The following is a 114,213-nucleotide window of genomic DNA, read 5'->3' on the forward strand; positions in this document are numbered from 1 at the left end:
TCGGCATAGGCCCCATGGGCGGCAATGCGACCATCGCGGATCAGCAGCGCGCCATCCTCGAGACAGGTATAGGCCGCGGTATCATCTGGCCCGTTGGGCTCGGCATGAAAAGTCAGCGTGCGGCCACGCAGGATCTTGGCATCAGCGGACATCAGGTTCGCCTTTCGTAAACTAGGAGAGAGCCCCAGCGCCCAGCGCAGGCCCGCGTCGCGCCCCTTTTGGGAGCAACGCAAGGTCGGGCGGTCAGCGAGATCCGGTGCCCCGGATCAATGTGGGGACATAGCGGAGGGCAAGGGGGAGGAAGAGGGTCAGTTGCCCGCCAGATAGAAGGGCAGCTCTGCCGCGCCATCTGCATACCATTGACGGATGAGCGCGCGCTCGTCCTCTTCCATATAGGTCACATTTGCAGGCGGCATTGCATGGGTCGCCCCGGCCTGAAGATAGATCTGCCGGGCGTATTTGGCGACATCTGCCGGTGTTTCGAGCAACACATTCTTGGGCGCGCGGCGGATGCCGTCGTAATAAGGCTCGCGCGCGTGGCACATGGCGCAACGTCCCGGCACCACATTCATCACGTCCTCGAAATGCTCCGAGCCAGCAAAAGCCAGCTCGGTTTGGGTCAGTGTACGCGCCTCGGACTCCTCATAGGTGTCCTGCACCAGCGGCGCTTGGCTCAATGCCATGATGGCAATGAACAGCAGGATCGTCACGGGCCAGGTCCAGGTCGGATTGCCCGCGCCCGCGTGCCGCGTGTTGAAGTAGTGACGGATCGTCACCCCCATCAGGAACACAAGCGCCGCAATCAGCCAGTTGTACTCGGTGGCAAAGGCCAGCGGATAGTGGTTGGAGAGCATCAGGAAGATCACCGGCAAGGTCAGGTAGTTGTTGTGCGTCGAGCGCAGCTTGGCGATCTTGCCGTATTTTGCATCCGGCGTGCGCCCTTCTTGCAGGTCTTTTACCACGATGCGCTGGTTCGGCATGATGATGAAGAACACATTCGCCGTCATGATGGTCGCCGTGAAGGCCCCCAGATGCAGCATCACCGCCCGGCCGGTAAAGATCTGGTTGTAACCATAACCCATGGCTACCAGCAGCACGAACAGCAGCACCATCAGCATGGTCGGCTTTTCGCCAAGGGGGGATTTGCACAAAAAGTCATAGACCAGCCAGCCCACGCTCAGTGATGCGCCGGAAATCAGGATCCCCTGCCACAGCGCCAGGTCGGCCTTGTTTGCGTCAATGAGATACAGCTCGCCGCCCGCCCAGTAGACGATCATCAGGAGCGCCGCCCCCGAGAGCCAGGTGGCGTAGCTCTCCCATTTGAACCAGATCAGGTGGTCGGGCATATTGGCCGGGGCGACCAGATATTTCTGGATGTGGTAAAAGCCACCGCCGTGCACCTGCCACTCTTCACCATGCGCGCCCACCGGAAGATGCGGCACCTTGCGCAGCCCCAGATCCAGCGCCACGAAATAAAAGGACGACCCGATCCAGGCGATCGCGGTGATGACATGTAGCCAGCGGACGGCAAACCCCAGCCAGTCCCACATGATGACAAGCTCTTGCATAGCTCACTCCTTGCGCGTTTGCCCTGACCCTAGGCGCGCGCGGTATTTTCGTGTATCAGGAAAAAATTCCAAGCTGCTTCAAACATAAGCTAACAATGAAATCCCCGACATGGCCTACCTGAACAATATCCGCACCTTCGTCCGCGTCTACGAACTTGGCAATATGTCTGCTGCTGCACGGGACATGCGCATCTCTGCCGCCGTGGCCTCCTCGCGGATTTCGCAGCTCGAAGAACACCTCAAGGTGCGCCTTTTTCAACGCACCACCCGGCTCCTGCACCCCACTGAACAGGGGCAGCTCTTCTATCACGGCGCAGTCAAGATTCTGGAGGCCGTCGAAGAGGCAGAAGCCGACATCTCCAACGTGACGCAAACGCCGCGTGGCACGCTTTATGTCGCAGCGCCCCTTGGGCTGGGCCAGCGCCTCATTGCGCCTGCCGTACCGCAGTTCAATGCAGCCTATCCTTTGATCAATATTCGCCTGCGCCTGTCGGATCGCAAACTGGACCTCGCTGCCGAGGGACTTGATGCGGCCTTCTTTCTGGGATTGCCCGAGGATTCCAACCTCAAGATCCGCAAGATCACCGACTGCCCGCGCGTTCTCTGCGCCGCGCCGGCCTATCTCAAGGCGCGCGGCACCCCGACATCCAGCGCCGAGCTCAAAACCGACGCCCATGATTGTCTGAACCTGCGCTACCCCGGCGCGCCAGAGTTTCAATGGCCTCTGCACGGCCCCGATGGGCTGCGCCGTGTGGCGGTCACCGGACCTTTTGAATCAGACCACGGGGATGTTTTGACCCAATGGGCGCTCGACGGGCACGGCATCATCCTGAAACCGGTGTTTGAAATCTCGGAACATCTGGCGTCAGGCCGCTTGGTGCCGGTGCTCCCAGATGAGCCTCCGGCCACCATCCAGATGGCCTGTCTTTACATGCACCGCCGCCACCAGGACCCCAAGGTGCGCCTGTTCTTGGACTTCATGGTCGATCACATCCTCGCCTCCCTTCCCGCTGACGCCGCCTGAGCCCGCCCTTCGGACATGAAAAAGGGCGGTGCCCTGCGGCCCGCCCCTTCCTCTTTTCCCAAATATCTATGCGTCAGCTGCCCCGATAGGTGGAGTAGCCATAGGGCGAGAGCAGTAGCGGCACATGATAATGGCTCTCCGCCTCGCTCATCCCGAACCGGATCGGCACTTCATCGAGAAACAGCGGGTCCTCCCCCGCCTGGCCGGTGGCACGCAGGTAGTCGCCACAGAAAAACACCAGCTCATAGCTGCCGGTCGCAAAACGCTCTGCAGGCAGGATCGGGCTATCGGTGCGCCCATCGCTATTGGTCACGGTCTGCGCAACTTTCTCGCGCGCGCCGGCGCTCACCTTATAAAGGGCGATCTCGATCCCCTCTGCGGGACAGCCCCGCGCGGTGTCCAGAACATGTGTGGTCAGATATCCGCTCATCTCTCGCCTTTCCTCTGAGGCTCAGCGGCCGCGTCGCCCCTGCGCCATCTCCTTGGTGCTGAATTTCACACCATAATGCGCCCGCCCTGCCCGAGATGCACGCACGAGCATCAAACAGCACTTTCAAAAATTGCTGTAAAGCCCAAGGGACATTTCACATGTATAACAATGAAACGAACTCAAAACCGGAGACCCCAACGTGACACGCTATCCCCGCGACATGCGCGGCTACGGCGCAACGCCCCCCCACCCTGCCTGGCCAAATGGCGCAAAGATCGCCGTGCAATTTGTCCTGAACTACGAGGAAGGGGGCGAGAACTGCACCCTGCACGGGGATGCGGCCTCCGAGGCGTTTCTCTCCGACATCCCCGGCGCTGCGCAATGGCCGGGCCAGCGCCACTGGAACATGGAGTCGATCTATGAATATGGCGCGCGCGCAGGCTTTTGGCGTCTGCACCGCCTGTTCACCGGCGCGGGCATCCCGCTGACCATCTACGGCGTCGCCAGTGCGCTTGCCCGCAGCCCCGAGCAGCTGAAGGCGATGAAGGACGCCGACTGGGAAATCGCCTCCCATGGTCTCAAATGGGTCGAACACAAGGACATGGCCGAGGACGACGAGCGCGCCTCCATCAAAGAGGCGATCCGCCTTCATACCGAAGTGGTCGGCACCCGCCCCCGCGGCTGGTACACCGGGCGCTGCAGCGCCAATACGGTGCGGCTCGTCGCCGAGGAAGGCGGGTTTGACTATATCTCCGACACCTATGATGACGACCTGCCCTATTGGCTCGAGGTGGGCGCGCGCGATCAGCTCATCATTCCCTACACGCTTGAAGCCAACGACATGCGCTTTGCCACCGCGCCGGGCTGGGTCACGGGATCTGATTTTGGGGACTATCTGACCGACGCCTTTGATACGCTCTACTCCGAAGGCGCGGCGGGGGCGCCCAAGATGATGACCATCGGTCTGCACTGCCGCCTGATCGGGCGTCCGGGCAAGATCGCCGCGCTCAAACGCTTTATCGACCATATCCAGAGCCATCCGGGCGTCTGGTGCCCGCGCCGCATCGATATCGCCGAACACTGGGCCACAGAGCATCCGCATCAGCGCCGCCAACGCCCGAGCCAGATGGACCGAGACACATTTGTGGGCGCTTATGGGTCAATCTTTGAGCACTCCCCCTGGATTGCTGATCGCGCCTTTGATCTCGAACTTGGACCCGCGCATGATTGCGCGGCAGGCGTGCATAATGCGCTCTGCCGGATCTTCCGCAGCGCATCCGAGGACGAACGCCTCGGCGTTTTGACCGCGCACCCGGATCTTGCGGGCAAACTCGCCTCTGCCGGACGCCTCACCGCCGAGAGCACCTCGGAACAGGCCAGTGCCGGGCTCAACCTTCTGACCGACGCGGAGCGCGAGACCTTTACCGCGCTCAACACCGCCTATGTGGAAAAGCACGGCTTTCCCTTCATCATCGCGGTGCGCGATCACGACAAAGCGTCGATCATGGCGGCCTTCAAGCGCCGCATCGACAATGACCGCACCACGGAATTTGACGAGGCCTGCAGGCAGGTCGAGCGCATCGCAGAGTTTCGCCTGATGGACCTCCTGCCATGAGCCGCACCCTCACGGCCCGCCCCCTCACGGCAGAGGCGTTTGCCCCCTATGGCGATCTCCTGATGCCAAAGCCAGAGCCCGACAAGATCATCAATCAGGGCAAATGCGGCCGCCACCATGATCTTGCGCAGCTTGATTTTGCGGATGGTCGCGCAGGCATCAGTCTCTTTGTCTCCGAGGCGCGGCATCTCCCCTACCGGGTAGAGCTGGTCGAACGCCACCCCGAGGGCAGCCAGGCCTTTGTGCCGCTTGATGGCGTGCCGATGATCGTGATCGTGGCCCCCGACGTGGATGGCAGCCCCGGCCAGCCCGAAGCCTTCCTGAGCGCACCGGGCCAGTCGATCAACCTGCATCGCGGCACCTGGCATGGCGTGCTCGCCCCCTTTCAGCAGCCCGGTCAGTACATCGTCATCGACCGTATCGGCGATGGCGCCAACCTCGAAGAACACTGGTTCAAAGAGCCTTGGATCGTCACCGAAATTTCAGCACCGGCGGAGGGATAGCCTCTGCCACACACCCCGGATCATCCTGACCCGCCCAATGAGGACAGGAGATCCCCCCAACCAACAGGGAACAGAACATGTCTGATACAACCATCGGGACGCCGGAGCAGCTCCGCGACCCCGACTATATGCCCCCTCTGGGCAAAGCCATCCCGCTGGGCATCCAGCATGTGCTGGCGATGTTTGTCTCCAACGTGACCCCCGCAATCATTGTGGCGGGGGCAGCCGGGTTTGGCTTTGGCTCAAACTCCCCCGACTTTCCCGAGCTTTTGTACCTGATCCAGATGTCGATGCTGTTTGCCGGGATCGCCACCCTGATGCAGACGCTGACGCTTGGTCCGGTCGGGGCCAAGCTGCCAATCGTGCAGGGGACCTCGTTTGCCTTCCTGCCGATCATGATTCCGCTGGTTGCGGGCAAGGGCGTGGATGCGCTGGCGGCGCTCTTTGGCGGCGTGCTCATCGGTGGGCTGTTCCACGCGGCCCTTGGTCTGGTGATTGGCCGCATCCGCTTTGCGCTGCCGCCACTTGTCACCGGCCTTGTGGTCACCATGATCGGTCTGGCGCTGGTCAAGGTCGGCATCCAATATGCCGCAGGCGGTGTGCCCGCCATCGGGACGCCGGAATATGGCTCGCTTCTGAACTGGTCGGCGGCGCTTGTGGTGATCGTGGTCACGCTCGGGCTCAAGTTTTTCACCCGTGGCATGCTCTCCGTGGCAGCTGTGCTCCTGGGGCTGATTGTCGGCTATATCTACGCACTCATGGTGGGGATGCTCAGTTTTGACTCGATTGGCACCAGCTGGAGCAATGCCGCCGCCTTTGCGCTGCCTCAGCCGTTCAAATACGGGTTTGAGTTCTCCTTTGCCGCGATTCTGGGCTTCTGCCTGATGGCCTTTGTATCCGCGGTCGAAACCGTGGGCGATGTTTCCGGCATCACCAAAGGCGGCGCAGGCCGCGAAGCCACGGACAAGGAAATCGAAGGCGCAACCTTTGCCGACGGCTTTGGCTCGGCGCTGGCGGGGGCCTTCGGCGCGATGCCCAACACCTCCTTCAGTCAGAACGTCGGCCTCATCGCCATGACCGGCGTCATGAGCCGGCATGTTGTCACCTGCGGCGCGATCTTCCTGATGATCTGTGGCCTCATTCCCAAGGTCGGCGCGGTCATTCGCACGGTCCCGATCGAGGTGCTCGGTGGCGGTGTCATCGTGATGTTCGGGATGGTGGTCGCAGCGGGGATCTCGATCCTGTCGGATGTGGACTGGAACCGGCGCAACATGGTGATCTTTGCAATTTCACTCTCGGTAGGTCTTGGCCTGCAGCTGGAGCCCGGCGCGCTGCAGCACATGCCCGACACCGCGCGCATCCTGCTGACCAGCGGCCTTCTGCCCGCTGCCGTGATCTCTATCGCCTTGAACCTGATCCTGCCCGAAGAACTGGCAGATGAGTCCACCGAAGAGGTCTCGGGCGGTCTGTCCGGTCACTCCAAAGGATCGCTTGGTACGTCACGCGACGCGCACTGAGGGGCGCCAGAATAAGCAAAAGGGCCGCATCACGCGGCCCTTTTTCATTTTGATAGCAGTCTGTTGAAGGTCACTCAGCGCAGCGGCGCCAGCGGCATGTGCCGGTTCACATCTTTATAAAGCAGATAGCGGAACTTGCCCGGCCCCCCCGCATAACAGGCCTGCGGGCAGAAGGCGCGCAACCACATGTAGTCGCCTGCTTCCACCTCGACCCAATCCTGGTTGAGCCGATAAACCGCCTTCCCCTCGAGCACATAGAGCCCATGCTCCATCACATGCGTCTCGGCAAAGGGAATGACCGCGCCCGGCTCAAAGGTCACGATGGTCACGTGCATGTCGTGGCGCAGATCCTCGGGGTTCACAAAGCGCGAGGTCGCCCATTTGCCATCGGTGCCGGGCATCGCCGTTGGCGTCACCTCCTGTTCGTTGGTGACAAAGGCGTCGGGCTGATCCAGCCCCTCCACCGCCTGATAGGCCTTGCGGATCCAGTGAAACCGCACCGGCGCGTCGCTTGTGTTCCTCAAACTCCAATCCGAGGCTGGCGGCACAAAGGCATAGCCGCCTTCGCGCATCTGATGTGTGGCCCCGTCAAGGGTCAGCTCCATCTGCCCTTCGACCACAAACAGCACCGCCTCCACACCTGCCTCGGTTTCGGGCCGTGTGGAGCCACCACCGGGCAGAACCTCGGCGATGTAATGCGAAAACGTCTCGGCAAAGCCCGACAGCGGCCGCGCGATCACCCAGAACCGGGCCTTCTCCCAGAAGGGCAGCAGGCTGGTCACAATATCGCTGTTGGTGCCCTTGGGGATCACCGCATAGGCCTCGGTAAACATCGCCCGGTCCGTCAGGAGCTGGGTCTGCGGCGGCAGCCCGCCATGGGGCGCATAATAGGTGGGTTTTGTCATCGCATAACCTTTTCAATTCGCAGTCCCATCAAACCGCGCCAAGGCGCTCAGGCCAATCCCTATGATACCCCCATTCGCATGAAGGATTATATGGCTCGATTTGAAAGCCGGTCGCGCCAGCTCCCGCGCCCCATTGACCCGCCCCGAAAAGCCCGCGCAATATGCCGCAACCCAAAGGACAACCACAGAGGCCGCAGATGACCCAGAGCATGCAAGACACCGCGCTGGAGCTGTTCCACTGCGCCATTCAACGCGCCGACCCCGCCGCCGCCGTGGCTGCACAGCTGTCAGCAGAGCCGATTGCGCCTCTGGCTCCGGGTGGGCGGCGCATTGTGCTCGCCCTGGGCAAGGCCGCTGTTCCAATGATGCGCGCAACCCTCGCCGCGCTCGCAGAGCCGCCCGCAGCGGCGCTTGTTGTGACCAATCCCGAAAACCTCACCGATGTCCCCGGTGCTGAAGTGATCGCCGGATCCCACCCGGTCCCCGATCAATCAAGCGCCGACGCAGGCGCGCGGGTGCTGTCCCTTGTCCAGACCCTCACCGCGGCAGATCAGCTGATTGTACTGATCTCCGGCGGAGGGTCGGCGCTGATAGTGGCTCCGGCTCCGGGTCTCAGCCTTGCGGACAAGGCCAGCGTGAACGAGATGCTGCTGGCCTCGGGACTGGAGATCAACCGGATGAACCTGATCCGTCAGGCGCTGTCGCAGCTCAAAGGCGGCGGTCTGTGTCGCGCCGCCGCACCCGCCGAAGTCACGGCCCTGATCCTCTCGGATGTGATCGGCGATGATCTACGCGCCATCGCCTCCGGTCCCACGGTTGCCCCCCTGGGTCAGAAGGCCGACGCTCGCGCGCTTTTGCAGGCCGAAGGCCTCTGGAACGCGCTCCCCGCTGCGGTCAAAACCCATCTTGAGACCCCCGAAGATGAGCGCGAGATGCCCGCTGCGCAAAACGTCCTGATCGGTTCCAACCGGTTCAGCCTTGAAGCAATGCGCGATCACGCCAAGGCCCTTGGCTGGCATGTGCCGGATCTGGTCGATGACCTGACCGGGGATGTCGCTGAGGCAGCCCAGCGCATACTGGACACGGCCCAAACGCCCGCCCCGGACCGCCCGACGGCCCTCCTGTTTGGCGGCGAGACCACCGTACGCCTCAGCGGCACCGGACGCGGCGGACGCAATCAGGAGCTGGCGCTCAGGATCGCGCAGGCGGCAAAGAGCCTCGCAGGGGACTGGGTGTTTCTCTCCGGGGGCACCGATGGCCGCGACGGGCCGACAGATGCCGCAGGCGGGTTGGTCACACCAGACACCTGGGCCGAGATCGCGCGCGCGGGTGCTGATCCCGCGGCCCTCTTGGCCAACAACGACAGCTATGCAGCCCTGAAGGCCGCAGATGCCTTGGTAACGATCGGCGGCACAGGCACCAATGTGGCCGACGTGCAGATCCTGCTCAGACGCCCCTAAAGATCAAGCCCGTTGAGCTTGCGCAGCAGATCGAGCAGCGCCTCGTAATCCTCGGCTCCCATCTTTTCGCGGGTGCGCTCAATGAGGGCGAGGCTGTCGTCGATATTGGCCTCAATCACCTGCATGCCCGCATCGGTCAGGGTAATCACCTGCCGCCGCCGGTCGGTTTCATCCCGCGCCCGGTCAATGAGCCCTTTTTCCTGCAATTTCTGCAGAATCCGCGTGAGGCTTGGGAGCAACAGACACGCTTGATCCGCGATCTGCGTGGGATCAATCGGCCCGCTTTCCTGCACCACGCGCAGCACCCGCCATTGCTGCTCGGTCAGATCCTGTCCGTTCAACAACTGACGCACCGGCCCCATCACCCGCTCACGCGCGCGCAGCAAAGCAATCGGGAGGGATCTGTCGGTTCTGGGCAATGCATGTGTCATGTTCCCCTGTATCGCCGCCAAACCCAGACTTGGCAATCACTTATCAAAGTTAAGTATTTTTCACCGCCCCCGTTGACAGGGATGCCGCACAAACATAACATGTTAAGCAATTTGGGAGGAGGACCCGAATGCCCCATATCACCTTGGACTATGCGCCCCGCCTGGCGCAGTTCGTCGACTTACCAGAGCTGTGTGACACCCTGCGCCGCGCCGCGATCAATACCGGCGTCCTGCCCATGGCCGGCGTGCGGGTGCGCGCGATTGCCGCCGATCACATCAGCATCGCTGATGGCAATCCCGATCACATGTATCTCGATATCTCGGTGCGCCTGCGCGGCGGTCGCTCGCTCGAGGCCCGCAAGGCCGCCACCCAAGAAATCTTTGCCGCCGCCCGCGCCGTTCTCGCGCCGTTGATGGCCTCTCATCCAATCGCGCTCTCGCTCGAGATGCGCGACATCGACCCTGACCTATCGCCCAAATGCGGCAGCATCCGCGACCATCTGAGCACAGGAGACCCCGCATGAGCGACCTCGCCGCCAACCTCGACAAACTCGCAGGTTTTCTTGAAAAACACCGGGCATCCGGCATCACCAACCTCATTGGCGGCGAGGCCCGCCGCGCCGCCTCCGGCCAGACGTTTGAAACGACCTCGCCGGTGGATGAGAGCGTGATCTGCTCGGTGGCCCGCGGCGGGTCCGAGGACATAGATGCAGCCGCACAGGCCGCCAAAGCCGCCTTCCCCGCATGGCGCGACCTGCCCGCGACCGAACGCAAGGCGATCCTGCACCGCATCGCAGATGGGATTGTGGAACGGGCCGAGGAAATCGCGCTCTGCGAGTGCTGGGACACCGGTCAGGCGCTGCGCTTCATGTCCAAAGCGGCCCTGCGCGGAGCAGAGAATTTTCGCTTCTTTGCCGACCGTGCGCCTTCGGCCCGCGATGGCCAGATGCTGCCCTCGCCCACTTTGATGAATGTCACCACCCGTGTGCCGATCGGCCCTGTGGGTGTCATCACACCCTGGAACACGCCCTTCATGCTCTCCACATGGAAGATCGCGCCTGCCTTGGCCGCGGGCTGCACCGTCGTCCATAAACCGGCAGAGTTCTCGCCCCTGACGGCCCGTATTCTGGCGGAGATCGCCCATGATGCGGGCCTGCCCCCCGGCGTCTGGAACCTCGTCAACGGCCTCGGCGAAGAGGCCGGCAAAGCGCTCACCGAACATCCCGACATCAAGGCCATCGCCTTTGTCGGTGAGAGCAAAACCGGCTCGATGATCATGGCCCAAGGCGCGCCGACCCTGAAACGTGTGCATTTTGAACTCGGCGGCAAGAACCCGGTGGTGGTCTTTGACGATGCCGATCTCGACCGGGCCTTGGACGCGGCGATCTTCATGATCTACTCGCTGAATGGCGAGCGCTGCACCTCTTCCTCGCGCCTGCTCATTCAGGACAGCATCGCCGAGGCATTCGAGGCCAAACTGATCGCGCGTGTAAACAGCATCAAGGTCGGCCACCCGCTTGACCCCCAAACAGAAATCGGCCCGCTCATTCACAAGACCCACTTCGACAAGGTGACCTCCTATTTCGACATCGCGCGGCACGATGGCGCAACCGTCGCCGCAGGTGGCGGCCGCCACGGCGACACCGGCTGGTTTGTCAAACCCACGCTCTTTACCGGCGCCACCAATCAGATGACCATCGCCCGCGAGGAAATCTTCGGCCCCGTGCTCACCGCCATCCGCTTCACCGACGAAGACGAGGCCCTCTCCATCGCCAATGACACCCAATACGGCCTCACCGCCTATGTCTGGACCAACGATGTGACCCGCGCCATGCGCTTTACCCATGCGCTCGAAGCCGGGATGATCTGGGTCAACTCGGAAAACGTCCGCCACCTGCCTACGCCCTTTGGTGGGGTCAAGGCTTCCGGGATCGGGCGCGACGGCGGCGACTGGAGCTTTGAGTTCTACATGGAACAGAAACACATCGGCTTTGCCACCGGCCACCACAAGATCCCCCGCCTCGGCGCCTGAGGCCTTCAGATTCTCCCAAATATCCCGGGGAGCGCGAGGGGCAGAGCCCCTCGTATGTCGCCCTAACATTCGGCCTGTCCATTCGGAGGAGACCCGACATGCCCATTCCCGCCGCAAATCTTTATCCGCCCTTCAACATCACCCGCCTCAGCCATGTGGAATACGGCGTCACCGACCTTGCGGCCTCCCGCACCTTCTACGTCGACATCCTCGGCCTGCAGGTCACTCATGAGGACGACAGCCGGATTTATCTGCGCGCCATGGAAGAACGCGGCCACCACTGCATCATCCTGCGCCAATCCGACCACGCGGGCGTCGCGTGCCTCGGCTTCAAACTCTATGACACGCCGGATCTTGAGAAGGCCGCCGCCTTTTTCGAGGGCAAAAGCCTGCCGGTGGAGTGGATCGAACGCCCCTTCATGGGGCCGAGCTTGCGCACCCGCGATCCATGGGGTGTGCCGCTGGAGTTCTACGTCAAGATGGACCGCCTCCCGCCGATACATCAGCAGTACAGGCTCTATAATGGCGTGAAACCCCTCCGCATCGACCACTTCAACATGTTCTCGGCCAATGTCGACGCGGCGGTGGCCTTCTACGGCGAGATGGGGTTTCGCGTCACCGAATATACCGAGGATGACGACTCCGGCCGCGTCTGGGCAGCCTGGATGCACCGCAAGGGCGGCGTGCATGATGTGGCCTTCACCAATGGAACCGGCCCGCGTCTGCATCACACCGCCTTTTGGGTACCAACCCCGCTCAACATCATCGACCTCCTCGATCTGATGTCGACCACCGGCTATGTCGCCAATATCGAACGCGGCCCCGGCCGCCACGGCATTTCCAACGCGTTCTTCCTCTATGTGCGCGACCCCGACGGCCACCGGATCGAAATCTATTGCTCGGACTATCAGACCTGCGATGCGGATCTGGAGCCGATCAAATGGTCCCTCACCGACCCGCAGCGCCAGACCCTCTGGGGCGCACCCGCACCGCGCAGCTGGTTCGAAGAAGGCTCCCTGTTCGACGGGGCCGAAACACGCGACAGTGATCTCAAAGCACAACCGATCATCGCGCCGTAAGAAGACAAAGGGACAGCGCCCGATCCTGGGAAGGTCGGGCGCTGTCCGTGCCTTGGGCACGAACAAGGGAGCACAAAATGAACTGGACCGATTTTGCATCCTGGGGCCGCAAGGTCGCCGATTGGGCGCAGGACTATCACCTCACCGTGGGCGAGCGCCCGGTGCGCGCGCAGACCAAACCCGGTGATATGCTGACCGCCCTGCCCGAGACCCCGCCGGAACACGGCGAGGGCATGGAGACGATCTTTGCCGATTTTGAGGAAAAGGTGATGCCCGGCATCACCCACTGGCAGCACCCGCGCTTCTTTGCCTATTTCGCCTCCAACGCCGCCGCGCCCTCGGTGCTGGCGGAATTCCTGACCTCCGCCATCGCGCCGCAATGTATGCTCTGGCAGACCTCTCCGGCGGCGACCGAGATGGAGACCCGGATGATGGACTGGCTGCGCCAATCCCTTGGCTTGCCGGGGGAATTTCGCGGCGTCATTCAGGACAGCGCCTCCTCCGCCACCCTTGCTGCGGTGCTCACCATGCGCGAACGGGCCTTGAACTGGCAGGGCAATCAACAGGGGCTCGCGGGTCAGCCAACCTTGCGGATCTATTGTTCGTCCGAGGTGCACACCTCGGTGGACCGTGCGATCTGGGTTGCGGGCATCGGTCAGGCCAACCTCGTGCGCGTGCCAATCAAAGGCGACTGGCGCGGCATGGATCCCGCCGCGCTTGATGCCGCCATTGAGGCCGACAAGGCCGCAGGCCTTCACCCCGCTGGCATCATCCTCTGTGTGGGCGGCACCGGCACCGGTGCCACCGATCCCATCGCGGACTGCATCAAAGTGGCGCAAGATCACGGGCTTTACACCCATGTGGACGCGGCTTGGGCCGGTTCCGCGATGATCTGCCCGGAGTTTCGCGCCTATTGGCCGGGCATTGAGGGCGCAGACAGCATCGTCTTCAATCCGCACAAATGGCTCGGCGCGCAGTTTGACTGCTCGGCGCATTTCCTTAAGAACGCGGATGATCTGGTGCGCACCCTCGCCATTAGCCCGGAATACCTCAAGACCCACGGTCACGACGGCATCGTCAACTATTCGGAATGGTCGGTCCCTTTGGGCCGCCGTTTCCGCGCGCTAAAGATCTGGTTCCTGATCCGCACCTATGGGCTTGAGGGGCTGCGTCAGCGCATCCGCAATCACGTTGCATGGTCGCGCCAGCTTCACGACGCGCTGGCGCAAGAGCCGGATTTTGAAATCGTCACCCCGCCGATGTGGTCGCTCTGGACCTTCCGCTACGCGCCTGATGGGGCCACGGACCTCGACGCGCTGAACCTCGAACTCGTGAACAGGATCAACGACGACGGCCGCATCTACCTCACCCAGACCCGCGTGGACGGCGTGCTGGTGATCCGGTTTCAGGCGGGCGCGTTTGAAACCACCGAGGCTGACATCATGCTCGCCCATGATGTGATCACAGAACTTGCACGAGGACTGAGCTGATGCGTTTTGCCACCTACACCGCCGCGACTGAAACCTTCTATGGTGTCGTCACCGATGCGGGCGCAATCGCCCTATCGCCGGAGTTCCCCGAGTGGCCCACCCTACGCGAAGTTATTGAAAACAAAGGTCTTCACACCCTTGCCCAAGCGGCGCAGGGGCGGGATGTGACCCATCCACTCGACCAGATCACCTATCAGATCCCGGTGCCCCGCCCGGAAAAAATCATCTGCGTTGGTGTCAACTTTCCCAACCGCAACGCGGAATATAAGGACGGACAGGACGCCCCCCCCAACATGTCGCTCTTTCCACGATTTGCGCGCAGCTTCACCGGGGCGGACCGTCCCCTGATCCGCCCGCCGGAAAGCCCGCAACTGGATTACGAGGGTGAGATCGCCATCGTCATCGGCAAGGGCGGACGCCGCATTTCTGAGGCAGACGCCTATGACCACATCGCCGCAATAACCCTTTGTAACGAAGGTACGATCCGCGATTGGGTGCGCCATGCCAAATTCAACGTGACACAGGGCAAAAACTGGGACAGCTCCGGTGCCATCGGCCCGTGGCTGGTGCCCTTTACCGCGCCCGCGCAGCTTGATGACGTGCGGATCACCACCAAGGTCAATGGCGAGCTGCGTCAGGATGATCGCACCTCGCGGATGCTGTTCCCGATCCGCCGTCAGATCGCCTATATCTCCACCTTTACCACGCTGGTTCCGGGCGACATCATCGTCACCGGCACCCCGACCGGCGCAGGCGCGCGGTTTGATCCGCCAAAGTTCCTCAAACCCGGCGACGTGATCGAGGTCGAGGGTGAAGGCATCGGCATTCTGCGCAACACAGTAGAGGATGAGGCATGACGCCGGATCAACACACTGAGGCCGCCGCCCAACTGCTGCGCGCCGAGGAAACAGGCCAGCAATGCGGGCTCTTGTCGCTCGCCTATCCGGGCATGACACTTGAGGATGCCTATGCGGTGCAAAAGGCGCTGGTGACGCAGAAACTCGCGCAAGGTCGCCGCAAAATCGGCTGGAAGATCGGCCTCACCAGCCGCGCCATGCAGCAGGCGCTAAATATCACCACACCGGACTCGGGCGTGCTCCTTGATGACATGGCCTTCGCATCGGGCAGCTCCGTGCCAGAGGGCCGCTTCATCCAGCCCCGCGTCGAGGCCGAGATCGCCTTTGTGATGAAAGCGCCGCTCGCGGGCCGCGATTGCACCCACGACGACATCCTGAAGGCCACCGAGTATGTTGCCCCGTCATTGGAGATCCTCGACACCCGCATCCTGCGCGCCGATCCCGCCACGGGGCAGGCCCGCATTATCACCGACACCATCAGCGACAATGCCGCCAATGCGGGCATCGTGATGGGCTCGGCACGACATAGGGTCGACGCCTTTGATCTGCGCCGCGTCGGCGCAATCCTGAAACGCGATGGCGTGGTCGAGGAAACCGGATTGGGCGCGGGCGTCCTGGATGATCCTGTGACCTCCGTACTGTGGCTTGCACGGCGCATGGCGGACTATGGACAACAGATCGAGGCAGGCGATATCGTCCTCTCCGGGTCGTTCATCCGCCCTGTGGAATGCCCGTCCGGCACCCAGATCCACGCCGATTTCGCGGATTTCGGCTCGGTAGAAATTTCGTTTTTATAAAAGAGGTTAGATATGGCCGCGCCGATCAATCGTTTCAAAGAGGCCCTCAAGGATGGCCAGCGCCAGATCGGCTGCTGGTGCAGCTTTGGCGAGGCCGTCACCACCGAAGTCATGGGCACTGCAGGCTTTGACCGGCTGGTGGTCGATGGCGAACATGCCCCCAACGACATCCGCTCGATCCGCGATCAGCTGGTGGCGCTGGCAACCTCGCCGGCGGAACCGGTGGTGCGGGTCCCGATCGGCGAGGCCTGGATCATCAAACAGGTGCTGGATGCGGGCGCGCAGACCGTGCTGGTGCCAATGGTGGAAACCGCCGAGCAGGCCGCCGAGCTGGTCCGCGCCTGCCACTACCCGCCTCATGGCACACGCGGGGTCGGCGCAGCCGGAGCGCGCGCGACACGCTTTGGCACCACGCCGGATTACATCGCCACAGCGGATGCGCAAATCTGCGTTCTCCTGCAGGTGGAGAACCGCAAGGGCATTGAAAACCTCGATGACATCCTTGCCGTGGAGGGCATCGACGGGATCTTTATCGGCCCTGCGGATCTCTCGACCGATATGGGGCATCAGGGCAACTCTGCCCATCCCGAGGTGCGCGCGGTGATTGCGGATGCGATCTCGCGGATCAAGGCCGCGGGCAAGGCGCCGGGGATCCTTGGCGTCACCGATGAGGCCACGCAGGCCTATTCAGACATGGGCGCGCAATTCCTGGCGGTAGGGCTGGATGTGCTGGTGCTGGCGCAGGGCGCGCGGACACTGGCGGCAAAATGGCGCTGATTTGATTGGGCAGTCCACCAGTGGACTGCCCAACCCTGTCTGATCAGGGGATCAACCTGTCTTTGGCCCGCTCAAACCCCGGCGTGAGCGTCGCAAAGAGATACCCCGAGACGCAGGTCGCGCCATGGGTCGGCCCGCTGCCCGCCCGCAGCGCCACCCGGCGGCGCACCCCGCTCAGGTCCCGGGGGATTTCCCGCATCAGGGCCGCCCGGCGCAGCATCTCCGAGCCGGTGTCGATCCGCCCCGGCACCGGGCGCCACTGCAACAGGGAGCCCTCGTCGCGTTCGGAGGCGTCATAGACCACCTCATCTTCTTTGATGGTGCGCAGCACCCGGATCTGATCGATGGTTTCCGGGTCGATCGCGGTGGGATCCGCCGAAAGCACCACCAGATCCGCCAGCTTGCCCACCTCGAGCGAGCCTTTGGTGTTTTCCTCAAAATGCTGCCATGCGGGCCAGATCGTCATCGCCTTCAGCGCGGTCATCGGGTCAACCCGATGCGCAGCACCGATGATGTCGCCACTGCGGCTGCGCCGGGTCACGGTCGCATCAAGCACCCGCATCGAGTCGGGAAAGGCGACCGGCGCATCATGATGGGTGGAGAACCGCATGCCGCGTTTCAGAACCCAACCGGTGGGCGAGATATTATCCGCAGCCTCGGGCCCCACGGTGCGGTCGCGATGCCAGTCGCCCCAATAGAACGTGTGCATGGGAAAGAGCGAGGGAAAGATGTCGAGCGCCTTGATGCGGTCCACCTGATCCTCGCGCAGGAACTGGCCATGGATCAGCACCGAGCGGCGGTCGTCATTGCCGTGCTTTTCGGCCGCTGCGCCCGTTGCCGCCAAGAGCAGGTCGCTGGCGGCTTCGCCATTGGAATGGGTGAGGATCTGAACGTCGTTCTCATAGGCCCAGTCGATGGCGTCAAACACCTGATCCGGGCTGGCCGCCGGATAGCCCACATAGTCGCTGCGCATCTGCGGCGGAGGCGCATAGTAGGGTTTGTCCCGCCAGGCGGTAAACCCCTGCGGAGAGCCATCAATCGTGAGCTTCGCGCCGCCCACCCTTAGCCCGTTCTCATAGTCAAATGACTGTTCTTCCAGAATAAAATCACGGTCGATCAGGATGTCGGGATAGGCCACCACATCGACCTTCAGCCCATCCGGCTGCGCGGCCAGCGCCTGCATCATCTGCACCTGCCCTGTGCTCGCGCGCCCTTCCTGTGCAGTGGTGTAGCCATATGAGGCAACGAGATCGACGCCCGCGCGGACCATCTCGATCGAGCCTTCCGCGTCAAGCCCGCCGAGGATTCGGCCAAGCGCCACAAAATGCGGGGTTTCCTCGAGCACCCCGTCCGGGGTTTTGCCATCGGCCTCGCGCCGGATCACACCGCCAGGCATCTCTTCGCTCTCGGCGGTGATGCCCGCAAGCGCAAGCGCCGCGGTATTGGCAACCGCGAGATGGCCGGACTGATGCACGATATAGACCGGAATATCCGCCGCAACCGCATCGAGATCATGACGCGTCGGATGCGCCAGCTCGCTCAGCTGAGAGTCGTCATAGCCAAACCCGATCACAGCGCCAAAACGCTCCACCCGCTCGGGCTGAGCATCGATAAAGTCGCGTAGAATATCCTGAAGCTCGGCGATGCTGTTGCCCCGCCCATCCGGTGCGGGCAAGAGATTGGCCGCCATGGCCTGCAGACCGATTGCCGCCACATGGCCATGTGCATCCACAAAACCCGGCAGCAGGGCGGCCCCTTCGAGATCGATCACACGGGTGCTCTCGCCGCGCAGCGCCATCACGGCCTCGAGGGAACCAACCGCCGCAATGCGCCCCTCGCGCACTGCCAGGGCCTCGGCCCGCGGCGCGCTGTCGTCCATCGTCAGCACGGGTCCGCCCGTATAGATCGTGTCCGCCACGTCCTGCGCCGCCGCGCCCATGGCAACGGTGGCCGCACAGAGGGACATCAGCCCCAATTTCAGATGAGTACCCAACATCCCTGCACCTCCCAGCTGATGATCGAGATGCTTCTAGGGTCTCACAGGTGCGCCTATCGGGCAAGGCACAACCAAAGATTGCGGAACTCAACAGGTGCAAAAGCCGCTCACGTTCCCGAGCGGCCTTGCCAATTTCCGGCGGATCAATGCGCCTGCATCGGCGCGCCAAAACGCTTTTCAAGCTCCGCGCGCGGATGCCCCAAGAGCCCAAAGGTGCAGATTTCAACCCGACTTTGGAGATCCACCAAACGCAGGCGGCCTTCGCGACGCTTCATGTCAAACCCTTTGCCGCGCAGCAGTTCACGCAGGGTCGGCCAGCTGTCCGCGCGGTTGAGCGGCTCGCTCAGATTTGCGCGCAGGAGCATCATCGATTCCGAGTCGAGGCGCTTGCGCGTGCTTGCGCAACCCCAGGGGGTCTGTCCGTAGGCCAGGTCTTCGTTGTCGGTCTTGTCATCACGATAGGTCATCTCTTCACCCTCTCATCCACTCCGGGTTCAGATTACCCTGGGGCGTGGCGAAAATGGGGCGTTCAAAGGTTGGGTCCGGGGCGCAAAGGAAGAGTTTGATATACTTTAGAACGAGCGCGCGGGCGGTGTCCTGCGGGTTGCAACAGGCCGGCGACCCGCGCGCGACGCTCAGCGCAGGACCATGCCTTCAGGCCAGCTCAGGCGGGTCTTGAGGCTGATGGTGCGCGTCTCTCCTGCCGACACATCGAGATCCCAGGCGAGGATTCCGCGCTGTTTGTCGACGTTTTCCTCGGAGGGCGCGGGCGTTGCAGACCATGTGATTTCCAGATCCTCCTGTTCGCTGAAGGGCACCAGATCAAGCACCCGCAACGGCCAGACCTGACCGGTGAGGTTTTCCACCTCGATCTCCGCCACGGTGTCACGCTGGTTGCTGCGCGAGATCACGCCGCGCCCGCCTTCGCTCTGATCCAGAAGATCCCGTTTGATGCGCAACCCATCAATGGGGCCAAAGCCCAGATCCTGCTCGGCCTCGGGGGTCAGCCCCACGAAATACCCGGACCCGATCAGCTCTCCGTCGACAAGAAAGCGGCTGTTGGCGCTGGCCAGCAATTCCTCGCCGCTGGTGTTCACAATGCGCGCGATGCGAAAGGCGGTGGGATCGCGGCGCGGCGCTGCACGGGCGGAGACCTCAGCGCTAAAGGTGACGTCCGGAAGGTTCAGATAGGCCAGCTCCGCCCCGGAGCGCAGGCTGACCGGCACGTCAAAGCTGTAAGAAACCCCCGCCTCGCTGGCGACGGCACCAAATGACGAACCGGCTTCCTCAACTATAGTCGGGGCCTCGACTGCCAGCTCGGCGACGTCGCTCATCACTTGGCTCTCTGATGTGAACCGCTGTTTGGCCTCGTACGCGTCCTCAATCCAGCGCCGATTGGGGCGCAGGTCATGCGGATTGATCCGCTGATCCGGCGTCGAGGTAGAGACCCGCAGTGCCACATCCACCCAGTCCTCGCCGGTGGCCTGCTGGATCATCACATCCCGGCGCAAGGTAACCTGCGGCCTCACCCCTGTTTCCAGATTGAACTCGTAAGACGGCCCCCATGACACCGCATCATTGGGGTAGCTGAGGCTGAGCGGCACCGTCACCTCCTCATCCGCCTCGACATCCAACGCGAGGAACATCTGTTCTTCATCCTGCTGCGACAGCGCCTGAAGCTCCGCCTGTGCACGGGCCAGATCTGCTTTGAGATCCTTCATCTGGCGCTGAAACCCGCGCTCCTGCGCTTTGGCCCGCAAAATGGTTTCGCGCGCCTCGGCGGTTTCCTCGCGCACCGTGCTCACCAGAGCGCGCAACTGATCGGGGTCGGGCAGTGCCGCTCCCTCGCCCCGGTTAAGGGCACTCAGAAAGGCGATCGCTGCCTCGGCGCCCTGCGCCGCCAGTCGCGCCTCCTCTGCGGTCTGGCGCAGCGCATCTATCTGGTCCTCAATCTCCGCCACCCGAGCCTCAGCCGTGGCCTGTTCGGGGGTCGCGGCCTCCTCGAGAACCGGAAAACTCTCGCGCAGGTACAGCCCGACCCGGCGCACGCCGGGATGCGTCACCTGCAGGGTTTCCACCTCATCCACAAAGGGCATTCCCGTGATGATGATCCGGTGACGGCCTGCGGGCAGCGTCACTTCGGCGGTGCGGGTCATCAATGCCTCGCTGGGATAGACGGTCACCGCGCTGACGCGGCTTGCGGCGGTGAAGGTCTCCGCCAATGCGGTCGTGGACAACAGGGCCGCAGCCCCAACAAGGACGGAAGAGAGAACAAAGCGCATCAAAATCACCGAGCTGACAATAGGATGCACCGAGCGTCTTCTGCTCGGGAGGAAAACGCAAGAGGCGCCCCAGTGGGACGCCTCTCGATAGTCATGTCTTTGCCGATAGAAGGTCTCTCACCGTCCGACCGAGAGGTCAGGCGTTGCCCTTCTCTCTATCTGGCGATCAGCCCTTCTTCAGGACTTCACGGCCCAGAAGCTCTGCGATCTGCACCGCGTTCAGCGCCGCGCCCTTACGCAGGTTGTCCGACACACACCACAGGTTCAGACCGTTATCCAGTGTGGAGTCCTGACGGATGCGGCTGATGAAAGTGGCAAAATCGCCAACGCATTCTTTCGGTGTCACGTAGCCGCCGTCTTCGCGCTTGTCGATCACCATGATGCCCGGTGCCTCGCGCAGGATGTCGCGGGCCTCGTCTTCATCAAGGAAGTCCTCAAACTCGATGTTGATCGCCTCGGAATGGCCCACAAACACCGGCACGCGCACGCAGGTCGCGGTCAGCTTGATGGACGGGTCCACGATCTTCTTGGTTTCCGCAACCATCTTCCACTCTTCTTTGGTGGAGCCATCGTCGAGGAACACGTCGATATGCGGAATCACGTTGAAGGCGATGTCCTTGGGGTAGACCTTGCGCTGGTAATCGTCGGTCGGATTGTAATGCGCCTTGGTCTGATCCCAGAGCTCGTCGATGGCGTCCTTGCCGGAGCCGGAAACAGACTGGTAGGTCGAGACCACAACGCGTTTGATCTTGGCGCGGTCATGCAAGGGCTTCAGCGCCACAACCATCTGCGCGGTGGAGCAGTTGGGGTTGGCGATGATGTTCTTCTTGGAATAGCCGTGCACGGCCTCCGGGTTCACCTCGGGCACGATCAGCGGAATATCCGGGTCGTAGCGATAAAGCGAAGAGTTGTCGATCACGACACAGCCCGCCGCCGCCGCCTTGGGCGCGTATTTCTTCGTGGCGTCCGAACCAATGGCAAAGAGCGCCATGTCCCAACCCGTGAAGTCAAAGGTGTCGAGATCCTGGGTCTTCAGGGTCTTGTCGCCAAATGTGACCTCAGTACCCAGCGAACGACGGGATGCCAGAACGGCAATCTCATCCACCGGGAACTGGCGCTCGGCCAGGATGTTCAGCATTTCACGGCCCACGTTCCCCGTGGCGCCGGCGACAACGACGCGATAACCCATGTTAGTTTCTCCAATTCTGTCCGGCCCCATGACCGGCTCGCGGTGTGATATAGTTTCTGCGCCTGCATTAAAAGGCGCGATTTGGACCAAAACTGCGCGGACGGCGGTTTTGTTCCACATAAATTTCGCTTTTCATGACAAAAGTCCCGACGCGGTGCGGTTTCAACCTGTCACAGCTGCGCGAGCGCAGCTTGTCGCAGCGGGTTTGCGCGCCAGTTCACGGTTGATTATTGCCAGAATTGGCAGGTTTAAAGAAGGCACGCCATGACCCGCGCGGACCCGTTTTATGACTCCCTCCAGAAGGTTCAGACCTTTGAAAATCTGACTGGCGGCACCCGCTTCACCCCCTTGCCGGAGGAATGGTACGTGGGCTGCTGCGATATTGTCGATTCCACCGGCCTGCTGGCACGCGGGCAGTATAAAACCGTCAATATGATCGGCGCATCGGCGATCGCTGCGCTGATGAATGCCTTTGACCATGCGCCTTTTCCCTTTGTCTTCGGCGGCGATGGCACGTCGTTTGCGGTGCCGCCGCATCTGGCAGATCGCGCGCGTCAAGAGCTGGCAAAACTGCGCGCCTGGGTTGCACAGGAGTTTGATGTCGCCTTGCGCGCCGCCCTTCTGCCGGTGGCGGACCTGCGCGATGCAGGGCGGGATGTGCGGGTGGCACGCTTTGCCGCCTCCTCACACCTGGATTACGCCATGTTTGACGGCGGGGGGCTGGCGTGGCTCGAGGAAGAGATGAAAGCAGGCCGCTACGAGATCCCTGCTGCCGACCCGGTCGCCCCCCCTGATCTTGAAGGGCTCTCGTGCCGCTGGGACAATGTGCCCGCCGTCAATGGCGAGATCCTGTCACTTCTGGTGCTGCCGCATGCCAACACCGATCCTGCTGCCTTTGATGCTCTGGTGGCACAGATTCTGTCCGAAGTGTCCCAGACCGAGCGCGCCGGCCATCCGCTGCCGGCCACCGGTCCCAAGCTCAGATTCCCACCGCCCGGACTTGGGATCGAAGCCCGGTTGCTGCGCGGCAATGCCCCCGCAATTTTGCGCAAATTGATGCTGTTTTTTCAGTCCGCTTTTGCGGGTCTGATATTCCTGCGCGGGCGCCCGGCCGGGTCTTTTGACCCGACGCACTACCGCAGCACGATTGCGACAAACGCAGATTTCCGAAAATTTGACGACGGTTTGAAGATGACTCTGGACTGCGACGCCAAAACCCGCACAACGCTCGAGCGTTTGCTGAAGCAGGCGCAGGCCGAGGGGGTCGCGCGCTATGGGTTGCATGTTCAGGCCGAAGCGCTTGTGACCTGCATCGTCCCCTCGCCCTTGCAGGACGACCACATGCATTTTGTCGATGGCGCATCAGGCGGCTACGCGCAGGCTGCGCAGATGCTCAAGGGCGCCGCGCGGGACTGACATGCCCTGCCCCTGCGGCCCGCCCCGCGAGGTGCGATCCGGCAGGATGCGCGCGATCTCGCGCTATGTTCAGACCTGAAGAAAGCTGTTTGATTTTGGGTCGTAGCACTCCAGTCCGCCCTCCCCAATGTCGGTCCAAAGCCCGTGCAGGCTGAGCTCTCCCGCCTTTACGGCATTGTCGATAAAGGGAAAAGTCATCAGGTTCTCGAGGCTCGCCACCACCGCCTGACGTTCAAACTGGCGCGCTTGCTCATCGGGGTCTGCAATGTCTTCGACCGAGGCAAACCGGGGCTTTAGAATGTCCATCCAACGCCCCACGAAACTGGTCTTTTCCTCAAGCGCGGGCGCATGGCCCTTGCACATGTCGATACAGCCCTGCACGCCGCCACATTGCGAGTGACCGAGCACGATCAGATGCGCCACCTTGAGCACCGTCACCGCATATTCCACCGTGGCCGAGGTGCCGTGATGGTCGCCATCGGGCGCATAGGGTGGCACCAGATTTGCGATATTGCGGTGGATAAAGAACTCGCCCTGATCGGCGCCAAAAATCGAGGTCACATGCACCCGGCTGTCGCAGCAGGAAATCACCATGGCGCGCGGGCGCTGACCCTCTTTGGCGAGCCGACGATACCAGCCCTGGTTCTCCTCATAAGAGGTGGCCTTCCAGCCGTGGTAACGAGTTACCAGGTAGTGCGGCAGGGGCTTTGCGTAATCCATGAGTTCACCTCGGGTTGTCGACTGACGGGGTTGATAACCGCAATTCTCACCAAATTCGAGAGATTTACGCAGCGCTTGGAAACCTTTTGACAACCAGTGCGGCGCAAATTGGACGCATGCCGTGGGGGCATACCGAATACGGGGTGAATTGTGGTGGCTAACATACTGACAGTCAAACATAGGGAAAACGTCCATCTGGACCCGAAAAAGCTCAGCGAACTCTATTCGCAGCTTGGGGAAACCAGTGCCGAAGACGTGGTCTGTCGCGCCATTGAGGAGCTTGCCGTGCGTTTGACGCATTGCGAACGCCTGTGGCGCCAGGACGATATTGATAATCTGCGCAAGAGCGCGCGCTCGCTGATCGCGATTTCCGAACAGATCGGCATGATGGCCATGGCCAATATTGCGCGCGATGTAACCGACGCCATTGATGCCGATGACTCACCGGCGGTGGCGGCAACATTGTTCCGCCTGATCCGCGTGGGAGAAAGCTCTCTGACTGCGGTTTGGGAACAACACGACCTGACGGTCTGACGGACTCGCCGCCTGAGCGGCGCATCCATGTAGGTTTAAGGTTCGGCCCGGTTGGGCTTGCGGCGGCGGCTGCGACGGATACTCTGGTGGCAAGAGGTGATAGACCCAAGCCATATTAAGAGGACCTGTCCATGCAGCCCCATTTTGCCGTGCCCAATCTGGCCGTACCGACCTTTGCAGCCGCAACCGATGCGGCCCTTCCCCTTCACATCGTGACCGAACGCACGCTGGACGCCTGGCTTGCCGAACAGGACGGCGCCACCGCAGGCTGGGCGCGCAGCATGGGATTTCGCGCGTCCTGGGGCCAGGTGGTTGTTCTGCCGGGACCGGATGGCAGCCTTAGTGGCGCGCTGATCGGCGCAGGCACCCCCAAGAGTCGCCAGCGTCAGCGCTTCCTGCTGGCGGCTGCGGCGGCCAAACTGCCGGAGGGCACCTATGCGCTGGCCTCTGAACTGCCCGCAGATCTGTCGCTCGAGGTTGAGTGTTTTGGCTGGCTCATGGCGCAGTATGCCTTTGATCGCTATGCCAAAAACACCGGTGCCAAAGCACGACTTGTGGCCCCGGATGGCGTGGACGCAGCCCGGATCGAGGCGATGGCGGCGGGCGAGACCTTTACCCGCACGCTCATCAACACGCCCGCCGAACACATGGGACCCGCAGAGCTGCAAGAAGCGGTCGAGTCGCTGGCCGAAGCCCATGGGGCAGAGGTGCGCAGCATTGTGGGCGCGGATCTCCTTGCGCAGAATTTTCCGCTCATTCACACGGTGGGCCGCGCGGCCGAGCGCGCGCCGCGCCTGATCGATCTGCGCTGGGGCAGCGAAGGCCCAATGCTGACGCTGGTGGGCAAGGGGGTGTGTTTTGACACCGGTGGTCTCAATCTCAAACCCGGGGCCAGCATGGCGCTGATGAAGAAAGACATGGGCGGGGCCGCCAATGTCCTGGGCCTTGCGCATATGATCATGGCGACGGGTCTCAAGCTTCGGCTGCGGGTGCTGATCCCGGCGGTGGAGAACGCGATCTCCGGCCCGGCCTTCCGCCCGGGTGATATTCTAACCTCGCGCAAGGGGCTCACGGTCGAGATCAACAATACTGATGCCGAGGGGCGGCTGGTGCTCGCCGATGCGCTGGCGTTTGCCCAGGAAGAGACGCCCGATCTGCTGATCTCAATGGCGACGCTGACCGGTGCGGCGCGGGTGGCGGTGGGGGCCGACATAGCGCCCTTCTTCACCGACCGCGAAGGCGATGCGGTGACCCTTTCGAGCACGGCGCAGGACGCGGCGGACCCGGTCTGGCGCCTGCCCTTTCACGACGCCTACGAGGCCATGATCGAACCCGGGATTGCCGATCTCGACAATGCGCCAGCAGGCGGCTTTGCCGGGGCAATCACAGCGGCCCTGTTCCTGCGCCGTTTTGCGGATGAGGCGCGCTACATGCATTTTGATGTCTTTGGCTGGAGCCAGTCGAACCAACCCGCCCGCCCGAAGGGCGGCGTCGGTCAAGGCACGCGGGCGCTTTATCAGGCTCTGCCAGAACTGCTGGGTCTGTCATGACCCGCGCCCGCATTGACCGCCCCGTCGTCGATCTCTGCGCGGCTCCTGCGGGCGCCCGCGATCGACAGCTGCTGCTTGGCGACACCGTCGAGATCCTCGCGACCTCTGACGGCTGGTGCCACCTGCGTGCCGAGAAAGACGGCTATCAGGGCTGGGTTCCGGGGACCGCCCTGGCAGAGCCATTGACGCCGACCCACTGGGTCAGCGCCCCGGCGACCCACGCCTACACAAAGGCGGATTTCAAATCGCCGGACCTTGTGTCGCTCAGCCTCGGAAGCCAGGTGGTGGTGAGCGGTTCTGAGGGGCGGTTTGCACAGACTGATCAAGGGTTTGTGCCACTGGCGCATCTCATGCCGCTGGCGCAGCGCGCATCCGATCCCGTGGCCGTGGCCGAAACGCTTTTGGGCACACCGTATCTCTGGGGGGGCAACAGTCGCTTTGGCATTGATTGCTCGGGGCTGGTGCAGCTCTCCTGTCATGCCTGCGCGATTGCCTGCCCCGGTGACAGCGGACCTCAGGAAGCCGCGCTTGGGCAGACCTTGCCAGATGGCACCCCCTATGAGCGGGGCGACTTGTTGTTCTGGAAAGGCCATGTGGGCTGGGTGCGCGACCCGCTCACGCTGCTGCATGCCAACGCCTTTTCGATGGCAGTGACGCTGGAGCCGCTTCAATCCGCGATCACCCGTATCGCAGAACAGGGCGACGGGCCGGTGACGGCGCATAAACGCCTGACCTGACACCTGTCGGGAGCCACTCAAATCGACTGCGTGATGTCGAGGCGGTCGGATCGCGCAGCGATCCGATCCGGGCCGTGGCCGCGCGGAGCCGAGGGCTCCGCGCGGCCACGGCCACCCTTCACCCCGAAGGAATCTGTGGCGCGTGCGGTCAGTCCACCACTCGGATCAGTTTACGCTCCAGCACACGCAGCACCGTTTTCAGATCATTGCCGCGCTTGAGGATCTGCCCATCCATGCCCACCACGGAGTATTGCCCCTGCCGATTGCGCAGCTTTGGGTGTTTTTCGATCCGGTAAAGCGGGTTTTCAGCGGTGCGGCGAAAGACAGAAAACACCGCCATCTCGCGCAGATGGGACAAGCCATAGTCGCGCCATTCGCCAGCGGCAACCATTCGGCCATAGAGCGACATGATCACGGAAAGCTCACGTCGGTGAAAGACGACCTGCTCGGGCGATGACGGGAATGCGCCGGTGTTTTGTTGGTTCATGCCTTCAAGGTCAGCCTATTTGCGCCGCAAATCAAGCCCATTTTAACGCTTTAACACAGCAGCCCGGCCACATCCGCCCCGATCCCCAACCGCGTATGCAGAGCGCGCTGGCCAGGGGCTGTCACCTCCAGTCCGCGTGCGCGCTCCGCCCCATTCACCGGGCGGCGCAGCCAGCCCGCCTCCAGCGCGTGGGTCAAGATCTGCCGCCCCATGCCCCCCGCGATGTGCAACCGCCGTTCGGTCCAGTCCATACAGGGACGGGCAAAAGGCGCGCGCGTGGAACCCTCCGGGAGACAAACACCAAGCGCTGCCCAGATTTCACCCGCGACGGGATGAAACCCACCGCCTTCCTCGCGCAGATGCCCTCGCGCAATCAACGCATCCGTCATCGCCACCGCCAGCGGTCCGGCAAGATGGTCGTAACAGCTGCGCACCTGCGCAAGCCCCCCCGCCTTGCGCTTTTGCGCACGATAGAGACTGTCGCGGGGCGCAATAGCGGCCAGCTGCTCGAGCGCCTGGGCGATCTCGGGCCCCGCCAATCGGTGAAAGACACAGCGGCCACGTTTCTCCGCCACCACGAGGCCCGCATCCTGCAAAAGCCGCAGATGCGCCGTGGCCGTCTGCGGCGTCACGCCGGCGGCGCTGGCAAGCTCCTTGTTGGTAAAGGACCGCCCCTCCATCAGCTCGCAGAGCATCCGGGTGCGGCTGGCATCGGAAATCGCCTGCCCGATGATGTCAAAACGCGGTGTAACCATATGCTGACCCTAGCGGGAATGGCAGCCCTTGCCCAACGCAAAGACTTCGCCCAGCGCCGAAGTGTTCGACGTCGCAGAGGTCACATCAGACCCATGGCGTCCAACCGCTCGCCTCAGCTCCGTCTCTGGCCCGTGTTTGACCCGTCTCAGGTCCGTCAGGGTCGATCAGAGGCGGCGTCCCCGGCCTGAGAAACGCCATAACAGGCGAGGAACATATCCACGGCACCCTCGGCCACGCGGTTGATCTCGGAGTCCGTCACGCTGTCGCGCAGATTGAAGATCATCCGCGGGAACAGATCCATGCGCAAAAGCGCCGCCCATTGTTCCGCCGCCAGATCAAAATCCTCGATCCGCAACTCCCCGCGTGCGGTTGCGGCCTGCAGGTATTCCTTGAACCTCTCGCGCTCCACCTTCGGGCCACTGGCAAAGAACTCACGTCCAAGATCCGGGAAGCGCTCGGTCTCTGCCACGCAGATCCGATAGATCTTCTGGCCCACATCCGACAGGATCACCCGCAGTATATGGCGCGCAACCTGCGTCAGCACCTGGCGCGGGCTGGAGCCGGCGGGGATGTCGAGCTGCTGGGTGGCGTGGCGGGCGCACTCGCTATGCGCCACTTCCATGAACAACAGGCGTTTGTCGGGGAAATAGCTGTAAAGCGTCGCCTTGGACACGCCTGCCTCGCGCGCGATATCGTCGACGCTCGCCCCTTCAAACCCGTCTGTCAAAAAGACCTTGCGCGCCCCATCCAGCACCTGGTCAAACTTCCGCCCTCTGCGCACCGCAGAAGCGTGTTGGTTCGTCACTCTGTCCACCCTCCTCGCACGCAGCCGAGGCCGTCCCTTGCCTCTTGGTGTGGCTGCGTTCCACATCCGTCTTCTGCATTCCACCGCGCCGCGGAACCGGCGATTGAAGACCGATCCAGAGGGGTGCGCCCGCTCTGCGGCTCAACCCGCCTGCGTGGCAAGTGGCGGCATGCAGTTCTTCAGCCATAGCGCACTCAAAGCCAGCAGGAAAGCGACACTCGCGTGATCTGGCGGGGGCGGGGCTACAAAAAGTCTTTTTCTTCTGGTCAGCTGACGTTACCAATCCCCGATATGGCTGAGATTTTCTTTCGCACGCTTCCGTTCTTTGCAATCATCGGCCTTGGCTATTGGGCGGGGCGGACACGGTTTTTTACCGATGAGGCGACGGCCTATCTGACGAAATTCGTCTTTTTCTTTCCTCTCTCCGCGATGATCTTTCGCTTTGCGGCCAATCTCTCGGTCACGGAGATTTTCGACCCCAACCTGATCCTTGGCTATCTCGCCGGGACCCTTGGTGTCTATCTGGTGGCGACCGTGGTGGCGGTGCTGAGGCGGCAGGACATGTCGACCGCCGCCGTCGAGGCCCAATGCGCGGCCATCGGCAATGTCGGCTTTCTTGGCATTCCGATGATGGTGATCCTCTTTGGCGAAGCCGCCGTCGGGCCGATGATGCTGGTGCTCGCGGTGGATCTGGTGGTGTTTTCTTCGCTGATCGTGGTGCTCATCAACGCGCATCGGGGTGCGGGTCTCAGTCTGGGGACATTCAAGCTAGTGGGCATAGGGCTGCTGCGGAACCCGATGATCCTGTCGATCGTTGCGGGGCTGGCCTGGTCCGCTGGTGAAGTGCCGATCCCGGCGCCGATGAATGACTTCCTCGCCATTCTGGGCGGGGCCGCGACACCCGGTGCGCTCTTTGCAATTGGCGCCTCGCTTGCCTCCAAATCCGCCGAGCGGGTGGAGGTCGCAGGCTGGCTCTCTTTTGCAAAACTGGTGTTGCACCCCCTTGGTGTCGCAGCGGGTGTCTTGTGGCTGATGCCTGTCACGCCGTTTTCAGCAGCGGTGGCGATTTCCGCCGCCTCGCTGCCGGTTGCCGGCAATGTCTACATGCTGGCGCAACACTATGGCGTTGCGCCGCAACGGGCCTCGGCTGCGATCCTGATTTCGACCGTGGTTTCAATCGTGACGGTGCCGCTGGTGATCGCCTGGGTGTCGTGACGACAGGTCCGAGGCGTCACAGACGGATCACATAGTCCTTGCGGGTGGTTTCAAGAACTTCCCATGTGCCCTTGAAGCCCGGACGCAGGATGAAACTGTCGCCTGCGCTCAGCGGATATTCGGTGCCATCCTCACTGGTGATGATGGAGCGCCCTTCGAGAATGCGACAATATTCCCATTCATCATACGAAATGCGCCATTTGCCCGGCGTGGACTGCCAGATGCCGCAATATAGCCCCTCCACCTCCTCGACATTCCACGTTGTGAAGACGGGATCACCAGCCAGCAGCTTTTCCGGCGCGGGGCGTTCCTCTTCGGGGGTGGCTGCGGCGGGGGTGAGGCGTTCAAAGAGGGTCATCTGGTCTTCCTTATGCGTCATGCGTGCGCCCTGTTCTCCATGCTTGCGCGCGCCCTGTCCAGCCTCGGCGGGCAAGAGAGTCGCGCTTTGGAAACGCGATCTTCAATCAATCGCAACCTTCTGGCGCAAAAAGGGTTCAAGGCGGCGTCCCGGCTCTGGATTAATCCGCCGCACCCCGTTAGCGATGGGCCAACACCGATTTCGAGGAGAGCTTGGATGGAACCGTCACTGGAAACCGTGTCCGAAAACCGCGCCTTTGGGGGCGTGCAGGGTGTCTATCGCCACAAAAGCAGCAGCACCAATTGCGAGATGACTTTTGGCCTGTTCCTCCCCGAGGAGGCCAAGGACGGCCCCGTGCCCGTGTTGTGGTATCTGTCTGGCCTGACCTGCACGCATGAAAACGCCATGACAAAGGCCGGCGCGCAGGCCTGGTGTGCCGAGCAGGGGATCGCCATTGTCTTTCCCGACACCTCGCCGCGCGGCGAAGGCGTTGCCAATGACGAGGCGTATGATCTGGGACAGGGCGCTGGGTTTTATGTGAACGCCACCCAGGACCCCTGGAAGCCGCATTTCCAGATGTGGGACTATGTGGCCGAAGAGCTGCCCGCGCTGCTTGGCGCCAATTTCAACCTCGACATGTCCCGTCAGGCGATCACCGGACACTCCATGGGCGGGCACGGCGCGCTGACACTGGCGATGAACCTGCCGGGTCGGTTCCGGTCCGTTTCCGCCTTTGCGCCGATCTGCAACCCCACCAACAGCGACTGGGGCCGCAAGCAGCTTTTGGCCTATCTGGGCGATGATGAGACCGCATGGGCCAAGCATGATGCCACGCTGTTGATGCGCGAAGCAGGGTTTGACGGCCCCGTCCTCATCGACACCGGCACCGCCGACCAGTTCGGGGATCTCTTGAAAACCGAAAGCCTGGCCGAAGCGATTGCCACCCGCCGTCAGGAGGCCACATTGCGGATGCAGAAGGGCTATGACCATAGCTACTTCTTTGTCTCCACCTTCATGGAGGAGCATGTCTCCTTCCACGCCGACGCCCTCTATCGGGAGTAACATCATGACCGAGACCACGCCCCAATATGACTATGACCTGATCGTCATCGGCTCCGGCCCCTCCGGCCGCACCGCCGCCATTCAGGCCGCCAAGCTCAAGCGCCGCGTACTGGTGATTGACCGCAAGGATCGCCTAGGCGGGGTCTCTGTCCATACCGGCACGGTGCCCTCAAAGACCCTGCGGGAAACCGTGCTGAACCTTACCGGCTGGCGCGAGCGCAGTTTCTATGGCCGCGCCTACCGCGTGAAGGACCAGATCAAGGCCGAAGACCTGAAGGCCCGCCTGCATATGACGCTTGATCACGAGGTTGACGTGCTCGAGCACCAGTTCAACCGCAACCACGTCGATATGCTGGCGGGCATGGCGCATTTCACCGGCCCCAACGAAGTCGAGGTCGAAGTCGAGGCCGGCGACACCACCCGCGTCACCGGCGAGAAATTCCTAATCGCCACCGGCACCCGCACCTATCGCCCCGACAGCGTGCCTTTCAACGGCACAACCGTCGTAGACGGTGACGAGTTCCTCGAAATGGCAGAAATCCCTCGCTCGCTCATTGTGGTGGGGGCTGGCGTCATCGGTGTCGAATACGCGACCATGTTCTCGGCGCTTGATGTACGTGTCACCCTGATCGAGCCGCGCGACACCTTCCTTGATTTCATCGACCGCACGCTCATCCAGGAGTTCACCCACCAGATCCGCGAAAACGGTGTTGATCTGCGGCTGGGGTCTGCGATCGAGAGCATCGAAGACGAAGGCAGCCACATTGAGGTCACGCTGGAAAACGGCCGCCACGTGCGTGGCGAGATGCTCTTGTTTGCCGCCGGGCGCATGGGCAACACGGATCGCCTGAACCTCAAGGCCGTTGGGCTTGAGACGGATCATCGCGGCCGCCTTGAGGTGGAGCGCAAGACCTATCAGACCAAAGTGTCCCATATCTATGCCACCGGAGATGTGATCGGCCATCCATCGCTGGCCTCCACCTCGCTGCAACAGGGGCGGGTTGCGGCCTGTCATGCGATGGATGTGCCCACCGTGCCCGAGAGCCCCTGGTTCCCCTATGGCATCTACTCGGTGCCGGAAATGTCCACCTGCGGCATGTCCGAAGAAGAGCTGAAAGAGCGCGGCGTCCCCTATGAGGTCGGCATCGCGCGGTTCCGCGAAACCTCGCGCGGGCACATCATGGGGCTGGAGCACGGCATGCTGAAGATGCTGTTTTCGCTCAAGACCCGCCGGGTGCTGGGCGTCCAGATCGTCGGCGAAGGCGCCACCGAGCTTATTCACATCGCACAGGCGGTGCTGAACCTCAAAGGCACGGTGGATTATTTCGTCCAGAACACCTTCAATTATCCGACCCTGGCCGAGGCCTATAAGATCGCCGGGCTTGATGCCTTCAACCGGATGCCAATCCCGGATGAATACAAGGACCTGCGCGCGCCCTCAAAGGCCAAGAAAGCCCCGGCCAAAAAGACCGAGACCAAATCTGCGGCCAAGGACAAGGCGCCAGAGTGAGCGCGCTCTACATTGACGCCGACGCCTGCCCGGTCAAAGCCGAGGCAGAGCGTGTCGCCACCCGTCACAAGTGGCGCATGTTTGTGGTCTCGAACGGGGGCCTCCGGCCCTCGCAAAACCCGCTGGTGGAAAACGTCATCGTGGATGCAGGCGCGGATGTGGCCGATATGTGGATCGCAGAACGCTGTGGGCCGGGCGATGTGGTGGTGACGGGAGACATCCCGCTCGCCGCCAAATGCATCGAGGCTGGCGCGCGGGTGCTGCGCCATAATGGTGAGCGCTTTACCGAGGCCAATATCGGCCAGCAACTGGCGATGCGTGACCTGATGGCCGACCTGCGCGCCGCCAATCCCCTGGGCATGCAAGGCGGCGGCAAAGGGTTCTCGAAGGCGGATCGCTCGCGGTTCCTCGACGCCCTTGAACGCGAAATCCGCGCGGCGAAGGGCTAGGTGACGATTAGAAATCGTCGTAGTTTAGGCCTTCACTCCAGTCCTCAGTATAACTGGAGATCCAATCTTCAAAGCTGGCACCTACTTTGTCGAGGGTACCGAAGTCATTATCCCAGAAATACACAGCTGCCGTGTTTCCCTGCCCGCTGGACAAGTCGCGCATATCATACACGAATGAGCTTCCAAGACTGTCTGAGGCAATTGGCAGAAGATACTCTGGCAATCCGGCCGCGTGGCTCAATGGAGTATAGTCCACAATTTCAGACGGCGAATAGAGATGGTTCAGATCATGGAGGTCGGCTTCTCTCTCAACAATTGCATCCAGCAAGGCTAGGGTTGGGCGGGGCAATCCTGCTGCAAGAACCGCGGATTTGTAATCGGCAGGAAGCGATAACTGGAGCGACATCTCTGCGATCTGGAACTCAGATGCCGCAACATGTTCAGGCGGATGGCTCGGGTTCGTCCATTGCAACGCAAATGCGAGCAGCGCGTCCATTCTGAAATCTCTTATAGAACAATATCTTTATCAGAATTCAGTGTCCCGCGAACGGCGGCGCCTGTCAAACCCGATACTGGGAAGTCATGAAAATATGCCACATGCCGAAGGGCATGCGGGGGTATCCGGGACCAATTATTGTTTCGCCGGAACCAGCTTCAGTCTTTCTTTGTGTCGTAAGCGCTGATCCAGCGCATAGGTCAATCTATGGAAAAGGGCGGCGCCGCCCGAGGGGGCGGAGGTGGCCGGGAGTATCCTCCCGCGTGCTCAACGTTATCTCTGCACTGCTCCCCCGGGGGGAAGCCGTTTCCTGATGTCGCCGGTTTTCATCCCGGCAAAGATCGCGATCAAAACCAAAATACCCCGCGCGCGTTTGAATCTCGTCACCAATGCGCGCGCTGGTGACGCAACGGGGATGCGAGGCTCTGCCTCGCGCTCCGGGATATTTGGAGTTAGAAGAAGACATGGGGGCCGTTCTTTCTTCTGACTGAAAGTATCCTGGGGTGAATTGGCCGCAGGCCAAGAGGGGCAAAGCCCCCAAGCACACTGAATTCGGGCACATGTCGCTTATGTCGCGTTGACAGTGCGCTGTGTTGGCTCAGATCTTGGTGCTGAGATTCTTCCGCACAGGAGCCAAGTTGATGAAATCGATTCTCAGTACAGCCATTGTGTTTGCCCTCACGCTTCCCGTCACGGCATGGGCCGAAGGCGATCCTGAAGCCGGGCAAAAGGCATTCAACAAATGCAAGTCCTGCCACCAGATCGTCTCTGACACAGGCGAAACACTCTCCAAAGGAGGGCGCACCGGGCCCAATCTTTGGGGGATCGCGGGCCGTCAGGCGGGCACCGTTGAGGATTTTCGCTATGGCGATGACCTGGTTGCAGCGGGCGAAGCCGGTCTTGTCTGGGACGCTGAGACATTTGCCGCATATACCGCAGACCCGCGGGGGTTCTTGCGGGAATTCCTGGAAGACAACAAAGCCAAATCCAAAATGGCCTTTCGCCTGAAGACCGGTGGCGAGGATGTCTATGCATATCTCGCCCAATTTGGCCCCGCCCCGGCAGAGGCAGAGGCCGAGGCCTCCGACAGCGAAAACGCCAGCGACTGAACAGAACGCCGGACACTTGCAGGGAACGTCGCGCTCTTTTCGGGCGTGGCGTGCTCTGGCATAGGGCGCGCCCTTGAGATCCCCTGCCCATTGCCCTAGATGCTCTGCGATTGACGCGGCCCTCGGGCAGCCAAATGACAGGAGTGACATGACAGAGCGCCGCCCCGATCTGATCCCCGCATGGGTTGATGGAACCCTGACGCCCGTGGACAAGCTGCGCGCCCATCAGGAGGGGATGCGACATAAGGCCGTGTCCGTTTTTGTGGTACAGGGGCGCGAGATCCTGATGCAGCGGCGCGCGATGGGCAAGTACCATACGCCCGGTCTTTGGGCGAACACCTGCTGCACCCATCCGCAGTGGCGCGAGGCGTCGGATCGCTGCGCGGTGCGTCGGCTTCGGGAAGAGCTGGGCCTGGAGGGCCTGCATCCCGAGTATCGCCACACGCTTGAGTATCGCGCCGACGTGGGCGGCGGGCTTATTGAACACGAAGTTGTCGATGTCTACCTTGCCCATATGCTCGCACCGCTTGGGCTAGCGCCAAATCCGGCAGAGGTGATGGAGACTCGCTGGGTCGATTATCATGACCTTCTGGCCGAGGTGGAGCGTCATCCGGATCGGTTCACGCCCTGGCTCAAGATCTATCTGGCCGACTATGCAGATGTGATCTTTGGCCCCGAGCTGATCGTCTCCGCAAAGCCCTGACCCCCGTCCGTTTGCGGGCTTGTCTTTGCCTCTAGCGCCATGATCTTATGCCGCGCGGGAGGACATGAATTATGACAATTTTGATTGCAGGTGGCGGCATCGCGGGGCTGGCTCTGGGGCTGACGCTGCACCAGATCGGTGTGCCGTTTAAGGTCTTTGAAGCCACGCGCACGCTCAAACCCATGGGCGTTGGCATCAACCTGCAACCCAATGCGGTGCGCGAGCTGTTTGATCTCGGCCTTGAGGCGGAGCTTGATGCGATTGGTGTGCGCACCCAACAGCTTGGGTTTTATTCCAAGCTGGGCAACACGATCTGGGAAGAGCCGCGCGGCCTCAACGCAGGCTATGCCTGGCCGCAGTTTTCCGTTCATCGGGGCGAATTGCAGATGCTTCTGTATCGCAGCCTTCTGGAGCGCGCAGGACCAGAGGTGATTGAAACCGGCGCGCGCGCAGGGCTGGGAGGACACCACCGAGGGCGCGCTCTTGCATCTTTCGGATGGGCGAAGCGTCGCGGGACGTCTTGTGGTGGCAGCGGATGGCATCCATTCGGCCCTGCGCGCCTGCCAGTACCCCGACGAGGGCGCGCCGATCTGGGACGGGCGTATTCTGTGGCGGGCCACCACCCGCGCGCCGGTGTTCAAAGGCGAAGGCGCGATGGCGATGATCGGTCACGATCATCTGCGCTTTGTGTCCTACCCGATCTCTGCGCCCGATGCGGACGGTCTTGCGACGCTCAACTGGATTGCCGAGAAACGCTTTGACCCCAACCAAGATTTCCAGCGTGAGGATTGGAACCGGGCGGTCGATATCAATCAGTTTGTCGGTGACTTTGAAGACTGGCGTTTTGACTGGATTGATGTGCCTCAGCTCATTCGCGGCGCCGAGGTGGTCTATGAATACCCGATGGTGGATCGGGACCCGCTGCCGCAGTGGAGCTTTGGGCATCGCACATTGATGGGGGATGCGGCGCATCCAACCTACCCCATCGGCTCTAACGGTGCGAGCCAGGCGATTCTGGATGCGCGCAATATCGGTGCACAGATCCTCGCGCATGGGGTGACGGCAGAGGCGCTGCAGGCTTATGAGGCCGAGATGCGCCCGGCAGCCACCAAGATCGGCCTGGCCAACCGGTCCGGCAACGGGCCGGATGCGGTGTTGCAGCGCGTTGAGGACCTCTGCGGAGGGGCGTTTGAGGAGATCGACGCCGTTATTGCGCGCGCGGATCTTGCGGCGCATGCGGCCAAGTACAAGGCAATTTCGGGGTTTTCGATTGAGGCCCTGAATGCGCAGCCCCCGACCATTCCGGCCGGGGCGCAGGTTTGACGCCTTTGACATAAAGACAGGGGGCGCTCCCCCCTGTAACCCCCGGGATATTTTTTGTTAGAAGACGCGAGGGGGCGGTTTTCAAGCGCCGCGTCAGACTCCGATGACAGCCTGCACGGCGCGTTTCCAACGGGCATAGGCCTCTTCGCGACGGGCGGCGTCGAGTTTTGGTTTAAACTCGCGATCCAGGGCCCAAGTGGCCGCAAAGCCCTCCTGATCGGGGTAGACGCCTGCTTTCATGCCCGCAAGCCAAGCCGCACCCAGCGCGGTGGTTTCCTGCATTACGGGACGATCGACGGCAGCGCCAAGCGTGTCGGAGAGGCTCTGCATGGCCCAGTCGCTGGCGCTCATGCCGCCATCGACGCGCAGGGTGACATTGGCCTCTCCTTCCCAGTCGGCGCGCATCGCCTCCCAGAGGTCGCGGGTCTGGTAGGCCACGCTCTGCAACGCGGCGCGGGCAAATTCCGCAGGGCCCGAGTTGCGGGTGAGTCCAAACATACCGCCGCGGCAGTCCGGTTCCCAATAGGGCGCGCCAAGGCCTGTAAAGGCGGGCACAAGGATCACGTCCTGGGTTGGATCCGCCTTGTCAGCCAGCACCCCGGACTCGCTGGCCTTGCCGATGATGCCAAGCCCGTCGCGCAACCATTGCACCGCTGCGCCTGCGATAAAGATCGAGCCTTCGAGCGCATAGGTGGGTTTGCCATCCAGCTGGTAGGCGATGGTTGTGAGCATGCGGTTCTTTGACAGCACCGGCGTATCGCCCGTGTTCAAGAGTGCAAAACACCCGGTGCCATAGGTGGATTTCATCATCCCCGGCTTGAAACAGGTCTGGCCCACTGTCGCCGCCTGCTGATCGCCCGCAACCCCCAGGATGGGGATCGCGCCACCAAAATGGTCCGGGGACGTGGTGCCGAAGTCTGCCGCGCTGTCGAGCACATCGGGCAGCATGGCCTGCGGCACCTCCAGCATGGCGCAGATCTCTGTGCTCCAGCTGCCGGACTTGATGTCATACATCAGGGTGCGCGCCGCGTTGGTGGCGTCCGTGACGTGCGACTGCCCGTTCGTGAGACGCCAGATCAGAAAACTGTCGATGGTACCAAACAGCAGATCACCGGCCTCGGCACGGGCGCGGGCCCCCTCGACAGTGTCGAGAATCCATTTGACCTTGGTGCCGGAGAAATAGGGATCGAGCAGAAGCCCCGTGGTTTCGCGCACCATGTCCTCATGGCCTTCGTCGCGCAGACCTTCGCAGATCTCGGCGGTGCGGCGGTCCTGCCAGACAATCGCGTTGTGGATCGCGCGACCGGTGGCCTTGTCCCAGACAACGGTGGTTTCGCGCTGGTTGGTGATGCCGATCCCGGCAATATCAGAGGCGGAAATACCTTTGTCTGCCATCACTTTGCGGCAAGTCGCCACGGTCGTGGACCAAAGGTCCTCGGGGTCGTGTTCCACCCATCCCGCATTGGGGTAATGCTGGGTAAACTCCTCCTGCGCCACAGCGGCGACCTGCATGTCACCGTCAAACAGGATCGCGCGGGTCGAAGTCGTCCCTTGATCAATCGCGAGAATATAGGTCATGAGCGCGCCCTCCAAATCGTCTCTTGCTGCGGAGATTAGACATAAATCTGTTAGCGCGACCAGCCCCTACTAATAAATTAGTATCAAAGCGACCGCGGGACAGGGCTCAGACGGCGATATTGTCAATGAGCCGCACCCCATCGAGCCAGGCCGCAACGAACATGCGTGCGGGGCGATCCAGACGGTCCAGAGACGTGAGATCCTGAGCACAGCGCAGGTCGATATACTCGATCTCGGCAAACCCCAAATCGCTGAGCTGGGCACGCATCTCGGCCTCAAGCGGGGCATAGTCCTCGCCGGCGCGCAGACGGGTGGCCGCGGCTTCCATGAGGGGATTGAGCTGGCCCGCAGTCCTTGTGGCCGCAGGAGAAAGGCGCATATTGCGCGAGGACATTGCAAGGCCCGAGGCCTCGCGCACGGTGGGGCAGCCGATCACCTCGATCGGGATATCGAGATCCCGCGCCATACGCCGCACCACCATCAGCTGTTGATAATCCTTTTCGCCAAAAAACGCGCGGTCGGCCCCGGACTGAAGGAACAGTTTGGCCACCACCGTTGCGACCCCCTCGAAGTGGCCGGGGCGGTTGGGGCCTTCCATGACATCCGTGACGCCCGTGAGGCTGACCGTGGTGGCGTAGCCCTCGGGGTAGATTTGATCCGGATCGGGCACATAGATCGCATCCACACCGTAGGGTGAGAGCTTTTGCGCGTCCTCATGTTCCGTGCGCGGATAATTGGCGAGGTCTTCGGGACTGTTGAACTGTTTGGGATTCACAAAAATGGTGACAACCACATGATCGCAGGCGGCTTTGGCGGCCTCTACCAAGGACAGATGCCCGGCGTGCAATGCGCCCATGGTGGGAACAAGACCGAGGGTTTCGCCCTTCTTCATCCAGTCACGCCGCAGGGCGCGCAGATCATCCAGACGGCGCAAGATCGGGGGAGTCATCGGGGGCAGTCCTTCAGTCTTGTTGAGGGGCTTTTTGCGGCGCGTGGTCCGCAAAGGTGTGTTCTGCACTGGGAAAAAGCCGCGCGCGGACCTCGGAGGCGTAGTCTGCGATTGCTTCTTCGGCGGCGGGGCCAAGCTCGGCGTAGCGTTTGACGAACTTCGGCTTGAAGGCGCCAAAAAAGCCAAGCATGTCATCCACCACCAGCACCTGGCCATCACAGCCCGCAGAGGCCCCGATGCCGATGGTGGGAATGTCGACGATCTCAGTCACTTGATCGGCAAGGCTTGCCGGGACTTTTTCCAGAACCACCGCAAAGGCCCCGGCCTCAGCAACCGCGCGGGCATCGGCGATGAGGGGTTTGGCAGCGGCGTCGCGGCCCTGCACCTTGTAGCCGCCCAGCGTGTTGATCGACTGCGGCGTGAGCCCGATATGCGCCATCACGGGGATCCCGCGTTTCACGAGAAAGCGGATGGTGTCGGCCATCTCTACGCCGCCTTCGAGTTTGACAGCCGCCGCACCGGTTTCCGCCATCAGGCGGGCGGCATTCGCAAAGGCCTGCGCTGGCGATTGTTCGTAGCTTCCAAAGGGCATGTCGATCACCATCATCGCGCGCTTCAGGCCGCGAGCGACGGCAGCACCGTGCAGGATCATCATCTCCATCGTGACCCCAAGCGTCGACGGCAGCCCATGCAACACCATGCCGACGCTGTCCCCGACCAGTACAAAATCGCAATGTTCATCCATCAGCTGCGCCATCGGTGTGGTATAAGCCGTGAGGCTGACAATCGGGGTCCGCCCTTTCATGGCCCGGATGTCTTCGGCCGTTAGGGCCGTTTTTTGCGATGATGCGCTCATTATTTTGTTACCTCGTTAAACACTCCTGACCCGTCTCAGAGCCAACGGGCACAGGGCCAAAGCGGACAAAGTTTGCCGTCGATACCATTTGCCAGCCGGGCTTACCAGCCGTGCGGCAGTGCAGCAAAGCTTGATTACGCGAGGGAAAAATCATTTGCTGCACATAACGCCAGCGTGAAATGGCGAATGAATCGCGGTGGTACACCACCGAAAGAGGAGGAAAACGACAATGAATTTCAAAAAACCCATTCTGGCGGCCGTCTCTGCGCTCGCCCTTCTGGCGGGGCCTGCGCTGGCCAAGGACACCGTGACCTACGCCACCCAGCTGGAGCCGCCGCATCTCGATCCCACTGGCGGCGCGGCGCAAGCCATCGATACGGTGGTGTATCTCAATATCTTCGAGGGCCTCACGCGCTTTACCCCGGATGGGGCTGTGGTGCCGCTTCTTGCGAAATCCTGGGAGATTTCCGAGGACGGTCGGACTTATACGTTCACTCTGCAAGAGGGCGTCACCTTTCACGACGGCAGCACGCTTGATGCGCAGGATGTGAAATTCTCGCTCGATCGCGCCCGCGCCGAGGACAGCACCAACGCCCAGAAGGCGCTCTTTGCGGACATTGCGGACGTCACAGTGAGTGATGCGCAAACCGTGGTGGTGACGCTCTCCGAGCCCAACGGCAATTTCCTCTTCAACCTCGCCTGGGGCGATGCGGTGATCGTGGCCGAAGAGTCGGTCGAGACCCTGAAAACTGCTCCTGTGGGCACCGGCCCCTACCGCTTTGGCGAATGGGTGCAGGGAGACCGGGTAGAGATGGTGCGCAACCCGAATTACTGGGGCGAGATCCCCGAGCTGACCGGCGCCACGATCAAGTTCATCTCCGACCCCACCGCCGCCTTTGCCGCGATGATGGCCGAAGACATTGACGCCTTTGACAATTTCCCGGCGCCAGAGAATATGATCCAGTTCGAGGCCGATCCGCGTTTTCAGGTGATCGTTGGCTCCACCGAAGGCGAGACGATCCTGTCGACGAACAACGCCCAGGCGCCCTTTGACAACCCCAAAGTGCGTCAGGCGCTGGCCCATGCGATTGATCGCCAGGCCATCGTGGATGGTGCGATGTTCGGCTATGGCACGCCGATTGGCACCCATTTTGCGCCGCATAACCCGGCCTATGTGGATCTCACCGGTCAGTCAGATTTTGACCCCGACAAAGCCCGCGCGCTTCTGGCCGAAGCGGGCCTTGCAGATGGGTTCACCACCACGCTGCACCTGCCGCCCCCCGCCTATGCCCGTCGCGGTGGCGAGATCGTGGCCGCGCAGCTGGCGCAGGTGGGTATCACCGCCGAGATCATCAATGTGGAATGGGCGCAGTGGCTTGAGACCGTGTTCAAAGGCAAGACCTATGGTCTCACGATCGTCAGCCACACCGAGCCGATGGACATCGGGATCTACGGCCGTCCGGATTATTACTTCCAGTATGACAATCCGGAGTTCCAGGGCGTGATGAGCCGCCTCAACGCGACCACCGACCCGGACCAGCGTACGGCGCTCTTGCAGGACGCCCAGCGCATGATCGCGGATGACTATGTTAACGGCTACCTGTTCCAGCTGGCAAAGCTCGGCGTTGCCAAAGCCGGCCTTGAGGGCATCTGGGCCAATGCTCCGGCCGCTGCCATCGAAATCGGGGCGCTCAGCTGGGCTGAGTAAAACCCTCGTCTTGCGCCGGGCCTTACCGATCAGGCCCGGCGTTTTCGATCCCACCTCCACCCCCTCAGTTCTGCAAATCCATTTTGCCTCGCTGCCCCTAGACGCGCGCTGCGGCGCCCCATAACGTTCTGCCAATGCTGCATTATCTCGCCAAACGACTGCTGTCGCTCGCTCTCAGTCTCACCATTGCATCCATGGTGATTTTCGCCGTGATCGAAGTCGCTCCGGGCGATCCGGCCTCCTTTATGCTGGGCACCGGCGCCCAGGAGGAAACCGTCGCCGCCCTGCGCAGCGAGCTGGGACTCGATCAAAGCAAGGTGAGCCGCTATCTCGACTGGGTTGGCGGCATGCTGACCGGTGATTTCGGCACCTCTTACACATATCGCACCCCGGTCGCCAAAATGGTTGCAGAGCGGCTTTGGGTCTCTCTGCCGCTCGCGATCTATGCGCTGACGCTGTCCACATTGATCGCGCTTCCGGCCGGGATCTATGCGGCCTCGCGGCGGGGCAAAGCCGGGGACATGGCCGTGATGGGCGCGACCCAGCTTGGGGTCGCGGTGCCGAATTTCTGGTTTGCGATGCTGCTGGTGCTGGTATTTGCAATCAATCTGCGCTGGTTTTCGGCCGGCGGATTTGTCGGCTGGGACAAAGGGCTATGGGCGGGGCTCCACGCGCTGACCCTGCCGGCGATTGCGCTGGCGTTGCCGCAGGCGGCAATCCTTGCGCGGGTTATGCGCTCGGCCCTTCTGGAAGTGCTGGGCGAGGACTTCATGCGCTCGGCTCGCGCCAAAGGTCTGAGCCAGAAGCAGGCGATCCGCCGTCACGGGCTGCGCAACGCGCTTATTCCCGTGCTTACGATCATCGGCCTGCAGTTTTCATTCCTGCTTGCCGGTGCCATCATCATCGAACAGGTCTTTTATCTGCCGGGCCTTGGACGGCTGGTGTTTCAGGCGATTTCCGCGCGCGATCTCATTGTGGTCGAAAGCGTCGTCATGCTCTTGGTCTTTGCCGTGATCCTGGTGAACTTTCTTGTCGATATGGCCTATGCCGTGGTCGATCCTCGGCTCAGGAGAACATCATGAACCGAAGCCTGTTTCTTGGCGGTCTCCTTTCTGGGGTCATGCTGCTTCTGGCGATCGTCTCCTTCGTGTGGACGCCGTTTGACCATGCGGTGATGAACATCCCCGAGAAGTTGCAGACTCCAAATGCCACACATCTTCTGGGCACCGATCATTTTGGCCGTGACATCCTGTCGATGGTCATGGTCGGCGCGCGCACCTCTCTGGCGGTGGCGCTTCTGGCGGTGGGGATCGGCATCGGCCTTGGCGTGCCTTTGGGGCTTGCAGCGGCGGCCACGCGCGGCTCCTGGCTTGATGAGATCATCATGCGCGGCAATGATCTGGTCTTTGCCTTTCCCTCGCTGGTGATTGCGATCCTGATCACGGCCGTCTTTGGCCCGAGCGCCGTGAATGCCATCATCGCCATCGGCATTTTCAATATTCCGGTCTTTGCCCGTGTGGCGCGCGGCGGCAGTCTCAGCCTCTGGGCGCGGGAATTCATCATGGCGGCCCGGGTTGCCGGGAAATCGCGCGCGCGTATCTCGGCCGAACATATCCTGCCCAATATCGCCAACCTCCTGATCGTGCAGGGCACAATCCAGTTCTCGCTTGGGATCTTGGCCGAGGCGGGGCTGTCCTATGTGGGGCTTGGTGCGCAGCCCCCCACCCCGAGCTGGGGTCGGATGCTTGCTGAGGCGCAAACCCTCGTGAGCCTCGCGCCGCATCTGGCCATTGTGCCGGGCTGCGCCATCATCGTGACCGTCGTGGGCCTGAACCTGCTGGGGGATGGGTTGCGCGACCGCTTTGATCCCCGCCTGATGGAGGGGCGCGCATGAGCCTTCTGGATATTTCCAACCTCTCGCTCTCGATCGGGGCGCTGCCGATCCTGCGGAATGTGACCCTGTCGATCGCGGCAGGCGAGATCCTCGCGGTGACGGGCGAGAGCGGATCTGGCAAATCGATGACGGCTTTTTCCGTCATGCGCCTGTTGCCGCAGGCTGCCAAGATTGACGGCGCGATTTACCTTGAGGACGAAAACCTCTGCGCCCTCTCCGAAGACGAGATGTGCCAGCGGCGCGGGCGTGACATCGGTATGGTGTTTCAAGAGCCCATGACGGCGCTCAACCCGGTGATGACCATCGGGGCGCAGGTGATGGAGACGATCCTCTTGCACACCGACACCGCCGAAGCCGACGCCAAGGCCGAGGCCGCGCGCGTGTTGACCCGGGTCGGCCTGCCGCCGGAGCGTTTCCCGATGGATCGCTACCCGCACGAGCTCTCTGGCGGGCAACGTCAGCGCGTTGTGATCGCGATGGCGATTGCGCTCAGGCCCAAGCTCTTGATCGCGGATGAACCCACAACCGCGCTGGATGTGACTACACAGGCGCAGATCCTTGATCTCTTGCGGGACCTGGTGCGCGAATACGGGATGGGGTTGCTCATTATCACCCATGACCTTGCTGTTGTGGCCGATCTTGCCGATCGGATCGTGGTGATGCGCAAGGGTGAGGTGGTCGAGCGCGGCCCGACCCTGAGCGTGCTCACCCATCAACGCCACCCCTATACGCGCATGCTGTTTGAGGCGTCCGCTCACAAGGTTGCGCTGCCTGCCGCGCCCCAGGCCCCTGCCCCGCTGCTGGAGGTGCGAGGCGCCGTGCGCGACTATACAACGCCGCGCAAAGGCTGGCTGGGCAAGCCGGGCACGTTTCGCGCCGTCAATGATGTGAGCTTTACGCTTCACAAGGGCGAGCGTCTGGGCCTTGTGGGCGAGTCGGGATGCGGCAAATCCACCCTGACCCGGGCCATTCTGGGCCTCGAAGGGCTGCAAGGCGGAGAGCTGCTGCTGAACGGTCAGCCCCTGTCGCAACAGCGCAGCGCCGCCCAGCGGCAAGCGATGCAGGTGGTGTTTCAGGACCCCTATGGCAGTTTCAATCCACGCCACCGGGTTGAGCGGCTGGTGACGGAACCGTTTCATCTGTCGCCGGACGCCCCAACTGGCCAAGAGCGACGCGACCTGGTGGGACAGGTACTGGAGGACGTGGGGCTCAAGGCTTCGGATGCAAACAAGTATCCGCATCAGTTTTCCGGTGGGCAACGCCAGCGCATCGCCATTGCGCGCGCGCTGATTACGCGGCCCGAGCTCATCATCTTTGACGAGGCGGTCTCGGCGCTCGATGTGTCGGTGCGCGCCCGTATTCTCGACCTGATTGCAGAGCTCTGCGAGGCCTATGGGCTCACCTATCTCTTTATCAGCCACGATCTGAGCGTGGTGCGCGAGGTCTGCGACCGGGTGCTGGTGATGCAGAAAGGCGAAATCGTCGAAGAAGGCCCCGTCGACGACGTCTTTACCGCGCCGCAGCACAGCTACACGCAGAAACTTCTGGCGGCGGCGCCGGTGCTGCCGGACATCACGCCAACCGAGCCCGTTGAGGCCCCCGCATGACTGTCACGCTCTCGCTGATCCTGCCGCGAGAGCGTGGACGCCTCGCCACTCTGCTGGCGCCCTATTTTGCCGAAACCGCCCCGACGGCGGGCATTGACCCTTCCGAACGGGCCGGGCAGCTCTTGCATCGCAAGGATGTCACCGCCTTTTGGATACATGCAGACGCCTCGCGCGTGGGCTTTGCCATCGTGCTCAATCTGCCCGATGACCGGCGCGAGTTTTCAGAATTCATGATCCTGCCACAGCATCGACGCAAGGGGCTTGGGATGGAAGCGGCGGCCCTCATCCTCAATGAGTTTCCGGGGTTTTGGCGCATGGGGATTTCGCACCATTCCAAGGGCGCGGCAGCCTTTTGGGGCACGCGGTTGAGCCTGATGCCCAATATCAGGGGCCTGCGCGATGGCGCGCCCTTCACCCCCCATCAGGTGAAGAGCTTTACCTTTGAAATCACCGACCCTGCGCCGGGGTGATCAGACAATCACGTCGATACGCTCTTGCGTGCCGACGCCGAACACCCGCTTGTACCGCGCGATCTCATCCTTGGGGCCCATCGCCTTTTCGGGATTGTCCGAGAGCTTGACCGTCGGGCGCCCATTGGCCGAAACCGCCTTGCACACCACCGAGAAGGGCGCGAGGCCGTCATCAGGGACAAGGCCGCGGAAATCATTGGTCAAAAGCGTGCCCCAGCCGAAGGAGGCCTTGACCCGACCAGAAAACTGCCGGTGCAGCTCTGCGATCTTGCCCACATCCAGCCCATCGGAAAAGATCACACGTTTTTCAGTGGGATCCTCGCCGCGATCCTGCCACCACTTGATAGCGATTTCTGCCGCCGCCGCCGGATCGCCACTGTCGATCCGAATACCCGTCCAGCCCGCCAGCCAGTCCGGCGCATTTTCCAAAAAGCCCTTGGTGCCGTAGGTGTCCGGGAGAATGATGCGCAGGTTGCCCTCGTGTTCCTCGTGCCAGTCCGACAGGACATCATAGGGCGCGCGGGCAAGCGCCGCGTCATCTTCGGCCAGAGCGGAGTAGACCATCGGCAGCTCATGCGCGTTGGTGCCGATGGCCTCGACCTCGCGGCGCATCGCAATGAGACAGTTGGAGGTACCGGTAAAAGACCCGCCAAGCCCTTCCATCATCGCCTGCACGCACCAGTCCTGCCACAAAAAGCTATGGCGGCGCCGAGTGCCAAAATCCGCGATCCCGAGACCGTCGATCTGGCGCAGTTGTTCGATTTTCTCCCAGACTTTGGTCATCGCGCGGGCATAGAGCACCTGCAGCTCGAACCGGCCCATGTCATTCAGGACCGCGCGCGAGCGCAGCTCCATCAGCACCGCAAGCGCGGGAATTTCCCACAGCATGACCTCAGGCCAGGACCCTTCAAAGGTCAGCTCGTATTGATCACCCTTGCGTTCAAGGTGATAGGGCGGCAGGCGCAGGTTTTCGAACCACTCCATAAAGTCGGGCCGAAACATCTGGCGTTTGCCATAGAACGTGTTGCCGCGCAGCCATGTGCTTTCGCCGCGGCTGAGGCTCAGGGAGCGGATGTGATCCAGCTGCTCACGCAACTCGCCCTCGTCGATGAGGCGCGCAAGCGGCACCTTGTCAGAGCGGTTGATCAGCGAGAAGGTCACCTGCGTATCAGGTTTGTTGCGAAAGACCGACTGGCACATCAAGAGTTTGTAGAAATCCGTATCAATCAGCGACCGGACGATTGGATCAATCTTCCACTTGTGATTGTAGACGCGCGTTGCAATATCCAAGGGTCGCCCTCTCGCGGTTGTTCACCGATTGATAGGACAGTGCCCCCCCTTGGGCAAGCCATTCAACCGCGTTCTGATGCCCGCGCCCTTTCGGAAAAGGTCAGAAGCAGGTTCAAAAGTTCCTTGCGCGACAGAGGCTTGCTCAGGAATGTATCCATACCTGCATCTACACAGGCCTGCCGGCTCGTCTCGTCGACATTGGCTGTGAGCGCCGCGATATAGGGCTGGGTTATGTCAAACGAGCGGATCGCGCGGGTGGCTTCGAGCCCGTTCACCTCGGGCATGGACATGTCCATCAGGATCACCTGTGGGCGGAACCCTTTCGCCAGCTCCTGCGCCTCTGCGCCATTGGTGGCAAAGCGCAGCTCGAGCGGGGCATTGTCGAGAAACTTGCGGATCAGGAGGCGATTGACGCGATTGTCCTCGGCGACCAACAAGCGCAAACCCTGAAGCTGGTCCAACGCGGGCAGGGAGTCCGCATCCTCAGCCTCATCGGCGACGATGGAAGGGCAGTCCGCGACCCCCATGTCGAGCATGAGGGTAAAACAGGCCCCCTCCCCTTCGACCGAGGTGACATCGATGTCGCCGCCCATCGCCTGCGCCAACCCGCGCGAGATCGACAACCCAAGCCCGCTGCCGCCATACTTGCGGGAAATGGCATTGTCCGCCTGCGAGAAGCGTTCAAAGATCTTCTCCAGCTTGTCGGCAGGTATACCGATCCCGGTGTCTTCGACCTCAATCTTAAGCGCGACCTGATCTCCGGTCACCACGCCACGCAGCCGAATGAAGATCGACCCGCTTGTGGTGAATTTCACTGCGTTGCCAAGCAGGTTGACGAGGATCTGGCGCAGCCGGCGGTCATCTCCGGTGACCCACACGGGCACGTCCGGGTCAATCTCAACCGACAGCTCCAGATGCTTTTCGTCGGCCTGACCGCTCAGCAGGCGGACGATGTCGCCGACACAGGCATGGAGATCAAAATCAACGTTGAACAGCGACACCCCCGCAGCGTTCATATGCGACAGATCAAGCACATCGTTGATCAGCGCAAGAAGCGCCCGCGAGGACCCAAGGATCGTGTCGGTGTACAGGCGTTGATCCTCGCTCAGATCCGTTGCCTGCAACATCTGCGCCATGCCGATCACCCCGTTCATCGGGGTGCGGAATTCGTGGCTCATGGTGGCCAGGAACTCTTCCTTGATCCGTGCGCCTTCTTCCGCGGCCAAACGCGCTTCTTTCAGTTGGCGTTCATACTCCTTGGTGGCCGTGACATCCCGCTCTACCGCGATGTAGGTTTCGATCTGCCCGGTGTCGTCAAAGACCGGAACCTGATTGGTTTCGATCCAGATTTCCTTGCCATCCTTGCGTCGATTGATGAGCTCGGCGCGGAAAGGCTCTCCTTTTTCGCGCCCCGCCTCGATGACCCGCAGGGCGGCGGGATCGGTGTTTTCACTGTTGAGGATCTTGCCCGGGTTCTGCCCGACAAGTTCGTCAAACGTGTAGCCTGTGAGGCGCGAAAACCCGTCGTTGGCCCAGCGCACGATCCCGTCCCGACCAATCAGCATCACGCCATCATTGGCGTGTTCGGCAATCATCGCCAGGCGTCGCGCTTCTTGTTTTTGGTCAAAGAGACGCATGTAGGCGTCCTCGAGCGCCTGCCGTTGCAGCGCCTGAGACCGCAGGTTCCGACGTGAATTGCGGTGCCGTTTCTGCACCATCACGACAAACCAGATCTGCGTGAAAAAGAAGGCGACAAGCCCCGCCACCATCAGCTGCAAATCAGCGCCATGTGTCTGGCTCTGGAGCAAAATATGCGCGGTCAGGCCAAATGGCAAAAGCGAAAGCATCAAGAGGCGCACCGATGCGGCAAGCGGCACATATCTCAGATCCAAAGCGGCGCTCAGCGCGGGTCCAAGCACGATACACAGCGCAAAGAACGGCTCCGCCAGGATTTCATGCGCGCCCGCCTCCGTATGCATCTGCACATAGGGGATGGCGGCAAATCCACAGACACTGCCAGCGTAGAGAACAGAAAACAGAAAGATGATCCGCTTGGCTTTGGCAAGCGATGTGCCATTTTCAAGCCGCTCCGGCAGGCCGCGCAGATAGGTGGTCTCTGCCTTGTCCGTGATCAGGTAGAGCACAAAAAAGACGAGCGGCCAGAAGGGGCCAAAGATCACCGCCAGCACCGATGTGAGACCTGCCGCCGCAAACATCCGCGCGTAATACATCCGCGCGCGGATGACCGCGTACCGGATCAACAACCCACGAGGGCTGAAGCGCGCATTGTGCTGGGACAACGGTCCATCCGTGTCAGGCTGTGTTTGCTCCATGCTCCGCTGATCCGACTAGGTCGCCCTGAAACGTCAGGCTGTTGTTCTTATATTCGACCGAGATTAACAAATGACCTGCGCTGTCACGAAATTTTCACGCCTTTTTGACGCATATTCTCAAGCTGCGTTGCCAGGGACCCATCCAGATCGATTGCACGGCAGGCTGCCAGCTCAACTTCCACGGAAAAACCAAGTCGGCGCGCATCCAGAGCCGAAAACGCGACGCAGAAATCCGTGGCCAGGCCCACCAGTGTCAGATCCGAGATCCCGCGCGTGCGCAGGTAGCCTTCGAGCCCGGTCGGCGTGGTCTGGTCGTTTTCAAAAAACGCGGAATAGCTATCCACCTCGGGGCGAAACCCTTTGCGGATGATCATGTCCCCGTCAGTGCGCAGCCTTGGGTGAAACTCTGCGCCCTGGCTGCCCTGAACACAATGATCGGGCCACATAACCTGTTGACCATAATACATTTCCATCGTGTCAAAGGGCGCATGCCCGGGATGAGAACTGGCAAAGGACGAATGCCCCTTGGGATGCCAGTCCTGCGTCAGGATCACGGTGTCGAACCGCTCCATCATGGCGTTGATCGGGGCAACGACCTCATCGCCCTCCGTCACCGCCAGCGCGCCACCGGGGCAAAAATCATTCTGCACATCAATAACGAGAAGAGCCTGTGTCACTGCCGCCTCCATTGCTGTTGTTTTCACTAGAAGGAAACCGCGCCTGACAGAGTTTCAAGCGCAATCACCTTTGGGGAGATCCTAGCACTGCAGCGCTGTGACTTTATAGCAAGCCAATCCTACATTTCAGGTGTTTATTTTATGGCTGTTGCTTGACTTTTTCGCATCTTGCAAAAGCGTGCAACTCGCTCTATCCGCCCTCTCATGTATACCATCGCCGCACTCTATCAATTCTCCCGCTTCCCGGATCCCGCTGCTCTCAAGCCTGCGTTGCTCGCGCTGTGTCTGGAGCACGACGTCAAAGGGTCCTTGCTGCTGGCCCATGAAGGGATCAACGGCACGATCGCCGGTCCCCGCGCCGGGATTGATGCCGTGCTCGCACATATCAAGTCCCTGCCGGGCTGCGCGGATCTGGACTGGAAAGAGGCCACTGCGGACCATCCGCCCTTTGGCAAAATGAAGGTGCGTCTGAAAAAAGAGATCGTCACCATGGGTCAACCCGATGTCGATCCGCGTGCCTCGGTTGGACATTACGTTGAACCAGAGGACTGGAACGACCTGATCCGTTCGGACGACGTGGTGGTAATCGACACGCGCAACGACTACGAGGTGGCGATCGGGACCTTTGAGGGCGCCATCGACCCCAAGACCGAGAGCTTTCGCGAATTCCCGCAGTGGTGGGAGGAAAACAAGGACCGCTTTCACAACAAACGTGTGGCGATGTTCTGCACCGGCGGCATCCGCTGTGAAAAATCCACGAATTTTCTGCTCGGGCAGGGCGTCGAGGATGTCTACCACCTAAAAGGTGGAATCCTGCGCTACCTCGAAGAGGTCCCGCAGGACCAGAGCAGCTGGCAGGGCGAATGTTTCGTCTTTGACAACCGCGTCTCGGTCGGTCACGGGCTCAAAGAAGGCCCGCATGAGCTGTGCCATGGCTGCCGCCGCCCGATCCTGCCCGAAGACAAAAACCGCCCGGAGTTCGAGGCGGGCGTTTCCTGTCACAATTGCATCAATGAGACCAGCGCGCAGGACAAAATGCGCTTTCGCGAGCGTCAGAAACAGATCCGGCTCGCTCGCGAGCGCGGCGATATTCAAGAAGCCTGAGACCTCAGCCGTCGCTGAGGGACATGTGGTCGGGTGCCTCACCGGCCCGGTGGCGTTGATAGCACATCTGCAAGAGAGCCTCGTAGTCACGGGTCCAGCGCTTGGTATCAAAGAGAGGCGAGCCGTGCCGCGCCGCTGAAATTTTCTGCCTTAGGGCCAGAAGATCCTCTGGGTGGGTGGCAAGATGCACCGCCTTTGCCACATAGTCCTTGGTCGAGACCGTCGAGAGTTCCGGCACACCCGCCGTCGACAGGATGCTGGTCGCAACGCGTGCCGCAAACTGACGACCTGCAAGCGTCAGCAAGGGCACACCCGCCCAGACCGCATCCGAAGCGGTGGTATGGGCATTGTAGGCAAAACAATCCAGACAAAGATCGACCTGCGCGATCCGCTCCAGATGCGCCGTCTGGGGAAGCGGACCGCAGGCCAAGATCCGCGACGGCTCAACCCCGTGGGCCTTGGCCCGTTCGGCCAGTGCGGCGCCCAGTTCCGCCTTTCCCGAATAGAACAAGAGCACCGCCTGAGGCACCTCGCGCAAAATCTCCATCCAAGTTGCAAATTCGCTCGGGCCAACCTTGTGCGGATGATTGAAGCTCGCGAATACAAACCGGTCGTCCGGCAGGCCAAAGGCGGCGCGCCCACCTGCCCCCTCAGGCAGGATGCGCGAATTCGTGTTGGGCTGGTAGCATCCCGGCAGGCGGAGAATCTTTTCGCTGTAAAACCGTTCATCCCCGTCAGGAATGGTGATGCGATCCGCGATCATATAGTCCATTTCCGCAATCGCGGTTGTGCCTGGAAATCCCAGAAATGAAACCTGCACAGGCGCGACCCGGAGCGCAAAGATCATTGGTCGCGAGTCGGTGGTGATCCCCTTGAGATCAACGGCAATATCAAGCTGCTCCTGACGGGCCAACGCGGCCGTTTGTGCGGCCGAAAGCGCGCTGACGTCGTGATAGCAATCTGCAAAATCGCGGATGATCTGATGCTGGCGAGACGTGGGATCCGGTTTGAAATCATACACATGGAATTCAAAGACGCCTTTGTCATGCGCCTCAATCAGCCCTTCGATCAGATGCATCGTGGCATGTTCGCTGAAATCTGCCGAGAAATACCCGACACGGATCTTTTCATGCGGGGCATGCGGCTCCAGCGGCTGAACGGCGACATCGGGCGCGCTGCGTGCGGCGATCTTCAACTGCTGGGCTGGATCATCCACAAATGTCAGCGAGAGCAGCGGATCCACCTTGTGCGCGCTCTTGAGGAGCATCTCACATGCTGCGGCCTCTTCCTCATATGAGGTCCACTGCAAGTAGCGGCGATTGAGCCGCATGACCCAGGGGAGCGCCAGAGGGTTTTGGGGGTCGATCTCCAGCGCCTTCCTGAGGAGCACAAGCGCATCTTGATCGCGCCCGGCATCAACCAAGCGCACACCGAGTGCTGCCAGAAACACCGGGTGGTTGGGCGCACATTTCAACGCATTGGCCTGCGCCGCCAGCACCTCGGTGCCGGGCCCACCGGCGCGCTCGAGGATCTGCGCGAGATAGTGGTAGCTGAGCGCCGTCTCCCCTTCTTCATGCAAAGACCGCAAAAGCTGTTCCCTCGCTGCTGCAAGATTGCCCGCATTGAGCAGCGCAACCGCCGAAGCATAGAGCGGGGTCAGATCGCGGGGAGAAAACGCAATGGTCATTTCAGGGTCCGTGTTCAAAAGCTGGGTGACGTGGGTCAGAACCCGAGCGTACCGTGCGAAACTTAAGATCCTTTCAAAGACGACGAGGCATGCGGGAAGGAGTTTCGAAGCCCAATATGAAGCCCAAAATAGTGGTCTCGGCTTAAGGGCTGCCACGTCACGAAACATTCTTGGATTTCATTCACGCTATGACTCACGTATATCACTGGCAGGTAAAAAGCTGAGGCAGTGATGATATGACGACACCCTTGTTGATCGTGGGCGCAGGTGAATTCGCCGACATCGCCTATGAGTATTTTACCTATGACTCCGATTATGACGTTGTGGGGTTTGCCGTCGAGGCCGCCTTTCGTGAGGGCGACACCCATTGTGGTCTGCCGCTGATCGATCTGGAGACCGTCGAAGATCATTTCGATCCTTTGGAAGTGAAAGCGCATGTGGCCGTCACCAACACCCAACTCAATCGCGTCAGAGAGCGTCTGGTTGGGGTCATGCGCGAAAAAGGATATGGGCTCGCCAACTACATCAGTTCGCATGCCTTCGTGTGGCGTACAGCCGAGCTCGGCGAGAATGTTTTCATCTTTGAAAACAATGTTGTGCAACACGGGGTCAAGATTGGTGACGGTGTCGTACTATGGAGTGGGAACCACATCGGCCACCAGACCGAGATTGGAGAGTTCTGCTTCCTCTCCTCGCATGTCGTGGTGTCGGGGTATTGCAAGATCGGGCGGCGGTGCTTTGTCGGCGTTAATGCATCCTTTGCCGACAATATCGAGATCGGCGAAGACTGCTTTGTCGGGCTTGCAACAGTGGTCAATAAGTCTTTCAAAGAGCCTGGCCAACTCCTGACGGGGCATCCGGCCGAACCATCGCGGGTTAGCACCTATCGTTACTTCAAACTCAAGAACTGACATGGCTTGGCACAAACTTGGTCGGGTGTATTGCGCCGACGGATTTGCGGATTGGGCGCAGCACAGTTTCATGACACCGGTTCCCGTGCAGATGTCTGCGGATGTCATTCGTCTCTATGGGGGCATGCGCGATGATGCGGGTATCTCTCGGATTGGCTGGGTCGATCTTGATGCCCACAACCCACTTCGGGTGATCGCGGTCTGCGATGCACCGGCGCTGGACCTCGGCGAACCGGGCATGTTTGACGACAACGGCGTCATTCTTGGAGATGTGATCAGAACGTCCGAAGCCGAACTTCGGATGTATTACGTGGGCTTTCAGCTTGTTGAAAAGGCAAAGTTTTTGGCCTTCACGGGCGTAGCGATCAGCGATGCGTCTGGCACGCGCTTTGACCGGGTGTTCCCCACCCCGGTTCTAGATCGCGCGCCCGAAGCGTTGTTCATCAATGCGCTGCATAGCATTGCCCAAACAGAGACCGGGTTTCGCGCGTGGATTTCCTGCGGTCAGCGCTGGCAGGACATCAACGGGCGTATCTACCCACAGTACAATTGCTGGACGGTTCCCTCAGAAGATGGCCTTCACTTTGACATGCGTGATGCAGTGAAGATCATGGATGTGAATGAGGCCGAATACCGCATCGGTCGCCCCCGTGCCAATCGTCTCGCAGATGGCAGTTTTGAGCTGCGCGTGACGTCGGATACGTTCGACAAGCACTATTCAAGCCACCTGGCGCACTCCAAAGACGGGATCGTGTTTCAGCGTTCAGATGAGGTTGAACTGCCTCGCGGAGCGCCCGGCGACTGGGATGCAGAAATGACATGCTATCCGGCAAGGATCGACACGCCAACTGGTCGTAGCTATCTGTTTTACAACGGAAACAACATGGGTGAGACCGGCGTCGGCGTCGCAGAATGGCAGGCTGAGGCATGACTGATCTGACCATTGAACCCTATGACGTGTCCGAGGCGGACGCATGGAACGCCTTTGTCGCCGCGTCGCGCAATGGCACTTTTTTGCATGACCGCCGCTTCATGGATTACCATGCAGACCGGTTTCATGATGCATCGCTCATGGTGAAGCGCGCGGGAAAAGTGCTGGCGCTGCTCCCTGCCAACCGAAGTGAGACACAAGTTGTCTCTCACGGCGGCCTTACCTACGGCGGAGTGATTGTCGGAAATGACATGCGCACAGGTTTGATGTTGGAGACCATGGCGGCAATCAGCGCGTATTTGCGCCACACCGGCGCCACCCAACTGATTTACAAGCCAACACCGCATTTCTATCACAGCGCCCCAGTAGAGGAAGATCTCTATGCGCTGTCACGTCTTGGCGGACGCTTGATCCAGACCGATGCCTCTGCCGCTATTCCCCTATCCCGCCGCCCAAAGGAATCCCAATCCCGGCGTCAGGCCGCAAAACGCGCCGCCAAAGAGGGCTTTGTCGTTTCGGAAACGCAGGACTGGTCTGCGTTCTGGGGTATATTGACTGATGTTCTGGCCGAACGACATGAGGCAGCGCCCACCCACTCGTTGGCAGAGATTGAGCAGCTTGCCCAGAGTTTTCCGAGTCGCATTCGCTTGTTTGGCGCGATGCAAGGCAACACCATGCAGGCAGGTGTCGTGAGCTTTGACTGCGGGCGCTGCATCCATATTCAGTACATCGCAGGCAACCCCGAAGGGCGGGCGGCAGGTGCGATCGATGCGATTATCCTGCACCTGATCCAATCCGTTTTTGCCGATCGCGACTGGTTTGATTTTGGCATCTCAACCACCGAAGGGGGGGCTGTCCTAAATCCGGGCCTTGCACAACAAAAAGAAATGTTTGGCGCGCGCTGCGTGGTATATCAACGCTACGCCCTGGATCTCTGAGACGGTCGCGCCCACATCAAACCCCGCACCAGATTAGAAAGAACAGGCTTCCGTCGCCCTTCAGGCGCGCGCAAACAGCTGTCGAATTTTGTTTTTCGCCATGTTGCGCCAGAACTTCCAACTGCCACGGTAGCCGTTATAGACCTCGGAAATTTCTGAATGCTCTGACGTCATGGTGGTCACGGTATCCATATCGCCCTCCGCAATAGAGGTCTTGAGCGCACGCACGACCCAAACCCGCCAGAGGTGCGGCATGGAGCGCTCAGGAAAAAAGCGATCCCGCCATTCGAGCGCGAGTTTTACCTGACGCCATGAGTTACGGTGAATGTTCTCGCTGTGTTTGCGGTATTGCACGCCGGGCCTATGCAGCAGGCAAAAACCCAGTTCAGGATGCGCTTGCATGTGACGAAAGATCTTCGTGCGGATGATCAGGTCATCCCCTTTTAGGTCCTCATCATAGCCCTTGATCGCGCGCACCACATGTGCCGAAATCACCACGCCCTGCATGTAGAGCAATCCAATGTGTTCGAATTCAAGCTCAAGCAAGGCTTCTGCCGTCGCGATCTCAAGCTCATAGAGCCCGGATTTGTAGAGCGGGTCCGTCACCCGCCCTGCCCCGTCGACCTCCATGTTGCAGGTATTGGCAACGAAAACCAATTTAGGATCCGCGATCAAAAGTTCCATCTTGGTCGCGATGCAATCTGGAAGCAGCAGGTCATCCAGTGAGAACATCGACATATAATCGCCAGTGGCCGCCGCGATGCCCCGGTTCATGTTCATCGCGATATTGCCAGTATTTTCTTGTCGCAAAAATTTGTAGGGTCGTCCGCACGACTTGAGTGCCGCTTCTACGATGTCGGCATTGCCGTCTGTCGATCCATCGTCAACCACGATGATCTCGATATTGGGATAGGTCTGCTCTGCGACCGAAGCGATCGCCGCCGCTGAATACGCCGCGTGATTATACGTGAGGCAAATCACACTGCACCGTGGACATGCCGAGGCCTCCCCGCTTGGCGACGTCACGCCAAGAGCTCTTTGAGGGCGGCAATCACGCGCTGGGTATCATCGGTGGAAAGATGCGGACCCATCGGCAAGCTAAAGCATTCTTGCGACATCTGTTCCGTGATTGGAAAGGCCCCTTCGCCAAATCCGAGATCTTTGAAAGCGTTTTGTCGATGCGGCGGGATCGGATAGTGAATGAGGGTCTCCACCCCACGTTCTCGCAATGCGGTCATCAGGTCGTCGCGATCTGGGTGGCGGACGACGAAGAGATGCCAGACCGGCTCTGCCCAATCAGCGATTTTGGGCAGAACAAGCGCGGTTTCCGCCAAAGCATCCAGATACTCTGCTGCAACGGCTTGGCGACGACGATTCCACTCGTCAAGCAGGGGAAGCTTGACCGATAGCATCGCGGCTTGCAGCGGATCCAGGCGACTGTTTGTTCCCGGAAGGTCGTGAATGTACTTCTGGGAAGATCCGTAGTTGCTTAGCAACCGCATGCGCGCGGCGGCTTCAGCATGGTTGGTGGTAATCGCACCGCCATCACCAAGCGCGCCGAGGTTCTTGGACGGATAAAAGCTCCAAGTCGCGGCGTGGCCGACACTCCCGATCCGCGCGCCGTGACACCGAGCCCCATGACATTGCGCAGCATCTTCGATCACGATCAGATCACGCTCTGACGCGACGCGCATGATCCCATCGATGTCCGCTGGCTGACCATAAAGATGTACCGGAATCACCGCCCGTGTCCGCGGTGTGATTGCCTCTGCAATGGCCTCGGGTGTGATGTTGTAGGTCTCGGGATCCGGCTCGACGGGCACAATCACCGCACCGCGGCGAGCCACCGCAAGCCAGGTCGCGATGAATGTGTTGGCCGGAACGATGACCTCGTCCCCTGCGCCAATCTCAAAGGCATGAAGGGCAATCTCTATCGCCTCCAAACCATTGGCCACGCCGATGGCGTCTTTTGCGTCGCAGAACTTGGCAAAAGCGGTTTCAAACGCCGTAACTTCCGGCCCGCCAATGTACCAGCCAGAGCGCATCGCACGCTGAGCGGCCGCCTCGAGTTCTGCCGAAACCTCTGCATAAGCCGCGCTCAAATCCAGGAACGAAACGCTCATGACGCGCGCACCGCGCGGAGATACTCATCCCGATCCCGGATATAATCCGCCTCGTCATATGGCTCGGAAGCGAGCACCATGCAAACCGCACCTGAGGAGAAATTGTCCAGATACCGCCAGATCATTGGACAGATGTAGATGCCAAAATAAGACCGGTTGAGCTGAATGCGCTTGCTCTCGAAACCGTCGTCCAGACACACATCAAAACTACCCGACATGCAGACCATGAATTGATGCAGGTTCTTGTGCGCGTGCTCCCCGCGGTCGGACCCGCCTGGCACATCGTAGAGATAGTAGACACGCTTGATGTCGAACGGGATGTGGTTTTGCCCTTCAATGAAGGTCAGATTGCCACGGGCATCCGCTATGCGTGGGAGGTCGATGATCCGGCACTTTGAAATCGACATACTGGTTCCTGTGGCAGTTCGAGAGCTTTTGTATAGGAGGCCCGTTCGGCAAACTCAACACGTCTATGGTGCCGCCCACCCCGCGCCATAGGCTGCCAAGCCAAGACGCGAGGCAATCCATATGTGGCGGGTCTGCGCCAAAGATTTTCTTGGCAGCCGACACCAACTTGTGTCTAACTAACATTAGTTTTGCAACATTCTGTTTTTTGAACACATAAGTTGAAGGAGGTCGAAATGGCTTCTTCTATTGATCGCAGAACGGATCAATTTTGCGCGTGGATCCGCCTTACCTGTCTGCTTATAGGCGCGTTGACTGCGCTTCCCTTCTCCGCCGCAGCACAAGACCAAAATGCCGCGCCGCCACCGCCTGCCGTCACCGTTGCAATCATTGAGGAGCGAAACTTTCAAGAAGCCGAAACTTTTTCGGGTCGCATCGAGGCCATTAAATCCGTCGATCTGATCGCGCGCGTGCAAGGTTATCTTAGCACGCGGCACTTTGAAGAAGGGGCATTTGTCGAGAAAGGGCAGCCTCTCTATACACTCGATCAGGACATCTATCGCAACACGGTGCATCAGGCAGAGGCGGCACTAGCCGTGGCACAAGCCACCGAAACCCTGGCGCAGCAGAAGTTTGATCGCCAAGAGGAACTGACCCGGCGAGACGTGCAATCTCGGGCGCTCCTTGAGGAAGCTCAGGCCAATCTTGCCGTCAGCCAGGCGAATGTTGCCGCCGCCCAGTCTCAGGTCGAAGCAGCGAGGATCAACCTCGCCTATACGGAGATCAGCGCGCCTATTTCGGGGCTCATCGGGCGATCTGCAGTTGCCACCGGAGATCTGATCAGCCCACAATCCGGCCCGATGGCGACCCTCGTGCAGTTTGATCCGATCTATGCGAGCTTTCCGGTGCCTCAGCGCAGCATGATCGATTTTCGCAAACGGGGCGCGCGCAACGAGGACGTGTTTGTCTCGCTCACCTTGGCAGATGGCTCTGTTTATCCGCATCACGGCGTGATCACCTTCACCGATGTGAGCGCGGCCTCTTCCAGCGATGCGGTCATCGTCCGCGCGACGGTTCCAAATCCGGACAACCTCCTGATCAACAACGGCCTTGTGGATGTGCATCTGGTGGCCAACGCCGACAGCCGCGCGCTTGCCCTGCCAGCGCAGGCACTCTTGCTGGATCAGCAGGGAGCATATGTGCTGGTGGTTGACGGTGAGGACAGAGTGCAGGCCCAACGGGTCGAAGTGGGCACCCAGCGGGCCGGGTACCTGGAGGTCAAAGACGGGCTGGAGGCAGGTGCGCGGGTCATTGTTGAGGGCATCCAGAAGGCACGTCCGGGCAACAGGGTTGCAGTCTCGCTAGTGAACACAGACAACTAGGGAGCGGCGCCATGATTTCAGAAGTCTTTATCCGCCGCCCACGCCTGGCCATGGTGATTTCCATCGTCATAACCATCGCCGGCCTGATTGCCATGTCTGCCATTCCGGTGGCCCAGTACCCCGAGATCGCGCCCCCCACCGTCCAGGTCAGTGCCAGCTATAGCGGTGCGGACACGGCAACCGTAGAAGAAGCCATCGCGGTGCCGATTGAGAGCCAGGTCAACGGGGTTTCAGGCATGCGCTACATGCGCTCCAACTCCAACAACGCGGGCGAATACAGCCTCACTGTGAGCTTTGAGTTGGGTGAAGACCCGGATCTCGCCACCGTGAACGTGCAAAATCGCGTAAAGTTGGCTGAACCCCGACTTCCACAGGCGGTGCGCGATCAGGGCCTTCAGATCAAGAAGGCCTCCAGGGACATCTTGCAGGTCTTTACTTTTCACTCTGACGACCCGGCGCATGACCAACTGTTCCTCGCCAATTTCGTCGCGATCAACATCATCGACGAGCTAAAGCGCATCGACGGCGTAGGGGACGTGTTCAACTACGGTGTCCGGGACTACGCGATGCGCATCTGGCTTGATCCGCAAAAAATGTCGGATCGCGAGATGAGCGTCGATGACATCGTAAGCGCCATACGCAGCCAGCACCTGCAGGCCTCGGCCGGGCGGATCGGCGCGGCCCCTCTTGTGGAAGATGGTGCGGGTTTGCAGATGACGATTGTTACCAAAGGCAAGCTGACCAGCGCCGATGAGTTCGAAAACATCATCCTCCGCAGCGAGACCGATGGATCTTTTGTGCGCGTCAAGGATGTGGCCCGCGTGGAGCTTGGCGCGGCGACCTACGATGTCGAGACTCGATTTGAAGGCACGCCGAGTGCGCCAATAGCGGTGTTTCTCTCCCCCGGAGCCAATGCGGTCGCGGTGGCCGAAACCGTGCGCCACAAGCTCGTAGAGTTGCAGGAACGGTTTCCCGACGGCGTAAGCTACAGCTTTATCTATGACACCGCCGAATTTGTCGAAGCCATGATCAAGAAGGTGGAACACACGCTGATCGAGGCCTTCGTCCTTGTCGGCATTGTTGTGTTTGTCTTTCTGGGGCGCTTGCGCCCGACGCTCATTCCGCTGATCGCGGTTCCCGTTTCGATCGTGGGCACATTTGCGGTGCTATTGGCGCTTGGGTATTCGGCCAATACGATTTCGCTCTTGGCGATGATCCTTGCAATTGGAATCGTGGTGGATGACGCGATCGTGGTGGTCGAGAACGTCGAAAAGGTCATGCATGAAGAGCCGGACCTGTCGCCCGCCGACGCGACGCGCAAGGCCATGAAAGAGATCACCGGGCCGATCATTGCAATCACGCTGGTGCTGTTGTCGGTCTTTGTGCCGGTGGCATTCCTGCCCGGATCAAGCGGCGTCCTGTTTCGCCAGTTCGCGGTTACCATCTCGGCGGCGATGGTGATTTCTGCGATCAATGCGCTGACGCTCTCTCCTGCCCTCTGCGCGATCCTGATGAAACCTGGCGAACCGATCCGCTTCATGCGTAGGGTCTCTGATGGGATCGATGCCTTCAGCCGAGGCTATGGCAACCTGATCCGCAGGCTGGCGCGTTTGGCTGTATTGAGCCTGGCCCTGACGGCGCTCTTTGGCTTTGCGACCTTCCGGCTGGGCAGCATTACCCCCTCGGGATTTCTGCCGGCAGAAGACAAGGGTTTCATCCTTGCGGTCTCAACTCTGCCCCCCGGTGCCTCGTTGGATCGGACCACCGCCGTGCTGGAGGCAGGCGACGCCCTGATCCGCCAGGAAGAGGGCGTCGAGAGCATCGTTACCATCGCAGGTTTCAGCCTGATCGACGGTGGTCTGGCCTCGAATGCGGGCATCGTCTTTATCCGTCTTGCGGATTTTGCCGATCGCGAAGACCCTGCCATGCACTCGACGGAGATCGTGCGACGGATCACGGGCCGCCTGCAGCAGATCGGCGGCGCCAACTTCATCGCCTTGAACCCACCAGCGCTTCCGGGCGCCGGGGCGACGGGCGGCTTTGAGATGATGCTGGAGGCGCTACAGGGGCAATCGCCGCGCGAGATGGCAGCCGTCATGAACGGGGTCGTCGTCTCCGCCAATCAGGACCCGCGTCTCTCGGCGGTTTACTCGACCTTTGAGGCAGCCACACCGCAGGTGCGGCTCGATATTGATCGGGACCGGCTCTACACGCTGGGGCTGACACTGCCGCAGGTGTTTTCTTCTCTGCAGGGCACGTTAGGCGGGGTCTACGTGAACGACATTACCCTCTTTGGCAAAGGCTTCACGGTTTGGGTCAATGGCGATGCGGACTACCGAGGCAACATTGGCGCGATCAACAACATCCGCATCCGAAATGCCTCGGGCGAAATGGTGCCTGTCTCACCCTTTGCGACCGCGCGCCTAGAATCCGGCACACGCTCTCAGGTGCGCTACAACAACTATCGCGCTGTGGCGATAAACGGCAGCCCGGCCGCTGGCGTGGGCGATGGCGATGCAATTGCCGCAATGGAGGAAATCGGCGCAGCAACCATCCCGGATGGGTTTGCCTATGAGTGGACCGGCATGGCGTCCGAGGTCAAAAGCTCGGCCGGGCAAACGGGGATCGTTCTGGGCTTTGCCCTGCTCTTTGCCTATCTGTTTCTGGTCGCGCTCTACGAGAGCTGGAATGTCCCGGTGGGCGTCATGCTTTCTGTGGTGGCCGCGGTCATGGTCGCGATTTTTGGCGTCTGGGTCGCGGGATCTTCCCTTGATGTCTATGTCCAGATCGGAATCGTGGTTCTCATCGCGCTGGCGGCCAAGAACGCGATCCTGATCGTAGAGTTTGCTCTGTTGCGATTGGGAGAAGGCAAATCGATTGAGGACGCCGCCGCCTTGGGGGCGCAAGAGCGTTTCCGTCCGGTGATGATGACTTCTTTTGCCTTTATCGCAGGTCTGGTTCCGCTGGTAACTGCCTCGGGTCCGGGGGCTGACAGCATGTTCGCCGTTGGGGTGCCAGTCTTTGCGGGGATGATCGGATCCGCTGTCATTGGCGTGATCTTGATCCCCTTGTTGTTCATCGTGTTTGAGCACATGCGCAGCTGGAGCAGGCGCGAATCTCCTGCTGCGGACAGCCAATAAGGCACCCCGGTCTGAACCCGCCGAAACGGCTGCTCACCCGCCAAAACAAAAATCCCCGGACCCTTGGCGCAATGCTTTGGTCCGGGGATCTCGAAAACTCAGAATAGTGGCCAGTATGCCGTCTTCAGCCCTGCTCGCGCTCCATCTCCTCGAGCATCTTGCGCGCGCGCGGGCATGCTAGACGTTCGCGCAGAGGGCTGTCGGGATCGATGTCTTTCTTGCAAACCAGACATTTGTCCGCATCCGCAATGGCGTTGAGCCCGCCGCAGCTGCCTTTGATGGTGCGCCCACTGAACATGACCCCAAAGGCCATTCCCACCATGACGATAAGGAACAAACCAAAGGTCAGCAGAAAGGTCGACATTGCGGGCTCCCAGAGATCAGGCGGCGCAGATTACGCGGTCAGCGCCTCGAAACGGTTTGATGCGACAGAGGTAAACCCGTTGTCGCCATTTGCAACCGCACGATCAAGGAACAGAACCGCGAGATCACGCTGATTTGCGATCTCGAGACCGCGCTCGCGACCCAGCACCAGCATCGCTGTTGCCCATGCATCCGCCAGCATCGCGTTGTCGGTCAGAACGGTGACAGACGCGGTGTCGTGTTCCACCGGACGGCCCGTGGTGGCGTCGATGATATGCGAGTAGCGCTTGCCATCGACGTCAAAGAAGTTGCGGTAATCGCCAGAGGTGGCCATGCCCATGTCAGAAAGCCCAACCACCTGGGTCACGCCACGGTCAAAAGCCTCGGGCGTCTCAATCCCGATCTGCCAGGGCTGACCATCGGGGTTGCGCCCAGCGGTGTAGAGATCGCCACCGATCTCGACCATGTAGTCGGTGATGCCATAGCCCTTGAGGACTCGGGCCAGCTGATCAACACCGAACCCTTTGCCGATGGAGGACAGATAGACCTCGGCGCCAGCGTTAAGCTTCTTGAGGCCTCCGGCCTCAAGCTCGACCGACTGCGCCTGACCGCAGCACCCCATGGCAGCCGCAATCTCGGCCTCGGAGGGAAGATCGCTGCGGGTCTGACCCGCGCCAAAGCCCCAAAGATCGATGAGACCACCCACGGTCACGTCAAACGCACCGTCGCTTGCAAAATGTACGTCCTGCGCAGCCTGCATTACATGATGCAGCTCGCCAGAGACCGACAGGCTCTCGCCAGCGGCCAGCGCGTTGAACTGCGACACCTCGGACGCGGCATCCCAGTTGGACATCTGCACGTTGACCTGTGCCAGCGCCTTGTCGACAGCCGCCTGCAGCTCTGCTTTCTCGACGGATTTGCTGTGATCGATCGCAACGATCGAGTAGCTTGTCCCCATCGTCAGCCCGCTGAGTTCCAACAGCGACCACCCTTTCTTGCAGGCCATCAGGGCAAGAGGCATGACCATAAAGCTACGGCGAGAAAGGAGAAGAGGGTTCGACACAGGCCTACTCCGCTAGTGTTGCTAGGTGTTCAACGCTTGGTTCCGTGCGCTTCTGGGACAGAAACAGGACGGGTTCAACAGGAAATTATAAAATTTCCCTCTAAAGAACTTTCAAACCGCGCCGCAGTGACGCATAAGGCAGCCGGAAAATGGACAGGACATGAAGACGTGCAGCAACATACGTTGAAAAAGGGTCTCGATGTTCCGGTGCTGGGGGCACCTGACACCAAGATCGAAGACGCAGCAAAAGTCCGGACAGTCGCCATCATTGGCCAAGACTACATCGGACTTAAGCCCCGACTCTCGGTTCAAGAAGGCGACGTCATTGCAGCAGGTGCCCCGGTGCTTGCGCATAAGGACACGCCAGAGGTTCAGGTGACCGCACCGGTTTCGGGACGCGTCAAGGCCATCAATCGCGGCGCGCGCCGGGTGCTGGTCAGCGTTGAGATCGAGGTGGACGAGGCCGCGGCAGAGCCGGTGGATTTCTCGACCATTGGCGATGACAGCAGTGCCGAGGGTCTGCGCACGCGACTGTGCGCATCGGGCCTCTGGACCTCGTTTCGCACGCGCCCCTATTCCAAAGTGCCCGCGCCGGACACAGCACCTGCGGCGATCTATGTCACCGCCATGGACAGCGAACCCTTGTCGGGCGATGCGGCCACGATCATCAACGATCAGGCAGAGGCTTTTGCACGGGGGCTTCAGGCCGTCACGCTCCTGACCGAGGGCAAAACCTACCTGTGCCAAGACAGCGGCGCGACCATCCCCGGTGCGGATCTTGCCAGCGTTACTGCTGTCGGCTTTGCCGGCCCGCATCCGGCGGGTTTGGCTGGAACCCACATGCATTTCCTCGAGCCGCCCACCGCCGAAAAAACGGTCTGGACCATTGGCTATCATGACGTGATCGCCATCGGCCATCTGTTGCTCACCGGGCGCATCAATAGTGAACGTGTCATTGCGCTCTCCGGCCCGAAATGCAGCCGTCCGCGACTCGTGCGCACACTCAACGGTGCGTCCATGACAGATCTTTGCGCCGAGGATCTCGGCGGCGAGGATCCGATCCGTGTCATCTCCGGCTCCATCCTGTCCGGTCGCGCTGGCGAAGGCACAACCGCCTATCTGGGCCGCTACGCCCGCCAGATTACGCTGATCAAAGAAGACCGCGAGCAGATCCCGATGGGCTGGATTCGTCCGATGCCCTCGAAATATGCCGTGCAGCCGGTTCTGGGCTCTGCCTTCTCCAAGAAGCTTCACGCGCTGACCTCGAACCTCAACGGTGGGCGTCGCGCCATGGTACCGATCGGCACCTTCGAGCAGCTGATGCCGCAGGATTTCCTGCCCACGCAGCTCTTGCGGGCCCTCCTGGTGATGGACACCGATCAGGCCCAGGCGCTTGGTGCGCTTGAGCTGGACGAAGAAGACCTCGGGCTCTGCGGTTTTGCCTGCCCGGCCAAATATGAATATGGCCTCGCCCTGCGCGACAGCCTCAGCAAGATCGAAAGAGAGGGATAAGACTTTGGGTCTTCGCAATTTCTTTGATCGCATCGAGCCGCAATTCCTGAAAGGTGGCCGGTACGAAAAATTCTTCCCCGTCTATGAGATGGTGGAGAGTTTCATCTACACCCCAAAGACGGTCACGACCGTTGCCCCTCATGCCCGCTCTTACATCGATATGAAGCGGATCATGACCTATGTGGTGATCGCAACCATCCCCTGCATCCTGTTTGGGATGTATAACACCGGTCTGCAGACCAACATGGCGATTGCCGAGTATGGCGCGTCGGGCTGGCGCGCAGCGATCCTCGAGACGCTGGGCATCGGTTTTGATCCCAACAACCCCTTTGCCAATATCATGCACGGGTTGTTGTACTTCCTGCCGATCTACATCGTGACGCTGGTTGCGGGCGGTATTTTTGAAGTCATCTTTGCGGTGGTCCGTGGACACGAGGTCAATGAGGGCTTCCTCGTGACCTCGATGCTCTACACGCTGATCGTACCGGCCACGACACCGCTCTGGCAGGTTGCGCTTGGGATTATCTTTGGCGTGGTGATCGGCAAGGAAGTCTTTGGCGGCACGGGCAAAAACTTCCTGAACCCTGCGCTTGTAGGCCGGGCATTCCTCTATTTCGCCTATCCTGCTTACATGTCCGGCGAAACGGTCTGGACGCCTGTTGACGGGTTTTCGGGCGCAACCGCGCTGGCGATTGGCGCTTCCGAAGGTCACGCGGCCCTCCCGGAGCGCGGCATCGAGTGGATGGACGCCTTTATTGGCACCATCCAGGGCTCCTTTGGCGAGACCTCCACACTAGCTGCAATGATCGGTCTGGCGTTCCTGTTGATCGTGAAGATCGCCAACTGGCGTCTGGTCGTCGGCTGTCTGGCTGGCATGATCGCCTTCTCGACGCTGCTCAACTGGATCGGATCGGACACCAACCCGATGTTCGCGATGCCGTGGTACTGGCATCTGGTGCTGGGTGGCTATGCCTTTGGTCTGGCCTTCATGGTGACTGAACCGGTGTCCGCCTCGCACACCAATATGGGTCGCTATATTTATGGCGCGCTCATTGGTTTCATGGTGGTCATGATCCGCGTCATCAACCCGGCCTTCCCCGAAGGCATGATGCTCGCGATCCTCTTCGGCAACGTCTTCGCCCCGCTGATCGACTACTTTGTCGTGCAGGCGAACATCAAACGGAGGGCAAAGCGCAATGTCTGACGCAAACGAGAACAAGGGCCTGATCCGTCGCTTCATCGACGCACCGCCTGACTCTGTCGGCAAGACCATCTTTGTGGCCGTAGCGCTCTGTCTGGTGGCCTCGATGGTTGTGTCTGCCGCAGCCGTCGCTCTGCGCCCGGTGCAGGAAGAAAACAAGCTGCGCGACAAACGGATCAACGTGCTGCAGGTGGCGGGCGTCTATGAAGAGGGCGTCTCCGTCGCAGAAGCCTTTGCCGCGTTTGAACCGCATGTGCTGGATCTGTCGACCGGAGCATATACCGATCAGTTCGACATCGAGACCTTTGACGCGCTTGCCGCAGCGGGCGATCCCGCAATCGTGCGCGCCCTCGACGAAGATCCTGCGGGCCTTGGTGGCAGCATGCAGGCGTATCGCATGATCTACCTGCTGCGTGACGAGGCCGGTGCGATTGACAAAGTCATTCTGCCCATTGAGGGCTATGGCCTCTGGTCCACGCTATATGGCTTCATCGCGCTGGAAGAAAACGGCAACGACATCTTCGGTCTGCAATTCTACCAACACGGCGAGACCCCCGGTCTGGGCGCCGAGGTGGACAACCCGCGCTGGAAAGCGCTGTGGAATGGCAAGAAACTCTTTGCCGAGGACGGGCAACTGGCCATCACCGTGGCCAAAGCCGCGCCTCCCGCAGGCAAGGAATATCACGTAGATGCGCTGGCCGGTGCGACTCTGACCTCGGTTGGCGTCGACAATCTGGTGAAGTTCTGGATGGGTGAGGCAGGCTATGGCGCCTTCCTCGAGCGGCTCAAAGCAGGAGAGATCGACTGATGGCACAAACCTATCGTTCGCAACTGGTCGATCCGCTGATCGACAACAACCCGATCACGCTGCAGGTTCTGGGCATCTGCTCGGCGCTTGCTGTGACCTCCTCGATGCAGGTGGCCTTTGTGATGGCACTGGCGGTGACCTTCGTAACCGGCTTTTCGTCGATGTTCATCTCGATGCTGCGCAACCAGATCCCTTCTTCGATCCGGATCATCGTGCAGATGGTGATCATCGCTTCGCTGGTGATCCTGGTGGATCAGCTCCTGAAGGCCTACGCCTATGAAATCTCCAAGACGCTTTCGGTCTTTGTGGGTCTCATCATCACCAACTGTATCGTGATGGGCCGCGCCGAAGCCTTTGCGATGAAGAACCCGCCCGTGGCGAGCTTTATCGACGGGGTTGGCAATGGTCTCGGCTACGGGCTTTTGCTGCTGATCGTTGCATTCTTTCGCGAGCTTTTCGGCGCCGGATCGCTCTTTGGTGTGACCATTCTGGAGACCGTGAACAACGGCGGCTGGTATGTGCCCAACGGCATGATGTTGCTGCCGCCGTCGGCCTTCTTTGTGATCGGCCTTCTGATCTGGGGGATCCGCACATGGAAACCGGCACAGGTCGAAGAGCGTGAGTATAAAATTCAGACGGTGGAGGCCCACTGATGGAAGGCTTACTGTCCCTCGCGGTCAAGGCGATCTTTGTTGAGAACCTGGCCCTGTCGTTCTTCCTTGGCATGTGTACCTTCCTGGCGGTGTCCAAGAAGATCTCCACTGCAATCGGTCTTGGGGTTTCGGTCATGCTGGTGCAGGGCATCACCGTGCCTGCAAACAACCTGATCCTGACCTACCTTCTGGCGCCGGGCGCGCTGGCCTGGGCCGGGTTTGGCGATGTGGATCTGACCTTCCTGGGTCTGATCTCATACATCGGTGTGATCGCGGCCATGGTGCAGATCCTCGAGATGCTGCTCGATAAGTATTTCCCGCCGCTTTACAACGCCTTGGGTGTGTTCTTGCCGCTCATCACCGTGAACTGCGCGATCCTTGGGGGTTCGCTCTTCATGGTGGAACGCAACTATGATTTCGCCGAGGCGGCGACATATGGTCTCTCGTCCGGGTTTGGCTGGGCGCTGGCGATCACCGCCATGGCGGGTGTGCGCGAAAAGCTGAAATACTCCGACATTCCCGACGGGCTTCAGGGTCTTGGCATCACTTTCATCACCGCAGGTCTGATGGCGCTGGCCTTCATGTCCTTCAGCGGCGTGAAACTCTGATAGGAGCGCAGACGTGACTACATTCGGACTAGGCGTTCTCCTGTTCACTTTGATCGTTGTCGCATTGGTGACGATCATTCTGGCGGCGCGTTCCAAGCTCGTCAGCTCGGGCAACGTCAACATCACCATCAACGGTGAGAAAACCATCTCTGTTCCGGCGGGCGGAAAACTGCTGCAAACGCTGGCGGCCGAGAAAATGTTCGTCCCCTCCGCCTGTGGCGGGGGTGGCACCTGTGCGCAATGCCGCGTGCGTGTGCATTCTGGGGGTGGTTCCATCCTACCCACCGAAGAAAGCCACATCACCAAGCGCGAAGCCTCTTGTGGCGACCGCCTGTCCTGTCAGGTGGCCGTGAAGCAGGACATGGACATCGAAGTGCCTGAAGAGGTGTTCGGCGTGAAAAAATGGGAGTGCACCGTGCGCTCCAATGAAAACGTCGCAACCTTCATCAAGAACCTGGTACTGGAACTGCCCGAGGGTGAGGATGTGAACTTCCGCGCCGGTGGCTATATCCAGATCGAGGCCCCGGCGCATAAGCTGTCCTACAAGGATTTCGACGTCGAGGAAGAGTACCGCCCCGATTGGGACAAGTTCAATCTGTGGCAGTATGAATCGACCGTTGATGAACCGATCGAGCGCGCCTATTCCATGGCCAACTACCCGGACGAAAAGGGCCTTATCATGCTCAACGTCCGTGTTGCGTCGCCGCCGCCGGGCTCCACCGGGATCCCGCCGGGTCAGATGTCGTCGTATATCTTCAACCTGAAGCCCGGTGACAAGGTCACCATCTCCGGCCCGTTTGGCGAGTTCTTTGCCCGCGACACCCAAAAAGAGATGGTCTTTATCGGCGGTGGTGCAGGTATGGCGCCGATGCGCAGCCACATCTTTGACCAGCTCAAGCGTCTGGAAAACCGTGATCGCAAGATCACCTTCTGGTACGGGGCACGCTCCAAACGGGAGATGTTCTTTGTCGAGGATTTCGACCAACTGGCCGAAGAATTTGACAACTTCGAGTGGCATGTGGCGCTCTCGGACGCGCTGCCAGAGGACGACTGGAAAGGCTACACCGGCTTCATCCACAACGTGCTCTACGAGGAATACCTCAAGAACCACCCGGCACCCGAGGATTGCGAGTTCTACATGTGTGGTCCGCCGATCATGAACCAATCGGTGATCAACATGCTCTTGGAACTGGGCGTGGATCGCGAAGACATCATGCTCGACGACTTCGGCGGGTAAGAGACGAAAGAAGGGGGCCGACGGGCCCCCTTTTTGCGTCGCCCCCTGCCCTTCTCATGACGGCACGGCCAGATCGTCAGTGAAGGCTCATGAGAGACACGGGCGTGGAGTTTCGAAGGTTTGTTGCCGCTGGTTTCATAGATCCCAGTGGCAACAAATCTGACAATTCCGAGGGCATGGTCCTCTTGCGTTGCGTATCTCACCAAACCGGCATCTTCGTTCATTTCATCGAACAGCGATGGATTGTCGGCCTAGCCCATGCCCCCCCCAAAAAAAATGGCTCCACGCCGCTGGCTACCCAGACAAATCGACAAACCGCTCAGCACTGGCGTCGACTTTGCGCATCGGCCTGAAGGCGACGAGAAGAAGGCCCGCGATGAGGATCTCAAACCCCAGCGCGCCGATCACGCTTCCTGCTGGCATGCCATCCAGAACGATCCCTACGATACGTCCTGCAGGAAATGCGAGATACACGGTGAGGGCGACGCCGAGGGCGATCGGCACCATGGCCGCACGGAACATGCCCGCGAGCATAAGGGCCCCAAACACCGCCAATCCCGCGCCCGGCGCGCGCAGTTCATTCAGGAGGTTGGGATCTTGCCCGAGTGTGATGCCATAACTGGCATAGAATGCATGCGGCGCCAGAGCGATAAGCGTGCCGATGGCGCATGCGGTGACACCACTGATTCCGAGAATGATCTGCTGAAAGCGATTGAGTTTCATGATGTGCTCCTGTTTGTTTTCATTTCTCAGGCCGCGTTGGCCCACTTGCCCGCCAACGCGGCTGATTGCGCAAATTCGGTGAAGTCCCGCGGTTGACGACCAAGCGCGCGCATCACGCCGTCGCCAAGCACGGCATTGCGCCCGTCGAAGGTTTCTCGAGCAATGCCTGTGACGATGTCGGCAAAGACTGTGCCGCTTGTCGCCGCGAGCTCTGCATGAAAGTCATCGAACGAGATCGGCAGATAGTTGACGCGTCGCCCCATCGCGCCGGACAAAATGTCAGCGACCTCCGCAAAGTCGAGCAGCCGCGGACCTGTACAATCGTAAGTCTGTCCGGAGTGGCCTTCGCCTGTGAGAGACACCGCAATGACATCGGCGAGGTCATCAATGTCGATGATCGGTTCTGCAAGGTTTGCGCCCGGCATCGGTACCACACCTTCCATCACAGGTTCCCAAAGGGCGCCCTCAGAGAAGTTTTGCGCAAACCAAGCAGAGCGAACGATCGTGTAGTCCAGGCCCGATTTTGCTACGACCGCCTCGCCAAGTTGCGCATGGTGTTCACCACGACCTGTCAGAATGACCAAGCGCTCAATACCGCAGGAGGCCGCCACACGGGTGAAGTGTGTTAGGTTGGCGATGGCGCCGGGGAATGCATAGTCCGGATGATAGTTGACGTAGACGGCGCCAATGCCGCGCAGGGCCTTCTCCCATGTGGCAGGATTGTCCCAATCAAAGGGAACGGGCGCCTTGCGCGAGCCTGAGCGCGCATCAAACCCCAAAGATTTGAGCCGGCCCATAACGCGAGATCCGGTTTTTCCGGTCGCGCCTGTGATAAGGATTGGCTTGGATGCCATGATGAACTCCCTTGGGTGGATCGAAGTCCAAGGGATAGCCACAGTCCGAGGCCAAGGTATTTGCTTCGGACGCCAGTGTTTTGGCTCAAGACGCCAACGCTGCGAGCAAAGCAACAGGTCGAGTCTAAACAGGCGTGTCGCGTCGGTAGTTGGCGGGTGTCTGCTGGTGCCAACGCTTAAAGGCGCGTGTGAACGTGCTCTGGTCGGAGAAACCAGTCAGGAAGGCGATCTCTGCCAAAGCGTAGTCCGTGCGTCTCAAAAGCTGTTCGGAGAGTGATTTCCGCGCGCTTGAAACCAGGTCTTGGTAAGCCAGACCTTCTGCGGACAGGCGGCGTTGCAAGGTTCTGCTGCTCATCCCCATACACCCGGCGACCTCGGCGAGCGTGGGCACGCCTTCGCTCAACGCTTCGCCGATTTGATCCAGAATGCCCTGCTCCAGTTCGGACCTGTCACTGATTTGGCTAAGCTGGTTGTCGAGATGTGTCTCAAAAAACCTGGACATCCCATTGTCGGAAAGACGATTGGGCCGGACAGCTGCCGTGATAGCCACCTCAAGCGCATCGTGGTCTGCGCCAAAGTGAACAGGGCAACGAAAATGCGCGTGATACACGTCGTCGACTTCGGGGCGCTCCGTCATGAGGTGAACGGCGACGGGAAAAAAATCCTCGCTGCTGACCTCCTGACTGAGCGACATCGTAGCGGCCAAAGCCAGTTCATTGGTCATCCTAAGACCAAGACGCGGGTCCCCTCCTTGAACAACTTCCATAAAAACGGAGGGTCCCACCTGTTTAACACGGAAATTAGCTATCGAGGTGACAACCTTTCCAAAGCGTTCTACCCGCGCGTAGGAGCTGAGCAGATCGGGTGCGGATTTGAACGCGAGGCCAAAAGCGCCGTAATCGTCGCAACACATAGAGGCGCCTATCTGAACCGGAACGAATCGACCGCGATCATCAAGTTTTGCGATGCGTTCCAATAACCCAAAGAAGTCGCCATCTGAGATCATTGCGCCGGGATCAACCGGAGCCGAAGGATCAAGACCAACGCTCTTGAAAAGTTTCCCGCGTGCATCTTCATCGGCGCTTGCAAGAGAGACTGCAGCGTCCAGTGCTTTGTGTACGAAGACCGTCGAAATCCATCCCATACGCCGAAGATAGCCGACGGCACCTAGACTGAAAACTGGGTCTCAGGGCCCGAGCGAGAGCGGTCAGGTATTTTCTGATACACTGCCATGAACCTTGTTCACCCGCAGCGCGTTCTCGGGAAACGAACCAACTTGGTTTTTGTGACTTTTGCGAGAGGTCTGAAAACAACTGCGGAGACGCGTCGTTCTAACATCGCGCATCGCAGAACGTGAACGCTCAAACGCTCAATCCTCTTTAGAAAGGTGTTGTCTCACAACCTACTGCAACTCACCTTCTATGCTCTCGGAGTTGGGTGTTTTGACAAGCTCTGTTCCCACGGACCCTGTAGCCCCTTGCAGATCCACTTGAATGCGTCAGCTTCCCCCTGACGCTTGGCGCTCTAGCGCGCTCTTGGCGATGTGGTCAATCGCGACAAGCAGATCACGTTTGAGCAGCACAAGCAGCTGCGCGCGCGCAGGAAACGACAAAGGCCGGGCCGCTTCGAACGATTGGGAGCGTGGATGCACTTTACGCTTCTGGAAAAATTGCCCACAACCAAGGGAATTTCGAGATCACAGGGGCGCATGCCGCTTTAATATGCCCAGACCTCAGGCTGGTGATCTCACACGCTATTCAGTTTCAGAAAGGCTCACCTCATGGCTAACCCTTTGTTTGATCGCCTTTTCGGTATCTACGCCGGCAAGACGACCCCCTTCTTGTATCTGGCAGATGGCCAGGTCTGGACGCACGCACGTTTTTTGGATCAGGTTGCCCAGATCGCACATGTGCTCATCAAGGCGGGCCTCATGCCAGGAGATCGCGTGGCCGTTCAGGTCGAAAAATCCCCCGAAGCGCTTGCGCTTTATGGTGCCTGCGTACAGGCCGGTCTGATCTTTTTGCCGCTCAATACCGCCTATACCGCCGATGAACTGTCCTATTTCATCGAAAACAGTGGTGCATCGCTTGTTATCTGCGACGGCCAGAACCAAAGCACGCTGGCCACGATTGCTGAAGGTCTGAACGCAAGTGTGGAGACGCTGAACGCAGATGGAAGCGGCTCTTTGATTGAGCGCGCAGCGGCAATGGCAACGGACTTTGAGACCGTAGACCGCAGCGGCGATGATCTTGCCGCGTTCCTTTATACGTCCGGGACGACGGGACGCTCCAAAGGGGCGATGCTGACGCAGGACAATTTACTGTCGAACGCTGAGACCTTGGTAAAGGAATGGCGGTTCACAGATAAAGACGTGTTGCTGCACGCCTTGCCGATTTTTCACACGCATGGGCTTTTTGTGGCGAGCAATGTGACGCTTCTGGCCGGAGGCGCGATGATCTTTTTGCCCAAGTTCGATCTGGACCGCGTCATCGCGCAACTGCCCAAAGCGACCAGTATGATGGGCGTGCCTACCTTCTATACCCGCCTGTTGAGCGATCCGCGCTTTACCAAAGAGCTGACCCAACACATGCGCCTGTTCATTTCCGGTTCCGCACCTTTGTTGGCGGAAACCCATGTCCAATTCGAAGAGCGCACTGGGCATCGGATTCTCGAACGCTACGGCATGACGGAAACCAACATGAACACCTCAAACCCCTACGACGGAGACCGGCGTGCGGGCACTGTTGGCTTCCCACTGCCCGGTGTGGAGTTGAAGATCACCAACCCGGAAACGGGTACCTCACTGCCACGAGGCGACATTGGACAGATCGAAGTGCGCGGGCCAAACGTCTTTAAAGGATATTGGCAGATGCCTGAAAAAACTGCCGCAGAACTGCGAGAGGACGGTTTTTTCATTACCGGCGATCTCGGTATGATCGACGAAGATGGCTATGTGCACATTGTGGGCCGCAACAAGGATCTGATCATTTCGGGTGGGTACAATATCTATCCGAAGGAGATCGAACTGGTGCTGGATGAACAGTCTGGCGTGTTGGAAAGCGCGGTTATCGGCGTTCCGCACCCGGACTTTGGCGAAACCGTGCTGGGAATCATCGTCCCGGAAACGGGTACCTCACCGGATCTCGAGTCGATCATGACGTCAGTTCAAGGCCAGCTTGCTCGGTTCAAACATCCTCGCAAATTGGTCGTTGTCGACGAATTGCCGCGAAACACGATGGGGAAAGTTCAAAAGAACATCCTTCGAGACAGCTACAAAGACATGTTTAGCGACTGACATCGTCGTATCGTGCGTTTTGGACATGCGGGTGGTTCCAAAACGGGATCACCCGTTTTTTGTGTCCCCTGCCCTATTCCACGTCCTCGGCAAAGGCATCAGGCTCCAACTCCTGCCAGAAAGAAATGATCGCCGCCGCATTCAGAGCGGAGCGCCAGCCGTGTTGGCGAAAATGCTCCCGGTCCAGATCGCTTTCCAACCGAGAGACAAACAGCCGTTTGTCCGCATCTTTCTGTGTAGGGTTTCGCCGCGAAACCAGTGTCTCAACGATGTCCAAGTGTTTCGCGCGTTCACGACGCTCCGCGGCGCGGGCCTTGAACGCAGCGTCCTCCGCCGCTTTTTCCGCCTCTCGGGCACGCTGAAGTTCATCGAGTTTCGCCTGTGTTTCGGGATCGACCTTTTTCTGAACCGTCCCCTTTGTGGTCTCTGGCGCACTATAGTCGCCAAGGATCGCGGCTCTGAGATAGCCGACACTCGATTTCACCTCGCCCTGCCCCGCAACATAGTCGAGTTTCTCCTGCACATAGTCCTGACCATGTTCTGTGATCCACTGCCGCGCCAAACGGTCAGACACCCCCTGCCCGCGCAACGCCTTGTAGACCGCCAGATTGCGCAGCCCTTCACTGTCATCAATCTGGAACATCGCCATCTGGGGATTTTCCTTGATGATGAAGCGAATGTCGCTCACCGACCGCCCCTTTTTGCGGGTCTGCGGTTCGATGATGATATCAGAGCTCTTGTTCACCTCCGCGACAGCGGGTTTGATGATCTTCGCGTTTAGATGCTTGTAACTCTCGTAATATGAGGAGCCATCGACCCCCATGAGTTTGCGAAAGATATCCAGGCTCCACCACCCCGTGGAGCCCGTCCTGACAAACCGATAGCAATTCTCATAGAGCGCGAGACCGTGGCCAGATGTAAAGTTCCGTTGGATCTTCACATTGATCAGTGCGTAGATCTTCGGGTCATGTAGCTTCTGGGCAAGCGCAGGAGAATATGCGTACTCGCAAACGCCGTTCTTGAGCTTCGCAAAACTCAAGAGCGCCGACACACCCCATTCCTGATGCCCCTGCTCATCCAGCATATCCCATTCCGCGACGGTTTCGGCCAAGGCCCTGAGACTTGCGCGCAGGCTGTCTACGTCGTTGGAGTTGTAGCCGACCATCATCGCAAGTGTGCGCGCATCGATCGTATGACTGCGGGCAGACGTCAGAGAGTCATAGGCGTTGAGCAACAAGACGTTTGACAACTTGCGTTGAAGCAGGGTGAGTTTGCCACTGATATGGATCGCCGCGACGTTCTTTTTCACCGTCTCTCGGCTTAAGGCGCCACTCAGCCGGTCTCCATCAAAGCTTTGGTCAGCCATGGAATCATCTGCCTCTTTTTTCGAAGTAATGTGCCACAAAAGGAACCCAGCCGACAATGGGTGATGGGTTCCTAAGAAGGGTCAGCAGAATTTCGTCTTGTCGTCATCTGGCAGTTCTGAAAGGTACCCATCAACAGGATGGGATTCGCGCATTGAGTCGAAAAACCGAATCGTCCTGCCCCCAGCGCCTCTCTGAGAGCCGCGTAGGCGCCCGCAGAACACCGACTCTAATTCGGCCCTTTAGGGTCTGAACAAGCCCACGTTAGGGCCTATAGAGCCTACACTCGCATCAGTGCGCACATCACTGTTTGAGATACTGCTCCTGAGAATCGGAACCTTTCCACCCGGATTCTGGGCCCCTCTGTCCTGTGTTCGGGTACCTATGATCCCGATAAAGGGTGCCTAATATCCTGATCTTTGGTCCCCAAAACCATATATCGCCTTGTTATTACAGCTATAATCTGATCCAAAGATTCTAAATACCTTAAACATCTAAACGCTTTGTTGGGTTCGTTCTTTCAATATTTTGTTAGAAAAACAGAGGTTTCGCAGCGAAACCCTGAAAGGTACCCACAAAATTTGTCGCTCATGCCCCTCATGGGCTATGCATCGCCAAAGATGTTCTCTATTCTCCCGTATATAACAACAATCCACATACATTCATCGAGATCGAGCAACCTCATGAGTACACCTCCACTCCCTCCGTATTTCAATCTCGACCCAGAGAAAGCGGCAAGCAAGCTACCAGATCCTATTCAAACTACGCGCTTTGCCAAGGCGGCGGCGCTTTGCACCAAAGGTAGAGAGGATCTTGCTCGGCGTGGCTATGCGCCAGATGGCGAGAAACGTCTTAGAAAGTTTTCGACTTGGGAAATCACTCGTTACCTTATCCCGGTTGCGCCACAACATCTTCGTCGCGTACTGAAGGCGAACCCTGAGCTGCCTCAGGGCGATGGAGATGGCGGCTCCAAGTGGTTCACGCTTGAAGAGGTGCTTATCCTGCGCCAACATTTTGCAAGCGAAGGCATATCGACCAAGGAATACCTCCCTTATCGGCCTGAAGGGCTGCCCGCAAAAGTAACGGCTGTTGCGAATTTTAAAGGCGGAGTTGGCAAGACCTCTACCGCAGCCCATTTGGCCATGTCTGCGGCGCTTGATGGGTACAAGGTTCTGGTGATTGACCTCGACAGCCAGGGATCAATGACGTCTATCCTGGGTGGGCAGATCGAAGATGAGTGGTCAACAGTGTTTCCGCTCATTGCCAAAGACTATGCAAAGGCGATGGTGGAGGAAAACGCTGTGCGTGCCGCTGCCGGTGAGCCCGAGTTGCCACTCGATGAAACCCTGAACGAAGCCTTGCGGGTTTCGCCGCGAAACGTCATTCAAAAAACCCATTGGCCCAATATCGACTTGATCGGCGCTCAGCTGAACCTTTACTGGGCAGAGTTCCAGATCCCTGTCTGGCGTATGGGGCTGCGGAGTTGGCCGCTCTGGGATGCGTTGAGCAACTTCCTGCAAGACGAGGGTATTCTCGACGAATACGATATCATCTTTCTCGATACGCCGCCTGCGCTTGGCTACCTCACCATTAACGCGCTTGCGGCGGCGGATATTCTTCTGGTGCCACTGGGGGCATCGTTTCTCGAATTTGATTCCACGGGCCGTTTCTTCGATATGCTTTATTCGACGTTTGCGTCGATTGAGGAAGGCGAGAACGTGGCGCAACGTGCAGCCGGATTGCCCGAGATCAAGTTCGAGTGGGATGTGGTGCGCGCGCTGATCACTCGCTTTGATGCAAGTCAACAAACGGACATGGCGAATGTCATTCAGGCCTACTTTGGTGATTTCATGAATGCCTATCGGCAGGATGTTACGGCGCTTGTCGGCCAGGCTGGAGAGCAGGTGAACGGGATTTATGAGGCCGATTATCGCGACTTCAATCGCGACACCTATGTGCGTGGTCGGGAAACATTCGACCGGACATATGCAGAGTTCAAGGAACTTCTGATCGGTAGCTGGTGGCGTGACACCCAAATGAAAGAGGCGGAATGACATGGCAAAACGGAGACGGTTGATCGCACCTGATGCATCCGAAATAGAAGCTCTGGATGAGGGTTTCGCCGCGAAACCAAGTGTAAATCCGTTTGAGACAGGGCAGAAGAGCGCGCCGCCCATCGCCAAAGTTTCTGCCGAAACCGCCAAGCTGCGCGGGATGGCCGCAGTGACCGACCGCGTCGAGCTGGCGCGTGACAAAGCTGATGCGAACAAATGGCGCGACGCAGAAAATGCAGGGCAGGCCGTTCGCCAGATCCCCTTGGCAGAGATCGACAGGGATTACCTGCGTCGGGACCGGATGCAGGTCGATGAAGAAGAATTGCAGGAACTCATCGCCTCGATCCAGAGCCATGGGCTCCGCAGCCCGGTCGAAGTTGTTGCTCTTGAAGATGGAAAATACGGGCTTGTTTCAGGGTTTCGTCGTCTTGAGGCGTTTGCGCGACTAAACCTCAATCGCGACGGATTTAGCGAGATTCCTGCTTTTCTTCGGCAAGGGACGGATAGTGCTACGGCCTATGTGTCGATGATCGAAGAGAATGAGTTGCGTGCAAACCTCACGCCGTATGAACGCGGACGCATCGCAGTGCTGGTTGCAGGGCAGGGCGTATTTGCCTCCGTCGAAGAGGCGGTCGACACATTGTTTGCCGCCGCATCCAAAGCGAAACGATCCAAGGTCCGCAGTTTTGCAGCGGTTCACGAGGGGCTGGGTGATTTGTTGCGCCACCCAAATGCGATGTCTGAGAAAGTAGGTCTGAAAATCGCGGCGGCGTTACGTGCCGGAGGGCAGGCCGTTCTCCGAAGAGCATTGGGCACAGCGGATCCGGACAATGAACGCGACGAGTGGCGAGTGATCGAAGCCGCACTGGCGGAGTTGGAAGCGTCTCCGAAGGACAAGGCCCGAGGGGGGCGACCGCGACAGGTCACGCAATTGCAAACCCGTTCGCTCGCCTCCGGTGGGGAGCTTGGCGCCGAAGTTTCACCCAAAGGTGTTCGGATTGACCTCAAACGAGCGAACCTAGATGTCGATGATGTGGAACGGCTGCTTGAGGCGATTGAGAAGCATCTTTTGGCAGAGGGCTGAGCTCGTCAAAATCCCAATGCTCGTGTCAAATTGAGGTCAACGCGGTTGTCTGCTGTTGCAAGCTTCGCTGATGAGACCCTGAGAGATTGGCCGGAGAACAACGCCAGGCGTTCATTCTCCGGCAAGTCGGCGCGAATACCGGATCTGAGCACAGTGCTCTTGATGAGCCTTGGAATGTGGCGATCGTTTAGTCGTGCGCTCAATGCACGTTTGCCGTCGCGCGAGGTTCGGACAAAAACCGGGCCAGCCTCGATCTTTGCGAAGTGAAGCCATTGCTGCACGCTATGTACTGGGCAGGTCTGCGCGCTCGACCCCCGATGGAGCGTAACGGTTCGCACCTCGGTTCTGGCTTCGATTGTTACGCGTAGGAAATTGTCACGAAACTCCAGCCCGCCCATGCTATCGTCACTCCGATCTAGAGATGCGTCCAGACCGATGATTTCGCTCCGCCGCAGGCCACCTATATACCCGACCAACAACATTGCGCGGTCGCGCAGACCTCGGAGATCATAGGGGAGAGTCGCCAGCATCGCTCGCATCTCCTGCGGTGTAATCGCCTCTTTTGTGGCTGGGCGCTGCACTTGATGTGTCGGCAGCGCGGTCACCGTGTCCGGGAGAGGGGTAGACTGAATTTCGAGATCGAAGCCGCGTTGTCTGTAGTTCCACACGATCCCGGCGCGCCGCCGCCTGAGACTGCTCGAGGCAAGTTGAGACGAACGTGACAGATCTGTCAGATAGTTCTCAATTTGTGCGACTGAAGGTGGCAGCGCGGGATGTCCGTTCAAGCGGCACCAGCGTGTGTAATGCGCCCAATCCGTCGCATAGGCTTTGCGGGTGTGTTCAGAAATCGTGCTTTCTGTCGGTTCCATGCCTTGGTTCAAACCTCTTGTTTGGGCGGTGAATGGGCTGTCTCAAACGCGTGTCAGCCCGCTATGACATAATCATGGTGAAGTGTGTCTAATAATTCAATGTTATTGGACATAATAAGATCCACAAGGAAGCGGCGGTTAGGGTGCCAATTTGTGGACAAAAGCGCCGCGCGCGCCTAGGCTTGCAATATGTACGCGCCAGACAGAGAATCTCTGACAGACCAGAACAGAATACCTTTTCTACCCTCGTGGGTCACTTCGGCGCGCGCGGAAGCCCCTGAATATGTGTCGTTTTTGTCAGGCGCAGCCCTCTTGCACCTGCATCACGCGATTTCTCTGGATGAGGTTCCCATGAACTTGGTGAGAGATCGACTGGCGCTGCGCGCAGCAGAGGTAACGGTTGCTTTTGCAGGACGTCACGAAACAGCAGCAGAGCTTAGAGACGCCGTACATTTTCTGGAACCCGGCAATCTGCCAGGGCCCGCTGGCGAGATCTACCTTTCTTGGCAGCGTGCCGTGAGGCGTCCAGTGCAAGCAAATGCGCTCCACAAGGGTCTTGGTTCAGTTTCGTCACAGCTGATTGCGCAGAGTCTGGCCCCCAAAGGGCGCGCGCCGGTCGAGCATGCTGTTTCGGTATTGGAGGAATGCGTGTCTGACGACTCGATACCGGTGGATGCAGCGTTGATACTTGCGGACGCGGCACTCGCCCGATCTTTAGGGTGGGCGCGCATCCTTCCGGTGTTTGCGCTCGGGTTGACAACCGCGGACCTCAGAAAACGCGATCAGAGTTTGCGTCTGGCCTGTCATCAGGCTTTGCAGGTCGCGATTATTGAATTATTGCGCCACATCTCCGAGTGTACACGAGGCGTGCGTAATCTGGCCGCCGTGGTGCCGAAACTGCGGGCGAAGGGAGCTGCGGGGGCGGTGGAGGTGTTTCTCACGCAGGATGCGGCGGCGGCCAATGCATTGCCCTTGCCGGACCGTGCCGCGCGCAGGCTATGCGACCGACTAACCTCGCTCGGTGTTTTGCGTGAACTGAGTGGGCGCGACAGTTTTCGGCTTTATGGGGTGTAGACATGCGCAAAACACCAGAGCCCCAACTGGACCGAGAGTTGAAGGCGTTGCCCCCGGACCAGCGCTGGTATGAATGGTTGCGCCGAATTGAAGCGGTATTGTTTGCCAGTGCCACACCGGTGTCCCGAGAGGCTCTGGCGCGCGTAGTGGGGCAGGGGGTCTCTGTCGAACTTCTGATTGACGATTTATCGGCTGAACTCGAAAGCCGGTCGTTTCAGGTCGCCCATGTTAAGGATGGTTGGTTTCTGCGTACCCGTAGTGCCTACGCCTCCGCCATTCGCGACGCACAAAGCGCGGGCCATCAGGTGATGGATCTAAACGCCTTTGATGTCGCTGTTCTGGCGGCCATCGCCTACCACCAGCCGATCACGCGAGAAGGGTTGAAAGACATCTTTGGCAAGGACATCAGCCGTGATTTGATCGGACGTCTGCACGATCGCGGACTGATTGGAAATGGGCCGCGCGCGCCGCGGCGGGGCGCGCCCTATACCTTTGTCACTACCGATCAGTTTCTGCTCGCGTTCGATCTAGAAACTCTACAGGATCTTCCGGATCGTGAACGGCTGGAGGATGCAGGATTGGCGCGGGGCTAATGTCACGCACCGGCGCCGTTTGGATTGGTACAGTGTTGTGAAAGTCGCGTGTAGGCAAATTGTGGATTCAACTGCCCGATGGTGTCCTGTGCGAGGCGCGGGGTCTCGTCGATATATTGGCAAATGATGCGCTGCCACGCCGCGTAGTCAGTGGCGAGGTTCAGGACGGGCCAGTCGCTCCCAAATAGCAGGCGATTTGGGCCAAAAAGCTGCGACACATGATCCAAGCAGTCGCGCAGCTCAGCAAGCCCCGCGCCCGGAGGGGCTTCGGTCACGAGGCCGGAAAGCTTGCAGAAGCTGTTTGGATGCGCCGCGACTGCCGCAAGCCCGTCGCGCCATTCATCGAGCGCGCCTGAGCGCAAATTGGGTTTTGCGCAGTGATCCACCACCACGCGCAGGTCAGGATATCGCTCCATGAACCGCGCAAGCGTCCTGAGATGATCCGGCAGAACAAGAGCATCGAAGGTAAGGTCAAGCTCGACCAGTCTGTTGAGACCGGCCGCCAGGGTAGGGCGCAGCATCCATTCTGGGTCAGAAATGTCCTGAATCATCGGACGAATACCCAGAAACTTTGGGTGCTCCGCCAGAGCCGTCAGAATACGGGTAGCGTCCGCGTGCTCAAGGTCGACCCAACCAACGACTCCTAGAATCCAGGGGTGAGCGTCTGAAAGGGAGAGCAGGAATTCCGTTTCCGCGACGGAGTCATCCGCTTGCACCGCGATTGTCCCTGTGATCCCAGTGTCATTCAGAATGTCACGTAGATCTTTGGGTTCATAGTCGCGATTGAGCGCGGGCAGGTCCTCTGGCATCCAGGCGTAACCGCGCCGGGACAGGCGCCAGAAGTGTTGATGTGTGTCTATCACGGCTCGAGACCTTCAAAGAGCGTGCGGTCGCCGGTGCCACAATAGAACGCGGTCAAATCCTCGGCCAGTGCTTTGCACATACGATGTACCTCGTCCTGAGACGGAGGTTTCATGTCGTCAATGCGCTCGAGGAACGGGCAGGTGAGCACGGCAATCGCGCGGCCGTCCTGGTTCAACACTGGGTAGGACAGGTTGGTGACGCCTACAGCGGTGGCAGAGGGCATCCGTTCATAGCCCAGCTCGCGAATTCTGGCGATGTGATCCCTGAGTTCGAAGGCGTCGATCGGCGGTTCGCCCACGGCGAGACGATGCTGCGCGACGAGATCGGACAATTCGTCTTCTGGACGAAATGCTGCCAGAACCCGGCCCGTGCCAGTGTTGCCGAGGCCAATGACGGTCCCAACACGCAGGGCCAATCCCCAGTTTCCGGGCGATTCAGCCGACGCGACGATCACGACATCGCCGTTGCTTTCCATGCCGAGGTGGCAGGACTGCCAGGCCTTGCGCGTGAGCATACGCATTTGCGGCGCTGCAGTTTCCAAGAGCCGACCGATCGGCGGGTGGCGCTGTGAGAGGGCAAACATCTTGAGGCTGAGCGTATAGAGATCATCGCCGGGAGAGCGCACCACATACCCTCGGCGCACCAATGTTGTGAGCATGCGGTAGATCTCGCTTTGCGATCTATCCAGCGCCCGCGCGATGTCGCCCTGGGCCAGCCCGTCGCCGTAATCTGCAAGCAACTCAATGATATCGAGCCCTTTTTCAAGGGCCGGGGCGCGGTATTTGTCGGCGGTTTGGGTCATTGATTAAAGGTCCTTCGTGTTCATTGAAAAGTGCTGTCAGGCGGGAAAATTGTCAAGCTTGATTGATAGATGAATTTGTGTTTTATATCTGAATGTGCGAGCGACGAGGCAAGTCTTCTACCGTCCCTCGCAAGGGAGGAAAACATGAAGAAATCCAAATTTACCAAAGGCTTGTTGGCAAGTTGCGCGGTCCTTGCATCAGCAGAATCGGCGCTGGCGAGCGATTGGGGCTCATTCGAGGGCGTGACAATCGAAGCCAAGCTGATCGGTGGTCAGCAGTATGAAGGGCTCTATAGCCGCATTGCAGACTGGGAGGCTGCAACCGGTGCCAAGGTCGAAATTATCTCGAAGAAGAGCCACTTTGAAATCGACCGTGAGATCAAATCGGATATGGCCGCGGGCACAACTGATTGGTGCATTGGCTCCAATCATTCGTCCTTTGCTCCTCAATACGAGGGCCTCTATGTCGATCTGAACGACTATGTCGACGCAAGCGTGATCGGGGGGTTTGTGCCAGGCACCATTACGGCCTCTACTGTTGGTGGGGATCTGTTGATGCTGCCACGGGCGCAGTTTGATGTTTCGGTGCTGTATTACCTCAAGTCCAACTATGAGGATGCGCAGAAAGCCGAGGCATTCGAGGCTCAATTCGGCTATCCATTGGCCGTGCCGCAGACTTGGGAGCAGGTGAAGGATCAGGCGATATTCTTTGCAGACCCGCCAAATTTCTATGGCACGCAATATGCGGGCAAGGACGAAGCTATCGTCGGTCGCTTCTATGAAATGGTGGTCGCGGAAGGTGGCAATTTCCTTGATGAGGACAACCGACCGATTTTCAATTCCGACGCAGGTCAGCGCGCGCTGCAGTGGTTTGTCGATCTCTACGAGGCCAAAGCGGTGCCTGCGGGTACCACGTCTTATGTCTGGGACGACCTTGGCCAGGGGTTTGCAAGTGGCACCGTAGCGCTGAACCTCGATTGGCCCGGCTGGGCTGGCTTCTTCAATAATCCTGACTCGTCCAAGGCGGCTGGAAACGTGGGTGTTGCCGTGCAGCCGATGGGATCGGTGACCCGCACCGGCTGGTCTGGCCATCACGGGTTCTCGGTGACGGACGACTGTGCCAACAAGGAAGCTGCTGCCTCTCTTGTGGCCTTTCTGACGAGCGAAGAGAGCCAGCTGGCAGAATCTGCGGGCGGCTCGTTGCCCACCCGCACGGCGGTTTGGGAGGCCAACATCGCCAAGGCACGCGCCGGGGATGATCCGTTCCGGACCGAGGCGCTGGAAGCCTTTGCTGAAGGGGCGAAATATGCCTTTGCAGTGCCGCCCATCCCGGAGTGGGGCGAGTCCACCAATCTGGTTTTCCCGGAACTTCAGGCCGCTATCGTTGGCGATAAAACCGTCGAGGAAGCGCTGGATGATGCGGCTGAGGCGGTGGATGAGCTGATGCGCGAGTCCGGCTACTACTAATCATATGCCACCCCCGGCCAGCGCCTGACTTGGCCGGGGCTCTCTTTCCTCACTCATTTCTGACGCGATCGGACTGTCATGCGACCCAAACGCCTGCCAGAGTGGTTCGTGCTGCTTCTGCCCGCCTTCATCGTAATGGCTGCAGTGGTGCTGATACCGCTTCTCTTCTCACTTTATTCGAGCTTCACACCTTACAAGCTCACACGTCCGTCGACGTTGTGGCGATGGGTTGGAACCTACAATTATGAAAAGATCCTGAGCGACTGGAAGTTCTGGTCGGCCTTTGGGCGCACGGTGCTCTTCCTCACGATTGTTCTCAATCTCGAGTTGCTGCTCGGCTTGGGCATCGCGCTGATGATGAACAAGGTGACATGGGGGCAGCGCACCCTGCGCACGGTCCTGATGTTTCCAATGATGTTCTCACCGATCCTGGTCGGGTTTCAGTTCAAGTTCATCTTCAACGACAACATCGGGCTTGTGAACAACGCGCTGCAATCGCTTGGGATCAGTGATGCCGCCCTGCCGTGGCTCGTGGATGGCAAACTGGCGATGTTCTCGATCATCTTTGCCGAGATCTGGATGAGCACATCCGTCTTTGCAATCCTTATCCTTGCGGGGCTCTTTGCGATGCCGCGCGACCCGCTGGAGGCCGCAAAGGTCGACGGCTGCACCGCGTGGCAGACCTTTCGCCATATCACGCTGCCGTTCTTGATGCCGTTTATCTACATCGCGATGACCATCCGTTCGCTGGATGTGGCACGCGCCTACGACATCGTTCAGATCATGACCGGAGGCGGTCCAGCCCGGCGCACAGAGCTGTTGTGGACCCTCATGAGCCGTACCGGCTACGTCGATGCGCGCATGGGGCTTGCCAATGCCATGGGCTATGTCTCGATCCTGCTCTCGATTGTCTTCACCATTTATTTCTTCCGGAAACTCAGCGCGGCACGCGCCGAGCTGGGCATGGCGGGGTAACGGATATGGACCGCAATCTCAATCACCGCAACCGTCGACGTATGCTGAAGGCGCTGCATTTTACCGGTCTGTTCCTGACCATGGCCGTAATCTGCATCCCGGGTTTGTGGATCGTCCTCAACTCCTTCCGCCCCACGGTAGAGATCATGGCAAAACCGCCGGTCTGGACGCCGTCTTTCACGCTCGAGCATTATCGTGCCATGTTTGGCGGTGCGGGCGAAGGTGGGGTGCCCGTTTTTCAATACTTCCGCAATTCCCTGATCGTGTCTGTCACCTCAACCCTGATCGCGATCCTGATCGGGATGGCCGGTGGCTATGCCTTTGCGCGCTACCGTTTCAAAGGCAAAAGCGGGTATTTTGTCGGGCTGATGCTGTTTCGCGCGGTGCCGGGCGTGGCGCTGTCGCTGCCACTGTTCATCGTTTTTGCCCGCGTCGGTATCATCGATACGCATTTTGGCCTGATCCTCGCCTATGTGGCGATGAATGTGCCCTTCACCATCTGGCTTACGGACGGCTTTTTCCGCCAGATCCCCAAAGAGCTGCATGAGGCGGCCGAAATCGACGGCTGCACCCGCTGGCAAGCCTTCTGGCGGGTCGAGTTTCCCGTCGCGCGCTCGGGCGTGGCCTCTGCTGCGATCTTTGCGTTTCTCACCTCCTGGAATGAGTTTGCACTTGCCTCTCAGCTTACCCGCTCGGTCGGCTCCAAGACCATGCCGGTTGGGCTTTTGGACTTCACCGCCGAATTTACAATCAACTGGGGCGGCATGTGCGCGCTTGCGGTGCTCATGATTGTGCCCGCCCTCATCCTGACCTTCATCGTACAAAAACACCTGATCGCCGGTCTCACTTTCGGCGGCGTCAAAGGATAAGAGATGACCGAAGTTACTCTGACAGACGTGATCAAACGCTATGGCCAGCATCAGGCTGTGCATGGCATCAATCTCGATATTCAGGACGGCGAGTTCGTCGTCCTGGTTGGCCCCTCGGGATGCGGAAAGTCCACGACCCTACGCATGATTGCCGGGCTTGAGGATATCTCTGGTGGAGAGGTCAAGATCGGTGGACGGGTGGTGAATGATCTCCCCCCGCGCGAGCGCAACATCTCCATGGTGTTTCAGAATTACGCGCTTTATCCGCACATGACCGTGCGCGAGAACCTCGGCTTTTCACTGAAGATTGCCAAGCGCCCTGAGGCTGAGATCGAACGCGCCGTCACAGAAGCCGCGCAGATTCTCGGCCTGGACGAGTTGATGGAGCGCAAACCTGCCGCGCTTTCTGGGGGGCAACGCCAGCGGGTTGCCATGGGGCGCGCGATCGTGCGCCAGCCGGATGTGTTCCTGTTCGACGAGCCGCTCTCAAATCTTGATGCGAAACTGCGGACTCAGATGCGGGTCGAGATCAAGAAGCTGCACCAGAAAGTCGGGAATACAGTGATCTATGTGACTCACGATCAGGTCGAAGCAATGACGCTGGCGGATCGGATCGTGTTGATGCGCGATGGTCATATCGTTCAGACTGGCACACCGCTCGACCTGTTCAATGCGCCAGTTGATACCTTTGTCGCCACCTTTATTGGCTCACCGCCGATGAACCTGGTCGATGGGCTGGTCACCGAAACCGGTGCGCTCCGACTTGGTGATCACATCACGTTGCCGATGCCGAGCGAAGCCCGCGGTGCTGTGCGGCCAGGTCAGGAAATCAGCTTTGGTTTCCGGGCCGACAATCTGATGCCCGACGGCCACTCGGTCGAGGAAAGCGGGCAGATGGCCCCGCTGGAACTGGAGGTCGCCCTGACGGAGCCTCTGGGCACGGAAACACTTCTCTTTGCCGAGTTTGCGGGCCGCGAAGTGCAGGCCAAGATGCTCAACCCGCGTCCCGTGCAGCCGGGCGAACGGCTGCCGTTTCATCTGATGCTCGACAAATGTCACGTCTTTGACCGCAAAAGCGGCAAAGCGCTGAGAGGGTAGCGGCATGGCCAGGATCACTCGCGTTGAATTGCGCATGATCGACCTCAAGCCCAAGGTGGAGCGGGTCGACGCCATCCAGAGCTTTGTCAGTCAGGAGACCCCGATTGTCACGATTCATGACAGCGACGGGGCATCGGGGACGGGCTACAGCTACACCATCGGGACCGGTGGCCCCTCTGTCATGGCGCTGTTGGAGCAGACGCTCGTGCCTGCTCTGATCGGGAAAGATGCGGATCGGATCGATGGCATCTGGCGGGATCTGTTGTTCCTGACCCATGCCACCGCAGTTGGTCCGATCACTTCGCTGGCGCTGGCAGCCATCGACATCGCGCTCTGGGATCTGCGCTGCAAGAAGATGGGGCTGCCACTCTGGAAGGCCGCGGGCGGGAGCCGCGACCGTATTCCGCTCTATTCGACCGAGGGTGGCTGGCTGCATCTCGAGACTGCCACGCTGGTCGAAGACGCCTTGGCTATGAAAGAGCAGGGATTTCGCGGCTCCAAGATCAAGATTGGGCGTGCGCATCTGAGTGAGGACCGCGCGCGTCTTGGTGCGGTACGCGCAGCAGTGGGCGACAGCTACGAGATCATGACGGACGCCAATCAGGGCTTCACGCTTTCCGAGGCGATCCGCCGTGCCAAAGTGCTGGAGGAGTTCGGCATCGGCTGGTTCGAAGAGCCACTTCCCGCAGATGATGTGCTCTCGCATCAAGAGCTCTCGCGGCGCACGCATGTGCCGATTGCCGTGGGCGAGAGCATGTATTCGCTGAGCCAGTTCAAGGACTATTTGCAGGCGGGGGCGGCGCAGATCGTGCAGGTGGATGTCGCCCGGATTGGCGGCATCACACCCTGGCTCAAGGTCGCGCATCTGGCCGAGGCGCATAGTGTTATGGTGTGCCCACATTTCCTGATGGAATTGCACCTGCCGCTTGTCTGCGCGGTGCCCAATGCAAAGTGGCTCGAATACATCCCGCAGCTCGATGGTGTCACCCGCCAGAACATGCAGATCAGTAATGGCGATGCCGTGCCCTCAGACGAGCCCGGTCTGGGCATCGACTGGGATTGGGACGCCATCACAGCGCAAGAAATCGGCGCGCGCTCCATCGGAGGTGCATGATGCAGAGAATGGGAATGGTGATCGGGATCAAGCCCGAGAGGCTCGATGAGTACAAACGCCTGCATGCGGCGGTTTGGCCGGATGTCCTGGCGCAGATCCGGCAGAGCAATATTCGCAACTACACGATTTTTCTGCGTGAGCCGGAGAATTTGCTGTTTGGGTACTGGGAATACCACGGCAGCGATTTTGCAGCCGATATGGCGCGGATGGCCCAAGACCCGCGTACGCAGGAATGGTGGGCCTTCACCGACCCCTGTCAGTCTCCGCTGCCGTCGCGCAACGCCGGAGAGCAATGGGCGATGATGGAAGAAGTTTTTCACACGGATTGAACACGATGACACAGAACACAGGCCGGCTGGCCGAAAAAACAGCTTTGATTACTGCCGCGGGGCAGGGGATCGGTCGCGCCAGCGCGGAACTCTTTGCGGCTGAGGGCGCCAAGGTGATCGCCTGCGACATCAATGCAGAGTCATTGGCAGAACTCGCGGAGGTCGATGGGGTTACGGCCCTTACGCTCGATGTCACGGATGCATCCGCCCTTGCGCGCGCAATCCAAGATGCAGGGCCATTGAATGTGTTGTTCAACTGCGCGGGATATGTCGCAAGTGGCAGCATTTTGGACTGCGATGAGAACGACTGGGACTTCAGTTTCGACCTCAACGTCAAAGCCATGTATCGCCTCACGAAACTGGTTTTGCCCGGCATGCTGGAAAACGGCGGTGGCTCTATCATCAACATGTCGTCGGTGGCCTCCTCCCTGAAAGGGGTGCCAAATCGCTTTGCCTATTGCGCGTCAAAGGCGGCGGTGATCGGCATGACCAAATCCATTGCCGCAGATTTTGTGACCCAAGGTATCCGTTGCAACGCGATTTGCCCCGGCACGGTGGACAGTCCCAGCCTGCATGATCGGCTGCGCGCTACGGGCGATTATGAGCAGGCGTGCAAGGATTTCATCGCACGTCAGCCCATGGGGCGCATTGGCAAGGCTGAAGAGATTGCGGCGCTCGCGCTCTATCTCGCCAGCGATGAGAGCGGCTTTACCACTGGACAGACCCACGCCATCGACGGCGGCTGGGCGATTTGACGACAGGAGTTACTTCACATGAAATTGCTGCGATATGGCCCTTTGGGTCAGGAAAAACCCGGACTCCTTGATCAGGACGGCAATATCCGCGACCTCTCCGGGCAGGTTGCAGATATTGGCGCTGCGACGCTCGGTGATGCGGGTCTCGATGCCCTGCGCGCTCTTGATCCCCAGAGCTTGCCTCTGGTCGAGGGCACGCCTCGGATCGGCGCCTGTGTCGGACAGGTTGGAAAATTCATCTGCATCGGTTTGAACTACGCAGACCATGCCGCCGAAAGCGGCATGAGCCTGCCTGAGGAGCCGGTGATCTTCTTCAAGGCGACCTCTGCTATCTGCGGGCCCAACGATGCTGTCGAAATTCCGCGAACCTCGGTCAAGACCGACTGGGAAGTGGAACTGGGCGTGGTGATCGGAAAAACGGCGAAATACATTGGCCGAGATGAGGCGCTGGATCACGTTGCGGGCTACTGCGTGGTGAATGATCTCTCGGAGCGTGACTTTCAACTGCATCGCTCCGGCCAATGGGTAAAAGGCAAATCCGCTGATACATTTGGTCCTATCGGCCCCTGGTTGGTGACCCGCGACGAGGTCCCAGATCCGCAGAACCTGGCGATGTGGCTCGAGGTCAATGGGCATCGCTATCAGGACGGGTCCACCCGGACGATGCATTTTGATGTGGCCACGGTGATCTCGCATCTGTCGCAATTCATGAGCTTGCAACCGGGTGACGTAATTTCAACCGGTACGCCGCCGGGCGTTGGCATGGGGCAAACGCCCGAGACCTACCTGAAACCCGGTGACGTGATGGAGCTGGGGATCGCGGGGCTCGGTGTGCAGCGACAGGTGACAGAGGCAGCAGAATGACCAAGATCACAGGCTTGCGCACCTATGATCTGCGCTTCCCCACGTCAGAGGGGCTCGATGGTTCCGATGCAATGAACCCCGATCCTGATTATTCCGCCGCTTATGTGATCTTGGAAACAGAGGGTACGCATGAAGGCCACGGTCTGACCTTCACCATCGGGCGCGGCAACGAGATCTGCATCGCGGCGATCAAGGCGCTTGGCGCCTTGGTGGTCGGGCTCGATCTGAATTGGATCCGAGAAGACATGGGCCGGTTTTGGCGCCATGTGACTGGCGACAGTCAGCTGCGCTGGATCGGGCCGGACAAGGGGGCCATTCATCTAGCGGCGGGCGCGGTCGTCAACGCGGTCTGGGACCTCTGGGCCAAGGATGCAGGAAAACCCGTTTGGCGTCTTGTGGCGGATATGTCGCCTGCCGAGATTCTGCGATTGATCGACTTTCGCTATTTGACCGATGTGCTGACGCCCGAAGAGGCCTTGGACCTCCTCAAGGCTGCAGAACCCGGCAAGGAAGAGCGCATCGCGCGTCTTATGGAGGAGGGGTACCCCTGCTATACGACCTCAGCAGGATGGCTCGGCTATTCTGATGAGAAGCTGCGCCGCCTGTGCCGCGAGGCGCGCGCGGCGGGCTTTACCCACACCAAATTCAAAGTGGGCCGGGATCTGTCGGACGATATCCGCCGCCTAACCATCGCGCGTGAGGAACTCGGCGAGGACATGAATATCATGATCGATGCCAATCAGGTCTGGGAAGTTGACGAGGCTATCGACTGGGTGAACCGCCTTGCCTTCGCCCGTCCATTGTTTATCGAGGAACCCACAAGCCCCGACGATGTGTTGGGACACAAGGCCATCCGCGAGGGCGTGGCGCCGATCAAGGTTGCCACCGGTGAGATGTGTCAGAACCGGATCATGTTCAAGCAGTTCATCGCCAGCGGCGCGCTCGACATCGTGCAGATCGACAGTTGCCGCATGGGGGGACTGAACGAGGTTCTAGCTGTCATGCTGGTGGCCGCGAAATACGATCTTCCTGTCTGGCCGCATGCCGGGGGCGTTGGGCTTTGCGAATATGTGCAGCACATGTCCATGATCGACTATGTCGCGATCTGCGGTGAAAAAGACAGCAAGCGCATTGAGTATGTCGACCATCTGCATGAGCATTTCAAACACCCCTGCATTGTCACTGGCGGGGCGTATCAGGCGCCGCATGCGCCCGGATTTTCGATAGAAATGAAGGAAGACACGCTAGACGCGTTCTTGTTTTCGGACGGCTGACGGGGGAGTTCACATCATGAAGCGCAATCGCATCGGGACCACGGATGTCTGGGTCAGTGACGTCTCCTTTGGCTGCGCCAGTATCGGCAATCTCTATCGTGAGATTTCCGATGCCCAGGCTCAGGAGGTTCTGCAGACGGCGTGGGAGGCGGGTATTCGCTATTTCGACACCGCGCCACACTATGGGCGTGGACTGTCCGAAATGCGCCTTGGACAGTTCCTGTACAACAAGCCGCGCGACACCTATGTGATCTCGACCAAGGTTGGACGGGTGCTGTCCCCGGGGTCGCCGCTCGACGAGGCGGATGGGTTTATCAACCCGCTTCCCAACGCTGTGCGGTATGATTACTCGGGCGATGGTATCGAAGCCTCTTTGGACAGCAGCCGCAGTCGTCTCGGGACCGATTATGTGGATATCGTCTATGTTCATGATATCGGGACGCTCACGCATGGTGCGGCCAATGTTGGTCATATGGAAGACTTTTGGGGCTCAGGCTATGAGCGACTGGTGACGCTGAAAGAGCGTGGCAAGATCGGGGCCTTTGGTCTTGGCGTGAATGAAAATCAGATCTGCCTTGATGTGCTGGCGCAGGGGAAGCTGGACGTGATCCTGCTTGCAGGGCGCCTGACGTTGCTGGACAGATCCGGTGAGGAAGAACTGGTCGCGACCTGCGCTCGTGCGGGCACCAGCCTTGTGCTGGGGGGGATCTTTAACTCAGGGATTTTGGCAACCGGTCCTATAGAAGGCGCGACCTTCGACTATGTGCCCGCCGAGCCAGAGGTCCTTGCCCGTGTTGAGGCTCTGCAGAGACGCGCGGCCGAACTTGGCCTCAGCCTGCCAGCGGCAGCCTTGCATTTTGGGCGCGATCACCCTGCGTCGGCTTCGCTCTTGCTTGGGACTGCCAAGGCGCAGCAATTGCAGCGCAACTTGGACCTGTTGGCGCAAGAGGCGCCGCAAGACATGCTGGCGGCGTTTGATCATTAGACGGTTTTCAAACCGGGTTTGCAAGCGGGCGCTCAGGCCTCGGCCAAAATCCAGCGCGCCGCTTTTTCCGCGATCATCAGCGTCGGCGCATTGGTGTTGCCGCTGGTGATTTCCGGCATGATGCTGGCATCGACCACACGCAGACTCGCAACTCCCTTCAGGCGCAGATGCGGATCGAGCACGGCTGTAGGGTCCTCGTCCTTACCCATTTTTACGGTGCCTACGGGATGGAAAATCGTAGAGGCAATGTCGCCCGCGAGTTTGGCAAGTTCTTCGTCGCTTTGATACTGCGTACCCGGTTTGAACTCTGTGGGAGCATAGGGCTGCATTGCAGGTTGTGACATGATCTCGCGCACCTGACGCAAACTGTCGGCGGCGACCTTTCGGTCCTCGTCGGTGGCGAGGTAGTTCGGCGAAATCAGGGGGGCATCACGAAAATCACCAGAGCGGATTTTGATTGTTCCCCGGCTGGTTGGGTTGAGATTGCACACGCTGACGGTCATGGCCGGGAAATCATGAAGCGGTTCGCCAAAGGCGTCGAGGCTTAGCGGCTGGACGTGGTATTCAAGATTGGCATGGCTGCGGTTTGGATCGGAGCGGGTAAACGCCCCGAGCTGACTTGGCGCCATGCTCATCGGACCCGTGCGTTTCAAAAGATACTCCGCGCCGATCATGGCCTTGCCAAACAGCGAGTTGGCAAGCGTGTTGAGCGTTCGTGTGCCGTTGACCTTGAACACCGCGCGGATTTGCAGGTGATCTTGCAGGTTCTCACCTACGGCGGCGTCTTTCAGGACGTCAATCCCATGTTTCTTCAGCAGGGCAGCGGGACCGATCCCCGAGAGCTGCAGGATTTGCGGAGAGTTCACAGCCCCCGCCGACAGGATGGTTTCACGCCGCGCAGTCACCTGGCGTGCCTGCCCCTTGTGGCGCAGTAGTGCGCCGGTGCATCGAAGCGCGCCGTCGGTCGTTTCAAACGTGAGCTTTTCCACCTGCGCCTCGGTCCAGACCGTCAGGTTCCGGCGCGACTTGGCGGGTTTCAGGAACGCCTTAGATGTGTTCCAGCGCCAGCCAGAGCGTTGATTGACGTCGAAATAGGCGACGCCCGCGTTGTCACCGCTGTTGAAATCCTCGGTCCGCTCGATCCCGGTCTGGGTTGCGGCCTCGGCGAAACTGTCGAGTACATCCCAGCGCAACCGTTGCTTTTCGACACGCCACTCACCTCCGTGACCATGCATGTCCGAGAACCGGCTGTTGTCGCCGGTGACAGGGTCTGCGCCATCATCGAGCTTGTGGTGGTCTTCATGCGCCTTGAAATCCTCGAGCGAGCGCTCCCAGGTCCAATCCGGCTCATTGGTAAGACGGGCCCAGTTGTCATAGTCCCGTGCTTGTCCACGCATGTAGATCATGCCGTTGATCGAAGAGCAGCCCCCCAGGGTCTTGCCCCGCGGGTACTTGAGCACGCGCCCGTTCAGCCCTTTATCGGCTTCGGTATTATACAGCCAATCGGTGCGCGGGTTTCCGATGCAGTAGAGATAGCCAACCGGAACATGAATCCACGGGTAGGTATCGGCCTTGCCGGCTTCCAACAGCAGGACGCGATGGCTCGGATCCGCGCTGAGGCGATTGGCAAGAAGACAGCCGGCTGATCCACCCCCGATGACGATGAAATCAAAATGCGTCTCCATGTCTGACACGATGCTGTCTCCCTTGATCTTTTGTCCCACCAGCTCCCCGCTCATCGCTTTGGACGAGGTGGGCACGGGCAGTGCCTCGGAGATTAGAAAGCAGCGTGGCGCATTTCCAATGACAAATTTTTCGTTCCGATATTAAAGATGGTAATATGGAGAGATTTTCGAACCCCAACAGTATTTTGGCTTTTGTGATCGTGGCCCGTGAGGGGTCGGTGTCGCGGGCTGCGGACGTCTTGAACCTGACCCAACCCGCGGTGAGCCATCAGATCCGGCGATTGAGTGAGGATATTGGTGTAACCCTGTTTACCCGCACGCCGCGCGGTCTGGACCTTACGCCAGATGCGCAGCATCTTCTGCCCAAGGCCGAAGAGGTGTTGCGCGTGATGGCAGAGTTTCGCCGTGCGGCAAGCCAGCATAGCGATCATATCTCTGGGACGCTGCGGCTTGGAACCATTATAGACCCGGAGTTCATTCGGTTAGGGCGGCTTCTGAGCCAGTTGGGAGCTTCAAATCCGAGGATCACAACCGAACTTGTGCACGGGGTGAGTGGGGAGATCCTGGAGAAGATCCTGCGCAGGCAGGTGGATGCAGGCTATTACCTTGCGGCGCCGGATCAGCTGGAGGCACTACCCTCCGAGACCGAGCTCCAAGCGCAGAAGCTTGCGGATTTTGCCTATCGGATTATCGCGCCGCCCGGTTGGGACGCACGGGTCGCTGGCGCGGGCTGGGCCGAGCTGGCCCGGCTGCCTTGGATCGGCACGCCCGAGGTATCGGTTCACAACCGCCTGTTGAGCCGCATATTTGCGGAACACGATTGCCAGCAAAACACCGTCGCCCAGGTCGACCATGAGGCTTCGATGCTTGAGATGGTGCGCTCAGGCGTCGGGCTGAGCCTGTGCCGCGAGTCGATCGCTCTGCACCAAAGGCAATCTAACGGGGTCGTGATCTGCGAGACGCTCAGCGTCCCAGCCTCGCTCGGTGTCCTGACGCTGAAAGACCGACTGGAAGACCCGCTGATTGCTGCATTCTTTGATCAGTTGAGCGCGGTCTGGTCGCCCACCAGCTGAGGCGGGGTCTCTTGTCCCCTGGTTCGATCCAGGACCGGATGCTGAAGGCGTAATGGCGCCCTCAGGGAGAGGGCGCGTTCGCGACTGGTTTACTCAGCCGGATTGATCTCGGCCAGCACCTCATCTAGCACGCTCACCAGCATCTCCACGTCTTCGGCTTCGATGGTGAGGGGTGGGCGGATTTTCAGGATGTTGTCCTTGGGGCCTTCGCTGCCAATCAGGATACGGTGATCGCGCATCCGGTTTTTGACGTAGGAACAGATCTCTGTCGCCTCGGAGCCGTCGGCATGGATCAGTTCCAACCCCAGAAACAGCCCCATCCCACGCACATCTCCGACGCAGGCATATTTGCGCTCGAGGGCTCTGAGCCCTGAGATCAGCTCCGCCCCACGGGCGCTGGCATTTTCCTGCAACCCTTCGTCATCCACGATGTCGAGCACTTCCTTGCCGATCCGACAGGACAGGGTGGAGCCCCCAAAGGTCGAGAAGAACTCGATCCCGTTGTCGAAACTCTCGGCAATCGCCTTGGTTGTGACCAGCACCCCAAGCGGATGGCCATTGCCGATGGGCTTGCCCATTACCACGATGTCGGGCAGGGCGCCTTGGTGCTCAAAGCCAAAGTAATACTCGCCCAGTCGTCCGAGGCCGGTCTGAACCTCATCTGCGATGCAAACCCCGCCCGCTGCGCGGATTTTTTCATATACTGCAGGCAAGTAGCCCTTGGGCGGGATAATCTGGCCCCCAACCGACGGGAATGTTTCCGCGATAAAGCCCGCAATGCCGTGCCCCTTGGAGTTCAGAGTTGCAATCGCCGGGTCGACAAGATCCGCAAATTTCTGAGCGCGGTCCGGATCGTCGCGACGAAAGCTGCCGCGATAGTCGTCCGCGACCTCGACCAGCTCCACCCAATCCGCCTGCCCGACGCCACCCGGCTTGTTGAATTTGTAAGCTGAAAGGTCGATCGCACCGGTTGTGTTGCCATGATAGCCGTGATCCGGCGTGACCATGCCCTTTGCACCCGTGTGTGCCCGCGCTAGGCGCAGCGCCAGCTCATTGGCTTCGGTGCCGGAGTTCACGAAGAAACAGACCTCGAAGTGATCGGGCAATTTTGACAGGACTTTGTCGGCAAAGGCAGTCTGCGCCGGGTGCAAGTAACGGGTGTTGGAATTCATACGGCGCAGCTGATCGGCCGCAACCGCTTGAATGCGAGGGTGCGCGTGGCCCACATGCGGCACATTGTTGTAGGCGTCGAGATAGGGTCGACCCCATTCGTCGAACAGATGGTGTTTCCACCCCCGCACAAGCATCACCGGGTCGGAATATGTAAGACTGAGATTGCCGCCAAAATGCGCGCGTCTTTTTTCAAGAACTGTGGATTTGTCCGTGGGACGATAGCAGGTCTTGTCATCAGGCAGATTCAGAAGCGCGGCTGGATTGGGGCAGAGCGCACGCCACAGATACATGTCATCTGGCGCTCCCACGCCAGGCCAATCGGTCTCGATGCCGTCGCAGCTCAGCGCCAGTTGGAAATGCACATGTGGCGCCCAGCCCCCGTTCTCCTCGGCTGTTCCAAGTTGACAGAATGCCTCCCCCTTGGCGATGGGGTCACCGGGCTGCAGGCGGGTGACAACCTCGGGGTCGAGATGCCCATAAAGGGTGTAGAACGGGTCTCCCTCCGGGGTCTTGTGACGCAGGATGATCACGCCCCCGTAATCGAGATGGCTGTCCCGGTTCTCGACGACCCAGACTTCTCCCTCGAGGGGGGCATGGAGCGTGGTGCCAGCAGGCGCAAACCCGTCGACAGCCAGATGCACCGTGCGGCGGTCGCTGGCTTTCCATGGACCATTGCGGAATGCAGGCGCGGTGTAGATCAGACGCGGCTCGTGGTAATAGCCAAGCCAGATCTGACCTTCGGTGTTATACTCCTCTCCCACGCGCGCAGCCTCGGCCAGTGGCATGTCAAAGGGGTTTTGCGGCCAGAGGCTCTTTTCAACCGAGAGCGATCCCATCGGTACATCGGTAAGGTCCTGCCCCATGAGCGGAGCGAAACTGCCTCGCGCCTCATCAAGCCAGGCCATGACCCGATCTGCGCCTTCAACCACGGGAAGGCCACAGGCCGCGCGCAGCCGCGCCGCCATCAGATCGCCGTTCAGGTCGTGCCCTTCAAGAAACCGCCATGCGGGGGCCTGCGAGATCGTCACATAGGGATCATGCGGGTTCTCTGTTGCCATCAGGGTGGAGTTCACCACGCTAACGGCGAGGCGCATTCTGAGGAGCGGCCAGAGAAGATCGAGCTCAGGTGCGCTCAGCGGGTTTTCGGCGTGATAGCCCGACACCAGGGCTGCCAGCGCCGCTTCGGGCTTGGGGTGGTCGAGCACCACATACGCCGCTGCAATCGCAAGATCACAGATGCGCGGCGCGCGACACATGTCGCCAAAATCAATGAGTCCCGAGATCTTGGGCTCAATACCGGTTCCCGCGCCGCCGTTCACGAGGATATTATAGTCGTTGGCATCATTGTGGATCGCCTGCTGCGGCAGCCTTGCAAGTGCTGGCTTGAGCGCCGTAAACTGATCACCAATGTCCGCGATCAAAGCTCTGCGCGCGCCATCTTCAAGGCAATCGAGCGCGCCATTCACCCAATCGGCCTGCATCAGATCCCATTTGAAATCCCGCGCAAGATGAGGATGGTCAAAGTCTTGGAGCGCAACCGTTGTGCGAGCCAAAATCTGCCCAACCTGCGCAATCAAGGCGTCGGTTTTGGGGGCGGCCTCTGCATAACAGGTGCCAGCAAGGCGCTCGATCACCCAAACCAGGCGCTCGTTGCCATGCGCATCTTCGAGGCGCAGCATTTTCTGGCCAGAGCGCGCAGGGATGACACGGGGGCAGGGAAGATCGGCATCTGCTGCTGAGATATGATCCAGGGTGCGGATTTGCATATCCACGAGCCAGTCTTCACAATCAGGGCGCATGGCTTTGACAACATATCCCGTGCCCTCCGGGGTTTCGGCGAGGAAGTTGAGGTCATATTCGCCATCAAGCTGCCTCAGCTCCGCTTGAATGCCCCAGTGCTGCTCCATAGCGGATGCCCAATGATCCATGTGATCCTCCCAAAACCCTTTTTGAAATGGGGCGAAAGCCATCGCCGCTTCTCTTGTTCTATATCCAGTATCCAAAATCAAGTAAGCGTCGCCACAAGTGTAGCTTTTACAACTCGGTATCGCGCAGATTGCGCAGCGTGTCCTGTCCCTGGCGTCGCCGACTTTCGCCAGGCCCGAGTGGGTGATTTCGCCATATCTGGAGAGGAACCCGGCGTGAGGCGACATGCATACGTGCAGGAGTTCGGGTATTGCGGTGATCGACAGCGGCGCGGGAGCAAAAAATTTTCCGCGAGGTTCATTTTGCTCTTGCAGCCCCTTCGCTCCTCCCGTAAATCGCAGTCCAAGCAGCGTGCAGAGCACTGTAAGCTGCGCGATGGGGCCTTAGCTCAGCTGGGAGAGCGCCTGCATGGCATGCAGGAGGTCAGCGGTTCGATCCCGCTAGGCTCCACCATCTTGTCCACAAATTTCAAACCGATCAGATGTGCAGATCATGTATCTATCACCTCCTTAGGGGCTCGGTACTTGTTGTAGGAGTCGCGATCTGCTCCCGGAGTTCGGCGATAAGGTTGTTTGACACAACCCAGTCAACAAAGGTCGGCGTTGGGGTTCCCTACCGAACCCTCCACGCGGGCGGGCACTGGACCCCGCCCACAGATTGCGTCCCCGTTGAGTTCGAAGGCTTAGATGAGGGCGCGCACGCGCTCCAGTAGGGCGGCGTTCACGCTCACGCCCTCGGTGGCGGCCCGGAGACGGGCGGATTGGCGACCATCTCCTGGCAGACGCGCGCCATCTTGATCACGAAATGCCGAAATCAAATCCGCGAGCTTTTCCTGAAAGAGCCCCCCGGATGTAACCTCGGGGTCTATGGCGATAAAAAACTGGCCGGTTTTGGGCGGACCGCCCGCTGTGCCGGAAAACGGGCTCGCCACCGCGCCCAGGGTTGCGCCGGTCATAGCCGCTGCCAGAAGCTCTACGGTCAGGGCAATACCCACGCCTTTGTACCCGCCGGACGGCACCATTGACCCTTTGAGGCCTGCATCGGGATCGGTGGTGGGCTGGCCATCGGCGTCCAGCACCCAGCCTTGTGGGACCGGCTTGCCTTCACGGGCGTGTTTCATCACTTCGCTTTTTGCAATCGTGCTGGCGGATTGATCAATGAGCAGAGCCGCAGTGCCATCTGAACCCGGCGCCGAGATTGAAAATGGATTGGTGCCCACCACAGGCTTTGCGCCGCCCGAGGGCGCAATCGAGGCAGGGGCATTGGTAAAGCCAAACCCCATCAGCCCAGCCTGCGCCAGCCTTTGCGTGTGAACCCCCAGAACACCACAGTTGTAGGAGTTGTTCACGGCCAGCACCGCGACACCCATTTCCTTTGCCAGAGGGATCAACTGCTCAAAGCCGAGGTCGATCGCACGATGTGCAAAGCCGGTGGCTGCGTCCACGGTGATCACTGCGGGTCGAGGGTGTGCGACCTTGGGGTTGGCCTGTCCGTCGACTTTGCCGCATTCAACATGCTGGACATAGATCGGGATATAGGCCAGCCCGTGCGAGGCGACCCCATCGGCTTCGGTCATCGCGGTTGCAACTGCCAGAGGGCGGGCGTTTTCGGGTGAGGTGCCCGCTGCAACCAGTGCATCAAAGGCAAGGCTTTCGATTTCCGAGAGCGTGAGTGTTTCGGTGGCGGTCATCTCTGTTCTTTCTTGTCTGTCACTCATATGTCGGGGAAGGGCGCGCGTGTCGCTGTGGTCTCAGCTGTTGTCGTTGGTCCCTGCACCTGCCCCGCGCAGGCGGCTTTCTTCGGTGGCGGGCGCAAAGGTGCGGTGGGCAAATTCGCCGAGCTTCTCCCAACTCTGTTCCGAGACATCAGCCCGCATCACCGGCTCGCGCTTTCCGGTCATGTCCGCCGGGGCCGAGAACACCAGCAGGCCTGCATGCCCGGCACGCAGAGCGTCCGGTTCGCCCTGAACGCACAGCTGTTTGCCATCGGTTGCAAGCCGCGCGCCCTCCCATTCTGCCGCAACAGGCACACCGAGGCGCAATGCGGCGCCGCCCATGAACGGGACGGCCAGCAGCGGGAGGCTGACGTCCTGCATGGTGATTGTGCCGCGATCCAACAGGCGAACGGCGCAGTCCGAGAGAGACGCACCCGCGATCAAGGGGCTCATCCGGCGTGCTGGCGCGTGCCAGAGATCGGCGCTCAGTGATACCGGAGATACATCGATTGGCGGGATCTGGTCGTTCAGCTCTAAAAGTTCGGCCAACATCTCAGTGCCGGGAAAGCCAAAAGAGGAGAGCCAGCGCGTTCCTTTTGCTGCTTCTTCCGCCAATCCCCAAGACAGACCCGCGCCACGCCCGGCACGTTTGGCCATCGCCTCGATTTCATTCAATGAGTGGCTCATGCTGCGCCCTCCTCAAACACCGGATCTGTCTCTGGAAAGACCCAAAAATCTGCGTTCTCCGGCGTCAATTCAGTGGGGAGCGGCGCACCGCCATACATGCAGATCCGCACCCAGCGATCCGAGCGTGGGTCGAACTGTGTGGCGCCGAAAAAGGCGAGCTTGCAACGCAGCATGTCAATCGGAAGCACCTGAGCCGAAATCGTATTGTCGCGAATTTCGGCATAGGGCGCACGCCCGACAATCTGCGCCCGACGCAATACATGGCGATGTTCGGGGTGGCGCAACAGGAAGTCGGCGACCTGAGCTTCGTCTGGCCAATGCGCCAGAGCGTTGAACAATTGCGCTGCGTCACGACCGGGGGCAAGCGGCTGCTCAAATGCTTCGATCGGCTCTTCAAAGCGTTCGCCGAGGCGCGGTTCAAGCTTTTCCTCCGACACATACCAGGCGCGGGCCCGGTTTTCCGGTGCTTGCCAGTCAGTCTCGATGGCCCAGGCGTAGATGTCGGTTAGAAGGGCGCGTAGATCCTTCACGCTCATCGCGCCAGCGATGCGGAAGGTGGCGGTATTGTCGGCGGACATCTCATCCGCAAATTTGTCGACGCGTGCTCCATAAGGTTCAAGGATCAGAGAAGCGATCCACTCTTGCCCTTCGAGTGAAAGGGTCCCCTCGGCCCAGCGATAGAGCGCGTCCCAAGGGAAACGAGCAGATAGATCCGTCTCGGACAGGTACTCCTCCAGTTTCAGGAGGTCTGCACGCAGGGCGTTGATCTTTGTGATCTGGATCGGATGCTCAGACTGCCAGGTGTCAATTGTGACTCTGCCGCGTGCGATGAGCGACCGGAACAAGGCGATCGCGCTGGCGCTGGCGGTTTCGATCTGGCGGACGGTCTGAATGGCGGCCTCGCGCGCGGCGATCCAGTTATTGAACAAGACCGGATGATTGAGCAGGAATGGCGCCATGCCAAGACCGGTTGAGTTCCCGATCCCCATGCTGCGGGCAATTGCGGGGCAGAGCTGGGCAGCGTCCTGCCCCATGGCGGCGGCCCGTTGGTTGGCCATATGCTGTACCAGATCGAGGACGAACCAACGGGTGAGATAGACCGACAGCATTTCGACCTGAAATGGCGCACTGAATTCGGGACGGTCGGCGATCATCTCGCGATCTGCGGCCCCCAGCTTGCCCGACCCGTAAACCGCTGTGGTTCGCATGAGGTAGCCCACTGCGTTGATGCGATTGGGATCCGGCTGGCGTCCTTGCGCAAGGCTGGACACTACATGCTCCCAGAGACGTACCGAACGGTTGGCCCGCGAGACCGAGAGTTCGGAGCCGGTCACACGACCTGCCTCCTGCAGCGGTATGTTCTGCGAGAGGCGTTTGATGTCCTCCGCGCTGGGCACGCCGTCAAAGAGGGTAAAGGTGGTATCCCACGCATCCGCAATCACCCGGTCCGAGCGTTTTTCTGGCGGGAGATCATGGGCAAAGGCGATCAGAGAATAGGCGCGTTCTGGTCCATAGGCGGTGTAGACGGCATGCCCTTCGCCGGCGCTGTTTACATCAAAGGCCGTCCTCTCAAACTGCCATCCTTCGCGGGCCAGTCGTCGCGTCAGGACACGCATGAAGGACAGGCGTGATTGGTGAATGGACCCCAAACGGGCGAGGCGCATCACCAAGTTGGGGTCACGGCGTGGTATCGTGGTCATACTCTTGGCCTTTACACTCGAAAAGGTAGCGTATTTCGGGCCGCAAAGCGAATTGCGCGAACAGGGCCCAAAACACGCAAAGTTGGCTGGGCGCTCGAGAGCGCCCAGTGTCTTATTGCTCGCGGCCTTTGGCAATTGTGATGCGCAATGCGTCCCAGAGCGATGGAAGCAGAATCAGCGAGACTGGCACGGCGGTCACGACGATGAAACTCTGCAGCTTGGACACGCCCCCGGAGCCGACCGAGATCAGGATGATAGCCATGATCCCCATCGCAACGCCCCAGAAAATGCGCACCATTGTGGGCGGATTTTCCCCGTCGCTCATCGTGGCTGAGATCACGTAGCTCATGCTGTCGCCGGTTGTGGCCACAAAGATCGTTGTCAGGATCAGGAACAGAAGCGAGATCAAAAAGCCCATCGGCAGGTTGGAGGTGATCGCCAAGAGTGCTGCGGGCAGGTTGAACCCTTCGAACGCGGTGGAAATGGTCCCCGGCGCGGCCAGCTCCATCGAGATGCCGGTGCCACCGATGATGGTAAACCAGAAGTTGGTGACAATCGGGGCGATGATCGACAGCATGATGATGATCGAGCGGATCGAGCGGCCCCGCGAGACACGGGCAATGAACATCGCCATCAGCGGGCCATAGCCCATGAACCATCCCCAAAAGAACACGGTCCACCAGCCCAGCCAGCCCGGTTCGCCAAAGACGCCTGCGTCACCGCGGAACAGGGCCATTTGGAAAAAGTTGCCAAGATATGTGCCAAAGCCAGAGAAGAAGGAGCCAAAGATGAACCCCGTCGGTCCAGCTACCAGCACGAAAATCAAGAGCGCCGCCGCCATGATCACATTGATCTTGGACAGAAGCTGAATCCCGCGCGACAAACCAGTCATCGCCGAGATCGTATAGATCGCGACAAGCCCACCGATCACCATGAACTGCGTGGCAAAGACGTCCGGGAGACCAAAGAGGTCAGACAGGCCATAGCTGACCTGAAGGCCCAGAAAACCGATTGGCCCCACGGTTCCAGCAACAACGGCAATGATCGAGGACGCATCTGCGATCAGACCGATTGGCCCGTTGATCGCCTTGTCACCAAACAGCGGGTAGAGCAGCGTGCGCGGAGCAAGCGGCAGGCCCTTTTCGTAGTGATAATGCATCAACATCACGGTCGAGAGCGAACCAAGAATGGCCCAGGCAAGAAAGCCCCAGTGCATGAAGCTCTGCGCAATTGCGGGATTGACGGCCGCCTCGGTCCCACCTTCAGCTCCATAGAGCGGTGGTGAATAAAGGAAATGTGCGATTGGCTCCCCCGCAGCCCAGAATACACCCCCGCCGGCAAGCAGGGTACACATGATCATGGAGCCCCACTGAAACAGGGTGAATTCCGGCGCGGCCAGATTGCCCATGATTGCTTTGCCACCGGGTAGAACGCAGAGCACGAGGCCGATCAGAAAGGTCGCCAGAAGGAGAACCTGCCAGTAGAGGCCGAAATAGGTGGCCGAGACGTTGAAGCCCCAATCCACAGCCGCCGACAACCCCTCAAGGTCGATCAATGCGGCGATACAAAAGAGCGCGATAAAGCCCCCCGAAATCAGGAAAAGCGGCGTGTTGAGCCGGCTCTTCTTGAGATGTGTTTCCAAAGATGTGTCTGACATCTTGTCCTCCCTTTATTGTGCGGCCCCGCCTGAGCGCCCATGGCCAAATTTCACCTGTCCCGGCCCCGTTAGCCTCCCGCCTTGGGCCCAAAGCTTTCTGCAAAAAAGCGGTACCAGTTGCCGCCCATGATGGCGGCGACTTCACCGGTCGTCATGCCAACGGACCGAAGCCCCTGCTCGATGTTCTCAAAGTCTCTGTTGTCCTCGAACCAGCTGGGCATCCGTGGGAAACCGGGCGCGGACTTGGACCCTTCGCCGTAGTCGATTTCTTTCGTCCAACGCCCGACGCGCATCCATTCCACGACACTGTCGGGCTGGTCCTGGCAAAGGTCAGTGCCGATTCCGAGATGCTCCACCCCATAGGTGTCAGCAGTGCGCGCGATCATTTCGCAGAAACTCTCCAGCGTGCAGTCGGATTTGTCCCTCAGGTGGTGCGGATAGACCGAAAAACCAAACATGCCGCCGTTTTCCGTAACCGCGCGGATCACTGCGTCTTTCTTGTTGCGCAGGGCCGGAGACCATGCGTGCGGATTGGCATGGGTGATCGCGATGGGGCGTGTGGAGTATTCCGCCGCTTCAATGGTGGAGCGATCCGACGAATGGCTCATGTCGATCACGAGGCCGACGCGGTTCATTTCCTTTACAACCTGTTTGCCCATCCGGGTCAGGCCCATATCTTCGGCCTCGTAACAGCCCGTCGCCAGTAGCGATTGGTTGTTATAGGTCAGCTGCATGAAGCGGGCGCCGAGACTATGAAGGATCTCGACCAGGCCGATGTCATCCTCGATCGGCGAGGGATTCTGGAACCCAAAGAACACGGCCGTTCTGCCCGTCTCGCGTGCGATGTCGATGTCCTGTGCCCACTGGCCCTTCATGATCAGGTCCGGGTATTGCTCAAACCATCGGTTCCATTTTTCAAAGTTCAGAACCGTTTCACGAAAGTTCTCGTGATAGGCGATGGTGACGTGGATTGCGTCCACGCCCCCTTCGCGAAGCTGGCGAAAGATCTTCTCCGACCAGTTCGCGTATTGCAGACCGTCGATGCGCATCAGACCGGGCCTGCGCTGATGTAGGCCGTCTTGACCGTTGTGTAGAATTCTGCCGCGGCCTTGCCTTGCTCGCGTGGGCCGTAAGAGCTGTCGCCGCGTCCACCAAAGGGAACGTGGTAATCGGTGCCCGCGGTCGGCAGATTCACGGTGACAACGCCAGTCTGTGCGTTGCGACGGAAATGCGTGGCGCGGGCGAGCGATTTGGTCACAATGCCTGAGGTCAGGCCAAAGTTGGTGTCGTTCACCGTTGCCAGCGCTTCATCATAGCTGTCGACCTTGATTACAGAGGTCAGCGGCGCAAACATCTCCTCGCGGTTGATGCGCATATCGTTGGCGGTGTTCAGGAACACGCCTGGCGACATGTAAAAACCGTCGTGCGGCATCTCCAATCGCGTTCCACCACAGGCCAGCTCTGCCCCTTCTGAACGGCCCAGATCCACATAGGCGAGGTTTTCCTCGAGCTGCTGTGCGCTCACCACTGGTCCCATCTGTGTGCCGTCATGCAGCGCGTGGCCCACCTTCATCGCTTGTGCGCCGGCGACCAGCTTTTCAACAAAGGCATCATGCACTGCAGCGTGGACGACAAGCCGAGAGGACGCGGTGCATTTCTGACCCGTGCCGCCAAAAGCGCCACCCAGAGCAAGGCTCACCGCGAGGTTCAGATCCGCGTCGTCCATCACGGCCAACGCATTCTTCGAGCCCATCTCCATCTGTACTTTAGTCAGATTCTGGATTGCCGCTGCGGCAATGCCTTTGCCGACTGGCACCGAACCAGTAAAGGAAATCGCGTTGACTTTCGGGCTTTCGACCAGGCGCTGACCTACGGTGCGACCCGCACCCATCACAAGGCTGAACAGCCCTTTGGGGATGTCTTGGCGGTTGATGATTTCTGCCAGCGCAACCGCAGAGGCAGGCGTCACATTGGCAGGTTTCCACACGACCGCATTGCCGTAGCACAGAGCGGGCGCAATTTTCCACGAGGCGGTGGCGGTCGGAAAATTCCAAGGGCTGATGATGGCGACCGTGCCCACGGCCTCGCGGCGCACGTCGATTTCGATGTCAGGACGCACCGAGTCAGCGTTCTCGCCAATCTGGCGCAGGCATTCGGCGGCGTAATAGGTGAAGAACTGACCGGCACGGTAGACTTCGCCTTTGCCCTCAGCGAAAGGTTTGCCCTCTTCGCGCGACAACAGCGTGCCAAGCTCCTCAGAACGGGCGATCAACTCATTGCCGATTGCCATCAAGACCGCTTGCTTGCGTTCGAGACCATAGGCAGCCCACTCGCGTTGTGCGACCTTTGCTTGATCCAGGGTGGCCTCAAGCTGGTCGCTGCTGGCCTGAGCGAAGATCCCGACCAGATCCGAAAGGTCCGAAGGGTTGCGATTTTCGATTTCGCCTTCGCCGGTCAGCCATTCGCCAGCGATCAGGTTCTTTTGAATATCGGTCATGATGTGTCGCCTCACACAGAAGTCAGTTTTCTCGGGTATGGACTCTTTGCGATGCTTCAATCAAACTCAAACAACTGAACCTAATTACAGCAAAACTTAAGTAGTCATGTGATGGCGCTCAAAATCGAAATGCTCCGTGGTTTTGCCACCGTTGCCCGAAGTGGAAACCTGAGTGATGCGGCTCAGGTGTTGGGACGTACGCCCTCAGCTGTCTCCATGATGCTGAAGCAGTTGGAGACGCATCTGGGTGAGCCGCTGTTTGAAACCGACCGCAAAAGCAAGTTGACCGCGCTGGGTGCGTTTGTGCTGGAGCAGGCCGAGCGCGAGTTGCAGCAGTTCGATAATATGGTCCGAGCGATCGAGGGCTTCGCCAAGGCCACGCATGGCCATGTGCGCATCGCCACTGTGCCCTCTGTGGCCGGTACGATCATCCCCCAGGTTTTTTCACGCCATATCAACGACTACGTGAATGTCGACATTGAGCTGCGCGATATGGATTCTCATTCCATTCTCCATGAGCTGTCCCGTGATCGGATCGACATCGGTATCGCGACTCTGGGACAGCAAGGCGCCGGACTAAGCAGCCAGCATCTTCTGTCTGACACCTTTGGGGTGATCTGCGCACCGTCACATGAACTGGCGGACAGCACCGGTCCCGTCACATGGGAGGCACTAGCCGATGAACGGCTCATTGCGAATTCTCTTTCGGCTGGGATAAGTGCCGCGGCTTCGGTCGCGTTACACGATCGGGCGATGCTTTCGGCCCACAACCTTACTTCGATCCTTGGGATGGTGCAGGCCAACATCGGGATCACGATTCTGCCCGAAATGGCGGTTCGGGCCTCAAATTCGGCAGGGCTCGTGTTCCGTCCACTCATGGAGCCGCATGCAAAACGGGAAATTCACATGTTGCGGCGAGCGGATTCGAATCAATCTCCTGCGGCGCGCCTGCTAGAGCGGCACATTCTGCAAATCGCGAAAGAGATTTCGCGGGACACGGTGATGAGGCACCCCTGATGATCGACGCAAAGACCACCCCGCCGCCTCTGACCTTGGGTATCCTGGTCTTTCCGGGTTTTCCAATGGCATGCCTGACGTCTTGTATCGAACCACTTCGCGCCGCCAATGAGATTTCAGGACGGGAGGCCTTTCAGTGGAAGGTGGTTGCTGAAGACGCGGGGCCGGTTGTTTCGTCAGCTGGCGTGAGTTTTGCTCCCGACTGTACGCTCTCGGACACCACAGAGCTTGATTTGCTGTTGTTCACGGCGAGCCCGAGTGCCCGATTTACCGAACCTTCACGCGCGAACGCTGCCCTGCAACGCTTGCAGCGCCGCAAGGCCCGCCTCGGAGCAATCAGCGGCGGGGTATTCGCGCTGGCGCGAACGGGACTTACGCGCGAAAACCCGTTGTCGGTCCACTGGTGCTATGAGGCCGCGTTTCACGCAGAGTTTCCCGAGATACCTGCGCAAAGCACGGTTATTTGTGAACAGGGCGACTACACTACCATTTCAGGGGCCTCAGCGGCTTTTGATCATATGCTCACCTTGATTGAGACGCATCTGGGTGGGGACATCATGGCCGAGGTGGCCTGTTGGTTTCAGCATCCCTACATCCGCAGTGCTGCCGCTGCACAAAAAACGCCGGTCCATGACACGGCAAAAAGCCAGAACCTGCTGCCGAAACAGGTTGCGCGCGCGATTGAGCATTTTGCCGAGCACATCGAGAGCCCGATCCAGATCAGCAAGGTTGCCGAGGCCGTTGGCGTCTCGACCCGCTCTTTAGAGCGCAGCTTCAAGCAGGCAACAGGCCAGGGCCCGCTTAAGTATTACCGCAAGATGCGGATGAAACAGGCGCGTCAACTGGTGCTCTATTCCAACACACCGGTGACTGAGATCGCCTTTATGGTTGGATATGCCACGCCGGGCGCGTTCTTGCGCCATTATCGAGAGAGTTTCGGGATGACACCAATCGCGGATCGGCGGGCGAAGAACTCAATGCGGGTCAAGGGCAGCGACGCGCTGCCCTCGTGAGAGTGTAAGGATCAGGCGATCGATCGGGCTGCGGCAATCAGAGCGTGATGTAGTGACGCCGCAGAGGAACGCGGGGCGATCACGGCCATATGATCCTGATCGAGTCGCCAAAGGAATGCCCCCAGATGTTCGACCGTGCCGCGGATCACATCGCCCTTGGTCATACGCCGCACTGGCGCGCTTGAGAGACGTTCAAAGAGATCGTAAAGCGCTGCACCCGAGACATCAAAGCGGCACCACCCATCGGTCTGTTCCACGACCGAAGCCGTCTGCCCGACCATCTGCTTGATCTCAGATGCAAGTGCCTCGTGCTGGTCGTGGTTGGCTACGATCATCCACTGCGCAGGACCGGTCCAGAAAGCGCTGAATGCGCCTTGGGTTCTGGTCTTGCCCACATCGGGCAAGGGAAGTGGGAGCTTCTGTTGCAGCGCCTCCATCTGTCCCTCGCGCGCAGCAATGGAGGCCAGTGCCTGGTGCACGATTTCAGTGATTGTCAGCGTTCCGATCGTATCCACACGCGGTGTCACCGCACCCAGGGGTGTGAGAGGCTTCAATCTATGCACGGAGCTTTTCTCCTTCTGGGTCGACAAAATGGGGGCTGACGATTTCAACAAGGATTTCTTGACCTTCGAGCGGGTTCACGAGCCGGAGCTGTTCCCCCATCCGCTCAAACCCCGATTTCACAAAGCCCAGCCCAATCGCACTCTTGAGAGTAGGAGAATAGGCAGCAGATGTGACATAGCCCTGATCCTGCGTTGCATCGACTGGACCGGACCTGCGCATGAGATGGCCGCCTGCGGGCAGGGAATGAGATGGGTCGACCGGGCGCACCCCCACAAGGTTCAGTGCGTCCTTGGCGTTCAGGCCTTCGCGACGGGACAACACATTGCCGATGAAGTCCTTCTTGGTGGACACCATACGGTCCAGACCGAGATTCAACGCGGTGGTGGTGCCGTTCAGTTCATTGCCAGCTGCATGGCCTTTCTCGATCCGCATCACGCCGAGCGCTTCTGTGCCGTAGGGCGTGACATCAAACTCTGCGCCTGCAGTCATCATTTCGCGCATCAGCGCATCTCCGTAGCGGGTTGGAACCGCGATTTCATAGGCAAGCTCTCCCGAGAACGAGATCCGAAACAGCCGCGCCCGCAGACCACCGCAGACCGTGATCTCGCGACAGCCCATAAACGGAAAGGCGGCGTTGGAGATGTCGAACTCCGGGTCGACAATTTTTTGCAGCAGCTTGCGAGAGTTTGGACCAGCCACCGCATATTGTGCCCATGCCTCGGTGGTGGAGATCAGCTGCACGTCGAGATCAGGCCACAGGCATTGGCGCGCGAATTCCATGTTTCGATAGACAAGAACGGCATTGGCGGTTGTCGTCGTGACAACGAAGTGATCCTCGGCCAGTCGGGCGGCGGTGCCATCATCATAGGCCACTCCATCCTCGCGCAACATCAGGCCATAGCGGACCTTGCCCACCGGCAGCTTGGCAAATCCATTTGCGTAGATCTTGTTGAGGAACTCCGCTGCATCCGTACCCTGTACGTCAATCTTACCCAGCGTTGTCACGTCGCAGATGCCGACGGAATTACGGGTGGCGAGTACCTCGCGATCCACGGACTGACGCCAATGGGTTTCACCCGCTTTTGGGAACCATTGCGCGCGCAGCCAGTTGCCGACCTCGACAAATACGGCGCCCTGTTCCTCGGCCCATTTGTGGCTGGGAGTCAGACGGGTTGGGTGGAAATCCTTGCCGACGGCCCGACCCGCAAGAGCCCCCATCGAGACGGGCGTATAGGGCGGCCGAAAGATGGTTGTGCCGGTTTCCGGGATCGGCTTGCCGGTCAGCTCTGCCATCACAGCCAAGGCTCCGACATTTGAGGTTTTGCCCTGATCGGTCGCCATGCCCAGCGTGGTGTAGCGCTTCAAATGCTCGACGGATGTGAAGTTCTCCTGATGCGCCAGCTTCACATCCTTGACGGTCACGTCGTTCTGAAAGTCGAGCCAGGCGCGTTTTGCATCTGCGACATGCCAGAAGGGGGCCAGAGAAATGGGCGCGTCCTCTGCCTTGGGTGTCTCAACGCCGGGCGCAGTAAAGCCCAGATCAGAGAGCGCCTCGCGCGCGGTCTCTGCGCCAGTCCGGAGTGCGGCGTGTGTCGACATCTCGCCCATTGCAGCGCCAACAACAGATTGGCCTGCGGGCAAATCTGAACCCGGAACAAAGGCGTGAATGTCTTCTCGCCACACCGGGCGCCCGCGCTGATGACAGGTGAGGCCCAGATTTGGATTCCAGCCACCCGACATGGCGAGGGCGCCACAGGTAATATCGCGCGTCCGACCATCCAAGAGTCGCACCGTAACCGCTGTCAGGCCCAGTCGCCCTTTGGTGCCGATGATCTGCGCGCCGGCCAAAAGCTCGGTGCCCTCGATCCCTGGGGCATCGGAGCGGGTATCCACAACGGCATGCACCTCGATCCCCTTGGCGATCAGGTCCTTAGCTGTTTGATGCGCGTCATCATTGTTGGCAAAAACCACGACAGAGCGCGCAGGCGTCACAGCCCAGCGGTTCGCATAGGCGCGGGTGGCCCCGGCCAGCATCACGCCCGGACGATCGTTGTTTTCAAACGCGATGGGGCGTTCGATTGCGCCGGTGGCAACCACCGCGCGTCTGGAGTAAATCCGCCAGAGCGTCTGACGCGGCTTATTCTCTTCAGGGGCAACCAAGTGATCCGCATTCCGCTCCACTGCGCCATAGACACCGTGATCATAGGCGCCGAACACGGTGGTGCGTGGCATGACGCGGACATTCGGGAGTGCAATCAATTCGGCCTGAGTTGCTGCCACCCATTCCGCATTCGATTGATTGCAAAGAGACTGGGCATCGGACAGCAGGCGCCCGCCAAGTTGAAAATCCTCATCGGCGAGGATCACCTGCGCTCCGCCGCGTCCTGCGGTCAGGGCGGCGGACAGGCCGGCTGGCCCTGCGCCGATCACCAGCAGGTCGCAATGCAGGTAACCCTTGTCATAGGCATCTGGATCGCCTTCGCCTGAAAGGCTCCCCAACCCGGCAGCCTTGCGGATTACCGGCTCGTAAAGTTTCTCCCAGAATGCGCGTGGCCACATGAAAGTCTTGTAATAGAAACCAGCACTCAGGAATGCCGAGAAGCGATCATTGATCGCCATGACGTCATGCTTGAGCGAGGGCCAGCGGTTCTGTGAATTGGCGCTGAGGCCCTCATAGATTTCTGCCACAGTGGCGCGGGTATTGGGTTCCTGGCGCCCCCCGGAGCGCAACTCGACCAGCGCATTGGGTTCTTCTGATCCGGCGGCCAGTGCGCCTCGCGGGCGGTGATATTTGAACGACCGTCCCATGAGGCGCACCCCATTGGCGAGCAGTGCCGAGGCCAGCGTGTCGCCCGCGTATCCCTGATAGTTCTTACCATCAAAGGTGAAGTTCAACTCGGTAGATCGGTCGATCAGCCCACCGGATATACGGTTCACCTGTGTCATTGGCTGACCTCTGCTGAAGGGCTTGCGCGGGCCACGTCGCGGGCCAGCTCGACCTTAGTGATTTCATGTGTGGTTGTGTCCCGGGTCACCACCAGCCAGGAGCGGTCACCCTGCTCGTGGAACCAGAGTTCGCGATGCAACCCTGCTGGGTTCTCGCGCAGATGAAGATAGTCATGAAACGCGCGCATGGCGTTCTCCGACAGCCAGTAGGGACGGTTGATCAGCCCCGCGTCGCCCAGATAGGTAAATTCCTGCGCGTCTCGTGGCCCCAGAAGCGGATGGTTGATGATCATCGGGTCAGTTCCTTGCGTGGCAGGTGCATTAGTGAAGGTTGGGCTGGGCGCCTTGGCCCTTTTCGTCGATCATGTGCCCCGTCATGAACCGGTCGAGCCGATAGGCTTTGGCGGTTTCATGTGGGCGGTCGGTCTTCAGGAGATGCGCAAAACAAAAGCCTGCGGCGGGTGTTGCCTTGAAGCCGCCATAGCACCAGCCACCGTTGAAATAGAGGCCTTCGATATGGGTCTTGTCGATGAAGGGGGAGCCGTCCATGGACATATCCATGATGCCGCCCCAACTGCGCAGCAGCCGTGCGCGCCCCAGACCGGGGATCAGTGACATGCCGCTTTCGACGACATCTTCGACCAC

103 protein-coding genes, 1 tRNA gene and 1 pseudogene (2 of these 105 only partly in view) are annotated in these 114,213 nt (G+C 59.9%); 59 read left to right on the top strand and 46 right to left on the bottom strand.

Going from position 1 to position 114,213, the window contains the following annotated elements; genetic code table 11:
• On the bottom strand, positions 1-152 hold the beginning of the coding sequence (gene guaD, locus ACZ1HH_RS17045; protein ID WP_472635463.1) for a guanine deaminase. 1,171 nt of this gene lie to the left of the window's left edge; the window shows 152 of its 1,323 coding nt (coding positions 1-152); its start codon is at positions 150-152; its stop codon lies off the left edge, out of view.
• A 156-nt stretch (positions 153-308) separates the two neighbouring features.
• Positions 309-1,568 (bottom strand): urate hydroxylase PuuD, encoded by a 1,260-nt coding sequence (locus ACZ1HH_RS17050; RefSeq protein ID WP_011537093.1) that lies wholly within the window; start codon positions 1,566-1,568, stop codon positions 309-311.
• 109 nt (positions 1,569-1,677) lie between these two features.
• Here ACZ1HH_RS17050 and ACZ1HH_RS17055 point away from each other — a divergent pair, with 109 nt between their 5' ends.
• Positions 1,678-2,592 (top strand): LysR family transcriptional regulator, encoded by a 915-nt coding sequence (locus tag ACZ1HH_RS17055; protein WP_472635464.1) that lies wholly within the window; start codon positions 1,678-1,680, stop codon positions 2,590-2,592.
• 73 nt (positions 2,593-2,665) lie between these two features.
• Here ACZ1HH_RS17055 and uraH read toward each other — a convergent pair whose 3' ends face one another.
• Positions 2,666-3,022: a hydroxyisourate hydrolase gene (gene uraH / locus ACZ1HH_RS17060; protein ID WP_011537091.1), complete on the bottom strand. Its 357-nt coding sequence runs from the start codon at positions 3,020-3,022 to the stop codon at positions 2,666-2,668.
• A gap of 199 nt (positions 3,023-3,221) precedes the next feature.
• On the opposite strand from uraH, the gene puuE reads away from it, so the two are divergent.
• The 3 genes from puuE (at position 3,222) to ACZ1HH_RS17075 (ending at position 6,657) form a co-directional block, all read left to right on the top strand.
• Positions 3,222-4,637 (top strand): allantoinase PuuE, encoded by a 1,416-nt coding sequence (puuE, locus tag ACZ1HH_RS17065; RefSeq protein WP_487320454.1) that lies wholly within the window; start codon positions 3,222-3,224, stop codon positions 4,635-4,637.
• Positions 4,634-5,140, top strand: a complete 507-nt coding sequence (locus ACZ1HH_RS17070) for an ureidoglycolate lyase (protein ID WP_472635465.1) — start codon at positions 4,634-4,636, stop codon at positions 5,138-5,140. Before puuE ends, ACZ1HH_RS17070 begins: the two co-directional genes overlap by 4 nt.
• A gap of 77 nt (positions 5,141-5,217) precedes the next feature.
• Complete coding sequence (locus ACZ1HH_RS17075) at positions 5,218-6,657, top strand: uracil-xanthine permease family protein (RefSeq protein ID WP_472635466.1); 1,440 nt, start codon at positions 5,218-5,220, stop codon at positions 6,655-6,657.
• Between the two features lie 74 nt (positions 6,658-6,731).
• Here the strand turns inward: ACZ1HH_RS17075 and ACZ1HH_RS17080 are convergent, their stop codons facing one another.
• Entirely contained in the window at positions 6,732-7,562 is an 831-nt protein-coding gene (locus ACZ1HH_RS17080; RefSeq protein WP_472635467.1) for a bifunctional allantoicase/(S)-ureidoglycine aminohydrolase, read from the bottom strand.
• A gap of 197 nt (positions 7,563-7,759) precedes the next feature.
• Between ACZ1HH_RS17080 and ACZ1HH_RS17085 the strand changes: the two genes are divergently transcribed.
• Complete coding sequence (locus ACZ1HH_RS17085) at positions 7,760-9,022, top strand: glycerate kinase type-2 family protein (protein ID WP_472635468.1); 1,263 nt, start codon at positions 7,760-7,762, stop codon at positions 9,020-9,022.
• On the opposite strand, the gene hpaR is transcribed toward ACZ1HH_RS17085, so the two are convergent.
• Positions 9,019-9,453: a homoprotocatechuate degradation operon regulator HpaR gene (hpaR, locus tag ACZ1HH_RS17090; protein ID WP_011537085.1), complete on the bottom strand. Its 435-nt coding sequence runs from the start codon at positions 9,451-9,453 to the stop codon at positions 9,019-9,021. The genes ACZ1HH_RS17085 and hpaR overlap by 4 nt on opposite strands.
• 128 nt (positions 9,454-9,581) lie before the next feature.
• Here hpaR and ACZ1HH_RS17095 point away from each other — a divergent pair, with 128 nt between their 5' ends.
• The 7 genes from ACZ1HH_RS17095 to ACZ1HH_RS17125 all read left to right on the top strand — a co-directional run bounded on the left by ACZ1HH_RS17095 (position 9,582) and on the right by ACZ1HH_RS17125 (position 16,485).
• The gene (locus ACZ1HH_RS17095) at positions 9,582-9,977 is read left to right on the top strand and encodes a 5-carboxymethyl-2-hydroxymuconate Delta-isomerase (RefSeq protein WP_472635469.1); all 396 of its coding nucleotides are present in this window, start codon (positions 9,582-9,584) and stop codon (positions 9,975-9,977) included.
• Positions 9,974-11,485, top strand: a complete 1,512-nt coding sequence (gene hpaE, locus ACZ1HH_RS17100) for a 5-carboxymethyl-2-hydroxymuconate semialdehyde dehydrogenase (RefSeq protein WP_472635470.1) — start codon at positions 9,974-9,976, stop codon at positions 11,483-11,485. The genes ACZ1HH_RS17095 and hpaE overlap by 4 nt, the downstream gene beginning before the upstream one ends.
• 98 nt (positions 11,486-11,583) lie before the next feature.
• A complete protein-coding gene (hpaD, locus tag ACZ1HH_RS17105; protein WP_011537082.1) occupies positions 11,584-12,564 on the top strand; it encodes a 3,4-dihydroxyphenylacetate 2,3-dioxygenase in 981 nt (326 codons plus the stop codon).
• Between the two features lie 77 nt (positions 12,565-12,641).
• The gene (locus tag ACZ1HH_RS17110; RefSeq protein ID WP_472635471.1) at positions 12,642-14,054 is read left to right on the top strand and encodes a pyridoxal phosphate-dependent decarboxylase family protein; all 1,413 of its coding nucleotides are present in this window, start codon (positions 12,642-12,644) and stop codon (positions 14,052-14,054) included.
• The gene (locus ACZ1HH_RS17115; protein WP_472635472.1) at positions 14,054-14,911 is read left to right on the top strand and encodes a fumarylacetoacetate hydrolase family protein; all 858 of its coding nucleotides are present in this window, start codon (positions 14,054-14,056) and stop codon (positions 14,909-14,911) included. Before ACZ1HH_RS17110 ends, ACZ1HH_RS17115 begins: the two co-directional genes overlap by 1 nt.
• Positions 14,908-15,708 (top strand): 2-oxo-hept-4-ene-1,7-dioate hydratase, encoded by an 801-nt coding sequence (hpaH, locus tag ACZ1HH_RS17120; protein WP_472635473.1) that lies wholly within the window; start codon positions 14,908-14,910, stop codon positions 15,706-15,708. Before ACZ1HH_RS17115 ends, hpaH begins: the two co-directional genes overlap by 4 nt.
• A 12-nt stretch (positions 15,709-15,720) precedes the next feature.
• Positions 15,721-16,485, top strand: coding sequence for an HpcH/HpaI aldolase family protein (locus tag ACZ1HH_RS17125; RefSeq protein WP_472635474.1), 765 nt, complete (start codon positions 15,721-15,723; stop codon positions 16,483-16,485).
• Between the two features lie 43 nt (positions 16,486-16,528).
• Here the strand turns inward: ACZ1HH_RS17125 and ACZ1HH_RS17130 are convergent, their stop codons facing one another.
• The 4 genes from ACZ1HH_RS17130 to ACZ1HH_RS17145 all read right to left on the bottom strand — a co-directional run bounded on the left by ACZ1HH_RS17130 (position 16,529) and on the right by ACZ1HH_RS17145 (position 21,952).
• On the bottom strand, positions 16,529-18,481 hold the full coding sequence (locus ACZ1HH_RS17130) for an amidohydrolase family protein (RefSeq protein WP_487320455.1): 1,953 nt from the start codon (positions 18,479-18,481) through the stop codon (positions 16,529-16,531).
• 143 nt (positions 18,482-18,624) lie between these two features.
• Positions 18,625-18,948 (bottom strand): hypothetical protein, encoded by a 324-nt coding sequence (locus tag ACZ1HH_RS17135; protein ID WP_011537076.1) that lies wholly within the window; start codon positions 18,946-18,948, stop codon positions 18,625-18,627.
• A gap of 168 nt (positions 18,949-19,116) precedes the next feature.
• Positions 19,117-20,763, bottom strand: coding sequence for a DUF4139 domain-containing protein (locus ACZ1HH_RS17140; protein WP_472635477.1), 1,647 nt, complete (start codon positions 20,761-20,763; stop codon positions 19,117-19,119).
• Positions 20,764-20,929: 166 nt separating this feature from the next.
• On the bottom strand, positions 20,930-21,952 hold the full coding sequence (locus ACZ1HH_RS17145) for an aspartate-semialdehyde dehydrogenase (RefSeq protein WP_011537074.1): 1,023 nt from the start codon (positions 21,950-21,952) through the stop codon (positions 20,930-20,932).
• 264 nt (positions 21,953-22,216) lie between these two features.
• Between ACZ1HH_RS17145 and ACZ1HH_RS17150 the strand changes: the two genes are divergently transcribed.
• Entirely contained in the window at positions 22,217-23,368 is a 1,152-nt protein-coding gene (locus tag ACZ1HH_RS17150; RefSeq protein WP_487320456.1) for a DUF3095 domain-containing protein, read from the top strand.
• Positions 23,369-23,437: 69 nt separating this feature from the next.
• Here the strand turns inward: ACZ1HH_RS17150 and ACZ1HH_RS17155 are convergent, their stop codons facing one another.
• Positions 23,438-24,088 (bottom strand): carbonic anhydrase, encoded by a 651-nt coding sequence (locus tag ACZ1HH_RS17155; protein ID WP_011537072.1) that lies wholly within the window; start codon positions 24,086-24,088, stop codon positions 23,438-23,440.
• 153 nt (positions 24,089-24,241) lie between these two features.
• Here ACZ1HH_RS17155 and ACZ1HH_RS17160 point away from each other — a divergent pair, with 153 nt between their 5' ends.
• The 3 genes from ACZ1HH_RS17160 to ACZ1HH_RS17170 all read left to right on the top strand — a co-directional run bounded on the left by ACZ1HH_RS17160 (position 24,242) and on the right by ACZ1HH_RS17170 (position 26,909).
• A complete protein-coding gene (locus ACZ1HH_RS17160; protein WP_011537071.1) occupies positions 24,242-24,622 on the top strand; it encodes a hypothetical protein in 381 nt (126 codons plus the stop codon).
• Positions 24,623-24,753: 131 nt separating this feature from the next.
• On the top strand, positions 24,754-26,172 hold the full coding sequence (locus ACZ1HH_RS17165) for a leucyl aminopeptidase family protein (RefSeq protein ID WP_487320457.1): 1,419 nt from the start codon (positions 24,754-24,756) through the stop codon (positions 26,170-26,172).
• On the top strand, positions 26,169-26,909 hold the full coding sequence (locus tag ACZ1HH_RS17170; RefSeq protein ID WP_472635479.1) for a C40 family peptidase: 741 nt from the start codon (positions 26,169-26,171) through the stop codon (positions 26,907-26,909). Before ACZ1HH_RS17165 ends, ACZ1HH_RS17170 begins: the two co-directional genes overlap by 4 nt.
• A 148-nt stretch (positions 26,910-27,057) precedes the next feature.
• On the opposite strand, the gene ACZ1HH_RS17175 is transcribed toward ACZ1HH_RS17170, so the two are convergent.
• The 3 genes from ACZ1HH_RS17175 to ACZ1HH_RS17185 all read right to left on the bottom strand — a co-directional run bounded on the left by ACZ1HH_RS17175 (position 27,058) and on the right by ACZ1HH_RS17185 (position 28,957).
• Positions 27,058-27,396, bottom strand: a complete 339-nt coding sequence (locus tag ACZ1HH_RS17175) for a DUF2794 domain-containing protein (RefSeq protein WP_472635480.1) — start codon at positions 27,394-27,396, stop codon at positions 27,058-27,060.
• 50 nt (positions 27,397-27,446) lie between these two features.
• The gene (locus tag ACZ1HH_RS17180; protein ID WP_011537067.1) at positions 27,447-28,151 is read right to left on the bottom strand and encodes an ArsR/SmtB family transcription factor; all 705 of its coding nucleotides are present in this window, start codon (positions 28,149-28,151) and stop codon (positions 27,447-27,449) included.
• A 155-nt stretch (positions 28,152-28,306) separates the two neighbouring features.
• Positions 28,307-28,957: a TetR/AcrR family transcriptional regulator gene (locus tag ACZ1HH_RS17185; RefSeq protein WP_011537066.1), complete on the bottom strand. Its 651-nt coding sequence runs from the start codon at positions 28,955-28,957 to the stop codon at positions 28,307-28,309.
• A 291-nt stretch (positions 28,958-29,248) separates the two neighbouring features.
• On the opposite strand from ACZ1HH_RS17185, the gene ACZ1HH_RS17190 reads away from it, so the two are divergent.
• Complete coding sequence (locus ACZ1HH_RS17190) at positions 29,249-30,172, top strand: AEC family transporter (RefSeq protein ID WP_472635481.1); 924 nt, start codon at positions 29,249-29,251, stop codon at positions 30,170-30,172.
• A gap of 16 nt (positions 30,173-30,188) precedes the next feature.
• Here the strand turns inward: ACZ1HH_RS17190 and ACZ1HH_RS17195 are convergent, their stop codons facing one another.
• Positions 30,189-30,530: a cupin domain-containing protein gene (locus ACZ1HH_RS17195; RefSeq protein WP_472635629.1), complete on the bottom strand. Its 342-nt coding sequence runs from the start codon at positions 30,528-30,530 to the stop codon at positions 30,189-30,191.
• 228 nt (positions 30,531-30,758) lie between these two features.
• Here ACZ1HH_RS17195 and fghA point away from each other — a divergent pair, with 228 nt between their 5' ends.
• Genes fghA through ACZ1HH_RS17210 form a run of 3 tightly spaced genes read left to right on the top strand, consistent with a single transcriptional unit; the run spans position 30,759 to position 33,551 of the window.
• On the top strand, positions 30,759-31,592 hold the full coding sequence (gene fghA / locus ACZ1HH_RS17200) for an S-formylglutathione hydrolase (protein ID WP_416370127.1): 834 nt from the start codon (positions 30,759-30,761) through the stop codon (positions 31,590-31,592).
• 4 nt (positions 31,593-31,596) lie between these two features.
• Positions 31,597-33,102, top strand: a complete 1,506-nt coding sequence (gene sthA, locus ACZ1HH_RS17205; protein ID WP_011537062.1) for a Si-specific NAD(P)(+) transhydrogenase — start codon at positions 31,597-31,599, stop codon at positions 33,100-33,102.
• Positions 33,099-33,551 carry a YaiI/YqxD family protein gene (locus tag ACZ1HH_RS17210; RefSeq protein WP_011537061.1) on the top strand — a complete coding sequence of 151 codons (453 nt, stop codon included), beginning with the start codon at positions 33,099-33,101 and terminating at the stop codon, positions 33,549-33,551. The genes sthA and ACZ1HH_RS17210 overlap by 4 nt, the downstream gene beginning before the upstream one ends.
• Before the next feature lie 7 nt (positions 33,552-33,558).
• On the opposite strand, the gene ACZ1HH_RS17215 is transcribed toward ACZ1HH_RS17210, so the two are convergent.
• A complete protein-coding gene (locus ACZ1HH_RS17215; protein ID WP_472635482.1) occupies positions 33,559-34,047 on the bottom strand; it encodes an SMI1/KNR4 family protein in 489 nt (162 codons plus the stop codon).
• 641 nt (positions 34,048-34,688) lie between these two features.
• Here ACZ1HH_RS17215 and ACZ1HH_RS17220 point away from each other — a divergent pair.
• The 3 genes and pseudogenes from ACZ1HH_RS17220 to ACZ1HH_RS17230 all read left to right on the top strand — a co-directional run bounded on the left by ACZ1HH_RS17220 (position 34,689) and on the right by ACZ1HH_RS17230 (position 37,182).
• Positions 34,689-35,156: a c-type cytochrome gene (locus tag ACZ1HH_RS17220; protein WP_472635483.1), complete on the top strand. Its 468-nt coding sequence runs from the start codon at positions 34,689-34,691 to the stop codon at positions 35,154-35,156.
• A 148-nt stretch (positions 35,157-35,304) separates the two neighbouring features.
• Positions 35,305-35,859, top strand: a complete 555-nt coding sequence (gene idi / locus ACZ1HH_RS17225; protein ID WP_011537057.1) for an isopentenyl-diphosphate Delta-isomerase — start codon at positions 35,305-35,307, stop codon at positions 35,857-35,859.
• Between the two features lie 71 nt (positions 35,860-35,930).
• A pseudogene (locus tag ACZ1HH_RS17230) lies at positions 35,931-37,182 on the top strand (flavin-dependent oxidoreductase).
• A 93-nt stretch (positions 37,183-37,275) separates the two neighbouring features.
• On the opposite strand, the gene glpK reads toward ACZ1HH_RS17230, so the two are convergent.
• The 3 genes from glpK to panB form a co-directional block, all read right to left on the bottom strand.
• A complete protein-coding gene (gene glpK, locus ACZ1HH_RS17235; protein ID WP_472635484.1) occupies positions 37,276-38,760 on the bottom strand; it encodes a glycerol kinase GlpK in 1,485 nt (494 codons plus the stop codon).
• Between the two features lie 106 nt (positions 38,761-38,866).
• The gene (panC, locus tag ACZ1HH_RS17240) at positions 38,867-39,709 is read right to left on the bottom strand and encodes a pantoate--beta-alanine ligase (RefSeq protein ID WP_416369833.1); all 843 of its coding nucleotides are present in this window, start codon (positions 39,707-39,709) and stop codon (positions 38,867-38,869) included.
• 13 nt (positions 39,710-39,722) lie between these two features.
• Positions 39,723-40,565: a 3-methyl-2-oxobutanoate hydroxymethyltransferase gene (gene panB / locus ACZ1HH_RS17245; protein ID WP_472635485.1), complete on the bottom strand. Its 843-nt coding sequence runs from the start codon at positions 40,563-40,565 to the stop codon at positions 39,723-39,725.
• A 229-nt stretch (positions 40,566-40,794) separates the two neighbouring features.
• Between panB and ACZ1HH_RS17250 the strand changes: the two genes are divergently transcribed.
• The 5 genes from ACZ1HH_RS17250 to ACZ1HH_RS17270 all read left to right on the top strand — a co-directional run bounded on the left by ACZ1HH_RS17250 (position 40,795) and on the right by ACZ1HH_RS17270 (position 46,244).
• The gene (locus tag ACZ1HH_RS17250; protein ID WP_011537052.1) at positions 40,795-42,273 is read left to right on the top strand and encodes an ABC transporter substrate-binding protein; all 1,479 of its coding nucleotides are present in this window, start codon (positions 40,795-40,797) and stop codon (positions 42,271-42,273) included.
• A 134-nt stretch (positions 42,274-42,407) separates the two neighbouring features.
• Positions 42,408-43,355, top strand: a complete 948-nt coding sequence (locus tag ACZ1HH_RS17255; RefSeq protein WP_011537051.1) for an ABC transporter permease — start codon at positions 42,408-42,410, stop codon at positions 43,353-43,355.
• A complete protein-coding gene (locus ACZ1HH_RS17260) occupies positions 43,352-44,167 on the top strand; it encodes an ABC transporter permease (protein ID WP_011537050.1) in 816 nt (271 codons plus the stop codon). Before ACZ1HH_RS17255 ends, ACZ1HH_RS17260 begins: the two co-directional genes overlap by 4 nt.
• Complete coding sequence (locus ACZ1HH_RS17265; RefSeq protein ID WP_472635486.1) at positions 44,164-45,774, top strand: ABC transporter ATP-binding protein; 1,611 nt, start codon at positions 44,164-44,166, stop codon at positions 45,772-45,774. Before ACZ1HH_RS17260 ends, ACZ1HH_RS17265 begins: the two co-directional genes overlap by 4 nt.
• Entirely contained in the window at positions 45,771-46,244 is a 474-nt protein-coding gene (locus ACZ1HH_RS17270) for a GNAT family N-acetyltransferase (protein WP_416369830.1), read from the top strand. Before ACZ1HH_RS17265 ends, ACZ1HH_RS17270 begins: the two co-directional genes overlap by 4 nt.
• On the opposite strand, the gene pncB is transcribed toward ACZ1HH_RS17270, so the two are convergent.
• From pncB to pncA, 3 genes are all read right to left on the bottom strand, one after another.
• Complete coding sequence (pncB, locus tag ACZ1HH_RS17275) at positions 46,245-47,534, bottom strand: nicotinate phosphoribosyltransferase (protein WP_011537047.1); 1,290 nt, start codon at positions 47,532-47,534, stop codon at positions 46,245-46,247.
• Positions 47,535-47,596: 62 nt separating this feature from the next.
• Positions 47,597-49,867 carry an ATP-binding protein gene (locus tag ACZ1HH_RS17280; RefSeq protein WP_472635487.1) on the bottom strand — a complete coding sequence of 757 codons (2,271 nt, stop codon included), beginning with the start codon at positions 49,865-49,867 and terminating at the stop codon, positions 47,597-47,599.
• Between the two features lie 83 nt (positions 49,868-49,950).
• Positions 49,951-50,556, bottom strand: a complete 606-nt coding sequence (gene pncA, locus ACZ1HH_RS17285; protein ID WP_011537045.1) for a bifunctional nicotinamidase/pyrazinamidase — start codon at positions 50,554-50,556, stop codon at positions 49,951-49,953.
• Positions 50,557-50,748: 192 nt separating this feature from the next.
• On the opposite strand from pncA, the gene trhO reads away from it, so the two are divergent.
• Positions 50,749-51,648 carry an oxygen-dependent tRNA uridine(34) hydroxylase TrhO gene (gene trhO / locus ACZ1HH_RS17290; protein WP_487320458.1) on the top strand — a complete coding sequence of 300 codons (900 nt, stop codon included), beginning with the start codon at positions 50,749-50,751 and terminating at the stop codon, positions 51,646-51,648.
• A gap of 4 nt (positions 51,649-51,652) precedes the next feature.
• On the opposite strand, the gene ACZ1HH_RS17295 is transcribed toward trhO, so the two are convergent.
• Positions 51,653-53,335 (bottom strand): O-linked N-acetylglucosamine transferase, SPINDLY family protein, encoded by a 1,683-nt coding sequence (locus ACZ1HH_RS17295; RefSeq protein WP_472635488.1) that lies wholly within the window; start codon positions 53,333-53,335, stop codon positions 51,653-51,655.
• Between the two features lie 236 nt (positions 53,336-53,571).
• Between ACZ1HH_RS17295 and ACZ1HH_RS17300 the strand changes: the two genes are divergently transcribed.
• From ACZ1HH_RS17300 to ACZ1HH_RS17310, 3 genes are read left to right on the top strand one after another with little or no spacing between them, the layout of a single operon-like run.
• Complete coding sequence (locus ACZ1HH_RS17300; protein WP_011537042.1) at positions 53,572-54,246, top strand: acetyltransferase; 675 nt, start codon at positions 53,572-53,574, stop codon at positions 54,244-54,246.
• A 1-nt stretch (position 54,247) separates the two neighbouring features.
• Positions 54,248-55,177, top strand: a complete 930-nt coding sequence (locus ACZ1HH_RS17305; protein WP_011537041.1) for a glycoside hydrolase family protein — start codon at positions 54,248-54,250, stop codon at positions 55,175-55,177.
• The gene (locus ACZ1HH_RS17310; protein WP_487320459.1) at positions 55,174-56,115 is read left to right on the top strand and encodes a GNAT family N-acetyltransferase; all 942 of its coding nucleotides are present in this window, start codon (positions 55,174-55,176) and stop codon (positions 56,113-56,115) included. The genes ACZ1HH_RS17305 and ACZ1HH_RS17310 overlap by 4 nt, the downstream gene beginning before the upstream one ends.
• Positions 56,116-56,175: 60 nt before the next feature.
• Here the strand turns inward: ACZ1HH_RS17310 and ACZ1HH_RS17315 are convergent, their stop codons facing one another.
• The 3 genes from ACZ1HH_RS17315 to ACZ1HH_RS17325 are packed head-to-tail and all read right to left on the bottom strand — an operon-like array spanning position 56,176 to position 58,645.
• Positions 56,176-57,141, bottom strand: a complete 966-nt coding sequence (locus tag ACZ1HH_RS17315) for a glycosyltransferase family A protein (protein ID WP_472635490.1) — start codon at positions 57,139-57,141, stop codon at positions 56,176-56,178.
• A complete protein-coding gene (locus tag ACZ1HH_RS17320; RefSeq protein ID WP_472635491.1) occupies positions 57,138-58,238 on the bottom strand; it encodes a DegT/DnrJ/EryC1/StrS family aminotransferase in 1,101 nt (366 codons plus the stop codon). The genes ACZ1HH_RS17315 and ACZ1HH_RS17320 overlap by 4 nt, the downstream gene beginning before the upstream one ends.
• Positions 58,235-58,645, bottom strand: a complete 411-nt coding sequence (locus tag ACZ1HH_RS17325; protein WP_011537037.1) for a sugar 3,4-ketoisomerase — start codon at positions 58,643-58,645, stop codon at positions 58,235-58,237. Before ACZ1HH_RS17325 ends, ACZ1HH_RS17320 begins: the two co-directional genes overlap by 4 nt.
• A gap of 309 nt (positions 58,646-58,954) precedes the next feature.
• Between ACZ1HH_RS17325 and ACZ1HH_RS17330 the strand changes: the two genes are divergently transcribed.
• Together ACZ1HH_RS17330 and ACZ1HH_RS17335 are read left to right on the top strand one after the other, a co-directional pair.
• Positions 58,955-60,025 (top strand): efflux RND transporter periplasmic adaptor subunit, encoded by a 1,071-nt coding sequence (locus ACZ1HH_RS17330; protein WP_472635492.1) that lies wholly within the window; start codon positions 58,955-58,957, stop codon positions 60,023-60,025.
• An 11-nt stretch (positions 60,026-60,036) separates the two neighbouring features.
• Positions 60,037-63,165, top strand: coding sequence for an efflux RND transporter permease subunit (locus ACZ1HH_RS17335; RefSeq protein WP_472635493.1), 3,129 nt, complete (start codon positions 60,037-60,039; stop codon positions 63,163-63,165).
• Between the two features lie 124 nt (positions 63,166-63,289).
• Here the strand turns inward: ACZ1HH_RS17335 and nqrM are convergent, their stop codons facing one another.
• Together nqrM and ACZ1HH_RS17345 are read right to left on the bottom strand one after the other, a co-directional pair.
• The gene (nqrM, locus tag ACZ1HH_RS17340; RefSeq protein WP_011537034.1) at positions 63,290-63,529 is read right to left on the bottom strand and encodes a (Na+)-NQR maturation NqrM; all 240 of its coding nucleotides are present in this window, start codon (positions 63,527-63,529) and stop codon (positions 63,290-63,292) included.
• Positions 63,530-63,559: 30 nt separating this feature from the next.
• Entirely contained in the window at positions 63,560-64,591 is a 1,032-nt protein-coding gene (locus tag ACZ1HH_RS17345) for an FAD:protein FMN transferase (RefSeq protein ID WP_011537033.1), read from the bottom strand.
• Positions 64,592-64,759: 168 nt separating this feature from the next.
• Between ACZ1HH_RS17345 and ACZ1HH_RS17350 the strand changes: the two genes are divergently transcribed.
• From ACZ1HH_RS17350 to nqrF, 6 genes are read left to right on the top strand one after another with little or no spacing between them, the layout of a single operon-like run.
• Entirely contained in the window at positions 64,760-66,103 is a 1,344-nt protein-coding gene (locus tag ACZ1HH_RS17350) for a Na(+)-translocating NADH-quinone reductase subunit A (protein ID WP_011537032.1), read from the top strand.
• Between the two features lie 4 nt (positions 66,104-66,107).
• Positions 66,108-67,307, top strand: coding sequence for an NADH:ubiquinone reductase (Na(+)-transporting) subunit B (locus ACZ1HH_RS17355; RefSeq protein WP_011537031.1), 1,200 nt, complete (start codon positions 66,108-66,110; stop codon positions 67,305-67,307).
• Positions 67,300-68,112, top strand: coding sequence for a Na(+)-translocating NADH-quinone reductase subunit C (locus ACZ1HH_RS17360; RefSeq protein WP_472635494.1), 813 nt, complete (start codon positions 67,300-67,302; stop codon positions 68,110-68,112). Before ACZ1HH_RS17355 ends, ACZ1HH_RS17360 begins: the two co-directional genes overlap by 8 nt.
• Positions 68,112-68,765 carry an NADH:ubiquinone reductase (Na(+)-transporting) subunit D gene (locus ACZ1HH_RS17365; RefSeq protein ID WP_011537029.1) on the top strand — a complete coding sequence of 218 codons (654 nt, stop codon included), beginning with the start codon at positions 68,112-68,114 and terminating at the stop codon, positions 68,763-68,765. The genes ACZ1HH_RS17360 and ACZ1HH_RS17365 overlap by 1 nt, the downstream gene beginning before the upstream one ends.
• Positions 68,765-69,373 (top strand): NADH:ubiquinone reductase (Na(+)-transporting) subunit E, encoded by a 609-nt coding sequence (nqrE, locus tag ACZ1HH_RS17370; protein WP_011537028.1) that lies wholly within the window; start codon positions 68,765-68,767, stop codon positions 69,371-69,373. Before ACZ1HH_RS17365 ends, nqrE begins: the two co-directional genes overlap by 1 nt.
• 13 nt (positions 69,374-69,386) lie before the next feature.
• Positions 69,387-70,610 (top strand): NADH:ubiquinone reductase (Na(+)-transporting) subunit F, encoded by a 1,224-nt coding sequence (gene nqrF, locus ACZ1HH_RS17375; protein ID WP_472635495.1) that lies wholly within the window; start codon positions 69,387-69,389, stop codon positions 70,608-70,610.
• A 294-nt stretch (positions 70,611-70,904) separates the two neighbouring features.
• Here nqrF and ACZ1HH_RS17380 read toward each other — a convergent pair whose 3' ends face one another.
• From ACZ1HH_RS17380 to ACZ1HH_RS17390, 3 genes are all read right to left on the bottom strand, one after another.
• The gene (locus tag ACZ1HH_RS17380; protein ID WP_168610202.1) at positions 70,905-71,333 is read right to left on the bottom strand and encodes a DUF4345 domain-containing protein; all 429 of its coding nucleotides are present in this window, start codon (positions 71,331-71,333) and stop codon (positions 70,905-70,907) included.
• 26 nt (positions 71,334-71,359) lie between these two features.
• Positions 71,360-72,187, bottom strand: coding sequence for a Rossmann-fold NAD(P)-binding domain-containing protein (locus tag ACZ1HH_RS17385; protein ID WP_168610201.1), 828 nt, complete (start codon positions 72,185-72,187; stop codon positions 71,360-71,362).
• A 124-nt stretch (positions 72,188-72,311) separates the two neighbouring features.
• Positions 72,312-73,331, bottom strand: coding sequence for an AraC family transcriptional regulator (locus ACZ1HH_RS17390; RefSeq protein ID WP_472635496.1), 1,020 nt, complete (start codon positions 73,329-73,331; stop codon positions 72,312-72,314).
• Positions 73,332-73,967: 636 nt separating this feature from the next.
• Between ACZ1HH_RS17390 and ACZ1HH_RS17395 the strand changes: the two genes are divergently transcribed.
• Positions 73,968-75,482: a malonate--CoA ligase gene (locus ACZ1HH_RS17395; protein WP_472635497.1), complete on the top strand. Its 1,515-nt coding sequence runs from the start codon at positions 73,968-73,970 to the stop codon at positions 75,480-75,482.
• A 73-nt stretch (positions 75,483-75,555) separates the two neighbouring features.
• Here the strand turns inward: ACZ1HH_RS17395 and ACZ1HH_RS17400 are convergent, their stop codons facing one another.
• Positions 75,556-76,848 carry a replication initiation protein gene (locus ACZ1HH_RS17400; protein WP_011537022.1) on the bottom strand — a complete coding sequence of 431 codons (1,293 nt, stop codon included), beginning with the start codon at positions 76,846-76,848 and terminating at the stop codon, positions 75,556-75,558.
• A gap of 681 nt (positions 76,849-77,529) precedes the next feature.
• Here ACZ1HH_RS17400 and ACZ1HH_RS17405 point away from each other — a divergent pair.
• Complete coding sequence (locus ACZ1HH_RS17405; protein ID WP_472635498.1) at positions 77,530-78,900, top strand: AAA family ATPase; 1,371 nt, start codon at positions 77,530-77,532, stop codon at positions 78,898-78,900.
• Position 78,901: 1 nt separating this feature from the next.
• The gene (locus ACZ1HH_RS17410; RefSeq protein ID WP_487320460.1) at positions 78,902-79,984 is read left to right on the top strand and encodes a ParB/RepB/Spo0J family partition protein; all 1,083 of its coding nucleotides are present in this window, start codon (positions 78,902-78,904) and stop codon (positions 79,982-79,984) included.
• Positions 79,985-79,989: 5 nt separating this feature from the next.
• Here ACZ1HH_RS17410 and ACZ1HH_RS17415 read toward each other — a convergent pair whose 3' ends face one another.
• Complete coding sequence (locus ACZ1HH_RS17415) at positions 79,990-80,853, bottom strand: site-specific integrase (protein WP_472635500.1); 864 nt, start codon at positions 80,851-80,853, stop codon at positions 79,990-79,992.
• A gap of 189 nt (positions 80,854-81,042) precedes the next feature.
• On the opposite strand from ACZ1HH_RS17415, the gene ACZ1HH_RS17420 reads away from it, so the two are divergent.
• Positions 81,043-81,927: a DUF1403 family protein gene (locus ACZ1HH_RS17420; RefSeq protein ID WP_472635501.1), complete on the top strand. Its 885-nt coding sequence runs from the start codon at positions 81,043-81,045 to the stop codon at positions 81,925-81,927.
• A gap of 2 nt (positions 81,928-81,929) precedes the next feature.
• Complete coding sequence (scpB, locus tag ACZ1HH_RS17425) at positions 81,930-82,520, top strand: SMC-Scp complex subunit ScpB (protein ID WP_011537017.1); 591 nt, start codon at positions 81,930-81,932, stop codon at positions 82,518-82,520.
• 2 nt (positions 82,521-82,522) lie between these two features.
• Here the strand turns inward: scpB and ACZ1HH_RS17430 are convergent, their stop codons facing one another.
• Positions 82,523-83,383 (bottom strand): amidohydrolase family protein, encoded by an 861-nt coding sequence (locus tag ACZ1HH_RS17430; RefSeq protein WP_472635502.1) that lies wholly within the window; start codon positions 83,381-83,383, stop codon positions 82,523-82,525.
• Entirely contained in the window at positions 83,380-84,186 is an 807-nt protein-coding gene (locus ACZ1HH_RS17435; RefSeq protein ID WP_011537015.1) for an IclR family transcriptional regulator, read from the bottom strand. Before ACZ1HH_RS17435 ends, ACZ1HH_RS17430 begins: the two co-directional genes overlap by 4 nt.
• A gap of 144 nt (positions 84,187-84,330) precedes the next feature.
• On the opposite strand from ACZ1HH_RS17435, the gene ACZ1HH_RS17440 reads away from it, so the two are divergent.
• The 10 genes from ACZ1HH_RS17440 (at position 84,331) to ACZ1HH_RS17485 (ending at position 93,916) form a co-directional block, all read left to right on the top strand.
• Complete coding sequence (locus ACZ1HH_RS17440; protein ID WP_472635503.1) at positions 84,331-85,653, top strand: extracellular solute-binding protein; 1,323 nt, start codon at positions 84,331-84,333, stop codon at positions 85,651-85,653.
• A 78-nt stretch (positions 85,654-85,731) separates the two neighbouring features.
• On the top strand, positions 85,732-86,628 hold the full coding sequence (locus ACZ1HH_RS17445) for a carbohydrate ABC transporter permease (protein WP_011537013.1): 897 nt from the start codon (positions 85,732-85,734) through the stop codon (positions 86,626-86,628).
• A gap of 5 nt (positions 86,629-86,633) precedes the next feature.
• Positions 86,634-87,497 carry a carbohydrate ABC transporter permease gene (locus tag ACZ1HH_RS17450; RefSeq protein WP_011537012.1) on the top strand — a complete coding sequence of 288 codons (864 nt, stop codon included), beginning with the start codon at positions 86,634-86,636 and terminating at the stop codon, positions 87,495-87,497.
• Between the two features lie 3 nt (positions 87,498-87,500).
• Positions 87,501-88,595, top strand: a complete 1,095-nt coding sequence (locus ACZ1HH_RS17455) for an ABC transporter ATP-binding protein (protein WP_487320461.1) — start codon at positions 87,501-87,503, stop codon at positions 88,593-88,595.
• Positions 88,596-88,599: 4 nt separating this feature from the next.
• Complete coding sequence (locus ACZ1HH_RS17460; RefSeq protein ID WP_472635504.1) at positions 88,600-89,709, top strand: mandelate racemase/muconate lactonizing enzyme family protein; 1,110 nt, start codon at positions 88,600-88,602, stop codon at positions 89,707-89,709.
• Positions 89,709-90,038 (top strand): L-rhamnose mutarotase, encoded by a 330-nt coding sequence (locus ACZ1HH_RS17465; RefSeq protein WP_011537009.1) that lies wholly within the window; start codon positions 89,709-89,711, stop codon positions 90,036-90,038. Before ACZ1HH_RS17460 ends, ACZ1HH_RS17465 begins: the two co-directional genes overlap by 1 nt.
• Positions 90,039-90,043: 5 nt before the next feature.
• Entirely contained in the window at positions 90,044-90,793 is a 750-nt protein-coding gene (locus tag ACZ1HH_RS17470; RefSeq protein WP_472635506.1) for an SDR family oxidoreductase, read from the top strand.
• 18 nt (positions 90,794-90,811) lie between these two features.
• Positions 90,812-91,657, top strand: a complete 846-nt coding sequence (locus tag ACZ1HH_RS17475; protein ID WP_011537007.1) for a fumarylacetoacetate hydrolase family protein — start codon at positions 90,812-90,814, stop codon at positions 91,655-91,657.
• The gene (locus tag ACZ1HH_RS17480; RefSeq protein ID WP_472635507.1) at positions 91,654-92,931 is read left to right on the top strand and encodes an L-fuconate dehydratase; all 1,278 of its coding nucleotides are present in this window, start codon (positions 91,654-91,656) and stop codon (positions 92,929-92,931) included. Before ACZ1HH_RS17475 ends, ACZ1HH_RS17480 begins: the two co-directional genes overlap by 4 nt.
• 16 nt (positions 92,932-92,947) lie before the next feature.
• Positions 92,948-93,916, top strand: coding sequence for an aldo/keto reductase (locus tag ACZ1HH_RS17485; RefSeq protein ID WP_487320462.1), 969 nt, complete (start codon positions 92,948-92,950; stop codon positions 93,914-93,916).
• A 32-nt stretch (positions 93,917-93,948) separates the two neighbouring features.
• On the opposite strand, the gene ACZ1HH_RS17490 is transcribed toward ACZ1HH_RS17485, so the two are convergent.
• Entirely contained in the window at positions 93,949-95,601 is a 1,653-nt protein-coding gene (locus ACZ1HH_RS17490; RefSeq protein WP_472635630.1) for a GMC family oxidoreductase, read from the bottom strand.
• A gap of 155 nt (positions 95,602-95,756) precedes the next feature.
• On the opposite strand from ACZ1HH_RS17490, the gene ACZ1HH_RS17495 reads away from it, so the two are divergent.
• Positions 95,757-96,674 (top strand): LysR family transcriptional regulator, encoded by a 918-nt coding sequence (locus ACZ1HH_RS17495; protein ID WP_472635510.1) that lies wholly within the window; start codon positions 95,757-95,759, stop codon positions 96,672-96,674.
• A gap of 89 nt (positions 96,675-96,763) precedes the next feature.
• Here the strand turns inward: ACZ1HH_RS17495 and ACZ1HH_RS17500 are convergent, their stop codons facing one another.
• Positions 96,764-99,775, bottom strand: a complete 3,012-nt coding sequence (locus ACZ1HH_RS17500; RefSeq protein ID WP_472635511.1) for an aminotransferase class III-fold pyridoxal phosphate-dependent enzyme — start codon at positions 99,773-99,775, stop codon at positions 96,764-96,766.
• 375 nt (positions 99,776-100,150) lie between these two features.
• Between ACZ1HH_RS17500 and ACZ1HH_RS17505 the strand changes: the two genes are divergently transcribed.
• Positions 100,151-100,226 (top strand) — tRNA-Ala (locus ACZ1HH_RS17505).
• 229 nt (positions 100,227-100,455) lie between these two features.
• Here the strand turns inward: ACZ1HH_RS17505 and ACZ1HH_RS17510 are convergent.
• The 6 genes from ACZ1HH_RS17510 to ACZ1HH_RS17535 form a co-directional block, all read right to left on the bottom strand.
• Positions 100,456-101,463, bottom strand: a complete 1,008-nt coding sequence (locus tag ACZ1HH_RS17510; RefSeq protein WP_472635512.1) for an Ldh family oxidoreductase — start codon at positions 101,461-101,463, stop codon at positions 100,456-100,458.
• Between the two features lie 60 nt (positions 101,464-101,523).
• A complete protein-coding gene (locus ACZ1HH_RS17515) occupies positions 101,524-102,174 on the bottom strand; it encodes a DUF3726 domain-containing protein (protein WP_472635513.1) in 651 nt (216 codons plus the stop codon).
• Positions 102,171-103,874: a hypothetical protein gene (locus ACZ1HH_RS17520; protein ID WP_472635514.1), complete on the bottom strand. Its 1,704-nt coding sequence runs from the start codon at positions 103,872-103,874 to the stop codon at positions 102,171-102,173. The genes ACZ1HH_RS17515 and ACZ1HH_RS17520 overlap by 4 nt, the downstream gene beginning before the upstream one ends.
• Positions 103,875-103,986: 112 nt before the next feature.
• Positions 103,987-105,531 (bottom strand): BCCT family transporter, encoded by a 1,545-nt coding sequence (locus ACZ1HH_RS17525; protein WP_472635515.1) that lies wholly within the window; start codon positions 105,529-105,531, stop codon positions 103,987-103,989.
• 68 nt (positions 105,532-105,599) lie between these two features.
• Complete coding sequence (locus ACZ1HH_RS17530; protein ID WP_011536997.1) at positions 105,600-106,580, bottom strand: membrane dipeptidase; 981 nt, start codon at positions 106,578-106,580, stop codon at positions 105,600-105,602.
• Complete coding sequence (locus ACZ1HH_RS17535; RefSeq protein WP_472635516.1) at positions 106,580-108,028, bottom strand: aldehyde dehydrogenase family protein; 1,449 nt, start codon at positions 108,026-108,028, stop codon at positions 106,580-106,582. Before ACZ1HH_RS17535 ends, ACZ1HH_RS17530 begins: the two co-directional genes overlap by 1 nt.
• 111 nt (positions 108,029-108,139) lie before the next feature.
• On the opposite strand from ACZ1HH_RS17535, the gene ACZ1HH_RS17540 reads away from it, so the two are divergent.
• Entirely contained in the window at positions 108,140-109,045 is a 906-nt protein-coding gene (locus tag ACZ1HH_RS17540) for a LysR family transcriptional regulator (protein ID WP_472635517.1), read from the top strand.
• Positions 109,045-110,058: a GlxA family transcriptional regulator gene (locus ACZ1HH_RS17545; RefSeq protein WP_472635518.1), complete on the top strand. Its 1,014-nt coding sequence runs from the start codon at positions 109,045-109,047 to the stop codon at positions 110,056-110,058. Before ACZ1HH_RS17540 ends, ACZ1HH_RS17545 begins: the two co-directional genes overlap by 1 nt.
• A gap of 11 nt (positions 110,059-110,069) precedes the next feature.
• Here the strand turns inward: ACZ1HH_RS17545 and ACZ1HH_RS17550 are convergent, their stop codons facing one another.
• The 4 genes in view from ACZ1HH_RS17550 to ACZ1HH_RS17565 are tightly spaced (at most 28 nt apart) and all read right to left on the bottom strand, a layout consistent with a single transcriptional unit that may run on beyond the window.
• Complete coding sequence (locus ACZ1HH_RS17550; RefSeq protein WP_472635519.1) at positions 110,070-110,621, bottom strand: sarcosine oxidase subunit gamma; 552 nt, start codon at positions 110,619-110,621, stop codon at positions 110,070-110,072.
• The gene (locus tag ACZ1HH_RS17555; RefSeq protein ID WP_472635520.1) at positions 110,614-113,568 is read right to left on the bottom strand and encodes a sarcosine oxidase subunit alpha family protein; all 2,955 of its coding nucleotides are present in this window, start codon (positions 113,566-113,568) and stop codon (positions 110,614-110,616) included. The genes ACZ1HH_RS17550 and ACZ1HH_RS17555 overlap by 8 nt, the downstream gene beginning before the upstream one ends.
• Positions 113,565-113,861, bottom strand: coding sequence for a sarcosine oxidase subunit delta (locus ACZ1HH_RS17560; protein WP_472635521.1), 297 nt, complete (start codon positions 113,859-113,861; stop codon positions 113,565-113,567). The genes ACZ1HH_RS17555 and ACZ1HH_RS17560 overlap by 4 nt, the downstream gene beginning before the upstream one ends.
• A 28-nt stretch (positions 113,862-113,889) precedes the next feature.
• Positions 113,890-114,213 carry the 3' portion of a sarcosine oxidase subunit beta family protein gene (locus tag ACZ1HH_RS17565; RefSeq protein WP_472635522.1) on the bottom strand. Its footprint extends 927 nt past the window's final position, so 324 of the gene's 1,251 nt are visible here — the last part of the coding sequence; its start codon lies beyond the right edge, outside the window — the gene reads right to left on this strand; the stop codon is at positions 113,890-113,892.

This window comes from Epibacterium sp. HA2-3, from assembly GCF_055693725.2.

Coding starts and splice junctions, on each gene's coding strand:
- ACZ1HH_RS17110 (WP_472635471.1), top strand. CDS start 12,642: ATGAACTGGACCGATTTTGCATCCTGGGGCCGCAAGGTCGCCGATTGG.
- ACZ1HH_RS17445 (WP_011537013.1), top strand. CDS start 85,732: ATGCGACCCAAACGCCTGCCAGAGTGGTTCGTGCTGCTTCTGCCCGCC.
- ACZ1HH_RS17130 (WP_487320455.1), bottom strand. CDS start 18,481: ATGTTGGGTACTCATCTGAAATTGGGGCTGATGTCCCTCTGTGCGGCC.
- sthA (WP_011537062.1), top strand. CDS start 31,597: ATGACCGAGACCACGCCCCAATATGACTATGACCTGATCGTCATCGGC.
- ACZ1HH_RS17360 (WP_472635494.1), top strand. CDS start 67,300: ATGTCTGACGCAAACGAGAACAAGGGCCTGATCCGTCGCTTCATCGAC.
- ACZ1HH_RS17280 (WP_472635487.1), bottom strand. CDS start 49,867: ATGGAGCAAACACAGCCTGACACGGATGGACCGTTGTCCCAGCACAAT.
- ACZ1HH_RS17460 (WP_472635504.1), top strand. CDS start 88,600: ATGGCCAGGATCACTCGCGTTGAATTGCGCATGATCGACCTCAAGCCC.
- ACZ1HH_RS17265 (WP_472635486.1), top strand. CDS start 44,164: ATGAGCCTTCTGGATATTTCCAACCTCTCGCTCTCGATCGGGGCGCTG.
- trhO (WP_487320458.1), top strand. CDS start 50,749: ATGTATACCATCGCCGCACTCTATCAATTCTCCCGCTTCCCGGATCCC.
- hpaE (WP_472635470.1), top strand. CDS start 9,974: ATGAGCGACCTCGCCGCCAACCTCGACAAACTCGCAGGTTTTCTTGAA.
- ACZ1HH_RS17335 (WP_472635493.1), top strand. CDS start 60,037: ATGATTTCAGAAGTCTTTATCCGCCGCCCACGCCTGGCCATGGTGATT.
- ACZ1HH_RS17510 (WP_472635512.1), bottom strand. CDS start 101,463: ATGACCGCCACCGAAACACTCACGCTCTCGGAAATCGAAAGCCTTGCC.
- ACZ1HH_RS17125 (WP_472635474.1), top strand. CDS start 15,721: ATGGCCGCGCCGATCAATCGTTTCAAAGAGGCCCTCAAGGATGGCCAG.
- ACZ1HH_RS17410 (WP_487320460.1), top strand. CDS start 78,902: ATGGCAAAACGGAGACGGTTGATCGCACCTGATGCATCCGAAATAGAA.
- ACZ1HH_RS17080 (WP_472635467.1), bottom strand. CDS start 7,562: ATGACAAAACCCACCTATTATGCGCCCCATGGCGGGCTGCCGCCGCAG.
- ACZ1HH_RS17435 (WP_011537015.1), bottom strand. CDS start 84,186: ATGACCCAAACCGCCGACAAATACCGCGCCCCGGCCCTTGAAAAAGGG.
- ACZ1HH_RS17305 (WP_011537041.1), top strand. CDS start 54,248: ATGGCTTGGCACAAACTTGGTCGGGTGTATTGCGCCGACGGATTTGCG.
- ACZ1HH_RS17470 (WP_472635506.1), top strand. CDS start 90,044: ATGACACAGAACACAGGCCGGCTGGCCGAAAAAACAGCTTTGATTACT.
- ACZ1HH_RS17295 (WP_472635488.1), bottom strand. CDS start 53,335: ATGACCATTGCGTTTTCTCCCCGCGATCTGACCCCGCTCTATGCTTCG.
- nqrE (WP_011537028.1), top strand. CDS start 68,765: ATGGAAGGCTTACTGTCCCTCGCGGTCAAGGCGATCTTTGTTGAGAAC.
- nqrM (WP_011537034.1), bottom strand. CDS start 63,529: ATGTCGACCTTTCTGCTGACCTTTGGTTTGTTCCTTATCGTCATGGTG.
- ACZ1HH_RS17055 (WP_472635464.1), top strand. CDS start 1,678: ATGGCCTACCTGAACAATATCCGCACCTTCGTCCGCGTCTACGAACTT.
- hpaH (WP_472635473.1), top strand. CDS start 14,908: ATGACGCCGGATCAACACACTGAGGCCGCCGCCCAACTGCTGCGCGCC.
- ACZ1HH_RS17070 (WP_472635465.1), top strand. CDS start 4,634: ATGAGCCGCACCCTCACGGCCCGCCCCCTCACGGCAGAGGCGTTTGCC.
- ACZ1HH_RS17490 (WP_472635630.1), bottom strand. CDS start 95,601: ATGGAGACGCATTTTGATTTCATCGTCATCGGGGGTGGATCAGCCGGC.
- ACZ1HH_RS17535 (WP_472635516.1), bottom strand. CDS start 108,028: ATGACCGATATTCAAAAGAACCTGATCGCTGGCGAATGGCTGACCGGC.
- ACZ1HH_RS17255 (WP_011537051.1), top strand. CDS start 42,408: ATGCTGCATTATCTCGCCAAACGACTGCTGTCGCTCGCTCTCAGTCTC.
- ACZ1HH_RS17530 (WP_011536997.1), bottom strand. CDS start 106,580: ATGCGCATCGACGGTCTGCAATACGCGAACTGGTCGGAGAAGATCTTT.
- ACZ1HH_RS17525 (WP_472635515.1), bottom strand. CDS start 105,531: ATGTCAGACACATCTTTGGAAACACATCTCAAGAAGAGCCGGCTCAAC.
- ACZ1HH_RS17480 (WP_472635507.1), top strand. CDS start 91,654: ATGACCAAGATCACAGGCTTGCGCACCTATGATCTGCGCTTCCCCACG.
- ACZ1HH_RS17180 (WP_011537067.1), bottom strand. CDS start 28,151: ATGGTTACACCGCGTTTTGACATCATCGGGCAGGCGATTTCCGATGCC.
- ACZ1HH_RS17495 (WP_472635510.1), top strand. CDS start 95,757: ATGGAGAGATTTTCGAACCCCAACAGTATTTTGGCTTTTGTGATCGTG.
- ACZ1HH_RS17270 (WP_416369830.1), top strand. CDS start 45,771: ATGACTGTCACGCTCTCGCTGATCCTGCCGCGAGAGCGTGGACGCCTC.
- ACZ1HH_RS17145 (WP_011537074.1), bottom strand. CDS start 21,952: ATGGGTTATCGCGTCGTTGTCGCCGGCGCCACGGGGAACGTGGGCCGT.
- ACZ1HH_RS17050 (WP_011537093.1), bottom strand. CDS start 1,568: ATGCAAGAGCTTGTCATCATGTGGGACTGGCTGGGGTTTGCCGTCCGC.
- glpK (WP_472635484.1), bottom strand. CDS start 38,760: ATGACCTATATTCTCGCGATTGATCAAGGGACGACTTCGACCCGCGCG.
- ACZ1HH_RS17545 (WP_472635518.1), top strand. CDS start 109,045: ATGATCGACGCAAAGACCACCCCGCCGCCTCTGACCTTGGGTATCCTG.
- ACZ1HH_RS17175 (WP_472635480.1), bottom strand. CDS start 27,396: ATGAACCAACAAAACACCGGCGCATTCCCGTCATCGCCCGAGCAGGTC.
- ACZ1HH_RS17500 (WP_472635511.1), bottom strand. CDS start 99,775: ATGGATCATTGGGCATCCGCTATGGAGCAGCACTGGGGCATTCAAGCG.
- ACZ1HH_RS17085 (WP_472635468.1), top strand. CDS start 7,760: ATGACCCAGAGCATGCAAGACACCGCGCTGGAGCTGTTCCACTGCGCC.
- ACZ1HH_RS17485 (WP_487320462.1), top strand. CDS start 92,948: ATGAAGCGCAATCGCATCGGGACCACGGATGTCTGGGTCAGTGACGTC.
- ACZ1HH_RS17150 (WP_487320456.1), top strand. CDS start 22,217: ATGACCCGCGCGGACCCGTTTTATGACTCCCTCCAGAAGGTTCAGACC.
- ACZ1HH_RS17420 (WP_472635501.1), top strand. CDS start 81,043: ATGTACGCGCCAGACAGAGAATCTCTGACAGACCAGAACAGAATACCT.
- scpB (WP_011537017.1), top strand. CDS start 81,930: ATGCGCAAAACACCAGAGCCCCAACTGGACCGAGAGTTGAAGGCGTTG.
- panB (WP_472635485.1), bottom strand. CDS start 40,565: ATGAGCGCATCATCGCAAAAAACGGCCCTAACGGCCGAAGACATCCGG.
- ACZ1HH_RS17220 (WP_472635483.1), top strand. CDS start 34,689: ATGAAATCGATTCTCAGTACAGCCATTGTGTTTGCCCTCACGCTTCCC.
- ACZ1HH_RS17155 (WP_011537072.1), bottom strand. CDS start 24,088: ATGGATTACGCAAAGCCCCTGCCGCACTACCTGGTAACTCGTTACCAC.
- ACZ1HH_RS17310 (WP_487320459.1), top strand. CDS start 55,174: ATGACTGATCTGACCATTGAACCCTATGACGTGTCCGAGGCGGACGCA.
- ACZ1HH_RS17135 (WP_011537076.1), bottom strand. CDS start 18,948: ATGACCTATCGTGATGACAAGACCGACAACGAAGACCTGGCCTACGGA.
- ACZ1HH_RS17440 (WP_472635503.1), top strand. CDS start 84,331: ATGAAGAAATCCAAATTTACCAAAGGCTTGTTGGCAAGTTGCGCGGTC.
- ACZ1HH_RS17515 (WP_472635513.1), bottom strand. CDS start 102,174: ATGAGCCACTCATTGAATGAAATCGAGGCGATGGCCAAACGTGCCGGG.
- panC (WP_416369833.1), bottom strand. CDS start 39,709: ATGACTCCCCCGATCTTGCGCCGTCTGGATGATCTGCGCGCCCTGCGG.
- idi (WP_011537057.1), top strand. CDS start 35,305: ATGACAGAGCGCCGCCCCGATCTGATCCCCGCATGGGTTGATGGAACC.
- pncA (WP_011537045.1), bottom strand. CDS start 50,556: ATGGAGGCGGCAGTGACACAGGCTCTTCTCGTTATTGATGTGCAGAAT.
- ACZ1HH_RS17450 (WP_011537012.1), top strand. CDS start 86,634: ATGGACCGCAATCTCAATCACCGCAACCGTCGACGTATGCTGAAGGCG.
- hpaR (WP_011537085.1), bottom strand. CDS start 9,453: ATGACACATGCATTGCCCAGAACCGACAGATCCCTCCCGATTGCTTTG.
- ACZ1HH_RS17115 (WP_472635472.1), top strand. CDS start 14,054: ATGCGTTTTGCCACCTACACCGCCGCGACTGAAACCTTCTATGGTGTC.
- ACZ1HH_RS17540 (WP_472635517.1), top strand. CDS start 108,140: ATGGCGCTCAAAATCGAAATGCTCCGTGGTTTTGCCACCGTTGCCCGA.
- ACZ1HH_RS17250 (WP_011537052.1), top strand. CDS start 40,795: ATGAATTTCAAAAAACCCATTCTGGCGGCCGTCTCTGCGCTCGCCCTT.
- ACZ1HH_RS17170 (WP_472635479.1), top strand. CDS start 26,169: ATGACCCGCGCCCGCATTGACCGCCCCGTCGTCGATCTCTGCGCGGCT.
- ACZ1HH_RS17140 (WP_472635477.1), bottom strand. CDS start 20,763: ATGCGCTTTGTTCTCTCTTCCGTCCTTGTTGGGGCTGCGGCCCTGTTG.
- ACZ1HH_RS17560 (WP_472635521.1), bottom strand. CDS start 113,861: ATGATCATCAACCATCCGCTTCTGGGGCCACGAGACGCGCAGGAATTT.
- ACZ1HH_RS17395 (WP_472635497.1), top strand. CDS start 73,968: ATGGCTAACCCTTTGTTTGATCGCCTTTTCGGTATCTACGCCGGCAAG.
- hpaD (WP_011537082.1), top strand. CDS start 11,584: ATGCCCATTCCCGCCGCAAATCTTTATCCGCCCTTCAACATCACCCGC.
- ACZ1HH_RS17520 (WP_472635514.1), bottom strand. CDS start 103,874: ATGACCACGATACCACGCCGTGACCCCAACTTGGTGATGCGCCTCGCC.
- ACZ1HH_RS17165 (WP_487320457.1), top strand. CDS start 24,754: ATGCAGCCCCATTTTGCCGTGCCCAATCTGGCCGTACCGACCTTTGCA.
- ACZ1HH_RS17405 (WP_472635498.1), top strand. CDS start 77,530: ATGAGTACACCTCCACTCCCTCCGTATTTCAATCTCGACCCAGAGAAA.
- ACZ1HH_RS17455 (WP_487320461.1), top strand. CDS start 87,501: ATGACCGAAGTTACTCTGACAGACGTGATCAAACGCTATGGCCAGCAT.
- ACZ1HH_RS17390 (WP_472635496.1), bottom strand. CDS start 73,331: ATGGGATGGATTTCGACGGTCTTCGTACACAAAGCACTGGACGCTGCA.
- uraH (WP_011537091.1), bottom strand. CDS start 3,022: ATGAGCGGATATCTGACCACACATGTTCTGGACACCGCGCGGGGCTGT.
- ACZ1HH_RS17380 (WP_168610202.1), bottom strand. CDS start 71,333: ATGAAACTCAATCGCTTTCAGCAGATCATTCTCGGAATCAGTGGTGTC.
- ACZ1HH_RS17300 (WP_011537042.1), top strand. CDS start 53,572: ATGACGACACCCTTGTTGATCGTGGGCGCAGGTGAATTCGCCGACATC.
- ACZ1HH_RS17400 (WP_011537022.1), bottom strand. CDS start 76,848: ATGGCTGACCAAAGCTTTGATGGAGACCGGCTGAGTGGCGCCTTAAGC.
- ACZ1HH_RS17385 (WP_168610201.1), bottom strand. CDS start 72,187: ATGGCATCCAAGCCAATCCTTATCACAGGCGCGACCGGAAAAACCGGA.
- ACZ1HH_RS17465 (WP_011537009.1), top strand. CDS start 89,709: ATGCAGAGAATGGGAATGGTGATCGGGATCAAGCCCGAGAGGCTCGAT.
- ACZ1HH_RS17320 (WP_472635491.1), bottom strand. CDS start 58,238: ATGAGCGTTTCGTTCCTGGATTTGAGCGCGGCTTATGCAGAGGTTTCG.
- ACZ1HH_RS17325 (WP_011537037.1), bottom strand. CDS start 58,645: ATGTCGATTTCAAAGTGCCGGATCATCGACCTCCCACGCATAGCGGAT.
- ACZ1HH_RS17415 (WP_472635500.1), bottom strand. CDS start 80,853: ATGGAACCGACAGAAAGCACGATTTCTGAACACACCCGCAAAGCCTAT.
- ACZ1HH_RS17365 (WP_011537029.1), top strand. CDS start 68,112: ATGGCACAAACCTATCGTTCGCAACTGGTCGATCCGCTGATCGACAAC.
- ACZ1HH_RS17075 (WP_472635466.1), top strand. CDS start 5,218: ATGTCTGATACAACCATCGGGACGCCGGAGCAGCTCCGCGACCCCGAC.
- ACZ1HH_RS17555 (WP_472635520.1), bottom strand. CDS start 113,568: ATGACACAGGTGAACCGTATATCCGGTGGGCTGATCGACCGATCTACC.
- ACZ1HH_RS17095 (WP_472635469.1), top strand. CDS start 9,582: ATGCCCCATATCACCTTGGACTATGCGCCCCGCCTGGCGCAGTTCGTC.
- ACZ1HH_RS17215 (WP_472635482.1), bottom strand. CDS start 34,047: ATGGACGCGCTGCTCGCATTTGCGTTGCAATGGACGAACCCGAGCCAT.
- ACZ1HH_RS17260 (WP_011537050.1), top strand. CDS start 43,352: ATGAACCGAAGCCTGTTTCTTGGCGGTCTCCTTTCTGGGGTCATGCTG.
- ACZ1HH_RS17475 (WP_011537007.1), top strand. CDS start 90,812: ATGAAATTGCTGCGATATGGCCCTTTGGGTCAGGAAAAACCCGGACTC.
- ACZ1HH_RS17190 (WP_472635481.1), top strand. CDS start 29,249: ATGGCTGAGATTTTCTTTCGCACGCTTCCGTTCTTTGCAATCATCGGC.
- ACZ1HH_RS17195 (WP_472635629.1), bottom strand. CDS start 30,530: ATGACCCTCTTTGAACGCCTCACCCCCGCCGCAGCCACCCCCGAAGAG.